This is a genomic window from Bacteroidales bacterium (genome assembly GCA_014860575.1).
In the GTDB taxonomy this organism is placed as follows: domain Bacteria; phylum Bacteroidota; class Bacteroidia; order Bacteroidales; family JAAYJT01; genus JAAYJT01.
On sequence record JACZJK010000032.1, the window covers coordinates 1 to 98,477 of the forward strand.

Annotated in this window: 80 protein-coding genes, 2 tRNA genes and 1 pseudogene; 32 read left to right on the top strand and 51 right to left on the bottom strand. The window is 39.2% G+C overall.

The annotated features are described in order from the left end of the window. The 10 genes from IH597_08525 to IH597_08570 form a co-directional block, all read right to left on the bottom strand. Window positions 1–2,370 (bottom strand): hypothetical protein (locus tag IH597_08525; GenBank protein MBE0662499.1); only part of this gene is annotated, 2,370 nt, incomplete at its 3' end. 67 nt (window positions 2,371–2,437) lie between these two features. After that, complete coding sequence (locus IH597_08530) at window positions 2,438–7,006, bottom strand: T9SS type A sorting domain-containing protein (GenBank protein ID MBE0662500.1); 4,569 nt, start codon at window positions 7,004–7,006, stop codon at window positions 2,438–2,440. A gap of 115 nt (window positions 7,007–7,121) precedes the next feature. After that, on the bottom strand, window positions 7,122–8,585 hold the full coding sequence (locus tag IH597_08535) for an oligosaccharide flippase family protein (GenBank protein MBE0662501.1): 1,464 nt from the start codon (window positions 8,583–8,585) through the stop codon (window positions 7,122–7,124). A 94-nt stretch (window positions 8,586–8,679) separates the two neighbouring features. Next, a complete protein-coding gene (locus tag IH597_08540) occupies window positions 8,680–12,369 on the bottom strand; it encodes a GHKL domain-containing protein (GenBank protein MBE0662502.1) in 3,690 nt (1,229 codons plus the stop codon). A gap of 148 nt (window positions 12,370–12,517) precedes the next feature. Beyond that, complete coding sequence (locus tag IH597_08545) at window positions 12,518–13,417, bottom strand: class I SAM-dependent methyltransferase (GenBank protein ID MBE0662503.1); 900 nt, start codon at window positions 13,415–13,417, stop codon at window positions 12,518–12,520. Between the two features lie 28 nt (window positions 13,418–13,445). Continuing rightward, entirely contained in the window at window positions 13,446–15,317 is a 1,872-nt protein-coding gene (mnmG, locus tag IH597_08550) for a tRNA uridine-5-carboxymethylaminomethyl(34) synthesis enzyme MnmG (GenBank protein ID MBE0662504.1), read from the bottom strand. Window positions 15,318–15,414: 97 nt separating this feature from the next. Next, window positions 15,415–15,831, bottom strand: coding sequence for an rRNA maturation RNase YbeY (gene ybeY / locus IH597_08555; protein ID MBE0662505.1), 417 nt, complete (start codon window positions 15,829–15,831; stop codon window positions 15,415–15,417). A 3-nt stretch (window positions 15,832–15,834) separates the two neighbouring features. After that, entirely contained in the window at window positions 15,835–19,194 is a 3,360-nt protein-coding gene (locus IH597_08560; GenBank protein MBE0662506.1) for a hypothetical protein, read from the bottom strand. Window positions 19,195–19,410: 216 nt separating this feature from the next. Beyond that, a complete protein-coding gene (locus IH597_08565; protein MBE0662507.1) occupies window positions 19,411–19,896 on the bottom strand; it encodes a hypothetical protein in 486 nt (161 codons plus the stop codon). A gap of 10 nt (window positions 19,897–19,906) precedes the next feature. Beyond that, the gene (locus IH597_08570) at window positions 19,907–22,024 is read right to left on the bottom strand and encodes an adenylate/guanylate cyclase domain-containing protein (protein MBE0662508.1); all 2,118 of its coding nucleotides are present in this window, start codon (window positions 22,022–22,024) and stop codon (window positions 19,907–19,909) included. Window positions 22,025–22,189: 165 nt separating this feature from the next. Here IH597_08570 and IH597_08575 point away from each other — a divergent pair, with 165 nt between their 5' ends. Together IH597_08575 and rnr are read left to right on the top strand one after the other, a co-directional pair. After that, the gene (locus IH597_08575; GenBank protein MBE0662509.1) at window positions 22,190–23,737 is read left to right on the top strand and encodes a glutamate--tRNA ligase; all 1,548 of its coding nucleotides are present in this window, start codon (window positions 22,190–22,192) and stop codon (window positions 23,735–23,737) included. Between the two features lie 2 nt (window positions 23,738–23,739). Further along, window positions 23,740–25,899 (top strand): ribonuclease R, encoded by a 2,160-nt coding sequence (gene rnr / locus IH597_08580; protein MBE0662510.1) that lies wholly within the window; start codon window positions 23,740–23,742, stop codon window positions 25,897–25,899. A gap of 88 nt (window positions 25,900–25,987) precedes the next feature. Here the strand turns inward: rnr and IH597_08585 are convergent, their stop codons facing one another. Both IH597_08585 and IH597_08590 read right to left on the bottom strand, forming a co-directional pair. Further along, window positions 25,988–26,671, bottom strand: coding sequence for a DUF554 domain-containing protein (locus tag IH597_08585; GenBank protein ID MBE0662511.1), 684 nt, complete (start codon window positions 26,669–26,671; stop codon window positions 25,988–25,990). A 16-nt stretch (window positions 26,672–26,687) separates the two neighbouring features. Then, window positions 26,688–28,211 (bottom strand): toxin-antitoxin system YwqK family antitoxin, encoded by a 1,524-nt coding sequence (locus IH597_08590; protein ID MBE0662512.1) that lies wholly within the window; start codon window positions 28,209–28,211, stop codon window positions 26,688–26,690. Window positions 28,212–28,789: 578 nt separating this feature from the next. Here IH597_08590 and rpiB point away from each other — a divergent pair. Both rpiB and IH597_08600 read left to right on the top strand, forming a co-directional pair. Beyond that, entirely contained in the window at window positions 28,790–29,230 is a 441-nt protein-coding gene (rpiB, locus tag IH597_08595) for a ribose 5-phosphate isomerase B (protein ID MBE0662513.1), read from the top strand. A gap of 1 nt (window position 29,231) precedes the next feature. Further along, window positions 29,232–30,617, top strand: coding sequence for a lactate utilization protein (locus IH597_08600; protein MBE0662514.1), 1,386 nt, complete (start codon window positions 29,232–29,234; stop codon window positions 30,615–30,617). Between the two features lie 4 nt (window positions 30,618–30,621). Here the strand turns inward: IH597_08600 and IH597_08605 are convergent, their stop codons facing one another. Continuing rightward, complete coding sequence (locus tag IH597_08605) at window positions 30,622–31,128, bottom strand: hypothetical protein (GenBank protein MBE0662515.1); 507 nt, start codon at window positions 31,126–31,128, stop codon at window positions 30,622–30,624. A gap of 83 nt (window positions 31,129–31,211) precedes the next feature. On the opposite strand from IH597_08605, the gene dnaG reads away from it, so the two are divergent. The 12 genes from dnaG (at window position 31,212) to IH597_08665 (ending at window position 39,042) form a co-directional block, all read left to right on the top strand. Then, window positions 31,212–33,167, top strand: coding sequence for a DNA primase (gene dnaG, locus IH597_08610; GenBank protein ID MBE0662516.1), 1,956 nt, complete (start codon window positions 31,212–31,214; stop codon window positions 33,165–33,167). A gap of 74 nt (window positions 33,168–33,241) precedes the next feature. Further along, window positions 33,242–33,451, top strand: a complete 210-nt coding sequence (locus IH597_08615; GenBank protein ID MBE0662517.1) for a DUF2892 domain-containing protein — start codon at window positions 33,242–33,244, stop codon at window positions 33,449–33,451. Window positions 33,452–33,595: 144 nt separating this feature from the next. Beyond that, a complete protein-coding gene (locus IH597_08620) occupies window positions 33,596–33,895 on the top strand; it encodes a helix-turn-helix transcriptional regulator (protein ID MBE0662518.1) in 300 nt (99 codons plus the stop codon). Between the two features lie 156 nt (window positions 33,896–34,051). Next, window positions 34,052–34,519, top strand: a complete 468-nt coding sequence (locus IH597_08625; GenBank protein ID MBE0662519.1) for a DUF1573 domain-containing protein — start codon at window positions 34,052–34,054, stop codon at window positions 34,517–34,519. A gap of 149 nt (window positions 34,520–34,668) precedes the next feature. Then, a complete protein-coding gene (locus IH597_08630; GenBank protein MBE0662520.1) occupies window positions 34,669–35,136 on the top strand; it encodes a DUF1573 domain-containing protein in 468 nt (155 codons plus the stop codon). Between the two features lie 167 nt (window positions 35,137–35,303). Continuing rightward, on the top strand, window positions 35,304–35,768 hold the full coding sequence (locus IH597_08635) for a hypothetical protein (protein ID MBE0662521.1): 465 nt from the start codon (window positions 35,304–35,306) through the stop codon (window positions 35,766–35,768). A gap of 2 nt (window positions 35,769–35,770) precedes the next feature. Further along, a complete protein-coding gene (locus IH597_08640) occupies window positions 35,771–36,493 on the top strand; it encodes a sulfite exporter TauE/SafE family protein (protein ID MBE0662522.1) in 723 nt (240 codons plus the stop codon). 5 nt (window positions 36,494–36,498) lie between these two features. Beyond that, complete coding sequence (locus IH597_08645; GenBank protein ID MBE0662523.1) at window positions 36,499–37,776, top strand: permease; 1,278 nt, start codon at window positions 36,499–36,501, stop codon at window positions 37,774–37,776. A gap of 6 nt (window positions 37,777–37,782) precedes the next feature. Next, on the top strand, window positions 37,783–38,037 hold the full coding sequence (locus tag IH597_08650; GenBank protein ID MBE0662524.1) for a thioredoxin family protein: 255 nt from the start codon (window positions 37,783–37,785) through the stop codon (window positions 38,035–38,037). 18 nt (window positions 38,038–38,055) lie between these two features. Further along, window positions 38,056–38,472, top strand: coding sequence for a hypothetical protein (locus IH597_08655; protein ID MBE0662525.1), 417 nt, complete (start codon window positions 38,056–38,058; stop codon window positions 38,470–38,472). A 7-nt stretch (window positions 38,473–38,479) separates the two neighbouring features. Then, the gene (locus IH597_08660; GenBank protein MBE0662526.1) at window positions 38,480–38,797 is read left to right on the top strand and encodes a winged helix-turn-helix transcriptional regulator; all 318 of its coding nucleotides are present in this window, start codon (window positions 38,480–38,482) and stop codon (window positions 38,795–38,797) included. An 11-nt stretch (window positions 38,798–38,808) separates the two neighbouring features. Next, the gene (locus IH597_08665; protein ID MBE0662527.1) at window positions 38,809–39,042 is read left to right on the top strand and encodes a TM0996/MTH895 family glutaredoxin-like protein; all 234 of its coding nucleotides are present in this window, start codon (window positions 38,809–38,811) and stop codon (window positions 39,040–39,042) included. A 140-nt stretch (window positions 39,043–39,182) separates the two neighbouring features. On the opposite strand, the gene IH597_08670 is transcribed toward IH597_08665, so the two are convergent. The 3 genes from IH597_08670 to folB all read right to left on the bottom strand — a co-directional run bounded on the left by IH597_08670 (window position 39,183) and on the right by folB (window position 39,850). Next, window positions 39,183–39,253, bottom strand: a tRNA-Cys gene (locus IH597_08670). Window positions 39,254–39,291: 38 nt separating this feature from the next. Then, a complete protein-coding gene (locus tag IH597_08675; protein ID MBE0662528.1) occupies window positions 39,292–39,489 on the bottom strand; it encodes a cysteine-rich CWC family protein in 198 nt (65 codons plus the stop codon). Continuing rightward, window positions 39,470–39,850 carry a dihydroneopterin aldolase gene (gene folB, locus IH597_08680; protein ID MBE0662529.1) on the bottom strand — a complete coding sequence of 127 codons (381 nt, stop codon included), beginning with the start codon at window positions 39,848–39,850 and terminating at the stop codon, window positions 39,470–39,472. Before folB ends, IH597_08675 begins: the two co-directional genes overlap by 20 nt. A gap of 225 nt (window positions 39,851–40,075) precedes the next feature. Between folB and IH597_08685 the strand changes: the two genes are divergently transcribed. Together IH597_08685 and IH597_08690 are read left to right on the top strand one after the other, a co-directional pair. After that, window positions 40,076–41,779, top strand: coding sequence for a glutamine--tRNA ligase/YqeY domain fusion protein (locus IH597_08685; GenBank protein ID MBE0662530.1), 1,704 nt, complete (start codon window positions 40,076–40,078; stop codon window positions 41,777–41,779). 49 nt (window positions 41,780–41,828) lie between these two features. Further along, window positions 41,829–41,901: transfer RNA gene (locus tag IH597_08690), tRNA-Gln, on the top strand. A gap of 640 nt (window positions 41,902–42,541) precedes the next feature. On the opposite strand, the gene IH597_08695 is transcribed toward IH597_08690, so the two are convergent. The 20 genes and pseudogenes from IH597_08695 to IH597_08790 all read right to left on the bottom strand — a co-directional run bounded on the left by IH597_08695 (window position 42,542) and on the right by IH597_08790 (window position 56,361). Next, window positions 42,542–42,955, bottom strand: a complete 414-nt coding sequence (locus tag IH597_08695; protein MBE0662531.1) for a hypothetical protein — start codon at window positions 42,953–42,955, stop codon at window positions 42,542–42,544. A 10-nt stretch (window positions 42,956–42,965) separates the two neighbouring features. Continuing rightward, window positions 42,966–43,154, bottom strand: a complete 189-nt coding sequence (locus IH597_08700) for a hypothetical protein (protein MBE0662532.1) — start codon at window positions 43,152–43,154, stop codon at window positions 42,966–42,968. Further along, window positions 43,151–43,411 carry a hypothetical protein gene (locus IH597_08705; GenBank protein MBE0662533.1) on the bottom strand — a complete coding sequence of 87 codons (261 nt, stop codon included), beginning with the start codon at window positions 43,409–43,411 and terminating at the stop codon, window positions 43,151–43,153. Before IH597_08705 ends, IH597_08700 begins: the two co-directional genes overlap by 4 nt. Then, window positions 43,408–43,608: a hypothetical protein gene (locus tag IH597_08710; protein ID MBE0662534.1), complete on the bottom strand. Its 201-nt coding sequence runs from the start codon at window positions 43,606–43,608 to the stop codon at window positions 43,408–43,410. The genes IH597_08705 and IH597_08710 overlap by 4 nt, the downstream gene beginning before the upstream one ends. 12 nt (window positions 43,609–43,620) lie before the next feature. Further along, window positions 43,621–43,842, bottom strand: a complete 222-nt coding sequence (locus IH597_08715; GenBank protein MBE0662535.1) for a hypothetical protein — start codon at window positions 43,840–43,842, stop codon at window positions 43,621–43,623. Between the two features lie 76 nt (window positions 43,843–43,918). Continuing rightward, complete coding sequence (locus IH597_08720) at window positions 43,919–44,218, bottom strand: hypothetical protein (protein ID MBE0662536.1); 300 nt, start codon at window positions 44,216–44,218, stop codon at window positions 43,919–43,921. Between the two features lie 11 nt (window positions 44,219–44,229). Further along, window positions 44,230–44,535 (bottom strand): DUF4120 family protein, encoded by a 306-nt coding sequence (locus IH597_08725; protein ID MBE0662537.1) that lies wholly within the window; start codon window positions 44,533–44,535, stop codon window positions 44,230–44,232. After that, window positions 44,532–44,741 carry a type I addiction module toxin, SymE family gene (locus tag IH597_08730; protein MBE0662538.1) on the bottom strand — a complete coding sequence of 70 codons (210 nt, stop codon included), beginning with the start codon at window positions 44,739–44,741 and terminating at the stop codon, window positions 44,532–44,534. The genes IH597_08725 and IH597_08730 overlap by 4 nt, the downstream gene beginning before the upstream one ends. A gap of 39 nt (window positions 44,742–44,780) precedes the next feature. Then, window positions 44,781–45,506, bottom strand: coding sequence for an MBL fold metallo-hydrolase (locus IH597_08735; GenBank protein MBE0662539.1), 726 nt, complete (start codon window positions 45,504–45,506; stop codon window positions 44,781–44,783). A 2-nt stretch (window positions 45,507–45,508) separates the two neighbouring features. Further along, a complete protein-coding gene (locus IH597_08740; GenBank protein MBE0662540.1) occupies window positions 45,509–46,321 on the bottom strand; it encodes a recombinase RecT in 813 nt (270 codons plus the stop codon). Window positions 46,322–46,335: 14 nt separating this feature from the next. Next, window positions 46,336–48,252: a hypothetical protein gene (locus tag IH597_08745; protein ID MBE0662541.1), complete on the bottom strand. Its 1,917-nt coding sequence runs from the start codon at window positions 48,250–48,252 to the stop codon at window positions 46,336–46,338. 13 nt (window positions 48,253–48,265) lie between these two features. After that, on the bottom strand, window positions 48,266–49,147 hold the full coding sequence (locus tag IH597_08750) for a DUF1738 domain-containing protein (GenBank protein MBE0662542.1): 882 nt from the start codon (window positions 49,145–49,147) through the stop codon (window positions 48,266–48,268). 204 nt (window positions 49,148–49,351) lie between these two features. Further along, window positions 49,352–49,678 (bottom strand): hypothetical protein, encoded by a 327-nt coding sequence (locus tag IH597_08755; GenBank protein ID MBE0662543.1) that lies wholly within the window; start codon window positions 49,676–49,678, stop codon window positions 49,352–49,354. Between the two features lie 372 nt (window positions 49,679–50,050). Then, window positions 50,051–50,785, bottom strand: coding sequence for a fibrobacter succinogenes major paralogous domain-containing protein (locus IH597_08760; protein MBE0662544.1), 735 nt, complete (start codon window positions 50,783–50,785; stop codon window positions 50,051–50,053). Window positions 50,786–51,448: 663 nt separating this feature from the next. After that, window positions 51,449–51,634 (bottom strand): hypothetical protein, encoded by a 186-nt coding sequence (locus IH597_08765; GenBank protein ID MBE0662545.1) that lies wholly within the window; start codon window positions 51,632–51,634, stop codon window positions 51,449–51,451. A gap of 276 nt (window positions 51,635–51,910) precedes the next feature. After that, a complete protein-coding gene (locus IH597_08770; protein MBE0662546.1) occupies window positions 51,911–53,263 on the bottom strand; it encodes an ankyrin repeat domain-containing protein in 1,353 nt (450 codons plus the stop codon). Window positions 53,264–53,383: 120 nt separating this feature from the next. Next, window positions 53,384–54,124, bottom strand: coding sequence for a hypothetical protein (locus tag IH597_08775; protein MBE0662547.1), 741 nt, complete (start codon window positions 54,122–54,124; stop codon window positions 53,384–53,386). Window positions 54,125–54,632: 508 nt separating this feature from the next. After that, window positions 54,633–55,007 carry a hypothetical protein gene (locus IH597_08780; GenBank protein MBE0662548.1) on the bottom strand — a complete coding sequence of 125 codons (375 nt, stop codon included), beginning with the start codon at window positions 55,005–55,007 and terminating at the stop codon, window positions 54,633–54,635. 170 nt (window positions 55,008–55,177) lie between these two features. Further along, a complete protein-coding gene (locus tag IH597_08785; GenBank protein ID MBE0662549.1) occupies window positions 55,178–55,417 on the bottom strand; it encodes a hypothetical protein in 240 nt (79 codons plus the stop codon). Between the two features lie 217 nt (window positions 55,418–55,634). Beyond that, a pseudogene (locus tag IH597_08790) lies at window positions 55,635–56,361 on the bottom strand (IS5 family transposase). Window positions 56,362–56,630: 269 nt separating this feature from the next. Between IH597_08790 and IH597_08795 the strand changes: the two are divergent. The 11 genes from IH597_08795 (at window position 56,631) to IH597_08845 (ending at window position 71,066) form a co-directional block, all read left to right on the top strand. Further along, a complete protein-coding gene (locus tag IH597_08795) occupies window positions 56,631–58,550 on the top strand; it encodes a sugar phosphate isomerase/epimerase (protein MBE0662550.1) in 1,920 nt (639 codons plus the stop codon). 3 nt (window positions 58,551–58,553) lie between these two features. Next, on the top strand, window positions 58,554–59,567 hold the full coding sequence (locus IH597_08800) for a bifunctional 3-deoxy-7-phosphoheptulonate synthase/chorismate mutase (protein MBE0662551.1): 1,014 nt from the start codon (window positions 58,554–58,556) through the stop codon (window positions 59,565–59,567). 6 nt (window positions 59,568–59,573) lie between these two features. Continuing rightward, window positions 59,574–60,974, top strand: coding sequence for a cysteine--tRNA ligase (gene cysS / locus IH597_08805; protein ID MBE0662552.1), 1,401 nt, complete (start codon window positions 59,574–59,576; stop codon window positions 60,972–60,974). A gap of 17 nt (window positions 60,975–60,991) precedes the next feature. Next, window positions 60,992–62,287, top strand: coding sequence for a hypothetical protein (locus IH597_08810; GenBank protein ID MBE0662553.1), 1,296 nt, complete (start codon window positions 60,992–60,994; stop codon window positions 62,285–62,287). Beyond that, window positions 62,280–63,380 (top strand): hypothetical protein, encoded by a 1,101-nt coding sequence (locus IH597_08815; protein ID MBE0662554.1) that lies wholly within the window; start codon window positions 62,280–62,282, stop codon window positions 63,378–63,380. The genes IH597_08810 and IH597_08815 overlap by 8 nt, the downstream gene beginning before the upstream one ends. A 45-nt stretch (window positions 63,381–63,425) precedes the next feature. Then, on the top strand, window positions 63,426–64,580 hold the full coding sequence (locus IH597_08820) for a glycosyltransferase family 9 protein (GenBank protein MBE0662555.1): 1,155 nt from the start codon (window positions 63,426–63,428) through the stop codon (window positions 64,578–64,580). 180 nt (window positions 64,581–64,760) lie between these two features. Further along, window positions 64,761–65,741 carry a pyridoxal phosphate-dependent aminotransferase gene (locus IH597_08825; GenBank protein MBE0662556.1) on the top strand — a complete coding sequence of 327 codons (981 nt, stop codon included), beginning with the start codon at window positions 64,761–64,763 and terminating at the stop codon, window positions 65,739–65,741. Beyond that, the gene (locus IH597_08830) at window positions 65,734–67,746 is read left to right on the top strand and encodes a B12-binding domain-containing radical SAM protein (protein MBE0662557.1); all 2,013 of its coding nucleotides are present in this window, start codon (window positions 65,734–65,736) and stop codon (window positions 67,744–67,746) included. The genes IH597_08825 and IH597_08830 overlap by 8 nt, the downstream gene beginning before the upstream one ends. Next, window positions 67,743–68,987, top strand: coding sequence for a glycosyltransferase family 2 protein (locus IH597_08835; GenBank protein ID MBE0662558.1), 1,245 nt, complete (start codon window positions 67,743–67,745; stop codon window positions 68,985–68,987). The genes IH597_08830 and IH597_08835 overlap by 4 nt, the downstream gene beginning before the upstream one ends. A gap of 21 nt (window positions 68,988–69,008) precedes the next feature. Continuing rightward, entirely contained in the window at window positions 69,009–70,112 is a 1,104-nt protein-coding gene (alr, locus tag IH597_08840) for an alanine racemase (protein ID MBE0662559.1), read from the top strand. 6 nt (window positions 70,113–70,118) lie between these two features. Beyond that, entirely contained in the window at window positions 70,119–71,066 is a 948-nt protein-coding gene (locus tag IH597_08845) for an alcohol dehydrogenase catalytic domain-containing protein (protein ID MBE0662560.1), read from the top strand. 731 nt (window positions 71,067–71,797) lie between these two features. Here IH597_08845 and IH597_08850 read toward each other — a convergent pair. The 3 genes from IH597_08850 to IH597_08860 are packed head-to-tail and all read right to left on the bottom strand — an operon-like array spanning window position 71,798 to window position 73,583. Continuing rightward, window positions 71,798–72,574, bottom strand: a complete 777-nt coding sequence (locus IH597_08850) for an ImmA/IrrE family metallo-endopeptidase (GenBank protein MBE0662561.1) — start codon at window positions 72,572–72,574, stop codon at window positions 71,798–71,800. Next, window positions 72,575–72,991: a hypothetical protein gene (locus tag IH597_08855; protein ID MBE0662562.1), complete on the bottom strand. Its 417-nt coding sequence runs from the start codon at window positions 72,989–72,991 to the stop codon at window positions 72,575–72,577. Continuing rightward, window positions 72,981–73,583: a hypothetical protein gene (locus tag IH597_08860; protein ID MBE0662563.1), complete on the bottom strand. Its 603-nt coding sequence runs from the start codon at window positions 73,581–73,583 to the stop codon at window positions 72,981–72,983. The genes IH597_08855 and IH597_08860 overlap by 11 nt, the downstream gene beginning before the upstream one ends. A gap of 183 nt (window positions 73,584–73,766) precedes the next feature. On the opposite strand from IH597_08860, the gene IH597_08865 reads away from it, so the two are divergent. The 3 genes from IH597_08865 to IH597_08875 all read left to right on the top strand — a co-directional run bounded on the left by IH597_08865 (window position 73,767) and on the right by IH597_08875 (window position 76,416). Next, the gene (locus IH597_08865) at window positions 73,767–74,729 is read left to right on the top strand and encodes a nucleotidyltransferase (protein MBE0662564.1); all 963 of its coding nucleotides are present in this window, start codon (window positions 73,767–73,769) and stop codon (window positions 74,727–74,729) included. 104 nt (window positions 74,730–74,833) lie between these two features. After that, window positions 74,834–75,373: an SEC-C domain-containing protein gene (locus IH597_08870; GenBank protein ID MBE0662565.1), complete on the top strand. Its 540-nt coding sequence runs from the start codon at window positions 74,834–74,836 to the stop codon at window positions 75,371–75,373. A gap of 215 nt (window positions 75,374–75,588) precedes the next feature. Then, entirely contained in the window at window positions 75,589–76,416 is an 828-nt protein-coding gene (locus IH597_08875) for a hypothetical protein (protein MBE0662566.1), read from the top strand. A gap of 437 nt (window positions 76,417–76,853) precedes the next feature. Here IH597_08875 and IH597_08880 read toward each other — a convergent pair whose 3' ends face one another. The 12 genes from IH597_08880 to IH597_08935 all read right to left on the bottom strand — a co-directional run bounded on the left by IH597_08880 (window position 76,854) and on the right by IH597_08935 (window position 98,288). Next, window positions 76,854–79,874, bottom strand: coding sequence for a DEAD/DEAH box helicase family protein (locus tag IH597_08880; protein MBE0662567.1), 3,021 nt, complete (start codon window positions 79,872–79,874; stop codon window positions 76,854–76,856). Beyond that, the gene (locus tag IH597_08885) at window positions 79,861–80,499 is read right to left on the bottom strand and encodes a hypothetical protein (GenBank protein MBE0662568.1); all 639 of its coding nucleotides are present in this window, start codon (window positions 80,497–80,499) and stop codon (window positions 79,861–79,863) included. The genes IH597_08880 and IH597_08885 overlap by 14 nt, the downstream gene beginning before the upstream one ends. Window positions 80,500–80,502: 3 nt before the next feature. Then, window positions 80,503–82,401, bottom strand: coding sequence for a site-specific DNA-methyltransferase (locus tag IH597_08890; GenBank protein MBE0662569.1), 1,899 nt, complete (start codon window positions 82,399–82,401; stop codon window positions 80,503–80,505). Window positions 82,402–82,421: 20 nt separating this feature from the next. Then, the gene (locus tag IH597_08895) at window positions 82,422–83,267 is read right to left on the bottom strand and encodes a PD-(D/E)XK nuclease family protein (protein MBE0662570.1); all 846 of its coding nucleotides are present in this window, start codon (window positions 83,265–83,267) and stop codon (window positions 82,422–82,424) included. Beyond that, the gene (locus IH597_08900; protein ID MBE0662571.1) at window positions 83,264–85,882 is read right to left on the bottom strand and encodes an ATP-dependent helicase; all 2,619 of its coding nucleotides are present in this window, start codon (window positions 85,880–85,882) and stop codon (window positions 83,264–83,266) included. Before IH597_08900 ends, IH597_08895 begins: the two co-directional genes overlap by 4 nt. Window positions 85,883–85,935: 53 nt before the next feature. Next, window positions 85,936–86,793, bottom strand: a complete 858-nt coding sequence (locus tag IH597_08905; protein ID MBE0662572.1) for a hypothetical protein — start codon at window positions 86,791–86,793, stop codon at window positions 85,936–85,938. 1 nt (window position 86,794) lies between these two features. Beyond that, the gene (locus IH597_08910) at window positions 86,795–91,261 is read right to left on the bottom strand and encodes an ATP-dependent DNA helicase RecQ (GenBank protein ID MBE0662573.1); all 4,467 of its coding nucleotides are present in this window, start codon (window positions 91,259–91,261) and stop codon (window positions 86,795–86,797) included. Between the two features lie 290 nt (window positions 91,262–91,551). Next, on the bottom strand, window positions 91,552–93,744 hold the full coding sequence (locus IH597_08915; GenBank protein MBE0662574.1) for an ATP-dependent helicase: 2,193 nt from the start codon (window positions 93,742–93,744) through the stop codon (window positions 91,552–91,554). 235 nt (window positions 93,745–93,979) lie between these two features. Then, the gene (locus IH597_08920) at window positions 93,980–95,218 is read right to left on the bottom strand and encodes a DUF3987 domain-containing protein (protein ID MBE0662575.1); all 1,239 of its coding nucleotides are present in this window, start codon (window positions 95,216–95,218) and stop codon (window positions 93,980–93,982) included. After that, the gene (locus tag IH597_08925) at window positions 95,215–95,514 is read right to left on the bottom strand and encodes a helix-turn-helix domain-containing protein (protein MBE0662576.1); all 300 of its coding nucleotides are present in this window, start codon (window positions 95,512–95,514) and stop codon (window positions 95,215–95,217) included. Before IH597_08925 ends, IH597_08920 begins: the two co-directional genes overlap by 4 nt. Before the next feature lie 605 nt (window positions 95,515–96,119). After that, window positions 96,120–97,433 (bottom strand): site-specific integrase, encoded by a 1,314-nt coding sequence (locus tag IH597_08930; protein MBE0662577.1) that lies wholly within the window; start codon window positions 97,431–97,433, stop codon window positions 96,120–96,122. 507 nt (window positions 97,434–97,940) lie between these two features. Beyond that, window positions 97,941–98,288, bottom strand: coding sequence for a hypothetical protein (locus tag IH597_08935; GenBank protein MBE0662578.1), 348 nt, complete (start codon window positions 98,286–98,288; stop codon window positions 97,941–97,943). Window positions 98,289–98,477 lie beyond the last annotated feature (189 nt).

Sequence of the window (98,477 nt, forward strand, 5' to 3'; positions counted from 1 at the left end):
GCCCACGGTAAACAATGGAGCATAGGCCACAACGCTGAAATTGCCCGTCCAGGTGTCGTCGCCGCTTTGCATTTCAATAGCAAAGGCGATCGTGGTGTTGTTGGGAACGTCGTCGGATACATCGAAGGTGAAGGCGTCTTCCATCATGAGCAACTGATCTGGCAAAATAGTGCCATAGTTTTCTGTACCATCAGTGATTGTAACATATGGCGAAGCGCTTGTGAGAGTTGCGATAACATTGGTTGCCGGTTCAACACCCAGGTTCTTTAATTCCACACCTAACAAAATGGTTTCATCAAAATCAATTTGTCCGTTGCCATTTCCACTTTCACCGTCATTAATGGTTCTGGAAGTGTAAATTACATAGGGTCCTGCAGCAGGAATAATTTCAACACTATTAATATAAGTAACCTTGTTAAATCCAAAAACAGCAATTGTAAGTTCTCCTGGTTCACTTAAGGGCGGGAAAGTAATAGTTGTGGTGCCATTTTCAATATAACCGGTTCCTAAAATTTCGCCATTAATGGTTAAAGAAACTATTGCGCCTTCTGCATCAGCATCCACTACAAATTCATCGAAACCAAGGAAGGCTGCGGGCATGTGATTAACAACAATAGGCGTAGGGTTGTCGGTTCTGACTGTGAGGGAAGGATCGCCAAATAGTATCCATGTGTCGTGAGTTGATCTACCAGATGTACCGTGCAAGTCAATCATGATCATACTTCCATTGGTTGAAACACCTCCCATGGTACGCTTTATGTGATCGCGTTGTTCCACAAGAATGGTTACCATCTCATCCTGTCCAGTCTGAGGTGGCTGCCATGGCTGAGATATCCACGACATTTTAGTTGCGATGGCGCCTGTTGGCTCACCAGTGGTATTGTGAGTGGCTCGCATCCATGTTTCGGCAAAACAGGTTCCACTTGTAAACCTACCATTATCACATGCAACTGACCAAATGAATGGTAGTTTACCCACATTTGTTAGCTGGTTCACATGCGAGCTGCTATAACCACCAACGCTCCATCCGGTCATGTGTCCGTGGTTGCAGAAGTTAATGATGGTGGCTCCATCATTGATTCTTTGCGAAATCTGGGTTGCAGTGGTGTTAGTAACTCCGGGTACATTGCCGTCATATTCGCGATATACCGTACCATACGTGAAGTTTAACAGGCTGTCCCTTATAAAATCCATATGCTGATAATCGTTTTCGCCATAGTGCCCCTGACCCGTTCCTTCATTGCGGGCAATCCCAACGCCATAATCAAGCCAGGTTGCTGTTTCATCAATATCACGCTCATATTCAATTGTTCTCTGAACCTGGGTTTCAACATCGGCTACTGATTCGGCTGAAAAACGACCAACGAATAACTCATTATAAGAGTCGCTGCCAACAAGATATCCATAAAAATAATCAGAAAAACCACCCGACATAGATTGGCTGGGCACATGCTGATGGTCGCCAACCAGAAGCAGATGAGTAAGACCCACTGTGTTATAATAGTTTAAAACAAATGCCTTAATAGCGGTAGTGGTGGTTCCAATAGTTGCAACATCAACTATTTCTGTTGGCCGGCCAATGGTCTTTTTCCACTCAACCAAAGGTTGCATGGCTTCCATGAAAGGTCCATGGCATATAATTAAGAGGTTTCCTTCTTCTTCCAGAACAGGGTAGCGGTTATGGGAATAGTTAATGAAATGCCTGTCATAAACGGCCTTGAACTCTTGTGAAAGCGTTTCGGGCAATACTGAGCGCTGAAGCTGATTTTCCCCGCCATTGCCATCGTTATATAGTTCAACCACTAAATTGTGGTAAACCCGGAGCGTTTTTTGAACCGGGTTGTAACTAAACGGGTATATTGTAACTACCTGACCACGATAATCGCGCAGGATATATGGTTCTTGCAATTCGGAGCGGATATCAGGAAAAAACGCATCCTGATTGTACATATCTCCATAAATATAAGGAATTAAAGCAGGGTCTTCGCTCCTGGTATAATGTCCTTTTGATGGAGCCACCGGAATGTTTTCAAAATCCGTGTAACTGGCGCTTAGAACCCTAACCTGCATCAATGCCCGGTCAGGAATAATTGATGATACGCCAAACATGGGTAATTCCGGAGCTGATTTTTCATTCAGGAAAACCATGTCAGGAACGCTGATCTGGTATTCTTTACCGCGGGGAGTTTCCACCGGGTTCATGAAAAAACCATCCACATTAAACTGGATAATGATGCTTTGATCGGATGATTCTATCAAAGTGCTTTTTATAGCAACTGGATTATCAGAACCAATGCCTGTCCAGGTTTGGCCGGCTAAATTCAGCGCCAACACAATCAGGAATGAAATGAGGGTTAGTTTTCTATTCATCGTTTTCGGATTTTTACAAAGGCGGCGGTTCGGGCCGCCACCAATGTAAGGTTTGTAATTATTAATTTTATTGAATTATTATTTTTCTGATCAATACATCTTTCTCGGTATTCAATCGCAGGTAGTAAATGCCCTTTGCATAATTGGAAACATTTATTTGATAGTTGGATGTTCCTGCAAGATTGCCAACCACATTACCAAAAACTACTTGCCCATGATGGTTTAACAAAGTGAAAGAAACGTTGCTTGCTTTGCCCTGTAAACCTATATTTAGCGATGAGGCTGCCGGGTTCGGATAAACCAAAACACTAAGATCGCTGCTAAAATCAGCGATAAAAGTGCATGCATCAAATGTGACTGAGATTGAAGCATCGGCCATGCATCCATTAATATCAAACACGGTGACTGAATAGGTTTGAACACCGATACCAACGCCGGTAGAATCTACCAGAATTGTTGGTGTGGTTTGGCCCCCGGGCATCCATAAATAACTAAAACCATTGGGGATGGTAGCATCAAGCATGATAGAATGGTTCACACAAATGATTGTATCATTACCCAGATTAACAACAGGAGCTTCATTTACAATCATTGTATAATCAGCTGTTGCTACGTTTGTTCCGTCATTAACCGTAACACTATAAGCTGTGGTAACAGCTGGATTTGCAATAGGATTGGGTACTGTAGAACTATTCAAGGTTGTTGCAGGAGTCCAGGTGTAGGTATAATTTCCGCTTCCACCAACTGCATTTGCATAAAGCTGCGCTGAATTTCCCTCGCATAGTGTTACCGGGTTGGATGATGGAACTGCTGCCAATGGGCCATCGCACAGGAATGATGCTGCCCAGCCGGCCTTATTTACCGATCCGTCGGAGATGAATTTAAATGTGATCGCTCCAGTACTGTGTGTAGAAGTGATAACACCAGGGGTGGCAGTTCCACTGAATGGGCTGCCCGCAACTGGTGGTGCGCTTTCAGTTGGCCCGTCATAAATATGAAGGAAATCATAATTGGCCTCGGTGTCAAAGTTCAGGAAAGTAAATTTGAGATGATATCCTTCAACACAAGGTGTAAAAGTCATTACATGGTTTTCATTGCTAGCATAAGTGTTGGTAGGCCCGCCGGTATCGTAAAACATTCCATGACCTACCATGTGCGAAGCGGTAGTCATCAGGTAAACCGGATCGCCCGTAGTAAACGACCAAACAGGGCAGCCAACGGCTGGACCAACAGCATTACGAGGAACTATTTTCCAATAATATGTTGTGTTGGGAACCAACTCTGGCGAAAAACTATTGGTATTAATAGTGTTTAGAAAAGGTGGATTCATTGAAGGCCCAAAGTAAACATCAAACATGGTAGCATCAGCGGAATTCCATGTGAGATTAGTGGTAACCATAATGTTTGTGGCACCATCAGCAGGTGAGGGATTGGAGGCGCATGATGGAGGATCAGAAGGTATATAACACTGAACTTCTGCTTCCCAACCTGAGCGACTCACTGAGCCATCGGAAGTGAACCTGAAAGTTAATGCACCTTGAGCATTCATAGCTGTAATTGTGCCGGGATTTACCGTTCCGTGAAACGGGCTTCCCGGAAATTCAGGTGATGTAGCATCCGGGCCATTATAAACAAAGAGTTTATCATAACCTGATTCGGTATCAAACGAAAGAAAATTAGCCCTCATCATTGCATTGGGATTGGCAGGGAGGAAAGTCATGGTGATATTCTCATCATTGCCATAGTTCCCATTGAGGCCGCCTGAATCATAAAACAATCCAACACAGGTTGTAACTGTAGTATTGGCCATGTTGTACTCTGGAATAAGGCCAATAACAACCATGATGCTGGCAGAGTTTACATAAAATCCATCAGGTCCGCCTTCGGCAGCGAGGTCAAGGTTCACAGGATACCCAATTGGAGATGATTCATCTGCTGTTACGTTGAACTGAATTTCAGCGGATTCACCGGCAGCAAGGCTTGCAACATTAACGCTGCCGGTATTAACTACAAGCAGCGCATCACCTGAAATGGCTGAAATATCTATATCAGAAATGTCACTGCTTCCGGTATTTGTTATATTAAGTATAATGAGAGCGGTTTCACCCGGATCAAGAATACCATCATTGTTTCCGGTTCCTGAATCGTCAACGATAAAGTCAGTGCCTATGCTTAGAACAGGGGCTTGAACAGTAATGCGCAGGTTAGAAGTCCATGTATCGGAACCATCTGTAATTTCAAGTACAAAAGCAGCTTTATGCTGGTTTGGAACAAAATCGGCAATTGAAAAACTGAATGCGTCATCCAGGGTTACAGTTTCGCCGTTAACGATAACGCCAAAGTTTTGTGAGGCTGTACTGGTTAGGGTCACATAGCTATCTGTTCCTGTGAGCGTTGCGGTAACTGCAGCGGATGGATCAGCGCCAACATTTTTCAGTGTTACGTCAATACTTATATCTTCGCTATAATCTGCCTGACCGTTATTGTTGCCGGCAGGATCATTAATTGTATAAACATCAAGGACTACGTAAGGGCCTTCGAGGGCTGCAGCAGGCACCTGAATGGTGTAAGGGATGTATTGTGGTTTAGTTACAACAATGTCAACCATACCGGCTGAAAGAACCGGTTCAAGAGCAACCTCAACAATTCCTGTGGAATCAACCAGTGCGGCACCATGCAATACACCATCTTTTGAAATGGCTACATAAGAACCTGGTTCAGCTTCTACTTCGTAAACATCCAATCCAATGGGCAGAATTGGCATATGGGTAACATTGTTCGTGCTTCCTTGTGTGTGGTAAATAACCATTGAGGGATCGCCCAACACATTATATGCCTGCCAGTAATACAGCGGGCTTGAATGGCTTGGATATCCTTGAATATCAACTTCCGTAACAGCAAGGTTTCCAACAAACATCAACCCTCCGGCTGACACATAATCACTAACGAAAGGCGCATCATAAGCACCCCAGGTTGTTTCGTCATAAGTGGGCACATATCCGTTATTGTTACCTTGAATTGGAAACGCTCCAACAGACCAGTAAAAATCTTCAAACCAATAAGAGCTTGGTGAAGATCCAATATACACTACAGCTCCTTTGTTGGCAGCCCTCATCCAGGTTTCGCCAATACATTCGGGATATCCAAAATCGGCGGCGAGGCAGCAATTGCCAATTGCCAGTGGATATTTATCCTGGTTCACAAAATTGTTAACCATGGATTGGGTAAGGGAGGGATCTCCCCAGGAGGTTTCACCGCAATGTGCTGTATAATTAATAAAACCAACGGCAATTTTTTCAGGACTGTAACAGCCTGTATATGGGCTGGTTAAATAAGTAAACACATCGGTATAGCCATGGGCTGTATTCCAGTAATTATTTGTTGCATAATGGACAGTTGGTTGACCAACCCTGGGGTTCCATGTTCCGTCAGCACCGGCAATCAGTGTTGTTTTATCGAGGTAGGTTGGGTCAGAGAATTGATATTGTTCGTAGTATAGGGATTTCGCAATCTGCGGAATTAATTGTGCTGAATTGGTTGCCGAGAAACGGCCGTAATACATTTCAGGAAAGTAATCTCCGTCAACGCTGGCATAATACAGGTCTGTCATTTTCCCTGATGATGATCCCATAGTAGCGGGAATTTGTGGCGTGTCGCCTACAAAAAGCACAAAACTCGGAGCCGGATTTGTTGGTGTGCCTGCGTTGTATTGGTCATGAACCCAGGTTTTGATCGCATTGTATGTTGTTCCGATTTCATCCGTGTATGCAACTATCATTTCAAAACCCTTTTTGGTCTTCCATTCAATAAATGGCGCCAAATCATTTTCAAACATTGGATCGGCAACCACCAAATACTTTACGGGGTATTTGGTCAAATCGGGATGTAACGGGTAGCCATGGTTGGGATTGTTCAGAAGGCTATTGCGAACAGGTTCAAAATAAGGGGAATAATTTGAGGCTTTGATATACTCATTCAGTTCGGCATCAACATTTGAATACGTAATTTCAATTTCAATGTCGTTATAAACACGTATAATGCCTTTAAGCGGGTTGTAGCTCACGGGTGCAACAGTGAGGTGTGCAAGCCTGTAACCTCTTAAAACGCCGAGAATTTCAACACTGGCTATTTCGTGTTCAATAAAAAAGTCTTTGTTATAAACAGTTTCATTATATTCAAAAGGTACTTCATCAATGTTCTGATCCTTTCGAACAGATGGTTGAACCGGCATTACTTTATAGGTAATCCCATAGTCACTTAACTTGAATTCTTTTACATCATAGCTGAGAACCTTTACCGACACTTCGGCACCAAAGGGAATTTCGATAAGCTTTTTGGAAGCTGGTAACTTTGGTGATCCTAATTCTCCAATCCAATATGTGCCCTGGATCGCCAATTCGTTAAAAAGGCCTTTGCTGGTTTCAATTCCAAAAGTGCCAATTCCACTGTAAGAAAAAGAAACGTTCAAATTTTGCATATCATCCTTTTGAATCTTTACGTCGGTTTCTGACCGGCCCAGATCAATAGCAATGTGCTGTGAATAAGTTAGTTGAGTGACGAAGAGCAAAACAAGTAGTCCAAGTGTCTTCCCGAAAACACCCCGACCTGTTAGGGCCGAATTGTAAAAATTTTCCATGATGAAGTTTTTGAAATTAATTATAATTGAATTTTAAAAATATTGCCTCCATTGATAACCAACCCACAAAAGTAGTTTATTATGTATAAAGATTGTTCATAAATTCTTAAAAAAATCATTTCCTGGATGAAATCTTTTCAACCATCAGAACAAATATCACATAGCCAATCAATAGTAGATTGCTGAAAATTCTTGCAATTATGTTGTTCTCTGGCTGGAAAATGGTACTCAGATAATAAAGCAGGACCGCAAATGCGATGAATAAAGTGATTTTCAGAACATTGTATGGAACCGGATAATGGCGCCGGCCAATGAAATAGGATAATATCATCATACTGCCATAACATGCAAGTGTTGCCCAGGCTGCGCCCATATATCCAATTTTAGGAATCAATAAAAAGTTAAGTCCAAGAGTAACCATCATTCCAAAAACGGCAATCAGCGATCCATATAAAGTTTTCCCTGTGATCTTAAACCACACCGAAAGATTATAGAAGATTCCAAGAAATAAATTTGCCATCAATAATATAGGAATTACTGGAGCGCCGACACGGTATTCCTCACCTACAAACAAAATAAAGATGTCAATGTTAAGCATTATGGCGGCAAAAATAAAAGCACAAATGGCTACAAAATAGTTCATCACACGGGCATACAAAAGCTTTGCATCCTGATTTTTCATTTGTTCAAAGAAAAATGGTTCGGCTGCATACTTATAAGTTTGTATAAAAAGCGTCATAAGTATTGAGACTTTATAGCAAGCACCATAAATTCCTACTTGCACCATAGGATCGGAATCCACTGGCAATAAATACTTGAGCAGTATCCGGTCAAAGGTCTCATTCACAATTCCCGCAAGTCCAAGTATAAGTAATGGCCAGGAGTACGAAATCATTTGCTTCCACATTCCTGGATCAAGTTTAAATCTGATCCCTTTTATGGTTTTCAGCAGAAGCAGCATTGTCAAACTGCTTGCAACCAGGTTGGAAATGAAGATATAACCTATACCAATTTGCGGATCGTAAACAAGATCAAGTAATGCTGAGGCGCCATAGGTTCGCAGAATATACGGGCATAAAAGAAGAAAAAACAGGTTTAACCCAATATTCGTGATAATATTAACACTTCTTATGAGTGCAAATTTGCCTGCCTTGCCCTGCTGCCTTAGCCGCGCAAATGGAATTGAGGCTATGGAGTCGAATCCAAGTATTAGTGCAAACCAAACAATATATTCCCGATTTTCAGCATAACCCATTGATGATGCAATGGAACCAGATGAAACCAGGGCAAGAAGCAGGAATATACCAGTGCTGATTGTGAGTGAGAGCAGCGCAGTGCTAAAAATGGTTTTGCCATCTTCTCCTGATTTTGAGAACCGGAAAAATGCTGTCTCCATCCCATAACCAAGTAAAACGTATAAAAGTGCTACATACGCATATAGCTCTGTGACAACTCCATATTCGGCAGGTTCAAAAACCCTAGTGTAAAGTGGAACCAATAAATAGTTTAATACCCTTCCGGCAATTGTGGGTAATCCGTAAATGGCGGTCTGACCGGCTAGTCGTTTAAGGGTATTCAATCCAGGTTAGTTGAAGAGTGAATGGCCAAAGGTATAGAAATTTGATATTCCGGCTTAAATAAGAAATATCCTGTAAGTACGATAAGATTTCATGCTATTCAATACTTTCATCCAGGATTGGGAAACGCAACTCGAAAGTTGTTCCTGTTTTTTCTGATGACTTAAAACTTATGCTGCCACCAATACCTGATATGATGTTTTGAACAATGGCCAATCCAAGTCCCATTCCGCTACTCTTGGTTGTGAAATAAGGAGAAAAGATTTTTCCCTCAAGTTCGGGGCTGATTCCTCCACCATTATCAGTGATTGCAACCAACCAAAAACTATTTTCTGTATTGATTTCAATTTGTATTAAACCATCCTTTGCAATTCCGATTGCCTGCACTGAATTCTGAACCAGATTATTAAAAATTCTCAATATTTGCTTTTTATCAGCAAGGACGTTACAAGCATGATCATCAGAAGAAAAATTGGTTTGAATAGTGATATTTTCCAGATCATTATACAGCACAGCTACATTACTTATAATTTCTTTAAGGTTAACTCTTTCGTGCGCGGCAACCGGCATTGTGGCAAAATCTGAAAAGGCAGACGCAATCTCAGATAGTGAGTCAATTTGTTGAGTAAGTGTTTGGGTGAACTTTTGTAACCTCCCATCCCAATCGGAAGCTTTCTCATTCCACGCTTTTTGCAGATGTTGCACACTAAGCTTCATAGGTGTAAGAGGGTTCTTAATTTCATGCGCAACCTGACGGGCCATTTCGCGCCAGGCACTCTCACGTTCCGATCGAGCAAGCAACTCAGCCGATCTTACCAATTCCCCGGTCATTCTGTTGTATTCTTCAATTAATTCACTGATCTCATCCTTTCCTTTCCATTCAATTTTCTGTGTTGATTCGCTTAGCTTCACCTTTCTGATATTGGCTTTAAGGATCATAAGTGGCCGAAGCAGGTAATCAGAAAGTAAAAGTGCAAGGAATAATCCTATTGCCATGAGTATTACATAAATGTTCGTGAAGGTTACAAGAAATGATGATATTTCCTGGCGCAACTCACTTTGACGTGCAAAGTATGGTAAATTAACAAAACCGATCAGGTTGTTTTGATCATTTCGTAATGGAAGATAGGCCGATAGATAGTCATAGCTTCCTATTGATTCGTTTTGGATAAAAGAAGCTTTGTTTTGAATGGCAAGTTGTTTGTATGCTTCCGGATTCATCCTGTCCGAAACCAATCCCTCTTCAAATATTTGCGATCTGCTTGAAGCAAGCAACCAACCCTGCGGGTCGTACAGATTAATATCAGTAAAAAACACCAACGAAAATTTGGTTAAAAGATCGCCAAGGTACCCTCGGATTTCATTATCCAACCTGTCAACATTTACTAATTTATGCTCGAGTTCTATCAGCACGGAATGGCTCTTTTCGCTGAGGATACTTATGTTTTTATTATGATTGAGTCTTGAGATGAAAAATAATGTTGAAACGCCAATAATTAGAAATGAGATTAAAACAATTCCAAACATTGAATATTGTATCCTGTTTCTGAAACTGATTTCCGAAAACGATAACCTGTATGGGAACCCAACTATGAGCCTGAAAGAAAAGACAAATAATCCGAAGAAAATAAACAGATACGAAAATGGTGCTACCAAATCCAAAAAACCTGGTTTGGGAAGACTTACTACCAACTGCCTGTCAGGGCTCGTATTATAAAGCAGGTGGTTAAATTTATTCCGGTCGAAATAGGTAAAAGAGCCTTGTCCTGTGGGCCATCCTGCATCCTTAAAAGTGTATGTGTATTTCCCTGCACTACTGGCAAGTTCGCCATTAATAAAATTTGCATAGGAATAATTATAAAGATCTCTTGATTTTTCTGAAGCCCCATCAAGAAGCAACTCTGGATAACCTAAGCCTTTTGTCACCGTTTTTGAGTCAATCTCAATATAAACTGTTACAGGGTTCTCAAACCCATGATGTAATACTGAAAACTCAAACCGGGCAAGGTAATTGGCTCCCGGAAAGATATAGAACAGGCTTTTGGATTCAGTTGAATCTCCGAGTGATTGGATATATCCTTCAAAGTATGATCTGCATTCTATTATGTAATCGCCAGGCCTGATGTGAAGTAACTTGCCGGGATAACAAATGGTCGCAAGAATCTGATAATTAGCCCAATATCGTCCGAAATGAGTTGTGATAATATGATCAGTGGCTTTTGCTTCAAGCTCGGGGTAATTATAGGTTTCCGAAAGTAAATCAATTAGAACAGTGTCGTTGTAAATTTCATTTTCGACTATTGAAAACTGATACTCAGCCACCTTGTCCCTGTCAGAAGCAAGCTCCAGCGCAATAAGCTTTCGTTCCTGCTTTTCTTTTCGGGTATTTAGCTTTTGCAGTGAATAAGTTGTGATTAACGCAAATGCAACCAAATAAAAAATGACCCAGGCAAACGAAACCAATTTGGATTTAAGCTTCCCAATAAATACAAATGTTAAAATGTAGAAAAATAGAAATAAGATGGTTGCCGGATCAAAGTGATTGCGTAAAATGCTAACAATAGAGGCAATCATTGTGGTTCCGACAATGAGCAGCACATAATGTTTCTTCTCAGGAAAAATTTCAAATGCAGCCATGCATAACCTGGCGCTTATAAGAAAAAAAGCAAAAAGCAAAGCTGCTATTACTAAAAAACCGAGAAATCCATGTACGCTTATACCAAAAACATTTCCAAGGTTGAACGATATAACTGAATCAAATACAATACGATTGAATAAAAGCTGGTAAATATGAAAGAAGATAAAAACATGGAAAATCAGCGTAAATGCTGTGACCAGTTTTTTGTATTGCGGTATCTGCGGTCGTAAATTAAATCGAAATGAACTAAAGAAATACCATGCAATAATAAGAAGCATTGCTGCATTAACGATCAAATCGCCGAGTGATGGAACGATGCCGGATATCGCAAGATAAGATGGCCCAAAAAGCTTTGTTGAATATAAAACCTCCGGGATTGTAAAATAAAAAGTAATCACCCTTAGAATTACGACGAAGGCAACAAACAAGGCGAAAAACCATTTCTTTTCTTTATGATAAGCGCTTACCGTTAAATAAATCTGATAAAGCGTAACAACAACAAATAAGAGTGCTGCGAGATATAGCGCCAGAAGGAGTAATGCAAATGAATCTTTTATATCATTTTCCTCAGGTAATACTAATGAGAACAGATACTTACCCGCTTTATCAAATATGTCAAGCTGATTTCTTTCAAAACCAATTCTGGTTCCATCAGGAAGATCGAAGCATTTGTTAAACTCGTTCTTAATATACTCATTTTCATATTTATAGCTCCTCTTTATAGTTAAAAGACCAACATACAAACAAGTATCGTTGCTCAAAGTTTTTACTAAGTAATAACCATTTTCCAGTTGGATGAAACCCTGACTAAATAGAACAGAATCGTAGATGTAATCAACTGGGGTGGTGTTATTGGACCAATAAATCAAATTGTTATCAAGGTAAGCGAGAAAATAAACATCCATCTCACATAGCTCTTTATCCAGGGCCGTGTTAAAAAGTTCTTCAACCGGAACTTTGGCTAAGCGTTTTAGATGCTCTTCAAGCAGATCGGATTTTTCAGAAAGTTCATTTTGAACCCTGGTAACATATCTTTCTTTGTGATTGGTATATTGAAAATAGTATCCAATAAGAATGGCTATAATAATCAGTACTGCACCGATTGCAAAACCATTGAACAGCTCTTTTTTAAAAATCAGTTTTCTCATCTGTAACTGTTCTAATTTGTTGGATATAATCAATTAAAAAACGACCCTATAACGCGCTTTCTGGCGCACGATCTCCGCAGCAATTATGCCAGTATTTCATTTTAGCCCTTGCTTCGCTTATAAAGCCTTAAAATAGTCTAAAAATGGATTATGCCTTTTTTAGCAAGTAGACTAAACTCGAATATCCAAAACTGTCCTTTTTTGCCAAGCTGTTTGAGCGTATTCCATTCGCAAACGCCTTAACATAATTCATTTTTCCATGCTTGTATTTTTCGCTCAAAAGACAAATATAAAACGAATCAAATTTCATTGGATGGATTTCAACAATTCTGAATCCTGATTTTTCAGCCAGCAGTTTTACCGATTCTTTTGTAAAATGATACAAATGTCTTGGCACGTCATAAGCAGCCCAAAATTTGCCATATTTTTTTGCATCCCACGACTCATAATTAGGAAGAGCAAGAACAAGCATGCCGTTCTTATTGTTGAGAAGTTGGTAATTTAATTCTAGCTGAGATAATGGATCAGCGATATGCTCCAACACATGCCACATTGTTATAACATCCATTGATCCTTTTTCAAGAATTGATAAATCAACTTCATGTTGCAATATAATCCCATGACGCTCAAAAGCAATTTCCCGGCCTTTGGCGTTAGGTTCAACTCCTGTAATGTTCCATTTTTGTTTGCGGCAATAATTTAAAAACTCAGCAGTTCCTGCTCCAATATCTAATATTTGGCCAATCTCCTGATGCTCTTTTATCATTTGCATTTTTCGGCCTAAAGCAATCTTTCTGGCCTGAAGGTAAAGCAAGTTTTTCAGAGAGCGTTGAGCTGTGTTGTGCGAAGTATATTCATTGGAATTATAATATTTTATAATAGATTCGGGATCAGGCTGAGGTAAGGTATAAAGCAATCCACAAGTTAAGCATTTGCATAACTCAAATACTTCCTGGCTAAGAAAATAGTCATTCAATCTGAGAAATTTATGGAATTCAGTTCCATTACAAATAAAACAACGCTGAGTTGGCAGTTCTTCTATGGCCATGTGATGGTTTTCACGTGAAACATTGCAATTATCTTCCCAGGAAAATAAGTAATACCATTATATCCGACGGAGACACGCCACTTATTCTTGAAGCCTGGCCTATTGAAGTTGGCTTTATTTTACTCAGTTTTGCACGAGCCTCAAAAGAGAGAGAGTTAAGCTGTTGATAATTGAAATCTTCGGGTAATGGCATGTCCTCGTGTCGGGACAATTTTTGCGCGAGCTCTTGCTCTTTTAGCAGGTAGCCACCATATTTAATTAAAATTTCAGAAGCAGCAACCTCCTCATTCAAATCGTCGCCCATTGAGGAAATAAAGGATTTAAGCCTGGGAATATGGTTGATCATATCAAAAAGTGATATCTGCGGCCTTAGCAAAATGTTGGCTAATTTAACCTTTTGCGAAACCGGTTGTGTATCGCATTTCAGAAGCAACTCATTGATACTTTCCGGATCAATACTTTCATTTTTAAGCTCTGTTAAAATCTTAGTGATCCGCGCTTCTTTCTGTTGCACTCTTTCTATGCGATCGCTATCAGCCAGGCCCAACTCATGACTTAAATGAGTTAATCGTATATCTGCATTATCCTGACGAAGCAATAAACGATATTCAGCCCTTGAAGTAAACATCCGGTACGGCTCGTCAACTCCTTTGGTAATAAGATCGTCAATTAAAACTCCAATGTATGCATCAGAGCGTTTCAAAATGAACTCCTTTTTATTTGAACACTTTAAGTGCGCGTTCATTCCAGCCATCAATCCTTGAGCTGCCGCCTCCTCATAACCGGTTGTTCCGTTTATCTGTCCTGCAAAATATAGGTTCTCAATTAATTTTGTTTCAAGAGTGTACTTTAGTTGTACGGGTGGGAAATAATCATATTCGATAGCGTAGCCAGGCCTGAATATTTTTACATTTTCCAAACCGGGAATCTTCTTCAATGCTTTAAACTGGACATCTTCCGGTAAAGAGGATGAAAATCCGTTCAAATAATACTCAACAGTGTCCCAGCCTTCAGGTTCAACAAATAGCTGGTGTCTATCCCGGTGTGCAAATCGGTCTATTTTATCCTCGATTGATGGGCAATAGCGTGGCCCTACACCTTCAATACGCCCTGTAAACATTGGCGAAAATTCGAATCCCGTTCTTAAAATATCATGTACCTCGCTATTCGTATAGGTAATAAAACAGCTTAATTGTTTAGTTAAAGCAGTATTGGTTTTAAAAGAGAAGTGACCAGGAGATTCGTCTCCCTTTTGTTCTTCCATTTTGGAGAAATCTATTGAGCGTCCATCAATTCTAACGGGTGTTCCGGTTTTCATTCTATTCGATTCGAAACCCAAAGCCCTCAGGTCTTCCGTAATTCCTTTCGACGCCTTCTCCCCTATTCTGCCACCACCAAAGCTTTTGGTTCCAATATGTATTATTCCGTTAAGAAATGTTCCATTTGTTAGAATTACTGATTTAGAATAGATCTCTAATCCCATAGATGTTTTCACACCGGCAACCTTGCCATCTTTCACAATCAAACCTGTTACCATGTCCTGCCAGAAATCCAGATTGGGGATTCTTTCCAGCATCAATCTCCACTCCTCTGAAAATCTCATCCTGTCATTTTGTGCTCGAGGACTCCACATTGCCGGGCCTTTGGATTTATTGAGCATCCGGAATTGGATCATGGTTTTATCGGTAACAATTCCTGAATATCCACCCAGCGCATCAATTTCTCTTACTATTTGTCCTTTTGCAACCCCGCCCATTGCCGGGTTGCACGACATCTGAGCAATAGAAGCCATGTTCATGGTGATCAACAAAACCCTGGAACCCATATTTGCTGCTGCAGCTGCGGCCTCACTGCCTGCATGACCTGCACCAACAACAATCACATCATATTCTTCAAACATTATAACTGTTTCACGTGAAACGTAAACTTAATTTTTAACCCTCCTGCAAAAATAGTGTATTCTTTGTATCCTGAGGGAAAGCCTTGTTGAAAGGCTGTCAAGGATAAAGCGACAGGTAAAGTTCTTCCTTTTCCCGTATCAGCGAGATTTCTTCATCCGTGCGATCATTGAATCCAACAAGATGTAAAATGCCATGAACCATGACTCGTCTAAGCTCTATCTCATCAGAGATATCAAACTTCCTGGCGTTATCTGATACTCTGTCGGTACTAATATATAGATCGCCTGATATAATTCCCTGTCTATCAGAATAATCAAAGGTAATAATGTCCGTAAAATAATCGTGGTTCAGGTGTTTTTTGTTCATCTCCAACAATTCTTCATCTGAACAGAAAATAATATCAATTTGTCCAATACTTCTACCTTCGCTCTCAGCAACTCTTTTAAGCCATGCTTTGATCAAGGCCTTATTTTTAACTGTAAAATTGTGGGAATTTGAGTGAAATAATATCATATCTTATTGAACCTGAATGAAATAATCGTTTACCTTGGTTCTATAGAATGTATTCATTTGAGGAGGAACAGTTCTTAGCATTTCTCTTTCATTCATTTTTTTTCTATAGAATTCCATAACAGAATCCGAATTGCTAACCGGATAATTTTGTGCTTCCCGCGATTCTCTCTTTTCTTCCCTTTCTCTTTCCATTTCAGCACGTTCAGATTCTAAAAGTCTTGTCATTATCCTCTCTTGCCTCATCAGGGTTTCATTTGTTATTCTCTTATTTACCAGGTCTTTTTCTGATTCTTCCATTTCTTCAATTGCCCTAACAGCATTGCCATCGTTACCTCCGGTTTCTTTGCGAACCTCTTCAAGGTATTGTTGCATTTGTCTTCGCAGTGCTTCTTGTTGTGCGGCCATCCTTGCAAACTGCTCACTCATTGATTGACCTCCAGGCTGTGGCATACCTTGTTCTCCCGGCTTTCCTTTTCCTTTCTGCATTTGCTCCATTTGCTGGTTAAGCTGTTGTTGCAAATCCTTCATTGTACTCATTGAGGGTTTACCCTGCCCCTGCCCCTGCCCGGGCATTGGACAACTTTCGCCATCAGAGGGTTTGCTCGCCATTTGCTGCATCATTTGCTCCATAGATTCGCCGAGCATTAACGCAAGATTGTTAATAGATGTCATGATAAACTGCTGCCGGGTGGAAGTAGTTCTAGTGTCTCTTGCCTCAAGTGATTTCAATGCTTCTTCAACATTATTGTTAATCTGCGCTATCTCTCGCAAGACAAAAGGCTGTATTGCTGCCTGACGCTTTGCAATTGCCTGAAGAGAATCCTCAATTTGTTTAAGGCTTGTAATGAGCTTGTTTTGTTCTGAAAGCAATTCATTATACCTGGGATCCACAGTGTTAATTTCTACAGTTTTGTCAATCAGGTTTTCCTGATCAAATGAAACATCAATCAGGTCTTCCAGCAGTTTTCTTATTAACCTTATATCTTCACCCAGTTGGTCATTTTGGCCTTCCATCATCATATTCATCAAATTCTCACTCAATTGATCCATTTTTTGTGAGGCATCTTTTTGATGAGGTGAGGCCTTTGATTTCTGATTCTTCTGCAAATTTTCACGGCTTTCCTGCATCGAGCCTTCAATATCCTTTTCAAGCTCTTCGGTTTCAATCATCTCATATTGCGAATCGAGTTCCTCGTTCTGCTCTTTAATATCCTCTAATTCCTCTTTAATCTCCTGAAATTCATTTTCAATTTCCGCTTGTTGTTTATCCAGGTCCTCAGAATTCGCATCAGGATTTTTGGATTGTTCCGCGAGTTCGTCTTGTTTCTGAGCAAGCTCTTTTAGTTTCGCAACCGTTTCAGTTATTTTCTTTTCAATTTCGAGTTGCTTAAACAGTTCAAGGTTTCTGTCGAGGTTTTGAAGAAGCTCTTCATTGCTCATCTGCATCTTGTTCAGCATATCCTGCATTTTACTTCTATCTAACTCTTCCAGCAACTTCTGAAGTTCCTCGAACATTTTCTTCATTTCGTCAGTCATCAATTCATCAAACAGCTTTTGAAGTTCCTGCTGCTTACGGATTATTTCCTCACTAAATGGTTTTACTTCATCTTGCATCCTGTTCAGCTCGGCATGATTATCCTTGACCCGTTCAGCCTTTTCCTGCAAACTGGCTTGTTTTTCAAGCATTTCATTAAGCTTGCTGGTGTCTTCCCAGCTGATGCTTTCTTTCTGAAGAATGGATTTTTGCAGTTGGTCAATTTCGCGCGAAAGTTCAAATAACTCTCTTTGTAACTGGCTAATTTCTGAAGAAACTTCAGCTTGTTTTTCAGCAATCTGTTCTTCGCGTTCAGCCATTCCGGGAATTTCAAGAGCTCCGATCCCCGTCCGGCTTGATTTGCTGCCCATCACCCGGTCGTTATCCCATATTTCGAACCAATATTCAATACGATCACCTGGCTCAATTTCAATTCCGGAGAAATCAAATGTGTAGAAAAAAGATTGCGAATTAATGTTCTTGTCAATATTCACCAGCGTGGTTTCGCTTTCAATAATTCTGTCAGGTGATTTGATGTTTTGTCTTCTATAATGAAACTCAAGTTTATCGAACCCATAATCGTCCTTTATTTGCCCGGTGAAATAGGCACTGCTGAAATTACTTGAATCAATAAAAGTCTCAACATTGATTTCGGGATAAATATCAGGTATTATTGTTATTTGATGCAATAATGAATCCCTGGCAATAGCATGTTTATTGATTGGAACTACGACATAATCCATTGATTCCATCGCCCTCATTTTCCCACGGAATTCATTATCAGAAACCCTTTGCATGATAGGGCTATCGGATAGTGATGTGGTGATGTTAACTGAATCCGTTGATTCTGTGTAAAACGACCAGGTAACAAAAGTGCCGCGTGGAACAGAAAAATCCCCTGTATTCCTGACATTTTCATCGGGTCGCCTGGTATAATCCGGAAACTCGAGTGTAACATCATAAGTGATGATAAGTGGCTTGGGCAATACTATAATATTGTATGTTTCGCTGTAAAAACCTTCTCCCTGCAACCGGAAGCTTATATCTTCATTAAGGTTCCGAAACCTGTATATGAATTCATTTTTCGCAAGCCGCGCAGTTCTGGCTGAGGTGTTTTTATACTCAATAAAGACTTCAGCAGGCAATTCATTTCCTTCCAGTTTGATATGTAGATCCAGGTCGTCGCCTTTCAGAACCGTCAGAATATTATCCGAAATGATAAAGCGGAAAGGTGCCGGGCGTTCATATTGTAAATGGTAGTTTGAAATTCGTTTTGCCGGGTCCTTAATTAGTGTTGGCGCTGCTATAAACAGGATCAGCACAACAAGTAAGGGAACGAGTGCATAGGGGGTTTTTCTTATATTCTCTTTTTTATCAATCGCATCTGTAAATGGCAATAACTTTATTCGCTCAGTCTTTTGTGCTATCGCCGCCTCCACTACTTCAAGGTTTGCCTTTTCCGGTTCCATCATCGTGCCCAACTGAAGTGTATTGATCAATTTATCATTGATTTCAGGAAAGTGCCGGCTGATGATAGCCGCTGCCTGTTCGTAGGAAATAATTTTCCCTACCCTGAATAATTTCAGCAATGGAGCGATGATGTAAATTGACAATATTGCAATGGCAATCGTTATATAGCCAAAGAAAATTAGCGCCCGAACGGTTTGTCCAAAGTAAGTAAAGTACTCCAACAGGTTCAGAACCAAAAAAAATACTACCAATAAAGCAACTGAATAGATGATGCCTCTTATAATCTGGTTTTTGTAATATAACCGGATAAAGGCATCAATCTTAACAATCAGGGCTTCTAATGACTTATTATTATGCATTAAAGTTTCTATCCTTTCATTTGAGTAAACGCTTAAAACACCAGCTTAGTTTACTGAGATGCGATGGAACAACCATATATAACGTTTTGCAGCTATACCCAGTAGACGTTTTGCGGGCTTCGTCACTGTCCAAAGGTACATTAATTCTGCGTGGTGCGCTATTTCAAGCTGCTATTTCATAGGCTATTGGGCAAAGGAGTTGTGTGTGGCAGGATTTTAGTTAATTAACTTGTAATCAAATGTTTTAATTATCATGACTCTTCTTTTTCTTGGCTCTAGCATTTTTGTTTTTGACGCGAACAACTTGCCACATTCAATAAGCATTCCACCCTTATTCTTAAGCCAATCCTTGTCTTTAATAATTCTAAACTTGGAGATAAATTGCAAGTTGTTAATCTCTCCTATTTCTTTGCTTTTATTAAGAGTGTCAATTTTTAAGACTTGATATTCCAATGAAATATATTTCTTTCCTTTCAGGAACTGACCTGAGGCTTCTATTTTCAAATTAAGATATTGAAAGGATGTATATTCAAATGAATTATCTTCAAACAAGGTTAATTCTTCAATGTATAAAGGGCCTGGTCCACAAAATCCTGCATCATTAAAATATAAGTAGATGCTTTTTTGTCCTTCTACAGAAAAGGATAATGTTACAAGAATTAATATCAAGTAGTGTTTCATTCTTTTTTTAGCCAATAACATTTAGCAGATTTTAATTTTCCCTCATATCAACACCCGACCAGTCTTTCGGTAAGCCCTTTAAAAGTGTTTCCTGGCAACGCTCAGTATATAGCCGGGCAACCATGTCGGCTGGATTTTTTTTCAGAATATCCTGAAAAAGTTCAGTGGCTTGTTCAAATTTCTGATTCCGGTAAAGATCAACCGCTTTTCCGAATTCATTCCGGGTTTCCCACTTAAGTTTTTTAATGTTCTCATCATCGCCATTGAGAACCTCAAAAATATAAACGGAATCGCGTTTCCCTTTTACCCTTGCAATATCAAGGAAGCGATATTGAAAATGCAAAGGGTTTTTAAGTTTAATCAGGGCATCTTCGCTGATAATAATAGAAGCTCCGTAAATTTTTGTCAGTCCTTCAAGCCTCGATGCAAGGTTGACGGCATCACTGATAACCGTGCCCTCCATTCTCCCTTCGCTCCCAACTATGCCAAGCATCAGGTTCCCGGCATGAATACCAATTCCTATACTGATTTCTTTCTTACCCATCCCCCGCCTCTCGTCGTTGAAGCTAACAAGCTTCATCCGCATTTCAACGGCAGCGTTAATAGCATCATCAACGCTTTCGCCGAACAGCGCCATAATTGAATCGCCAATGTATTTATCAATAAACCCATTGTTTTTCCTGATCACCGGCTCCATTAAACCCAGATAATGATTGATGAAATCAAAATTTTCTTTAGGAGTCATCTCTTCTGATAAATCAGTAAATGACCTGATATCGGAAAATAAAATGGTCATTTCTTTCTGAACCTGATCGCCTAGCTTAATATCAGTGAAGTTATCCTTACCCAGGAATTGCAGGAATTGACGAGGAACAAACCGAACATACGCTTCATTCATTCCCGAAATCCTGTCAATGTATTCCATCAAACGTGAAGTCATGTTGTTATAACCTTCGCTTAATTCGCCAATTTCATCATTGGTTCGCACAACGGTATAATTATTTACATGCCCCTCTCCTGTCCAGCGCATGTTGTAAAGCAGTTCCTTCACCGGGCTGAGAATTCCTGCTGTTGTCCAGCGCACAAAAAACATAATGTAAATCAGTGCAACGATAATGCCCATTGATATGCCGCTAAACATCAGTAAATTGTCGAATGCATTGATATACCACATGCGCTCCATAGTTTCCTGACCAGTCTCGACCATCGAATGGTATGGACCCAGTAAAATTTGTTGATGTTCTGCGGTTATTGTACCCAGATCCCGGATTGGTGTAAGAGCCAAAATTATATAGAGCATCACAATGACCAATGGAAGCAATGTTGTCATTCCGCTTGATATCCATAAGCGGTTGCTGATCCGGCCTTTGCGCAGGTATTTTAGCCTCGAATACAATTCTTTTTCGGCGAAAACATGTTCAAGGTATATTATGTGAACCCTGTGTTTCTGCCAGAAAAACACAAATAAAACAATCAGCAGGTAGGCGATGAGTGAAACGTAAAAGAACTGCAGGAAAAGGTCGCGGCTGATAGCATCTTCAAAACCCTTCCCGGTTTTCAGGACATAAAACATATATCCATGAAGGATAAAATAGCCAACTAGCAAAATCCCGGCATTGATATATGGGGTGAATAGCAAGATCCTTTTGCAGTATTTACTAAGTTTTTCGGGGATTGGTTTGCGCCTTCGCTTTTTATTGAAATATCTTTTTAGCGGGGCATTCGCAATTAATCCTGCCACAAGTGTAAACAGTATAACAAATCTGAAAATTATGACAGCAGTCGTCGAAAAAGGCGAATCAGTGCTATCGGTAGTCACTTCTACCCTGCTTCCCGGACTTACCACTTTGATTAATGAATCCCGCTCTCTCTCCATTTGTATTATTGCGTCATCCCGCATTTGCAATGGAAGGGAACCTAATTCAATGAGATTTCTTTCCAGCTCTGCCAAACGGGCCACATTTCCCTGGTTCAGTGTGTCCGATTCCTTTGATATTCTTTTCATTACATTATCGCGGGCTTCAAATAGCTTAGGAGCCATTTTTAATGACATCACCATCAACACAGGCAAAATCAACATGAAATATATCAGGATAGAAAAGAGGTAAATCCTTAAAACATGGTACCTAGGAATTCCTTTGTTTCGCATGGCTATTTAGTTGAAAACAATCGTCAAAGTTATAAAACAATGAGCATAATGAATCAGTTTATAACGAATACTCTGCTTGTCAAATTATTATGAACCGCTATGCAATCAACATTTATAGCCTTGCTGCTTCGTTCTTCCTATCTTTGCATAACAATTCAAATAACCATGAAATTACCCGAAACCCGCGTCAGGTTCGCACCAAGTCCAACAGGACCTTTACATATCGGAGGTGTAAGAACCGCCCTTTACAACTATCTGCTTGCCAGAAAAAATAATGGTAAAATGATTCTGCGTATTGAAGATACTGACCAGGGGCGTTTTGTTCCCGGAGCCGAAGAATATATCATTGAGTCGTTGTCCTGGTGTGGTATTGAATTCGATGAGGGTGTGCATGTAGGAGGCCCGTATGCTCCTTACCGTCAGAGCGAACGCAAGGAATTTTATGTGAAATATATAAATCAATTGCTTGAAACCGGGCATGCATACTATGCTTTTGATACACCCGAAGAACTGGATGCCAGAAGAAAAGAAGCGGAAACACTGAAATATCCACCATTTCAATATGATGTGGTAACGCGCAATAAACTCAGGAATTCATTGGTATTGAATGAGGAAGAAGTAAAGCAACTGATTGCCAATCAGACTCCTTATGTTGTCAGGATCAGGATTCCCGAAAATGAAACCATTGTTTTGCAGGATACCATAAGAGGTACCGTGGAGGTTGAAAGCAACTTACTGGACGATAAGGTTTTGTTTAAATCTGATGGGATGCCTACCTACCATCTGGCCAATGTTGTTGATGATTATCTGATGAAAATCACCCACGTAATCCGTGGTGAAGAATGGTTGCCATCCGCCCCGCTGCATGTGCTCCTTTACCGTGCTTTTGGATGGGAATCCGTTATGCCGGAATTTGCACATTTGCCTTTGTTGCTTAAACCCGATGGTAAAGGAAAACTAAGTAAAAGAGACGGCGACAGGCTTGGGTTTCCGGTTTTCCCCTTACAATGGAATGACCCGGCAAGTGGAGAAATTTCATCAGGCTACAGGGAATCAGGTTACTTGCCGGATGCTTTCATTAATATGCTTGCCATGCTTGGCTGGAATCCCGGAACTACTCAGGAAATTTTCACAATGCAGGAACTGATAGATGCTTTTTCGTTGGATCGTGTAAGCAAATCAGGCGCTAAGTTCGACGCGGACAAAGCCAAATGGTTTAACCACCAGTATCTTCAGAACCAACCAGCAACTGATCTTGCCAAACTGCTTCTCCCGTATCTCACTCAAAAAGGAATTGAAGTTGACGAAAGCAGGATCGCACAGATTATTTCGCTTATAAAAGAGCGCGCAAATCTCATTCCTGAACTTTGGGATCAAATGGCGTTTTTCTTTTTCCGACCCGAAACATACGATGAACAACTTATCAAAAAACGTTGGAAACCAGAAACTTCCGGATCACTGATGGAAATCACATCTTTACTCGAAAGCACAAATAAAAAAAAGGCAGAGGAATTATCCTCGCAAATTAAAGGTTACATTGAAGATAATCAACTTAATATGGGAGTTATTATGCTTCCTTTGCGTATTGCGTTGGTTGGTTCGGCAATGGGACCGGATTTGTTTGAGATCATGGAAATACTTGGAAAGGATGAAACCATACTTCGCATAAAATCAGCCATAAAAAAAACAGATTCTACAATTAGTACCAAATAGTCATGAATAAGAAAAAAACTACTCGCAAAATTAATCCTGTTTCAAAAAACACTTTTATAAACAGTGTGCAGGCAGTGTTTACCGATCATCCTTATCGCGCCCTCAATTTCAGGCAAGTTTCATCGCATCTTGGGCTAAGCGATAAAGCAAGTAAAGAACTCGTTAAGCAGATTCTGGATAGTTTGAGCAAAAAGGAAATCATTGTTGAGCTGAACCGCGGAAAATACCAGCTCAACCAGGAAAAGATGATGGAGTTAATACCTCAAAACTTTGTGACTGGATCAGTAGATATGAAGCAGACCGGAAAAGCTTATATTATTACTCCCGATCTTGATGAGGACGTTTTTATCGCCTATAACAACACCGGGCGCGCGCTTCATGGTGATAAAGTTAAAGTCCATCTGTTCCCAAAACGCAAGGGTCGTAAAATAGAAGGCCAGATTGTAGAAATCGTTTCCCGTGCAAGGATTAATTTCGTGGGAACCATGAATATAAGTGGAAAAATGGGATTTCTCACTCCCGATGATGTCACTATTCCGGTTGATATTATGATATTGCCCGAAAATCTGAAAGGAGCTAAAAACGGTGAAAAGGTTGTTGTAAAAATGACCGAATGGCCAGAGCATGCCAAAAACCCAATGGGCGAAGTAACCGAAGTGCTTGGCAAGCCAGGCGATAATGAAGTTGAAATGAAATCCATCCTGGTAAATCACAACTTCCCGCTTTCTTTCCCGAAGGCTGCTGAAAATGAAGCAGGAAAAATAAAAGAAACCATCAGTAAAGAAGAAATAAGCAGTCGCAGGGATTTCCGCGAAGTGTTTACGGTTACAATTGATCCTGAAGACGCCAAAGACTTTGATGATGCCCTGTCATTGCAAAAGGTGAAAGATGATGTCTGGGAAGTTGGCGTGCACATTGCTGATGTTTCTCATTATGTGAAACCAGGTTCCGCGATTGATGCCGAAGGTTATGACCGGGGCACCTCTATTTATCTGGTAGATCGTGTGATCCCAATGCTTCCCGAAAAGCTTTCAAATATGGTTTGTTCACTGCGGCCAAATGAAGAAAAGCTCTGTTTTTCAGCAGTTTTTTTAATGAATGAAAAAGCTGTGGTGCTGGAGGAATGGTTCGGAAAAACAATTATCAATTCTAACCGCCGCTACAACTATGAAGAAGTACAGGCAATGATTGAAGGCGGTGAAGGCGATTACAAGGACGAGCTTTTGTTTCTGAACGGACTGGCACAAAAGCTTCGCAATGAACGCTTCAAAGGAGGGGCAATTAATTTTCACTCTGTAGAGGTTAAGTTCAAACTCGATGAGAATGGGAAACCGTTAAGTACTTATATCAAGGAAAACAAAGAAGCCAACTGGCTGATTGAAGAATTCATGCTGCTGGCAAACCGCAAGGTCGCCGAATTGATTGGAAAGAAAAAAGGCGCTGCAAAACCCAAAACTTTTGTGTACCGCGTGCATGATGAACCCAATCCTGAAAAATTAAACCGTTTCACCGAATTTATCGGAAAGCTGGGTTACAGCATGAAGACCGGCTCAAGAAAAAGTATGGCACAATCTTTTAACCGTTTGTTTGAACAAATATCCGGTAAAGGCGAAGAAAACATGATTGAAGCCATCGCTATCCGAACCATGGCCAAAGCCGAATATTCAACTCAAAATATCGGGCATTACGGTTTGGATTTCAGGCATTATACACATTTCACTTCACCAATACGGCGCTATCCCGATCTGATGGTCCACCGCTTGTTAGAACGCTATTTGTCAGGCAAGCCTTCTGTTATCGAGGAAGAATACGAACCAAAATGCCAGCACTCATCTGAAATGGAAAAGAGAGCCGAGCAGGCAGAGCGTGATTCGGTAAAATACAAGCAGGCTGAGTTTATGATGGACAAGATCGGGCAGGAGTTTTATGGACTGGTTTCCGGGGTGAGCAAATGGGGAATTTTCGTAGAAATTGAAGGCAATAAATGTGAAGGAATGGTATCACTCAAATACATGAACGACGATTTCTATTACCTTGATGAAGACAATTACCGCGTGGTTGGCCAACGCTACGGACAGGAATACAAGCTTGGCGACCGGGTAAAAATACGAGTACGAAAAGTGGATCTGCAGAAAAAGCAGATGGACTTTGTACTGGTGTGATATGGAACGCTGATGACGCTGATTAAACTGATGATCGCTGATTAATAAATCCGTGCAAATCTGCTAAATCCACGTCATCCGCGTTCCTTTAAATCAAGTTTACCAGATAATACATCACCACCGCCATCAGCAATGCCGGCAACAGGTTTAATATCTGGATTCGTTTGATTTCAAGAATATTGATACCCATGCCTAGTAAGATGATTCCACCGGCGGCTGTGATCTCCATGATTAAAGGTTCGGAAAGTACATTTTGTAATGAGCCGGCAAATAATGTTATTCCACCCTGGTAAATCAGCAATGGAATCACAGAAAACATCACACCAATTCCCATAGCCGCCGAAAGCGCGATGGATGAGAATCCATCCATCACCGATTTGGCAAGCAGCAATTCCGGGTTTTGGTTCATACCTTCTTCAAGGGCGCCAAGCACGGTAAGGCTTCCCATGCAGAAAAGAAGAAAGGCGGTTATCAGCCCTTCAGTGAACCTTATATTATTGATTTTTAGTTTATTTTTCAGCCACTCCCCTACCTTATTCAGGCGTTCATCAAGGTTGAGCAATTGGCCGATGATGGCTCCAGAAACTACTGACAAAATTAATATCACCCAGTTCTGCGACCGGAATGCCATAGCCACTCCAAAGAAAATGGTTACCAACCCAATGCCCTGAAATACAATGCTAGTAATCTTTTCAGGCAATCGTGTTTTAAGCAGCAAACCTAGCAGACTTCCTGCAATAACCGCAGCAACATTAACAAAGGTTCCCAGCATTTAATTTATGAATTGATCATTCATCGAATTCTGGTTTAATTTTTACCCCATCATACTTTACTTCCCTGTTATTACTGTAAGTGATAACAAGCAAGGGTGTGCCGTCTTCATTGTAGCGGATCCAATCACCTTCCTTACGGCCCATGATGTATTCTTCTTCGTCTTTCTTATTTCCGTCTTCCCAGTAGTAAATATGCTTTCCATTTGGATTGTCATCAATAAACTGTCCTTCAAAACTTAACTGGCCGTTACTGTAATAATGTTTCCAAACTCCATTTCTTCGACCCGAACTGTATGAACCTTCAATTTTGTGGTTCTCAAAATTATAAATCCATTTGCCTTCTTCGAGGCCCTCAAAATATTCGCCTTCTGAAATAATTTTTCCAAAAGGGTCAAACTCTGTTACAAGGCCATCCTGTAATCCGTTGATAAATAATTCTTCCCTCCAAAGATTTCCATTATCATAATACCAAACCCACTCTCCAACAGGCTTACCTTCATCATCATAAGTCCCCTTTTGCTCAAGTGTACCATTCTCATGATAATAAATCCATTCTCCGGTTTTCTTATTATTCTTGTAAGTGCCTTGTGCTCTTAAGCTACCGTCAATGTAATAATCTTCCCAATCACCTTCTTTGTTTCCTTCTTCATCAATGATCCCTTTGCCGATCACGTTACCAGCGGCATATACGATAGCTTCTGAAATTGATCCGTCTTCGGCATATTCCCTGCTTACGCCTTCAGGTAAATTATTACGATAAGTTGTTACCCGGCTTATAACACCAGTTTCATAATATTCCGTTACGACTTCAAGGCGGAAAATTTCAGGAGCATCAATAATTTCCTCATCATTAACAAACTTTTTAAGATCAAGCAGATTTCCATTGCGATCGTAAGTTTTAAAGAAACCGTCTCTTTTTCCGTTTCGGAATGTTCCTTCCATTTGCAATGCTCCATCATCGTAAAAATATTTCCACCTCCCCTGTTTTAATCCGTTATGATCATGACGGTTAATACTTTCCCGGTTTATTATAAAGCCCCGACGGTATTCAATTAAAGTAATGATGTTGCCTTCATGGTCGTATTCAAACCCATTCCCTTGCTCAAGTCCGTTTTCAAACGGGATGGTTCGCATTAATGCACCATCAGTAAAAAAGTGTTCAGTAAGTCCCGTTTTTACATCTTTAACGAAACGCTCCACAATGATTTCATCCACGCGGTAAGTTTTTCTGATTCCGTCTTTAACACCAGCTTTATAGCTGATTTCTAAACTAATATCGCCAGTTTCATCATAAAAAGTCCAAACACTATCTAATTCGAAATCAACTCTGTTGCCTTCCGATTTGATGATGCCGTTTTCATGGTAAGTTTTCCAATACCCATCGGGCTTTCCATTTCTCATTGTACCTTCGCTGGAAATATTTCCGTTGGTATGATAAAAAATATTGTAACCATCGGGGTTGAATGCTTCCTGGGAAAATGTAGTCATCCAACTCATCTGAGAAATAACGACTACCAATATTTTAATCAGGCTTTTCATATTCTCATTTGATACTGCAAGATTACTGCAAGATGATGGCTTGCACAAATCCTGTTTTAAGCGTGCTTATTATAAATGAATTTGAATAAAAAATATTATAAGTATTAAAGGGTGTTAATTGTGTTCGCATTATTTGCGCATAAAATTAGGATTTTGAGTTATCAATTTTCTATTAACACCCTGCTAACAATTATGAATGATCAATTTATTGTAAATCAGTAATCCGAAATTGAATTAACAATTTGAAGTAAAAGAAGAATGTTAATAAAATTCATTGCTAAATTAGACCATTTTTGTTCATCAGGAGTGGAATAACTATTAACAAGTACTACTGTTTTAACCTTATGAACCCAAAAGGGAAAAATCTGTGTTCATAAATTCTATTTATTAAAAAGCGGTAACAACTTATTAACAAATAAAGCCTGTTGAATGTTAATATTTCTTAACTGATTGATTTCTATCATTTTTAGAAATTAGTCTCTTGGCTTCAAATCAAAATAATTCCCTAGCTGGCAATACGCTAAAGTCGGAACCATTCATTTTTAGCTACTTTTGTTTTAAAATAAATTAACATTGCCATGCAAACAAAAGAGTTGGCATTAGGATGTGATCATGCCGGATTCAAATTAAAAGAAGCGCTTATTAATTATTTGAAGGAGAAGAAAATTGAATTTGAAGATTACGGAACCTTTTCTGAAGAGAGTGTTGATTATCCTGATTTTGCACATTCAGTTGCAGATGCGGTTAATAGTGGCGTTTCAGAAAGAGGAATTTTAATTTGTGGAAGTGGAAATGGTGTAAACATGACAGCCAATAAATATCCAAATGTAAGAGCTGCTTTATGTTGGAATACTGAAATAGCAAGGCTTGCACGCATGCATAATAACGCTAATATTATCTCATTTCCAGGACGGTTCATTGATAAAGAAGAAGCCTTAAAGGCTCTTGATGCTTTTCTTAATACTGACTTTGATGGAGGCAGGCATGCAATAAGAGTTCAAAAAATACCATGTAAATAGCATGAGCACCAAGCCAATCACATATACTGACTTTGTTAGGTCTACTGAAAAAGTTGCATTCGATCGGGAGCATCGTAAAAAGATAAACTACAATATCTCAAAATACGATGCTGCTGTTAAAAATGGAAAAAGGCAGTTTAGTAACCTTGACCTGGCAAAAAAGAAAGCTGCCGTTATAAAATACAAGGTTATCAATGAACTTGACCGTTACCTTGTTGAGTTCGAAAAGAATTTTGAAGAAAGAGGTGGAAAAGTAATTTGGGCACTCGATGCAGAAACTGCTGTAAAAGAAGTGCTGAATATTGCCAAGAAGCACAAAACCAAAATGGTGGTCAAATCGAAAAGCATGGTCACCGAAGAAATTGAGTTGAACAAACATCTCGCGAAGAATAAGATAGAAGTTGTTGAAACCGATTTAGGTGAATTCATTGTTCAGCAATTAGGGCAGGCGCCATATCATATTGTGACCCCAGCCATGCATCTGTCAAAGGAAGATGTAGCCAAACTTTTTCATGAAAAGTTTGAAATGCCTGAAAACAGCAGTCCTGAGCAAATAACTCATTTTGTAAGAAAGCTTTTGAGGGAGAAATTTAGCCAGGCTGAGATTGGAATTACCGGCGCTAATTTCCTGATTGCTGATACCGGCTCCATTGCAGTTAATGAAAATGAAGGCAATGGCATGATGACAATGTCAGGACCCAAAATTCATATAGCAATTACAGGAATTGAAAAAGTAATCCCATCAATAACTGATCTTGACTTATTTTGGCCATTGCTCTCAACCCATGGAACTGGTCAGCGGCTAAGCGCTTATTGCTCTGTTATCAATGGGCCACGACAGCAAAATGAAGCAGATGGCCCGGAGGCTATGTATGTAATTTTAATTGATAACGGGCGAACCAATTTATTGGCTCAACCCAACCAGCGTCGTGCCTTGACCTGCATTCGTTGTGGTGCTTGCCTTAACGCCTGTCCTGTTTACAAAAATATTGGCGGGCATGCTTATGGAACCACTTACAGTGGTCCGATAGGCGCCGTTATTGCACCCTACATGCTTGATTTTGAAAAATTCAAACATTTAAGTTTTGCTTCATCACTATGTGGTAATTGTACAGAAGTGTGCCCCGTGAATATCAACCTGCATGAGCTGTTGCTGCACAACCGGAATGATTCAGTTAAACGCAACACCAGTACATTCTATGATAAAATCAGCATGTTGGTGATGAAAAGATTTATGATGAAAAGAAGCAGAATAGATGGTGCAAGCGCAGGTTTTAAAAACAAAATTCTAAGAAGATTCTTCAAAAAGGCCTGGGGTAGCAGAAGGCAAATGCCTGTAGTACAACCCAAATCGTTCCGTCAACTTTGGGAAGAGCGCCAGCAGTAAGGAACTAATGCAATCCTTCAAATGAAGGGTGCGAAAGTATTCCGGCTAAAACATCTCTTACAGTTTCATCGCCATATGTTTGTAGTTTTTCTGAAAGTACTTTTTTTCGCTCCGGGCGATCTTTGATTTCTTTTATGATTGAGATCAACTCACGATATTGGGAAATTCTTAAAGCATCTTCAAGAGCCAATTGAATTGCGGACATATCCACCTGATCGCTCTCCTTTTTATCGGGTAAGCCAAAAGTCTCAAGTTCAACAATAATCGTTTCCAATATTTCACGACCGAGTTTTTTAACAATATCAGAAGAGGATGCACCGGAAGTATCCCTCAAGGTCCAACTGCTGTAATCATAATTAATATTTCGTATCTGGTTGATTTTTTCTGAATCCCGGCCAAAGATCCGATCCAAAACCAGTACTGTGGTGCTTTTCCAGATATTGAGATCAAATTCTTTTTCGGCCAATTTCTCAATTTGTTTTCTCAGGAGTTCAATTTCTTTTTCAGCCATGTTGCTTTTATAATTAGTAGTGAATAACAAAGGTAGCAATGTATTGTGTAATTTAGCCATCAACGAAATAAATCACTAAATCATTGATTTCAAAAGAAATAATTCAAACAATTATTGAAACCGCCAGGGTAGAGGAGGTGATTTCTGATTTTGTGAACCTTAAAAAAAGAGGCGCAAACTACATTGGGCTCTGCCCTTTCCATAATGAGAAAACTCCGTCTTTTTCGGTTTCGGCAACAAAAGGGATTTATAAATGCTTTGGGTGTGGAAAGGCTGGCAATGCTGTTAATTTCATTATGGAACACGAGCATTATACTTATCCTGAAGCCCTTCGGTTCCTGGCAAAGAAATATAATATTGAGGTTGAAGAGGAAGCCCAAACGCCTGAATATATTCAGGAACAAAATGAAAAAGAGAGCCTCTACAATATCAATCAGTTTGCGCAAAAGTTTTTTACTGATTGCCTGAACAATCACCAGGAAGGAAAAGCTGTTGGATTAACTTATCTGAAAGAGCGCGATTTTACAGACGATAGCATTGAGCGTTTTCAACTTGGCTATTGTCCGGATACATGGAAAGAGTTTACCGAACACGCATTAAAAAATGGTTATGAGCTGAAATTCCTGTTTAAAAGTGGATTAACTGTTGAGCGCGAAGGAGGTGATCATTTCGATCGCTTCCGTGGTCGGGTAATTTTTCCGATCCAAAATCTTACTGGCAGGGTTCTGGGATTTGGCGGTCGCATCCTGAAAAAAGATCCCACCAAACCAAAATATGTCAATTCGCCTGAGTCTGATATTTACAGCAAAAGTAAAGTCCTTTACGGGCTATTTCTGGCGAAGAATGCTATAAATTCTGCTGATAACTGTTTTCTGGTAGAGGGATATACTGATGTTATATCCTTGTTTCAAAATGGGATTCAGAATGTGGTTGCATCATCCGGAACATCGCTTACTACGGAGCAAATCAGATTAATCAAACGCTATACAAATAACATTACCATTCTTTACGATGGTGATGAAGCAGGCCTGAAAGCTTCATTCCGTGGTATTGACCTGATCCTTGAGCAGGGAATGAATGTTAAAGTAGTTTTGTTTCCTGAAGGGGAGGACCCGGATTCTTATGCCAGAAAATACCGTCCCGCGGAAACTAAAACTTACCTGGCCGAAAATGCAAAAGATTTCATCAGGCTAAAAACCGGTTTGTTACTCGAAGATGTTAAGAACGACCCTGTTAAGAAAGCCGGTCTGATAAAAGAAATAGTCGGGTCAATTAGCCTCATTCCGGATGAAACAATGCGGCTTGAATACATAAAAGCATGTGCCGATCTCATGGATGTTGATGAGCCAATCTTGTTAAATGAACATAAGAAAAACCAAAGAAACAAACACAATAATACCAGAATTGCGGAAAGCCAGGATGAATCGGAGTTTATCCAACCAAGCAATATTACTGCCACGCAGGTTGAGTTTAAAACTGACAGTAGTGCCTTTCAGGAAAGTGAGATTATAAGGTTGTTACTTGCCTATGGAAATAAAGAAATTGCATTTGAAAAAGAAAACGAGTTTGGCCGCTTTGATTTATATCATGTAAGTGTGGCGGCATTTATCATCAACGACTTAAATACTGATGAAATAGTTTTTGAGAATCCAGGTTTTCAATTAATATTTAACCAGATGGCAGAAAGTTTGAACCGGGATGGAATACTGCCGGACTTTCAATATTTCACTTCACATCCAGATCCTGCAATTGCCAGCCTCTCAATTGAACTTATCAGCAACCGGCACGAACTCAGCGATAATTGGAGAATAAATAAAATCTATGTAAATGGTGAAGAGCAGTACTTAAAACAAACCGTTACAACATCGGTGTTGGCATTAAAGGCAAAAAAAATCAATCAAATTCTCCGAACCATTCAATCAAAAATGAGAAACAGCGCCAGTATAGAAGAGCAATTGGAACTACAAAAAGAAAATCAACGTTTTAAAGAAATACTGATCAGGATTAATAAAGAGCTTGGCCGGGTAATTGGATCGTAAATACTTTGTTCGGTTTTATCAAATAATTACCTTTAGCCCCTGTTATAAAATTACGAACCTTAAGCATAATGAAAATGAAAAAGAATGTTGGCACCTTTGACGCTATTGTACGGTTCATCATAGCCGTTGGAATTGGTGTGTTGATTTACCGCGAAATCCTTACCGGAACTCTTGCCATTTTACTGGGAATTGTAGCTGCTGCATTGCTAATTACCGGATTGGTAGGCTGGTGTGGAATTTATAGACTATTGGGCATCAGGACCTGTCCTAAAACAAGTAAATGATTTAATCACGAAATTCAACTTAATTTTTAGGGCATATGATTTGGTGGCAAAAATTTGCCGCCCAAAACTTGCCTTTGCCTCTTTATGGATTATCTTTGCAAATAGAACTATCCAACTCCCCCACATTATCGAAAACTAATGATTATGAAAACCAAAGATTATTCAAAGAAGCATAATGATATTGCCAGGATCACAAAACTGTTCAGTCACCCTGCGCGCATCCAGCTATTGGATATTCTTATGACCAAGGGTTATTGTAAAAGCGAAGACATGATGGAGGGTTTTCCGGTCTCTTTTACCACTGTGTCACAGCATTTAAAGGAATTCAGGGAGCTTGGGCTGGTTTATAAAAAACATAATGTATCAGGCATTTCGTACCACCTTAACCCGGAGAAATTTAATTTGATGAGAAACCAGCTTAATGATTTTTTTTCTTCTAAATAGGTAAAAACGTTTTTCTGGCATTGTTTTTAGTGGTGATAATCCGGGTAGCTGAAAACCCTTTAAAGAGCAATAAACAATCAAAAAAACTCTTAAAAAATAAATCATTTCAATTAATTATTTGTTCATTTGTAAAAATTAACCCAAAACTAAAAGAAGATGAAAAAGAATCTCATTGCATCGGCTGGTATTATTTTGTTAGTGCTAAGTTTCACCGCCTCTGCTTTTGCCCAGACCGAGTCCACTACTAAAGGGCCAGTTATCGAATTCGATAAAGAAACTCACGATTACGGAACCGTTTATGTTAATGGCGATGGTAATTGTGTATTTACCTTTACAAATAAAGGTAATGAACCATTGGTTCTCTCTAATGTAAGGGCAGGATGTGGTTGCACCGTTCCCGAATGGCCTCGCGAGCCGGTTTTACCTGGAAAAAGTGCACAGATAAAGGTAAAATATACCACGTTAAACAGACCACATACCATTAATAAATCAATTGTAGTCACATCAAACTCAATTGTTGACAATACGATTGTTCTAAGGATCAAAGGAGAGGTGGTTGCAGCACCTAACCAGGCATCACCGGAAAAAGTACAAAGCCAGCTTTCAGCGCCCGGGACTAAATAAAAAGGTTTTAAACAAACTCATAATGAGCCACTTAAAACGAGTTGGCTCATTTTTTATTAAAATATTTCGGGATTCGACGAAATGATAAATAAATTATTAATAATTTTGCCGCATCCTTAAATTTTAAGGATCAATTAAAAAGTATAATTATGAAAAAGGTAGTTTTTTCTTTAACCGGCATGATCTTCTTGATGCTGTCGTTTGGCTTTTCCTTACTGGCACAAGAAGAAGCGAAAGTCTCAGGGCCATTGATTGAGTTCGACAAAGAAACCCACGATTATGGGACAATTTATGTTAATGGCGATGGTAATTGTGTATTTACTTTTACCAACAAGGGAAACGAACCGCTCCTCTTAACTAACGTAAGGGCCGGATGCGGTTGTACCGTACCCCAGTGGCCACGCGAACCAGTGCTGCCAGGCGAAAGCGCTGAAATTAAAGTCAAGTACACAACTGTCAATAGGCCACACACGATCAACAAATCTATTGTAGTTACATCAAATTCTGTTACCAAGAATACTGTTGTCCTGAGAATTAAAGGTGAAGTAGTGCAGGCTCCGGATCAGGCATTGCCGGAAAAGACAAAAAGCTCTTTATCATCTCCAGGGCCTAAATAAGGATTAATGATATTATTACGAGCCACTTGATTACGAGTGGTTCTTTTTTGTTAAAATATTTCGGGATTCGTCGAAATAGGAAATGATTATGGTTTGTACAACATATCTTAATATTCTTTACTACCAAAAAATGATTTGTGAGGTTTAACTAACTAATTCTGATGATTATGAAACAAAAAATGATTGCATTTATGAGCTTTGTATTCGGATTGATCCTTTTTTCAAATTGTTCACGACCAGATACAGCTGCAAAGGAAGAGAACAGCTATGTTTCTGTGGTTGCAGATAATCTTGAGGATTACCCTGTAAGGGTTTTATCTTTTCACACAAGCAATCGCTGCCAAACTTGCCTCACCATTGAAAAAATTGTACGGGAAACGGTTTTGACAGAGTATAAGGAGCAGGTTGAAGACGGAACACTAAAGCTTTATGTCATGAATGTTGAACAGGCCGAAAATCAAAAAATAGCTGAAGAATATGTGGCTTATGGTTCGGCTTTGTTTGTTAGTTCCGGTGTCGGCGAACTCACAGAAATAAGTGATCTGACCAACAACGCCTTTATGTATGCCGGAACAAACGCTGATAAATTCATAGAAATTTTGCGCTCAACGCTTAATCAGCACCTTGAATAGCTATGGAATACCTGCAATCATTACTTGAGGCTTCCTCTTTTCCGATCTTTACAGCCTTTATTTTGGGTTTGATGACTGCTGTAAGCCCTTGTCCGCTGGCAACAAACATCACTGCTACGGCCTTTATCGCCCGTGAGATCAACAACAAAAAATATGTGTTCCTCAGCGGAGTAGTTTATACCCTTGGACGAGCCATTACCTACACGCTTATTGGTGTGATACTGTATTTCGGAGCAAGCACATTTCAAATCGCTCATTTTTTCCAGAAATATGGCGAGCGTCTACTCGGGCCGCTGCTGCTGATTTTTGGGATTTTCATGCTGGATTATATTAAAATAAATATACCCGGATTGCGCGGAGGTATTGTCAATAAGCTTTTGGAGCGTATCAAAATCAATAACCTCTGGAGTGCCTTGCTTATTGGCGTATTGTTTGCACTGGCATTTTGTCCCTATAGCGGTGTATTGTATTTTGGCATGCTAATCCCGATGACTGTCGCCAGCCCCGACGGCCTGATCCTTCCATTTGTTTTTGCCATTGCCACCGGGCTACCTGTAATTTTAGTGGCTTATTTGCTGGCATACAGTGTTTCAGGGATCAGCAGTTTTTATAACAAGATGAAAATCTTTGAAAAATGGTTCAGAAGGGTAGTTGCCATTGTTTTCATTGTGGTCGGACTGTATTATATTTTCGATTTCTATATTAATCCTTTTCTTATCTCGTAATAGCTATGGAAGCTAAGAAAGAACTTAAGATTTTCGCCTGGTTACTGGTATTTTTCCTGGCAGCATATTTTCTACCTATTGGCGAAACCCGTTTTGACAATGCCGTTTACGAAGCGCTTGTGCTTACCAAGTGGTATGCCCGTGAACATGTATTGCTTTGTTTGATACCCGCGTTTTTCATTGCCGGTGTAATTGCAGTTTTTATCAGCCAGGCAGCGGTTATCAAATATTTTGGGGCGAAAGCCAACAAATATTTGGCGTACCTGGTAGCGTCGGTTTCCGGCACCATTCTGGCGGTATGTTCCTGCACAATTCTGCCTTTGTTTTCAAGCATCCATAAAAGAGGAGCTGGATTGGGACCAGCCATTGCCTTTCTTTATTCCGGCCCCGCCATAAACATTTTGGCAATCATTCTTACTGCAAGAATTCTGGGGTGGGAACTTGGTTTGGCAAGAATCGTAGGGGCGGTGGTTTTCAGCCTGGTAATTGGGCTGCTTATGGCGTTTTTCTTCAGGAAAGAAGAAAAAGAGCGTAACGATGCTCAAATGAATGTTCCGGATGTACCGGAAACAAGGCCCATGTGGCAAACTTCTTCTCACTTTTTTATTCTCGTATTTATCCTCGTATTTGCCAACTGGGGAACCCAGGATATTTTCGGCATCAGTAAATGGCATATTACAGCATTTTTTGGCATTGCTTTCATGTTTTCGCTGGTATATATTCTTAAAATGAAGTGGCAACATGTTGTGCTGGCTGCCTTACCGGCGATTGTAAGCAGTTTTATTTTTAGTGCCCCCGAAATACCGTTTATCCTGGCTGTTGCCGGTTTGGTTGTTTTAACCCTTTCAAAAGAAGGAGAACCCCGTGAATGGCTTTATGAAACCTGGGGTTTCACAAAACAGATTTTACCTCTGCTCGCTGCAGGAGTGATGATTGCCGGACTATTACTTGGAACCGAAAACGGCGAAGGGCTTATTCCCAATGCCTGGGTAGCCACATTGGTTGGTGGAAATTCGTTATTCTCTAATTTGTTTGCTTCTGTGTTTGGTGCTTTCATGTATTTTGCAACCCTAACAGAGGTTCCCATTTTGCAAGGATTGATTGCTTCAGGGATGGGCCAGGGTCCTGCGTTAGCCCTTTTACTTGCAGGACCAGCGCTTTCATTGCCCAATATGCTGGTTATCCACAGTGTAATGGGTTTTAAGAAAACCGCTACATTTATTCTGCTCGTGATAATTATGGCCACAATTTCAGGGTTGATTTTTGGATCATTTTATAATTAAGCAATTATGAAAAAAGTTGATATCACTGTTTTAGGACCGGGTTGTCCCAATTGTATCAGGCTTGAGACTATGTGCCGGGAAGCAATTAAAAATATTGATGTTGAAGCCAGTATAAATAAAATAACGGATCATGAAAAGATTGCCGATCATGGAGTTTATCTGACACCGGGCTTGATTATCAATGAAAAGTTAGTGCTCAGCGGAAAAATGCCAACGCTGGCAACATTAGAAAACTGGATTAAAACGGCAGCAAAAGAGTAGATTGAATTTTATCAGACAATGCTAACAGATTTGGAAGATTCAGGAATTAAGATCGGCAAGATTCATCATCTGTCGCCCAGGGAGGCATTTGAAGCGGCTAAAAAAGGTGCCGTATTTGTTGATGTACGCCATGCTTATGAAACGTGTTACAAGGGATTTGGTGTTGAAGAGGTTATATACATTGATCACGAGGAAATAAAAGAAAGATACACCGGACTGCCACAGGATAAATTCCTTGTTATTGCAGATTCGGTTGGGCTTCACAGCAAGGAAGTGATTGAATTCCTGCAGCAAGTAGGATTTACACATCTTGCAAATCTTAATGGCGGTATCTTTGATTGGGAAAGAGACGGATTGCCATTGAAAACAAATAAGAAGGAAAAATTAACCGGATCCTGTGCATGCATGCTAAAACCGCACGGGAAACGAAAATAATGATTGAATGAAAACGAAAAGTGTATACACAACAGATATTGAAAAGTTCGCCAGGTATTCAAAAGCAATGGCTCATCCGGCCCGTGTTTTTATTATCCGTTATTTAGCCGATAATGCTGATTCCTGTTGCTATAGCGGCGATGTGGCTGAAGAGCTGCCCATTGCCCGCAGCACCTTGTCAGAGCACCTGAAAGAATTAAAAAATGCCGGATTGATTCAAGGTGAGATCAATCCTCCGTTTATAAAATACTGCCTGAATAAGCAAAACTGGGAAGAATACTCAACCCTTTTTAATTTACTAGTACCTGTAAAAACAACTATTTAATAATTATTACTATGGAAATTAAAGTATTAGGACCCGGATGCATGAAATGTAAGAACATGGAAAAAGTGGTTCGCGAAACAGTTGAACAAAACAACATTGATGCACAAATAAGCAAAGTAGAAGATATCATGGAAATTATGACTTACGGAGTGATGACCACACCAGCGCTTGTTGTTGATGGAAGAGTAGTGATCAAAGGATATATTCCCTCCAAAGATGAAGTCTTAAGAGTGCTAACCCAATAATACTGTTTGAAATGAAACCTGGTAATACCTTTGATGTTCATTTGATTCAACGTATTACCGGATCAGTTTGATTTGATAAAAACGGGGATTATCTTAAAATAAAAAGAAGAAGCGCGTTAAACACTTCTTCTTTTCATTTGAGGTCTCAAGCGGATTCGAACCGCTGTACGAGGTTTTGCAGACCTCTGCCTAGCCACTCGGCCATGAGACCAATTGTGTGCAAAGATATAAAGAAAAAACAAATTCCAATTAGCAGCTTTCTTTGACTTTAACTGCATACTTGCCCAAACACTCGGAGCATAGGCAATCGCTGAAATGTTGCCGGATCAATTCCATATTTTCCTTTGGGATCACATAGGCCATGCACCAGCATTCAATTGAGTGCGAACACTCAAACGTAACGCCACATGATGGGCAGGTTTTTATCTTAGGTGTTGGGTTCTGCATCTGTCCAATCGTCGGTTGATAATGTTACACAAACCTTGTCAACCTTGCCGCCGAGCGGGGGATTGAGCTTTGAAATTTTCACTTCAGCAGCATTGATGGCCGGAAAGTTGTTCATAACCGATTTCAGAATACGGTGAGCTACATGCTCAAGCAGATGGGCTTTGATTTCCATCTCTTTTTTCACCAGTTGATACACCGTTTGATAATTCACGGTTTGCCTCAGGTCGTCGCTTACTTCGGCATCGCTGGTATCGGCTTCGAAATAAAAGTCAACAATAAAGCGGGTTCCAATTACCTGCTCTTCGGCAAAGCAACCGTGGTAGGCAAAAAATTCCATGCCTTCAACCGATATCATTCCCATAGTTTTCTAATTTTTAAGAACCGCAAATTTACTAAAATGCAGCTTTGACTGATAAAGATACTGTTGTGGTCTGATTGTCTTAAACAACCTTCATCTGTTCGCAGTAATTTGACTTTGTATTGTAAAGTCTTGTGTATCCAGTCATGGTTCCCGAAATCTTTATCTAACCTTTCATGTAATACTATTACTTTTGCAAACTGTTAAAAAACAAAGCAAACCTCTTTTATGAACGAGCCAGTGAATGAAAAAGAAAGCGGCAAATCGCTGCATTTCATCCAAACAATTATCGAAGAAGACCTGCGCCAGGGTAAAAATGAGAAAAGGGTTCACACACGCTTCCCACCCGAACCCAATGGTTACCTGCATATTGGACACGCCAAATCTATCTGCCTGAATTTCGGACTGGCCTTGCAGTATGGCGGAATGTGCAACCTTCGATTTGATGACACCAACCCGGTTAAGGAAGATGTTGAATATGTTGATTCTATCAAAGAAGATGTTCGTTGGCTGGGTTTCGATTGGGAAAATCGTGAGTATTATGCTTCCGATTACTTTGAAGCGCTATACGAATATGCCATCATCATTATTAAGAAAGGAAAAGCCTTTGTTTGTGATATGAGCGCTGCCGATATAAGTGCGAACCGTGGAACTCCAACACGCCCCGGCTCAGAAAGCCCTTACCGCAACCGAAGCGTCGAAGAAAACCTTGATTTGTTCCATCGCATGCGGGCCGGAGAATTTCCGGAAGGATCAAAAGTATTGCGCGCCAAAATTGACATGTCGTCGCCCAATATGCATATGCGCGATCCGATCATGTACCGCATTATGTTTGCCCATCACCACCGCACGGGCAACCAGTGGTGCATTTATCCAACCTATGATTATGCGCACGGCCAAAGTGATTTCATTGAAGGAATCACACACAGCATCTGTACCCTTGAGTTCGAAGTACACAGGCCATTATACGACTGGTTTCTGGATCAGATTGTGGAGCCGGGCTCTTATCGTCCCCGTCAGTACGAATTTGCCCGTTTGAACCTCAGTTACACAGTGATGAGCAAACGTAAATTGCTGGAACTTGTTAAAGCGAAGTTTGTCAATGGCTGGGACGACCCGCGTATGCCGACAATCAGTGGTTTAAGACGCCGTGGATATACTCCTGAAAGCATTCGCTTTTTTGCTGATAGAATTGGGGTCGCAAAACGCGATAACGTGATAGATGTGGCCTTGTTGGAGCACAGCATCCGTGAAGACCTGAATAAGCGCTCCTTACGAAGAATGGCGGTAATTAACCCTATAAAACTTGTAATTGATAATTACCCGGATAGCCAGGTAGAGTATATTGATGCCGGCAATAATCCCGAAGATCCGGATGCAGGAACGCGCAAGCTGCCATTTTCAAAAGAACTTTTTATCGAGCAGGAAGATTTTATGGAAGACGCTCCACCCAAGTTCTTCAGGCTTAAACCCGGTGGAGAGGTAAGGCTTAAATATGCCTATATCATCAAATGCGAAAGTGTTGAGAAAGATGAAAACGGCGCAATTAGTATTATTCATTGCTCTTACGATCCTGAAACCCGTAGCGGATTACCACAAAGCAACCGCAAGGTAAAAGCCACCATTCACTGGCTTTCGGCCACACATGCCCGACCTGCTGAAATAAGATTATTTGACCGTCTTTTTAATGTTGAAATGCCTGATAATACCGAAGAAGGGCAGGATTACAAAGACCATCTGAACCCTGATTCGTTGAAAGTGGTTCAGGGATTTGTGGAAGATTCTTTCAAGGATGTGCAAGCGCTGGACAAGTTCCAGTTTGAACGCCTCGGTTATTTTTGCATTGACCCCGACAGCACTAAAGATAAACCAGTGTTCAACCGTACCGTAACATTAAGGGATGCCTGGACCCGGATGGAAAAAAACCAATAAACAAATTTGGCGAACATAACTGGATTTTATTACTTTTGCACCCCTTTACTGTCCGATGGTGTAACTGGTAACACGTCTGACTCTGAATCAGAAGAGTCTAGGTTCGAGCCCTAGTCGGACAACTTGGAAATGAGCCGTTTGCAATTAAAATAATTGTAAGCGGTTTTTCATTTAACATACTTTTTAGCATACCTTAGCGGAATTAGCCAAATTCAAAGAACTCCAGTTATTCAAACCGTTGCGTTAAAAACCTATGCAAAAATAGCGTAATAATGTTAACTGACCCATTTTATCTTAATCCATTCTTTGAATAATCAATCAAAGTGATTATTATCAGCCTGTTAAACCTAGCCAGCAAGGGTCTGTTAAGCATAATTCCTAATTAATGATATTTGGTTGATGAAGCAATAAAGATATGGTGTGCGCGAAACACTTGAAGGTCTAAAAAAAGTTTACCAACTGACATTTATTTCATTGATAAACATACCCTTGGCTAAAAAGTTAAATTCACTGGTCACAATCCGAATTCGCCGACTACTCTGAATGATCATGCCTGAAAAAATGTATTCATTAAACTGTCATTACGAATTCGCTAACCAAAGGGGGTAAAACCGGAAATAACTTTTTGACCTCAACCTATTAAGAGGTCAGAAAAAGTTATTCTGGTTTTAGCACCGTTTTAAACCAACTCCCACCAGTTACAGATTCAAATGAAATGGTACCAGTGGGTGTTGGTTTGTGTTCTGCTACAAGCAGAATTAATTAGTCTTCGCCTGGCATCATGATAAATATAGCAGGCTGCGGATCATCAATATCATTGGCTGAGCAAACTGCTTTCAGTGTCACAATTCTTGATAGCCGGTCATTCTCAAAAGTTTCATTGATTAACCAGTCCTCTTTATCTGGTAGGCGACATGATAATTTGAACCTGATAATATTTACATTCGGATTTGTCCCGGCATATACGCGGAACATCCAAAGGATATCCCAAAGTCTGCCATCTTCATCCTGCTCTCCATCCATTTCAGGCGGGACTTTCACATATTTTTCAAAGACTGCTTTGCTCAGATAAACTGGTGTTCTGATTCCTGCTTCATCCAGGTATTGCTGATCAATCTTTACAAGTGTACCGTCAGCAACAGCTTCTTTTGTTGTATAGCTGAATATTACTTTCATTTGTCCTGCTTTAATAGTTTTCCAATCCATTCCTGTTATACCCGAAGGCTTCCAGGGTATCTTCAACTGTTAATTCTGGTGGTTGAATTCCCATCAGATAGTGTCTGCCATTTTCAAGGCGTTGGTTCAGTTCACGTACTATGGCTCTGAGCCTCCTGATTTCTTTCATCCGTTCTGTTGAAATTTCGCAATCATTCATTGTAGGTGATTTTGAGTTTCAATTTTATCAGCAAGTTCAGTACCGGCAGTGATAGCGATAATGCAGATTTCACTTACACTTTTGCTCGGATATGCATAGGTCATCAGGCTTTGAAAAGCAAGACCAATAAAGTATTCACGCCTTGTCAGCTCTTTCGCCATAGGTGTTGTGTATATCTTATCACCAGTGTTAAGTACTGATACTTTCTCGCTCAGATTAAATATTTCGGCAGCAAGGTCATATATTGCCTGGCTCATAACAAATTCTCCTTTGAAGGTTCATTTTGCTGTTGACCCGGCATTTCAACTATAGTAGACTGCTCATTGCAATTAAAGCACCATTCGAGGCTTGTACCTGAATCAGCATCATAGATGTGATCATTGTTAACGTTAACCCATTTGCAGCGGGCAACTTCTTCTGAGCCGCAATTACTGCATACCTGTTTATAGTTCATAGCTGTATGTATTTATCCACAATAAGGATTACCCCTGCCGTGATAAACTTCTTCATCGGCAGCATTGGAGAGGAAAACCTTGTAAGCAACTTCACCACATGAGAGACAGTAAATAAACTTTCCTCTTGGCCAGTAATAACAGTTTATCCCTTTTGGAATATTACAGTTACAGGTTTTACAGGTTGCAGGGTATCGGGTTTTAATAATACGGGGATCATCAATATAACTTGTCATAAACATTGGAATTAATGATGCGTATCCAAAAAACTGATTGGATCGCATCAGGTTCATAAATAATCCAAAGAAGTAATTACAGATAATTAAGATACCTGAACCAGGAATGGAATCCATCTGGCCCGGTACCATCTAATTTTAGAGCATGACCTGTAGGGGATTCACAGATTTGAGAATTCGACCACAGTTCAAGGACATTGGCTGTAGGCTCTTCAACTTCAGTCAGAAATTTGAAGATTATCGGACCAACTAAAAATTCATGACCATTCTTTTTGAGGACAAGTTTTGAACTATCAGTAGGGATCAGATCAATGACCTCTCCCTGATGGAAAGCATGGCCATTGCAGGAAAAGTCAGAGGATAGTGTAAAGTTCATACCCATTATTTTTAAGTGTGAATAGCCCATCCCTGGGTTTTACCAACACATACAGAGAATGTAGGAGCTCCACCACTTCCATAACCATCATGTTTGCCATGATAGATGATACCACCATTGCCGCAAAACTTATCTTCTTTCTTCCTGACAAATTCAAAGGATTTAGGTGCGAAGTCATTGTATACGATAGTTACAGTACCCAGCTCATCATCAACTTTGTTGAGCCTGTCAATACAGTTTTTCAAACTGCCGTCATTGTTCTTACGGGCAAACTCCAATGTCTCCTGAAGCATGCCACCAGTCAGATCATTGATCATTCTGAACCTCCTTCCCTGGCTGGTTGAATAATTAGTTTTCCATCAGAAACTTTGATTTCCGCATATTGGTAGGGCTTAAATCCAGCCCTTTCAAGCCACTTGCCTTTTAGCAGTAATAGTGGAACTTCCCAGCCACTGGAATACCTGCGGTTAACTGGGTTAGTACTTTCACGGTACTCAGATTGTATTTTGAGTGTACGGATCATAATCTTTTTGTTTTAGGAGTTTTAAAAAGTGCGATTCTATTAGAATGGATTGATAGCCAGATCAACTGTCAACCCTTTTTTTGCAGCATAAACCTGTTTGCCGGTGAGTGCGATGATTTCATCAATAAACCTTAGCTCATTACTGTTCCTGTCAGATAAATGGATCAGGACAATGTTTCGCACAGCACTCAGGTCATTGGCTAACAGGACTGCTTTGGTGGTTTTAAGCTCCAGGTGTGATGTAAGGAGCCTGTCACGCATTGCGGGATGCTCAACACCATTGAAGATATTCGATTCAAGTATATCATCCGAATAGTTGGCTTCAATAATGATGTGGTTCAGCCCGGAGAATTTAAACTGACACAGGTAGGTATCCGTCAGAAATAAGATTCTGCCGCAGTCGGGATGGTCAATAAGATAACCATAGCAAGTTACATCGTGCATTACCTCAAATGGAATAATGCGAAACATTCCCATTTTGTAACCTTTTGCTGCTATAGCAGAATGATTGCGGTGATGCTTAACAGTAAATACATCTTCTGGTGCGAGCACATCAATGCCGGCAGCATTGTAATCAGCAATATAACCAGCATGGTCTTGATGCCCATGACTTACAATACAGCCTGCAATGATTCCGATCCTGAAATCCAGTGCCTGCTTTACATCTTTGAGCCTTATTCCCGCTTCAATGACAAGGGCCTCTCCTTCGTTAAAAAGGAGATACCCATTGCCACTGCTGGATGAACCCAACACATGGAGCTTCATAATTAAAACCCAGGATCAGTTTTGTCAGAATTTCCACCATTTTCAGAAACATCCTCGAATTCTACATCAGCAACAAATTCTTTGCTACCGGTGGTTTCCTTCACATCCTTATCCCTAATCACAGTATCGGAACTGATGTCGCCTTCTATTGCACCCATCATTTCTACCGATAAGTAGCCATAATGTGACAACAGGTTGCGGATCACTGTTTTCTTTGCCATTGCATCAAAGTCAGTTTGCCAGGCTGAAGCATTATGCTCATAGGATTTGGAGTACTTCTTTGCATGGGCAATAATGCCATCTCTGGTCATGTAAAGTGTTTTCGCAAATCCATTCAACAGCTCGATATGGGCGAAGTAACCTTCCACTTTGTCGGATGATTTTGTTCCGGAGAAATCAATTTCACCGGTGAGTTTGTTGACTTGCCTCAACTCACCCTCATACACCATATCTGAATTGATGATACGATATTTAGCAGTACGCATGGCCAGTTGAATATATCCCTTATAACCTATCTGGAATGTAGCAATGACGCCACCTTTGGACTTATAAGGCACAATCCAGGCAAATCCAAGTGCTTTGTTGATGGGCAGCTTCAGGACGGCTGCTTTCAATGCTTCCATCACCAACTGTTTTGGCTCACAGTCCTGGAGGGATTTGTCACTATTAAACAAGTCAATTACGGATGCAACGAAAGTTCCTGAGTTTTCCTGTAAAGCATTGCGGAACTGTTCTTCAACAGAAGGTGCTTTCAGGATATTTTTCAGGGCATCAATCTTTTTCAGCCCTGTATTAGAATTGGTTTTTTCTTCCATGATAAAATTGGATTTTAAGTTTCAATAACAAGTTCAGGGTCTTTGCTCACTGACAAGTTGATCAGTTGCGATTGGGTCGGGATAATCTGATTGATTCCTTCCCGGTTATCAATAAAGATTGGGGCGTTTACACCGTAATATTTGGAAAGTTTATTGATAATGTCCAGCCCGATAATGGCTTTGGCGGCTGAATTCAGATCAGCATAAGGTACTCGATGATAAGTTGCCTTGCATGTAGGAATTTCCTGGCCATTGATCTGCTTTTCAAACAATCGCCACTTGACCAGTTCAAACATGGCACTGACCTTTTCTTCAATTGCATCAGCTATTGCCTTCTCAAAATTCTGGATTACAAATTCAGTCTTTTCGAGGTTGGCCAATTCCTGGGCGAGTTTTTGCTGCTGTTGCTTCAGGTCATGAATGCGGGAATTTCCCTTGTTAATCTGATCCTTCCAGGCAAGTACATCTTTTAAGTTTCCTATTACGGATTGAAGATGGTATTTGTGCTTTTTCAGTTCAGCTACATCAGGTTGATTCATGGGCTGGCGATACTGCTCTTCCATCGCATCAATCTGGTTGGCAGCTTCAATGTAACCAGGAATATCTTTTGCAATAAGAGCCGGTTCTTCCACCTGCTGTAATTCATTGCCAAGCCCACCCAAAATACTCTGAAGCTGTGATACCTGCTCTTTAATGCTTTCAGACTGTTCAACCAATTGTTGATGTTCAGATTTAAGGACTTTCCCTCGTTCAGAAATTTCACCTACTTTTCTTGCCTTTGCATTGTTGAATGCTTCCATCAACTCAGTCCGGTGATTTTCAACATCATCAAAAGGTCTTTTACAAGCAGGACAAACTGTTTCATTGTAACTGAACTGCCGGGATTGTTCCAGGTGCCATTCTTCACGGAGCTTTTCCCTGGCTTTAACATTATCAGCTATGGCCTTATTCAACTCCTTCAAGCGGTTCTCACGATGAAGAATATCCTTGCGCACATTCTCCATGTCGGATTTTACCCTTGCATTTTGAGCCAGAATATACCGGTAGCCTTTCAAATGTTCTTCCCGGTAGGCAGCAACAATATCAGCTAGTTTTTCCTTTGCCTCATGAATTTTCCTCTGAAGCTCGGTTCTTTCCTGAAATTGCTGCTGGTAAGCTTTGGATTTATCAGTAATTGCTTCCTCAACAGATTGAAATTCTGATTGAGCTTGCTGTAACTGCTTGTTAAGCTCAGTCCAGTCCTGTTCCTTTGGCAAGGATCTGTTGACTTCATCAATACGGGTAGGTATCAAATCCAGTTCTGATTTAATCCTGCGCTTTTGATTGGCAACTTGTTTTCTGTACTCTACCAGGTTTTTACCAGTCAGTTCCCTGAGCAAAGATTCAAACTCTGGTATGCCCCTCGCTACAGATTCATCAGTAACATCATTACCTGCCATTTCAAACAGTATCTTGCGCTGAGCTTCCCAATGCAAGCTGTTGAAATAATAGGGGCTGGTAATCATTTTAAAGACATCCTCACTGCAAATCGCATCAATCTTTTCCTGGTATTCCCTTACAGTTACAGGCACTTCATTGTAAAACAAAGTGGTCTCGTGGCCCGAAAATTCAGCCTCAATTGAGCCACGTTTCTTAATCCATTTCTCAGCGAACACTCTTTTGAGGATAATCCGCTTATTGTCAACTATTAGTAAGCCTTCCACTTCAACATTTTTAGGAGAGCCATTTCCATTATTGGAAATATATTTGACCTCAAAATCACGCCTGTCAGTAGAGTCTTTACCAAATAGCAACCACAGGAATGCATCCATGATGGTGGTCTTGCCAGTAGCGTTGTCTCCCCTGATATTTGTAACCTGAGAGAAGTTGACCTCCAGGGATTTTATGCCTTTGAAATGGTTTATGCGGAGACGTAATAATTCTATGTTCATGATATTGATTATTTTAAGTTTCAACACAGATATTTTCCGGTGCAAGTGCAGGTACAATGAATTCACATGCTTTTTGAGCACGGCTGGCAGCCCAGGTAATCCAGGTAGGATTGTCTTTCAATACACGTAACCATCCTTTGATGTAAGCAGCAGTATTTTCAGCATCGTAGTTGATTCCTGCTACGGTTTGCAGGTATGCAGCACCCAATTCAGCCACCAGTTCTTCCTTTGAATAATTCTCGTTATTACGGAATTGGTCTGATTCAAAACGGTTCAGGCGCTTCTTATGTCCTGTTGAATGAATCAGCTCATGAAAGAATGCAGCATAGTAGGCATCGCTGTTGAAGAAGTATTTCTTGTCAGGCATTTCCAATACATCCAATGAAGGTATATATGATGGTGTGTCGTGCATTCCAAGGCGTATTTGAGGCGGATCAGGCATATTGCCGATAATCTCTTCAGCCTGAATATTGCGTTCGTTAGAAAGGCTCTCTGAGGCCCTGGAAAGGGTGTTGATTTTTGCCTTGCCGATGTCATCAAAGGAGCACTGTTCAACATTGAATACCAGGTAGTAGCGAAGTAAAAAGTGAACATTTTGTTTGGCCTCGCCAGTAACCTTATCCGTTGTTGAATCAATCAATCGTTTCCAGAAAACTACAAGCCTGGATTTTTCACCTTTATTGACGCAACCACCATTTTGTCTCACCTGGTTAAAGGTTCCCCATACTGGTGATGTAAACTGATCAGTTGAAAGCAACAGGTAGTTGATTCCCTGGTAATGATGGCCATTCAAACTAACCGGCTGCGGAACTTCCCATAATCTTTTCCACGAACTAACTTTTTCAAGATTGTCAATAACCTGTTGGGTTACCTGTTCAAATAAATTGCGTTTCATGGTATCACCGGATTAATTATATGATATAATTTCTTTCGGTTACGGAGATAATATTGCCTTTGTGCATGATATAAATAAGAAAGGGACAGTACTTAAACTGCCCCTCTCACAAGCTGCTTTTAAAACTCCCAAAAACAGCAAAAGGGTTGCCAGGTCTATAACTGGCTCACAATGGCATATAAAAGCCCCGTAGGGCCTGGAGTGCTAGCCTACGCTAACATTCCAGAACCTTGGGTAATCCACACCACCGTGGTTGTGGTATCCTTTGAACTTGCCATAAACATTACCACCGAGTTGTTTTGCCTGAAGCATTGCTGGCAATGGATAAGCGGCCATTTCTCCAATAAGGATTTCCATTGTTTCCTCCTTATGGATTACTGTTACGAAAGCCCATTGGTTACGATACCTGAAGCTTCGCATTTTAAAAGTGTACTCCTGGTCAAGATTAAAACCAGGTGCAGTCATTTCTTCTACCACGTCTGCGGGAGTCCTGACTGTCTTGGGCGTGCCATTGACTGTTGTTGTCGGCATAACATTTTGATTTTGGGTGGCGTTAGCCACTGGTGAGTTTTAAAAAGCTGGCCGGGTAACAACCCAGCCCAAGCTGGAGGTGGGGTTGTTTTGGAGTCAGTCCAAACTCACCAATATCCAACCTTCAAAAAATTTTTTAAAAAATTAAAATTTTGAGGTGGTTTGTATAGCCGGAAATGATAAGGCAATTTATTTCCCTTATAGCAGGAAATTTTGGATTGTTTGATTCTGGCTGAGAGAATCAAGGTTGGAATGAATAATGGCTATACAAGCAAAATATTCCCGTTAATACTACGGAATTTTGATTAGCGAGGTTGGATTAAAAGGATTATAGCACAATGAGTCTGATTGTCCTGTTCAATCTATGTGTAATTAGTCTTTGATGCAACGAACAGAAAAACCATATGCCTTACTAGCGGTGGCGCGTCTGAGTATATCGCCACCGCTGTAACTTAGGGAGCGGAGCCAGAGGTAGTTTGTATAGTACTCATTAGAACTCCACCAGACACCGATGTAGCCAATGTTTACGAAGCTACCATCGTTGTCGCGAGCGCCACCCGGAAGCGCCGAAAAGCCACTACTATTATCAGCAGCAGTATTGGGGCTATTCCACAAAGTAGTTGCTTTTAATTTGCCACCGGCAACATTTTCATCGCCTAAATAAATCGTGAGTTGTGTCCATTCGCTATCAGAAGGTAAATGCCAGCCCGGAGGGCAGGCTTTTCTTGCAGTTTCCCAATCGTATAGTCTGCCATAAATATTGCAGTTTGATTTGGAATCGTCATAGCACCAGCTTCCGCTTCCGGTCTCATAATTTAAGTTTTCAGCCATCCAGGTTTGGTTGCCTATTCTTGCGGATTTGTATGTTTTACCGTCACGGGAATCTTTGAATGAGCCTGTTTGCAGTGCATCCAAATGAGCCAATCTGTCCAGCTTTGCATAACATTCGTGGAGCCGTTCTCGGTATCCTGGTATTGCATTTAGGTATGGTTTTATTTTTTCATCCAGTCGAAAATCTGCGGCTTCCATCTCGAAGAGATCGAATATCGCCTCGGTAAGTTGCAATCGCTCGCGAGCGAGACTGATCCCTTCTTGGCGAGCTTTCACAGACAGGTTACTTGTCATTATGACCGTGCGCACTCCGGCCTCCGCCTCACTGATAGCCAACTCAAGCATAGGGGCGATAACAAGACAACTCTCAATGGTAGGAGACTCGACCTGGGCTGATGCACCAACCTTTGGCACTGCATGCTTAGTCGTTTGCTGCTCCGAAGATTGTTCAACAGCTGCGGCTGGCGCTTGAGTCACGTTGTCACTCTTGCCCAGAGAACCATTCGAGTCGCCGCTAAAGGAGCATGAGGAGGCGACTATCAGAAGCGCGAGGATAATTGCGAGCTTTGCTTTCATGATCCGGACTCTTTCCATACCGATAACGGATGGCAAAATCAAAAGTTGGGGCATTTTGTAACTCCAATTTTTAAATTTAATCCAATGTATACTTAATGCTATTTCGTTCATATTGGTAACCGTACATTTTTTTAATCAATTTCCATTGGTAGAAGGAAAAATATAGCGATAATTCTCTGTGTTTTCATAAAGATATAGATTAATAAAATTTGAATACTTTGTTAATATTTTATTTATCTTATTGTATTGCTCCTAGGTTTTTTCTGTTTCGCCCCGTTTTTTAGAGTGGGTTCTGGACTCCACTATGTTAAAAGAATTTGTTACGTTGGGTGGTCAGCCCTACCTTGACAGATTTTTCATTGTTCATCTACCGCCTACATGATTATCATCAGACACAATCAAAACCATTAATAGTTCTTTAATAGAAATATCATTCACCTGAATCAGGCATTCAATAAAATCAGTATTGAAATATAGGGATTTTTGCTGGATGAAATCTCCGTAATACGGATGTTTGCTGATGCGATATAGTTTTAAAACTGGCAGCATCGGTTGTTTGGGGTTGATGAGGATACAAATATAAGCACAAAATATTCGAAATTAACACGTTGCTATGGATTTTATTAAGAATGTTGAATTAAGTTACGATTCGGTCTAATACTACTGTGATTTGAGGGCTATTTGAAGCAATGTATGTAATTTCTGACTATGTAAATATTAATGCGGTAGGGTGAAGTAATGTTGCGATAGGTGGTTTTTAGGGGAGAGAGAAAAATTATATTTATGATGGTAGGGGAAAAGTGCTAGATTTCAAATAACATAGCATTAATCTTTTTGGTGTTTTCTTACAAAATCGCGAAACGGACCAATAATCCGGCTTATCTCTTCCGCCTCTAAACCCAATTGCGGATGCTTTTCTTGAGTGTTTGCTCCATTTTTTGCCAGTAGTTCACATATATTTGTATGCCCACCAAATATTGCGGATATATAAGGAGAATTACCATCGTTATCCTTTGAGTTTAAATCAGCGCCTTCATTTATTAGTAATTGTACGATTTCATAGTGGCCTTTGCCACAAGCCGATGATAATGCTGTACTCCCATTTACGTCTTTTAAATCAACTCTTGCACCTTTCTCTAAAAGCAACCTTACAATTTTTATGTGACCATTGTGCGCTGCAAGTATTAGTGGCGTATAACCGTCTTTGTCCTTTTTATTGATCTCTATACCTCTATTAAGAGCATTGCCGACTTGGTTGTATTCACCATCTCTGGCAGCAAGTGATAGCTTGTCTATTAATGATTGGTTAAAAGCATATCCCAAAGTAACACCGAATGGGATAGTTATTGCAGAAAGCATAATCATCATGATTGCATTAAGCAAATCATAATCGGCATAAAGAAAACTAAGAGATATCATATGGAACAGCATAAAGTAAACGGCCCCAATTATCATAACTCTATTATATATTTGGTTAGAGAAATTTTTGAGTAAATCGAAGTCACTATAAAGCATAATACCAAAATATAGACTTAAGACGATGTTAATAATAAGCACAATGGTCCAAAATAAGCCGCCAAACGAAAGAATACTTAATAATTGTGACGACAATGCGTGGCCAAATACTACAATATATCCGAGCCCTGGGTGTTCAAGGTGTATAAATTGCTGAGCAAAATAAGTTAAAGTAACGGCCAGCAAAATACATGCACCGTTGTTTTTTTTATTTAATATCTTGCACAAATACCGTTGCAATATCACAAATAGAAATGCCACTATTATTGATCCAAATATTATTTCCGTGAAATTGAAAAACACAAGACGCGGTTCGAAAAACGATTCAAATGGAGGAATTCCTTTTGATATACCAGTTATTGCAATAAACTGCGAAAGTGAAAGCGCCGTAACTACAATTATCAGAAAGATGACCGCAATCTTTAAGACTCTGTCATTGCGTGCCAATACAACTCCGCCCATAAAGCCAGCTCCAAATAAAACAGCCAAAAGGGGAAATGGTAGTATTGGAAATAGCATCCAAATGTGAAGGAGCGTCAGCACTATAGTAGAAATAACACCGCCTGTATACTTTTTATATAGCCTACGTATGCCTGCTCCCAGAAGATAAAATAGACAGATTATCAACAAAGGAAGGGGAATAAGATTTGCGATGTCATTCACGTTATTATTCGTTGATTTTATTGTTTTACAAAATGCTTTTAAATTGGCAAAGGACTTATGGTGCGCGGGACCTTACGCTCGTTGAATGCTATTGTTAAGCGGGTCCAAGACTTATCCCCGCTATTGACTTGTCCCGTCCATATACACGAGCTCGTTCTCGCAAAATGGGCACCCTGCACTCATGCCAAGATCAATTGAGCACCCACCGCACATCCCCATTTGGCAATGGTTGCAGAAGAGGAACGCGCCGCGCCCACTACCGATTTTTACAACACCTGGTGGTGCGGGCGCATTCCACAATCTAAGACGCTCTTCCAGGGTTATCCCACATTTTCCACACACATCTTGCTGACCTTTGGTGCTCTCCTTTGTTGATGGTTGACGAGGATGCCGAAGCTCTTCTAGCTCGGCACGCAACTGGGGTGAAAGCTCATAATTAACTGCGCGGGGTGCGTACCCCCATCCACTTTTCTTGCACCTGTCATGTTCAATACGGTACCACTCGTCGGTTATAAAGCGGCCATGCGCATCAATCTGCCCATCTTCCGAAAGAACCAAGCAATCAAGCATTGGTTGTTCGATAATTCTACGGTGTTCGGGGGCGAGTCCAGCGATATTAGATCCACTAAACAGCTGGCGGATGTATGCGATAGACGCCTTCTGGCCACAAACAGCGACGCAATAGTCATAGTAGCTATTTACGACCTCGGACTTAGGGCGTAACACATCACCACTCGCGATTGTGCAAAAGGCAAGCCGCGTTGGGTCCGCGTGTTCCATAAACAGGGCCATAGCATTATACCCTTGGTCAACGATGTCAAGATCGAAGACGATGCCAACAGCCGGAAAAGGAAATCTCATCTTTACCTCCTTGAATCTTTAATGCAGCCTAATGTGATGCTCACCAGCTGGCGGGCTTGAGAGCACCTTTCACTAATAATTTGTCAATACATAAATCATAGAGTGTCGTCATCTAAATTAATGACACTAAAAATCCACTGCATGCAATCAGAATTGCACACAAATATAGGCATAAAAGAGGCGAAATTAACCCTGTTGATGAAATATTCATTCAACATACTTCAATATGCAACGATCTTGATTCATCAAGCAATTAGGGATTAAGGCAGGAAAGCTAATTTTTGGCTATATTATTATAAGATGGAGATTATGGTTTAGTGCTGCTATTGTGGTTTTAGGGGTGTGATGGATTTGGTGTCCGGTAACATCAATAGCTCGCTAAAATACAGTAATTAATCTCTGAAATAACACTCAATGTATAAAAGTGCGGATTAATTTATTATTCGTATGCTTTTTGCCAGTATTCGTCAATTTTTTGGTATGACTTAACAATGAAAATGACCTGCTTTTAGCCAGTTTTGTGCACCCTTTTATGATGATTTCTACTATAAATATCTACCAGATTTTCAAAAAACCTTCCGAACCATTCAATGCAATCCTGGGTATCAGGATAGGAAAAATAATGGAAGCCACCTCTTTGAGGAAAATATTGAATGAATATGTGTGTCGGTACACTATCCATATCAACCAGTTTAGATGATACTGACATTCCTATCTTTACCAGGTAATGTTGCGGATATTCGGAACTTATCTGGTATTTCATCATCATTCTCTCAATGAAATCCTGGTGTCCGCTACTAATCCTGTAACCTGGCAATTCATCTTCCAGTGGTTGTCGTGTAACTGCGTAAACTTTGATTTTGGGTAAGCTGTCAACGTTCATGCAACGAATTTAATGCGAAAATTTTAAATCTGGCAATTCTGAGTGTATATTTGTAATGCGCTGCCGTATGATGGGTATGGCAGTATTAAACATGGTCAACCACTTAATACTCCTGCCATGTTGTATAAGTTGGCCAGGTTTTTATTTGGTGACATTGAAAATACAAAAGTTCAAATATTGAGCTTAATCTGATTAAGGTAGGTTTCAAGGAGATTTAAACTTCGAAATGGCCTTAACTTCACAATTTTGTTACTGTTTTGATTATACCAGGCTTCCACATAGAAATCAGATAACATGTACAGGTTGATGGCCAGATCATCTTCAAAACGGTTCATTACATAGATGCCTTGTTCCCATAGTAGCTGGGATTTCGCATCATTTGATAAGGCTATGTACTGGTAAAGATTCATATTATTACCATGCAGCTAATAGTGCCAATGAACAGAGTAGAGCAAGAATAAGCAGTCCAATCAATATCTCCGACCAGGAATAAAGTCCTTTGTGGTTTGGAGTAAAAAGGCACAGAAAATCTGAAAGATACAGACGAAGAATTCGCTGCGAGTAATTTAAGTGTGAGGCTAAACTTTTATTGGAATTAAACATATATTTGCTGTTGATCATAGCCAATTAGATCATTGTTTCGGTTGTTTCAGTGTGAAATTCATAGTCCTTGCTCAATCTACAGTAGCTTTCAAACCAAGAAAAGGTTCGTTCGACTACCCATCTTTTGGGTAAGACTTTAAATTCCTTTTCTTTGTCGCTCCTCATAACTATCTCTATTATCCTGCCGTATAATATTTTCACATTGTCAACAAGTTCGCCTCTGTATCCTCCATCGGCAAAAATTTTGGAGAGCCGATCAAAACGACCTCTTAATCGGCTAATGACCTCTTGCGCAGCTTTACTGTCATGAAAGTTAGCTGCATGTACAAACTACCACTAATAGCAAACCAAGTGTGTCTGTAACAATATGTTGTTTTCTCCCTTTTATGTTGTTACCACCATCAATGCCTCTACATTAACCTACTGATCTTGAGATTTTTACTGAACGACTATTGATGCATGCAGCACTGGGACTTTCCTGATGATCTGATTTTGTGCGGACAAGATTCCTCAGAGCCTCATGTATTTCCTCAATCAAACCATTGTTTTTCCATTGCCTGTAATAGTAATAGACAGTATTCCAGGGAGGAAAGTGCAAAGGCAACATCCTCCATTGCCAGCCTGTTTTTAGTAAATAGAAAATCGCATCAAAAATTTCTTTAAGCGCGTGTCTGCGTTTTCGGGTGACATTTAAAAAAATTGTTATAATTTTCCATTGATTTTCAGTCAGGTTGGTTGAGTAATTTTTCATGTCTGTATGAATTAGTGTGGTTAATAATCATAAAGATACAATTATATATTCAGTCAACCTGCTGATTATCAATTTGTTATTAACATTTCATTGTTCATAAAGTAACCCAAAATTGAAAACCAAAACAGTTTCTAAAAGATCCTTAAGATAGTCAGTGAGGGAAGCAGATTTTCTGATCACGCATGAATGTGGTATTAAGTCAACTAAATTTTATTAATTTTGAACTTGGTTAGCATCGATTACTATAACTTATTTAAAAAAGTGATTATATGAGTATTGTATTAAGTGTAAGTTCATTTCATAAACAATTTGTAACCAAAAAAATTGATCTGGCTAAGTTTTTTATTATTTCCAACAAACTTGGTTTCAGATCTGTTGAGATATGTGACAGAAGTATTGAAAAAACCGACCGAATTTATTTGGAATCAATCAGAAACTTATTGAAAAAAAACTCTCTTTCCCTGTGTGCTCTAGATATACGAAATGATTTTACATATGGGGAAAAGGAAAAACTTCTACAACAAATTAATCATGTAAAAAAATGGATTGAAATTGCATCATTCTTTCAGACTCCTATCGTCAGAATCTGGGGTGGGCAAGCAAGCACTACGGATACTGCTTTACAAAGAGTCTGTGATGCCATATCCTCACTAATACCCCATGCACAAAAGCATCATATTAAATTGGCCCTTGAGAATCACGGAGGAATTTGTGCAAATTTTGAAAACGTATTAAAAATTATTCACAGAATCAGTTCTGAAACACTGGGGATATGTTGTGATTTTCAGTACTTCTCAGAGGAAGATCTTTATATTGGAATCGAAAGATTCGCACCACATATTATCCATGTTCATGCAAAGAGTTTTAGTTTTGATGATCATGGTGAAGAAACAAGAATCAGTTATAGGACCATAGGTGAAATATTGCATAAGCACGAGTATTCAGGAAATTATTCGATTGAATTCGAGGGAAAGGGGAATGCAAGAGAAGGTATTATTAATACTAATCGTCTAATTGAAAACTACTTTCTTAATACTCCTTTGCGAAAAACTGAGGCAATGGCTTTTTTGCCAAGAATGAGGAAGCTCAACATTGAACTAAATAAATGCAATAATCAATATCTGAAGGTAATAAAAACAAAGAACATATGGACGGATGCCAGAAAACACATTTTGGAATTTGCTGAAAATCTTGCTTCAAAGCCTGAAGTTGAAGGGGTAGTTGTATTGGGTGGACTGGCTGACACAACCTTCAGAAGGCATATTGATGACTGTTCTGATCTGGATATAGCTGTGTTTATTAATGTACCGGAGGCTCTTGGATATAGCAACTCAAAAGAGTTCGTCAGGGATAAGCAGGAATTTCTTCCTGAATGGTTACCAGAGTTTCAGTTTTATATACCGGTTAATAAGATGATGATGGAGGTGAATTGCCATCAGTTGATCTATCAGATAGAAATATCGCCTGATTTGCAATGGGATGAAAGTAAAATAGAAGCGTATAAATTTACAGGAGAAGTTCTATTTGATAGACATGGGCTTATTAAAGACCTTATATTCAACAAGACTGCTTTTATTGCAGAAAAATCTAATAGAAAACTGATTATTTTAGCTGGCCAACTTCCTTGGTATAGTTGGATAAATCCAGAAAAGCAATTAAAAAGGGGATATCCTGAAGCATGTCATTACCTGCTTAATAAGGCATTGGATCTGATTTTGGAAATGGTTTACAACATTAATGATCGTGAAAAACCCCATCATAAATGGCTAATTCAAACTTCTGAAACCTTGAATTGGCTACCTCAAAATTTTTTGGAAATAATAAATGAAGCCATCATTATCCGAAATTATACGAAAAAAGAAATATTCAGAAGAATAAAGATTGTTAAAGCACTGGGTCAGGCTGTAATTAATTATGGAATTGATAACAATATGATCCCGAAAGATAGTTTTAAATTTACATCTTTATATCTGGATCATGAGAGGCAACTTTTACCGATAACTTATGCTGACCACTTAGTAAATAAAATAATGGAGGATAATGTGATGTCTGAAGAAGAAGAGCAGGCTTTTCGCGGATTAATCAATTTCTCCTTACTAGCGAATGGTGATTTAAAGGCTGTTAATATTCGAAAAAATGCCGGATACTTTGGTGTAAATAATAAAATTCTGAAAACCTTTATAAGATAAATTATGGTTATTGAGCTTTTTTTAAATACTGATGGAAATACAGTGAATGAATTTTGCAATTCATTGCAAAACCCTAACCGGATTGTTAAGGAACTAATTATTGATAAAAGGAAATTTCTAATAATTTCCGGTGATAAAGAGAACATAGATGTGGAAAAAATTAAAAGTTTACCTTTTATTTCTTTTGTCAGCGATAAGGAAATATCTGCTTACTTTTGCTCTAGGTCCTTTAAAGAAGAACCATCAATTGTAAATGTTAACGGTGTAAATATAGGGCACGGATCATTCAGGGTTATTGCTGGTCCTTGTGCGGTAGAAAACAAGGAGGATTTGTTTGAAACGGCAAAAGTTCTCAAAGAACTAGGTGCTGATATTTTTAGAGCGGGAGCCTATAAGCCTAGAACGACTCCTTATAATTTCCAAGGTATGGGAGAAGAAGGCCTAAAACTGCTTGCTGAAGTCCGAAAGAGATATGATATTCCCGTTGTTTCGGAAATTTTGGATCCATTTGACATTCCAATGGCAGAGAAATATCTGGACATGATTCAAGTCGGCACGCGAAATATGACCAATCAGGCCCTGTTAAAGCATCTTGGAAAATGCTCCAAACCAATCTTGTTGAAAAGAGGGTATGCGTCTACTATTGAAGATTTGATTAAAGCTGCAGAATTCATTGCAGTTAACGGTAATCCGAATGTTATTCTTTGTGAGCGCGGAATCCAGACTTTTGAAAAACAAACTAGAAACACCCTTGATATCAGCGCAATCCCGATCCTTCATTCATTATCTCACTTACCTGTCGTAGTAGATCCTTCGCATGCTGCCGGGCGAAAAGATATAATCCCAACACTGGTCAAATGTGCTATCGTGGCTGGAGCTGATGCCATAATGGTGGAAGCTTACAATAAACCAGATACGATGATCAGACCAGGAGACAAAAACCAAACGTTGACGATTGATGAATTCAAGAAGTTAATGGAAACTATAAAAAAAATCTTACCTTTTAAAAACAAGTAAAAGACAATGAATATTAAATTCTACAACACATTAACAAAGACAAAAGAAGATTTTCAATCAATTGAGCCTGATTGGGTAAGGCTGTATACATGCGGACCTACAGTCTATAATTATGCGCACATAGGGAACCTTCGAACATACATTAATGAGGATTTGTTGCGAAGAACATTGGAGTATTTTGGTTATAAAGTGAAGCATGTTATGAATATTACAGATGTTGGGCATCTGGAATCTGATGCTGACACGGGTGAAGATAAAATGATGCTAGGAGCACAACGAGAGCACAAGACAGTATGGGAGGTAGCAAGATTTTATGAAGATGTTTTTTTTAAGGACTGTGCCGAACTCAACATTTCACCTCCCAATATAAAATGTAGAGCAACTGACCATATAAGTGATATTATCAACTTTATTCACAAATTAGATGAAAAGGGATATGTTTATGAGGTTGACGGGAATGTGTATTTTGATATTTCGAAATTTCCCAGATATGGACAGCTGATCAATTTTGATAAAATTAAACATCAGCGTATCGCACGGGTCGAAACAGATTCAAGGAAAAAGAATAATGAGGATTTTGTATTATGGTTCTCTATTTCCAAATTCCAGAATCAGATAATGCAATGGGATTCTCCCTGGGGAAAAGGATTCCCGGGATGGCATATTGAATGCTCTGTAATGGCAATTAAATATCTTGGAGAGCAACTTGATATTCATTGCGGAGGAATTGATCACATTCCGATACACCACACCAATGAAATTGCTCAGTCTGAAGGTTATCTTGGACATAAGTGGTGCAATACATGGATGCATGGTGAGTTTCTGGTCACAGATAAAGAAAAGATGTCAAAATCCAAAGATAATTTTCTTGATCTGCGGGAACTGAAAAATAAACAGTACACCCCTCTGGAGTACCGATATTATTGTTTAAATACACATTATCGCAGGCAGTTAAATTTTGGATTCGATAATATGGATAGTACGTCAGCAGCTTTCAGAAGTTTACAAAACACAATACAAGACTGGAATGACAATCCTTCCGATACTGACGTGGAATCCTCCCTGTATAATGCCTATTTGAAAGATTTCAAATCAGTCATAGCTGACGATTTAAATATTCCGCTTGCTGTCCAGTTACTCTGGAAATTAGTCGGGGATAAAAAAATATCAAAGAACGAAAAACTGCGTCTTACTCTACAATTTGATAAGGTTTTCGGACTTGGGCTAGAGTCTATTGTTAATGTAGGCTTGCCGGATGAATTGCTGTCTCTAATAAAAGAAAGAGAATTATTGCGGAAAGCAAATCGCTGGGAAGAAGCTGATCAGGTCAGGGCTAAAATAGCAGATTTGGGATACGGAATAAAAGATACATCAGGAGATACAAAGTGGTTTAAGATTATCCGATAACCAGCCAGCTTACAAAAATGCCACCTGAAGAAGACTATTATTATGACACGGAATCTAACTTATGGTTAAATAATAACCGGAATTTTTCCTCTTTTCTTCTCAATAATTATTTTAAAATTGATTATGAGTCTATCGATGATTTTGAGATAATCTATAGATTTCAGAATGAGGTGCATAATTTGCTTTATCGGTTCATTAACGGTCGGTTTCCAGAAAATTATTGGACAGGGAAAGTCAGTATTAATTTGTCAGCGCTAAAAAAAATTGTACTTACCCTGCAGAAAAGAATTTCAGGCAATCCGCTTCTCTTCAAAGGCCAAATTGCTACTGTTCCTGAAATGTATTTTTACCCAGTAAAAATTGTGGCGGGTATTCTTTCCGAAGCATATATATTACTTGAAAGTTTAATTCCTATTAATCAAACAAGCATCATAGTCAACGATGTTAAGTCATTGGAAAATTGGAGGTTGAACAGTATCCCGGAGGATCATAATTACCTCAAACCTGTCTTCAGACTATCTGAATTTATTAAGAATTTTCGGCATTTGATTAATTCCTTTTTCATTCATGGGAGCGTTGCCACTCATGAGTATATTAAGAATTATAGCGATCTGGATACCCTGGTCATTATAAAATCAGAAACTGTAAAGAATTTCGAAGCAATTTTAGAACTTCGAGAATATATTATTAAAACCAATATTTGTCTATTTCAAATTGATTCCTTGATGCATCACGGCATAATGTGCTTCTCCGAGATTGACACTAGATTCTACCCTGAAACTTATTTTCCACTCTTAATATTTGATTACAGTATTTGCATCTACTCAAACTCAGACAGTATGATATTTTATCCCCGTGACGTAAGGAAAGATACCTATGCTATGCTGGCACAATTTTATGAATACTTCAGCAATCAACATTTTAAATATAATTATAATACAAATGCTTTCTATTCAAAAAATTACCTCCAGAATCTTTTAATATTGCCTTGTTTATATTATCAAGCAATGAACCAGAGGTACATATATAAAAAGGACAGTTTTGAGGAAGTGTCAAAAACATTTTCTTCTGAAGCTTGGCTTCCTATCAGCGAAGCATCCTGGATAAGGCTACTATACAAGAACAAACCACTGCTTTCCTTTTTCTTTAATTTAATGTTGAATAAAGTTGTCAGTTATAAATTGTTGCTTTCCTTAGAGAAAAAGTTGAAAAAGGATCTTACTTGTTTTCAGAATTTCCAGGGGAATAATTTTAAAAAGTCCGGATTTGAGCTAGTTCAGAAGATGATTCTTAACCTTGTTGAGCATGTGTGAAAAAAAGTTTATAAGCGGCTCAGGTCAGTCAGTACGCGACTCGATACTGAAATTATCAGTGAATGACTATAAGGAAGTACTTGACTTCTATATTGAGAAAATATCGAAAAAAACTTCTATTAGATCCATTTATCAGGCGGGCAGGTGCAATACATCGGGATTCTCCGATATTGATCTGATTATTGTTACAGGCGAAGACTTTTCGATATCACATCATCGCAGAATAATGGATGCATCTGATGCACGGGTAAAATACTTGTTTGTACACAATCCGGTGTTCTGCACCGAATTATTATTCAAAAAACTTCAATATTGGTATACCGTTTCCGAAATTAAGCATCTTTATGGTGAATCACTTGAAATTGATTATTTATCGGAAACAAATCCGAATCATATTTTAAAGATTAATAACTGGTTTATAACCAAAATACCTCGTTGTTTCTGGAGGTCAAAGCTTGCTGACGTTGGGGATGTCAGAACGATGCTTAATCACATGTATTCATTCAGGCATACTGTTAACCTGATTAAACCTTTTCTGGGGATGTCCTATGACAAATGGGATGATATGATTGATGTTGTTAGTAAAATGAGAAATGACTGGTTTGAATTAGGTCCAACAAAATATTCATGCTTGATACAGTGTTTGTCAGAAGTGATAGCCTTATCCTATGAAATGATGGAAAAATGGGCTGAATTTATTCAATCGTATTTTAATATTCAGTATATGAAAGAGAAATATGGAGAGATAATATATGGCGGATATAACACAAATATAGTATTTTCATCCGATTGGGCTATCCCTGAGGCCGTCCGATATACCCCAGAAGAATACCGAAAGTTCAGTTCCTTGGTGATAAATCTTCCATCCGTTATGGCTTTCCCCCTTATGAATTATTCAAAGAAGGAACCGAGCCTTATCGGTAAATACATCAAAAAAAAATTGTTTGTAAATCGAATTGAATTCATTGCAAGTCATGACAATGACATGTTTTTTAACCACTTGGAAATACTTGACGATTATCTTAACTACCAGGGTCAGATAGGAAATCCGTACGCAGAAATAATATATACACTTGGAGCAAAAGCAACCTGATCAAGATGTTCTTTTACCGTTTAATATAAATGTTAATCACCAACGATGCAGACAATATTTTTCAAAAATATTTTATTTTCAATCTATGAAGTTGGACTGTTTTTATTGAAAATAAAGGCGCTCTATAATAGTGTCTTAAACAGGAATTCCTTTATCAATCCTTTACGGGTACGAAAGATACTGGTTGTTAAATTTTATGGTATTGGTAATATGGTTCTATTTACTCCTGTCCTGAAAAGACTGAGAAAGAAAATGCCAGGTGTAAAAATAGTATTATATACAAATTCGAAAGCATTAGAGGTAATCAAGGGGACCAATTATTACGATGATGCAATATTGCTCGAGAACACCCAGAAGCTTAAAAAATTTCGGGCTGAGTATTACAGGTTTATAAATAAAATAAGACAGGAAAACTTCGATATGATCTTTTTTTCATTCCCCCTGGAAGCAAACTGGCTAATACCTATTTTGGGAATTACAGGATCAAAATATCTGATCGGATATAATACTTCAGACCACAAAGCCTACTTTACCCATTATCTTGAGTGGGATAAGCAGAAGCATGAGGTGGTTTTGAATTTTGAACTGCTAGGGCTTTTAATATCTGGACCCTTGACGGAATCATTAGATTTAAGGCTAAATAAAAAGGAAAAAAACGATGCTGAAAAGTATATGAAAACGCTGAACAGTTCCTTTGAAAAAATTGTTGTGATTCACCCAGGTGGAAGTTCAGCTATGCCTGAAAGACGCTGGCCAGCAAGCAATTATATTGAATTGATCAGGAAGATTTTAGATGCATATAAGTGTCTTGTTATTTGTATTGGCAGTGACGATGAAAGCGAGTTGCTTAAAATGCTGAAAAATCCATTTGAAGAAAATGTACGGATACTTGAAAATTCATTCTCCCTTCGTGAAATTGCAGCAATTATAGGAAAATGCAATCTTTTTATAGGAAATGACTCAGGTCCTATGCATCTTGCTGCAGCAGTCAAAACACCGGTGATTGCATTGTTTGGTATAACCAATTCACAAAAAAGTAAACCATGGGGTAATCACAAAAAAGTGATTGTTATCAACAAAGGGTTGGCTTGCAGTCCATGTTATACATTCAATGATAAAGTGGTATGCAAAGAGTACTCGTGTATAAAATCAATAACAATACTTGAAGTTTATAGAGCTGTTATGTTAATACTGAAATAACGAAAATTTTTATTTGAAAGAAAATCAATGGACAAGTTAGAGAAATGGTTTAAGAAATGCGATCAGCACAAAGATCTGATAAGATTAGATAGGGGGCAGCTGGAACTCAGCCCTCCTTTTATTCTGAGAAAACAGGGTGCTTGCTACATGAAGAACTTGCCATTTCAGTATAGTTCCAGAATGAAAATACTCGTTGATGCAATTCTGCTACATTTGAGTAAGACGCGCTCTGTTGATCCAGCGGATGAAGAGAAGGAAGTAGTCATTACGACCGGAGCCATTGGCGCCATTGCATCATCTGTACTTTGTTTGTGTTCACCGGGTGAAAAAGTTTTGGTACCTGATCCTTGCTGGCCGGCCATACCAAGTATAGTCAATATGTGTAACGCACAAGCTGAGGGCTATCCTTACCGGACTAAAGACGATTTAGACACATTAGATCATTACATATCGCATGTAGCTGATGCTTCGGCAAAAATGCTCATACTGATCAATCCGCACAATCCTACAGGCCTGACATTAAATCCCGAACAATTTGTTAAAATATTCAAGGCAATAGTAGATAAAAACATTTTTTTATTGTGTGATGAAGTGTATGACAATTATCTTCCGGTAAATTATATCACCGGAAACCTAAAGTACATACATTTTTCTTACAAAAAAGTGTTGTTGATCGGTTCGACATCGAAGAGATATTGCACGCCCGGACTGCGAATAGGATATATTTATGGCAATAAGGAAATAACGCAATCTATCAGTAAATCCAATTTATTGCTTTCAGGCGGAGCAAGTCCAATTTGTCAGGCAACAGCAGCCTATGCATATAATACTGATGAAAGCATAGCCCCCAGGTATCGGGAAATTGTTGAAAAAAGAAGGCATTATACCATAAACGCATTGAATAAAAGCGGTTTTCTTGTAAACGAGGATTGTGGAAGTATCTATGTGTTTTGCCAAATTCCCGGTTTTACATCCAACAGGATAGTGAAGTTTTGCAATCATGCATTAATCAGCGGAGTATCAGTTACACCGGGAAATTTGTTTGGTAAAAGCTCAGGTGATTGTATTCGCATATCCTTATCTGTACCCTTGAATCAGCTTCAGCGTGCCATCTCAATACTAATTGATGTTAAAGAGAAAATGATAAGAAATAATGAATAATCCTAAAGTAGACCTACTACTGATAAATCCCTGTAGTGTATTTTTAAATTATAAGAAACACGAACAACTTGGTTTGGGATATATTAAATCTTACTTGGAACAAAATGGACACAGCGTTCTGATTTATGATATGAACTTTTCCGACCCAAATCCTGAAGCAGTTTATCAATGCATAAAAGACTTTGATATTAATATTGTTGGAATAACCATCATGGTCGGGAAAGTTAAGAACAGCGTTTTACTCTTAAATAAGTTACGACAACTTGGATATAAAGGAATTTTGATTGCTGGCGGCTTTGTCCCCACATTCGAGAGTGAGATGTTATTTCAGCAAGTTCCAACTTTGAATACAGTTGTGATCGGGGAGGGTGAACTGACAATCAATGAATTGGTTAAATGTATTAAGGCTGACATGAACTGGAGAGAAATTAATGGCCTCGGATTTGAAAATAACAAGAAACTTACCTTTAATAAGCCAAGGGATTTGATCGCCAATCTGGATTTACTGCCATTTCCTTCCAGAAGTCCTTATATCCAGAGCATAGGTGTTGCATCCCTGTTATCGTCCAGAGGCTGCTATGGGAACTGCTCATTTTGTGCTATTCAGAAATTCTACAGAATCCATTCATACAGTGGCATTAGGCTGCGGAGCATAATTAATGTTGTCGATGAAATCGAGTCTATTATTTCCACTTATGGAATAACTACATTCCTGTTTATTGATGATAACTTCCTGGGGTGTGAAAAATTTATACAGGGTAGAATAAATGCCTTTTGCAGGGAGATAAGAACACGCAACCTCAGAATTAATTTTGAAGTGTCTGCCCGATCCAATGATTTAAAATATCAATTGGTGAAAGAATTAAAAAAAGAAGGCTTAAGCCGGGTTTACATAGGTCTGGAATCAGGCTCAGTAAACCAGTTGAAAAGATATAACAAGGGCAATACGATTAAGGATAATGGTAAAGCTGTTAAAATGTTGTTAAGGGTGGGTTTAAAAATCGATTTCGGATTTATTCCTTTTGATCCTTATATGAAAATTGATGATATTATAAATAATTTGAAGTTTCTGACGAAAAACAATTTGATCACCTCAAGAAATCTTAATACAATAACATTTTCCTGCTTTGTTTACAAGGGAACCCAAATCTATAATAAAACAATTGAAGATAGCTTGCTTTTATATAATGAAGAATTAATTCACGGGTTTCGTTTTAATGAAACCGATCAGGAAGCCAAGCTGAATTATGTAATGCGGTATTTTCAGGGGAAAGAAATAATCCAGTTGTTAGATCAGTTTGCAAATACAAATAAATTCGAAAGCACTTTTGAAATCGTAGAAATATTTAAAATAGACTCCTTCTGCAAATGGCTTTTTAGTTTATGGGCTACTTATATCATCAACTACCTGAAGGGAAAAAAATCAGATGAAGTCAGATTTTACAAGTCGGAGGCACTTCTTTACAACTTCTTAAAGGTGAATTTTGTAATAAGGCAATTACCTGAGGCGCATGTTACTGATTCACTTGAATTGAATAGGTTGCAAAAAAAGATCGGATATTACATCAAAAATGTTTTAGCTTCCAAGAATATTGACTCTATTCCAAAATATTTGTTAAATCCATATTTCGCTGATTTAACATATCAAAAGATGAGGAAAAGGGAGTATAAATTTTCTCAATATACTCCCAACAAAAAAGGAACAAGTTCAGGTGAAATTACAATCGAGTTAACACAAGGTAAATCCTTTTCATCAATCGAATTGGATGTTTTCATTTCGCCAGACGCGCATAACGAATTTGAAAAATATGCACCGGTTACCCATATCAATCTCTTTTCAGGGGCAGTTCAAAAACAGCAGACCTTGTTTTCAGAGAGGCTGATCAAGGGTTGGAATTATATTCGATTCCATAATCTTAAAAACAATACACACTTAACGATTAAGATAGCAATCAACTCGATCAAAGAAAATCATATTAAAATAAGGAATATTTATATTATATGATGTCTACTATACTGGGTATCAGTTGTTGTATTTTCTTCATGTATGCATTGGTGGTGTATGCAATACAGGTAATTATAGCAGTTTTATCATTTAGACAGTTAAGAAGATCTACTACTGAGGTTGAACCAGTGCTTCAACCCGTCAAATATTCTGTCATTATACCGATGCATAACGAATCAAAGAGTATAATAAGAACAGTGCGGTCCCTGCTATATCAATCGTGGAAACCTGCAGAAATAATCATCGTCGATGATGGCTCAACTGATGAGAGTGTCAATCTGATAAAGAGTGAAATAAATAAAGAAAGAGATAATGTGATAAAAATTATTCAGGTGTCTCGTTCCGGCAAAGGAGATGCCCTAGATATAGGCATTCATGCTTCGGAATTTGCATATATTTGCCTGGCAGATGCAGATATAGTGGCTTCCCCCGATGCAATTGAAAATATGTTTGAGCACATGCATGCAAATGATTGCATTGCAGTTAGCAGCGTTGTCTTTGTCCACAAGTCAGTCAGCTATCGAAACATGTTAAACGAGTATTTGATTACATCGCAGGAAATCGAATATTTGCGAGCATTATTATGGCGCCCGGGCTGGGCTTTCTTAAATGCATTAGGTATAATTGAAGGAAGGTTAGGCCTTTTTGAAAGGGAATATCTTTTAAAAATAGGCCCATGCAGCAATATCCCAGCAGCAATTGATTATTATATTACTCTATGCCTGCATAAAATTAAAGGAAAGAGGCAGCTGGGAATTGCACCAAAATCTATTGTCTATACGGATGTCCCGGTTTCCGTACGAGGACTTTTCAGACAAAGAATCCGATGGAGTGTGGGATTGGGTCTTCATTATTGGAGTAACAGAAACATGTTGTTTAATAAGAAATATGGTAAAATTGGATATTTCGAACTGCCGGTAAGATATATTACATCCTATTTGCCCCTTTTCGAGCTTCTGTTATTAACGACGTTTGTATTGTCGCTTTTTTTTAACAATTTTCTTTTAAATCTATTAAAAGATCTTTTCATTTTTCATTTTTCATTTCTAATGGCTCAGATTTATTCCGTAATTTGTATGGGAACGAAATTCACCCGAGGCTCCTTACGTCGTGGTCTAATTCATTACCTCATTTTTTCACCGCTATATATTACATGGGAACCACTGAAAGGTATGCTGGCAATCATAAAGCTTATAGGGAAGAAATGGCTGATTCAGGATAAATGGCAACCAGATCGTTAATATTGGAAATACCTTGTTGATATGAGCAGATTGGATAACAGGACACTGATAATAATAGATGGCAACACATTATTTAATAATGCAAAAAAGATCATGGATTATGTAAGCCCTGCCACTGTCATAGCTGTGATAAAGGGAAATGCGTACGGACATGGATTACACTTTACCAGACGTGTTTTCCGGGATGCGGGGATAAAAATCCTTGCAACTTACGATATCGTGGAAGCAAGTGAACTCCGAACAAGCGGTGATCAGGGACGCTTATTGTCATTAACTCCACCAGTTAATAAGCATGAAGCGCTCTGTTTACTGGAGCATGACATTGAAGTCACAATCAATGATTATAAATGTCTGGAATTAATTTATGAAGCCTCGGGAGTGACAGGAAAAAAGACTAAAATTCATATTGAAATTGATACTGGAATGGGCAGAAATGGCATACTTCCAAATGATTTTCCCAGCTATTTCTCTTCGCTCAACATGGAATATGTTATTTTTTCAGGAATATTCACACATATAAAAAATGCGAAATCAAAGATCTCAACTGTTACCCAAAATGATCAGTTTCTGGCGGTGCTACCATCCTTACAAAGTGAAATTTTAATAAACGTTTCCAATAGTTCCAGCTTGAAATACGGGAACTATCTTTTTTACAATTCGGTCAGGGTGGGACTTGCCTTATATGGCTTATCCTTACAGCAGATAGGTCAGTTAAATTTGCAACCCGCCCTGACATGGTATGCCCAGATCACACAGATTTATGAACGAAAAAAGAATTTTACTGTTGGTTACGGTGACGGGCATGTATTGAAAAGGGACTCGATTTTAGGAATAATTCCCGTTGGATTTGTACACGGTTATCCAAGAAATTCAAAAGGCCCTGTTCTGGTCAATGGGACAAGGTGTCCTATCATGGGTATTATTAACATGCAGTGTATGGTCGTGGATTTGACTGATGTTCTCTCCTGCAAAACCGGTGATCAGGCTATAATTTTTGGTATTGATGAGTCTGGTAATGTTTTAGGAATCGATGAAGTATGCAACGATTTAACGATACCTAATCTTTTCACCTGCTGTTTGTCAGAGTCAATTCCCAGGACGATTAAATACGTAAGAAATAAGTAAATAGTGATGAGCATCAAATCCAGAGCAATTGTTTTCAACAGGCCAAATGAGTATTCCATTTCAACCATAGATGTACCATCACCCTCATCCGGCCAAATACGGATAAAGACGTTAGCATGCGGTTTGTGTCAGCGTGAGATCAATGTTTTTCAGGGCAGGATTGAAAGACAATTTCCCGTGGTCATGGGGCATGAACCCTTTGGAATTGTTGAAAGTATAGGGGAGAATGTTGAAGGATTTGAAATAGGCGATTTTGTTTCAGGTGTCGGGAACAATTCCTTGTCTGAATTTAGTTTACTTGAGAGCAGATTCAGTGGTAAAATTGTCACACAGGTAACCCGGCCAGAGTTCTTTATTGTTGAACCAATAATGTGCGTAGTCAATGCTATAAAAATCGCTAATGTTAATAAGAATATTTCGGTTCTGGTCAATGGGGCAGGTTTCATGGGAAACTTATTAATTCAGACTTTAGCGAAGGTGTCAGGTTGTCTGAACATATGTGCTGCTGATGTCAGGGAGGAATCATTGGTTCGAGCTATGAATTCCGGGGCTCAGAAAGCTGTGTTTATAAATGGGGAAAATGAATTTTATAATTTCAAAAAATCATTCGACATTGTTTTCGAGGTAAGCGGAAAATATGGTACGATCTCAATGTGCACTTCCCTGTTAAGAAATGGAGGAACGCTCTGTTTGTTTGGACATCATTTCAGGATCGAAGAAGGGATAGTTAATGAATGGCACCTACGGGGAATCTATGTACTAAATACGGTACCATGGGCGGCTCCTGACCTGACGGCCGTCGTGAAGGATGCGATCTATTATTTAAACAATCGTTATTTCAATCTTGAGCCTTTGATTTCTCACACAGTCAATTATCTGAATTTCGAATACTTAATATCTGCAGCAACTCAATCTGATAATATGAATTATACCAAAGGAGTTGTTTTATTCTAATAATTAACTAGTGATTGTTTCCATCAACTATCGGTGAAAGTTAAGCAATTCCTTTTGCGTTTTAACAATGTAACATTACGGTTACTCCTTTTGCTAAGTTCGGTTTCGCGTTTTCGGGGATTAAGGTTATTGATATTCATTTTATCAAAGCAAACACAACAAACATGAAATCGCCTCCAATTCCCTGATGTTAAAGAACATATAGGTGCCTGTAAGGTTCATTATGCACATCAGATATGTTTCGTATCCGTTTCATTGCTGGGTTGACCAACTTTGCAAACATTGACAGCATATATTAAAACCCAGAAATTCTAAGGGATATCCCTTGTACTCCTTAGGTTACTCATAACCAATTTGATTAGATGGTGTGCTTACAAAAACCACAAATTTTCCTTCCCAAAATCCGGTAACTTATCATGCTGGAAGTATGGATAGATGGCTGCAACCATTTTGGGGTATTTGATAGTGACCGGAAGGCTTTGCTGGGCGGTACTTTACCTGTGTATTTTTATCTTAGGTGAGTTGTCAATGTGCATGATACGAATTTACTAAGAAAGTTTTTAGTGGCTTAATAAGAGAAGTTGTCTAATAACTTAAAAATATCAGCCCTAAGAGAAAAGATCATTGGATTGATTATAAGGTTGTGGATGGGATGCTGGAAAATAGAACTGTGCAAGGAGAATGTAAAATTTATTATAGAGGAGTACAAACAAAATAAACTAATCGCGTAATTACTCTTCCCACACAATACTCAGGACTGTATTATATGCGGGAGTCACTATGCAATATTCGTAAAACTTGAAATCATTATCATTCTCCCAGTTTTTCAATTCAAACCAAGTTGACTTCCAAATTTTCTGTTTGCTTTGCTCCTTTGGGTAAATTGTTTGTTCATTAAAGAACTCGGCGGCCACTGAATCGTCTGGTGGTGGTAATTTGGTGCGATCGTTTATGAAATGAGGATATTCCTCAGGCCGTTTCCAATATTTTACCTTATTAGCATGAGAATAAAATAAGCAAATAGAATGATTCCCAAGCTCGAAATACTTGTAAGCAGTAGATGTAATACTTGTTTGAAACCTATAGGCCAATGACCTCAGCAAATCAGGACTAAACTTTTTACCCACACATTCCTTTTTGAAGAGATGCTCGGGCATTAGTAGCTCAGAGGCAAATTCGTTAGCCTCCGTTTCCTGGTGACCATTTTTGAAGTATTCTAATGTCTCATCAGTGTCATGGTGAATTGGGACTAGGTTTCGGTGCATTTCGAAATGTCCAAGCTCATGGGCGATGACAAAACGTCTCTTACCATTATAAGCAATGTTGGAATTCACCGTTATAATTGCCTTTGTTTTACCAAAGACGATTCGACCCTCAGAATGATTCATTGGCTTTTCAATCAGGGTGGCACCTCTGCCATTTGCGATAAGGTCTATTGGGAATTCGGTGGGATTATCAATACCACATTCTGACATCAATCTTTGTGCTGCATACTTTCCTTTTGACATTTAACTGATCTCTTTTTCTAATTCCTCTAATAGTTTCACCAGATCAACATCTGCCAATACATCGCGAATTTCGTTATCAGACCACTCTTCAAGTTTCCGATATTGAACGGAAGGTGTCTTGGTTTCAAGCAGTGCAATTAATGTGTCTGTTGTCTCTTTAGCGTTTACCTGAATAGCTTCTTTCACACGTTTAAAAGCAATTTCCAACAATGATTGATCTTGCCTTTGCTTAGAGAGAGCCTTGACCAAGAACCTAATCTTCTTCATGAATTGCTCTGAAAATTTCAATTCCTCTTCTACATTTATTCCCTCATCTGCCAAATACTGCTTTGCATATTCCGTATCACTCTGCAACAGCCTCCGCTCAATGTTATCTAAACGATCGAGTATGCTATTGTTGTCTTTGTTAGTATCCATATGCTGCCAATTTTTTCTGTATAATTTTTCTTTTTCGGTTTAATCTTCTCCACACATTGTGAAAGTGGCTTTCTGTTATACCAAGTTCATTTCTGATATCATCTGGTTTGTCAATTCCATCAGCCAGGCACTCAAATATCATCATTTCATCATCATCTGCACCGGCCCGTTGCAATTCATCAAAAAGCTGCTTTCTTAGCTCGCCTGTAGCTATCTTCTCAACTTGCGAGGGCACAGACTCAATGTTTTTGTCCAGTATAAGTTCATTTTCACCAACAGTGGACTCCTTGTGCTTCTTTTTGAGTGTGTTGTTTATATGACTGTCAATAGTACCAATAACGAACTCTTCAAAATCCGGATACCTTTCTGTGTTCCATTTTCGCTCCTTTTCAATGAAAATCTTATAAATTACTTCGCTTATGACGTTTCTGGAGAAGTCCGTCAAGTCATCATTGGGCCATTTTAAGTTGTATCTATTTCTAAGAACCCAGAAACAGCGTGCCATGAGCCTGAGCCAAAATTGATCCCAATTCAGGTTTTGGAGCTGATACACAAGTAGCTTGTCAGAGGCGATCGTCTTTGTTTGTTCCATGTTGCTTTGATATAGAATGCTGGAAACCAAAAAAAAATTACCATGTGTTGGTAAATTTCTGAGATTGGTCAGCATTGTATTACAAAGCTAAGAAAAAAAAACAACGTGTCAAAAATAATGACATAAGGACGAAAAATACTTAGCGTAATAAATGGTGATAGTAGTAACTTAAAATACAAAAGAATGAGTTTAGGAAGAAACAAACATTTAGGCCGAGTTCTGGAAAGCCATAAAATGAAACATTTAGATGATATGATGGAAAAGTACAAAAAGAAGCGCGAGGAGATAAAGGATGCGCTGGAAGAAAAATTTTTCAATCAAAAGGTTACCAGGGCTATTAATTCCGGGTCGTATGCCAAGCATACTGCTATCAACACGAAGTTCGACATAGATATTTGCCAGCCTTTTAAATACAGGAGCTTCAATACGCTTAAAGAAATGGCTGATGCTGTTTTCGATTACTTCAACAATGAGTATGAAGACGAAGATCTAGTAAAGTACAAAATGCGTAAACAACGTGTCTCCACAGGGTTGTCTTTCATGATTGATGGGGAAGAGATCCAAATGGACGTAGTTCCAGGAAAAGAATTAGCGGAAGATGATTATATTGATACTAATAGATTAAAGTTGCATGTTCGGGCTAAAGGTGAAAACCCAGCAACTGCCACACAAACGAATATCCAGAAACACGTTGACCTTATTAAGGGTAAGGGAGATGAACGGTGCATCATCCGGCTTCTAAAGGTATGGAAGGTGAATAAGAACAAGGATAGAATAAAGTCCTTCTTTTTGGAACTGATCACTCTGCGATCCTTTGAGAAGACACCTGAAATCCCTGACGAATTGTGGGGTAAACTAAAAATGACTATGGAGTTTATTCGGGATAATGTGAAAACTATCCGACTGGAAGATCCGGCTAACACCAACAATATCATATCGGATGCCATGACCGATACGGAAAAGGAAAACCTGGCCAATGATATGGATATTATGCTGAAAAGGATAGAAGAAGATGAAGAAAACTTGAAAATTTATTTTCCAGTGAACGATAAGTTTGATTCTGAGAAGGATGAAGACAAGAAAAAAATTGCGGCACTCGAAGTTGCAAGGTCAGGCGTAATCTCTAAACCTTGGTGTCAATTATAGTGAATCGGCTTATTCAAGATATCGACCATGCTCTGAAATTTTACCCTGAACTGGAACGAAAAGTGACTAATGGTCGAATACAAGTTGCAGGGAACATTGTATTGATGCATCCTGAGATAGGGGAATACGATAAGTATTCTGTATCAATCGACTTTCCAAACGGATATCCTAAACAGTTTCCTAGGGCTACTGAGAAAAGTAAGAAAATTCCTAGGATAACCGATCGACATGTAAACAAGGACAATACTTTATGTCTTGCCGTTGAACCGGAGGAGAAGCTGATATGCAGGAACGGAATTACACTTAAATACTTTTTGGATAAAGTCCTTGTTCCACATTTGAGCAGAGAGACCTACCGAAGTTTAAGCGGAAAATATGAGGATGGCGAGTATAGTCATGGGATAGTAGGTTTGTGGGAATTTTTCGGAGACAAGTTGAAAACCACTGATAAGAAATTGATTGTGAATGAGTTTAAAATAATGCTTCAAAGTAAACGATGGCCAGAAAGGAATACACCATGTTTATGCGGAAGTAAGGTGAAATTCAAGAAGTGTCATCTGAAGAAATGGAAAGAACTGGCTGTTTTAGGAGATGATTATATGAGAAACATATTGGCAATGTTGAAAAGCAATTTAACATCATGAATCTAGAAGTTCAAAATCCAATTTGAGTTTTTTGTATAGGAGTGCTTAAGATGTTTATATCGATCTGCTTATACAGAACTTTGAATAGGATGTGGATGGCATGCCATATTGGAATAGCGCGTATTAGGAAATGGTCCTCAAAAATAACAATAATCATAGCTTGATATGATTTGTTGGGGGAGCCTGTCAACAGTACAAAAATATATTAGTAATCATTGAACGATTACGAATGTAACCTGTTTGAGAAAAGTTTGAGCAGAGATTTGGAAGGCGTTTTAAGAGAAAATTTGGTTAACTATGTAGATATGGATAAAATTGATTTAAAGGACCTTTTCTATGACTTTCAGCGATCTATGGAAGTCGAATTAAATATCAATCGGAATCACATTCCGCATGAAGGGGAAAAAGGAGGAGCTTCTGAAGCACGCTGGATCGAATGGCTTAATAGTCATTTGCCAAATCGGTATGAAGTTGGGAGGGCTTTTGTTATTGACTGTGATGGAAATAAAAGCAAACAGTTGGATTTAGTGATTTATGACTGCCAGTATACACCTTTTGTTTTTAACAAGGACGAAAGGAAATTTATTCCCGCAGAAAGCGTCTATGCTGTCTTTGACGTGAAACAATCGCTTAATAAGGAGAACCTGATCGATACCTCAATGAAAATCGAAAGCGTTCGGGCACTTAGAAGGACAACCGCAAAGATATACGATGCCAGAGGTGAAATAACTAAAACTAAACCACCGATTCATATCCTTGGAGGAATACTTTGTACAAGTAGTGATTGGAATCCCGCCTTGGGAGATCCATTCGAGAAGCATATCAAATCTCTTAGAAAAAATGCTTTCATAGACCTTGGGTGTATAATTGATGAAGGAGCATTTTTGGCAAAGATATGTGATGACCAAGTAATGATTTCACGCAGCACGAAAAATGAGGTACTACTATTCTTTTTTTTGAATCTATTCATGGAGCTACAAAAAGTTGGGACCGTCACAGCAATGGATGTTGTTGAATACGCGAAGGCTTTAAAATCAATTTAATAAAAGTTTAAATAATTGATTTAAAGCATTGACTTAAACGCATAATGTCCTAATTAAATGAACGGTGAAGGAGTCATCATAGTAAACCAAGCTCATTTTAGTCTGTAGGAATGGTCGGTATTAACAAATTTGGACTATTCATCTTTACCAACGTGCAATCATAGCCTCACCCATTTTTTCTTCTACCTGTCTGCTTGACTTCAAAGGTATCGAGCAATGTTAAGTGCAAGATTGCCCTCATGCAATTGATCCGGATGATCGCTTCATTTCCTTCCTTTTATAGCTGAAAAACTTAGTAAATTTAATTAATAGGGTAGAGAAAGAAGGAGAAAGTTGTAACTGTTTGTATATCAAAGATGACGCTGGAAAAAAATGACCAACTTTCTGGGCAAAATTGCCCAACTGAATTAATCGCGCCGTAATTATCGTTATGAAGTTTACATTTCATTCCAATCTAATTGATTGTCAACTTTATTGTATTGTCTCTGTGGTTTATACCACTTGGGTTCATCTCCTTTTATTTGCAGATAGTCAACCTCCGTTAACGCAAAATGCTTGGTTGCACAGTCTATCTTCCTCTTTTCATTGGGGTATTGCAACAAGTTGGGATTTACACTGCCTTTCGTTTCGCGCACTAATTCGAGTTTGAGTTTTTTATTATCATCCCACCGTATGATACCCCAGTCAGGATTATAGTTGCCAATAATTTTGGGTATGGAGATTTTGAACTGATTAGGGAACTTGAAATAACAAACGATGTTATTGTCTTCATTCAATTTATATTTTACAAACCTTGCTTCTATCTCAGAATCATACTGTACCTGATCATATAATGACCAATCGGCACCTTCTATCAATTCCTTTTGTGGAAATTTTCTTTCTAGTGGAAATAATTCATCTGCAGAAATGTCCATCAGGTCTTCCGAAAGGCTGTACTCAATTTTTGCAGCAATATGATCTGCAAGCACGGATTTGATATTCTCAATAAATACAGCAGAGAACCCTTCCGGATTTTTAAAGATACGGGTTTTGATCTCTTCCGGCAAGCTTTTGAAAATCTGCAAAATACTTCTTCGGGTAAGATGTGTCGCCTGCGTGGCCCTTTCAACAAAGTTAAATATTGGATAAATCGTTTGGGCTTCGCTGTGATGCTGTGGATCACCTTTTTGTCCCTTTTCACTCGTAAATTCCACGGCTTCATCAATTCTCAATACGCCTCTGTCCGCAAAAGCTATTTCTGAGAACTTTCCATCTTCTTTTATTTCAACTATCCTGAACCCCTTTAGTCGCTCATCTTTTGCAATTTTGGCCAGATCATCTCCTATTTGAAATTTCCTTCTGAATGTATCATTATTCCCATCTGTATCAGACCGTACAATTTCCAGGCTTGCAAATCCATTTCTTACTGATTTGAGTGTAAGCTTAAAGTTTGTCATTACAAATTTCCCTTTTACCACAACAATTCTGGGTTCAGGAAATTTTGCAGGAATCATTTTTGCTACACATTCCTTTATAAGCTCATCTTCATTTATATTTATTGAATACTCCGTTTTTTGACAAAGCTTCTTCCAGAATCTCTTAAAATCTTCACTGTGGAAAACTCTATCATTCCTCCTTGCAAAGCTTTTTTTGGCATTTGAAGGAGCTGGTGGCGCTGCATCGCCGCTTTCGCGATAATTATTTTGAAGTTGTTCGCAATATTCCTCATAGCTTTCATTTGCTATTACTGTAAGAATGTTTACGCCTTCATCGGTTACTCTTTCTCCTTCCTGGTTTACGGCCAGTCTTAGCCCGCGACCAATTTCCTGGCGTTTACGACTGTCGCTAATTGTAGTATTCAATGTGCAAATTTGGAAGACGTTCGGGTTGTCCCAACCTTCCTTTAAAGCAGAGTGCGCAAAAATGAAACACTTCTTCTCATCGAAGCTCAATAGCTTCTCTTTGTCTTTCATTATCAAATTGTATGCTTCTTTCTCCAACTCCTTTTCAGCGTGTGTTTTATTTTCAACCTTTGTGTCCACATATTCATCTGCCTTACCCTTTGTTTTCTTTTTAGCAAAATATCCTTCCCGTACATCTTCCGGCTTCCAACCCATGAAGAAAGGGTAGCTTTTCTTTTCCTTTTCAAATGCGGCATCAAAGAGTCTTTTAATTACTCCATCATCTTCTATGTAGTTAGCAACTTTGTCAATGAAAAAGAGTGAGAGTACTTTCGTCTCCTTATTTATCAGCTGTTTTTGCTTTTTCATGTGAGATTTGATGGTCTCTTCAATTTGAATCCTAAAGATTTCTTCTTTTGACAATGTAATATCTGATCCTTCAGCTACACTGTATTCCTGGCCGTTGGTGAATATTACAACGCCATCCTTTTTATCAATGACATCTATTACTAATCCAGAATATCTGGGATTATTCGTTTTTTCAAAAAGATTGTCCCCTTTCTTTAATTTAATTCGTTCCTGAGATGCGACTCCATTTTTAATAATATTGAGCATCGCTTCAACCGCAGGCCCATATCCGGGAGAGGATTCATCAACGAAATTTATTGATAACTGATCATCTAATAGGCTTTGTTGTTGGATAACCCCCAACACCTCAATCTTTTTTACAAGATTTTGCTGAAATGCATCAACTGGGGTTAGGTTGTAGAAGCGATTCATCAGTTCGCGGTTTTCCTCAGCAGTTCTGCCCTTCTCCTTTGGGGTTGCAGAATATTTTAATGCAAACAAGGGATTAAGGGTGCGAAGTGCCTCCCGGGCTTTATCGCTATTGTAGTTTTGAGCCTCATCCAGAATCAGGATTGGCCTGGCTTCCTGTATGTACTGATATGGGAACTTCTCTCCCTGCAGTTTTTCTGTGGGTTTATAGATTACATTGGTTATTTTGTTGAACGAATCCAGTGTCATCACCATCACTTCAATGGCAGAAGATATAGAGAAGCCTCTCAGTTTGCTAATATGCTGACCTGAATATTCGGTAAGGTGAATGGTTTCGTTATCATAGAGTGTGGCAAAATGCTCCTTCGTTATTTTGAAAGATTTTACTACTCCTTCAAAAATCGCCACACTTGGCACAATGATGATAAATTTTCTCCAGCCATAATTTTTTTTCAGTTCATGTATGGTTCGCAGGTATACATAAGTTTTTCCTGTGCCGGTCTCCATTTCGCAAGTATAATAAGGATAACGCCAGGATTCTGTTCCAGTTATTTGTAGGCCATCATCATAATTCAGGAACATATTTTCAACCAGATTATTCTCCCGCTGAACCTCAATCAGGTTGTCGTATAGCCATGTTTCGTCAAGCTCTTCATATTTATCAAGGTTGGAAACAGTTTCACCAGCCATTTGAAATTCAGTATCTCTTTCAGGATAATCTCTGAAAAGCTTTATCGCGCTTTCGATTGCCCTTACCTGGTGTTGTTGGTCACTCTCAAATTTTAACTTAAGCTTGCTCATTTTTGGATTTTTCGCGGATGAAGTGAAAGTCGTTTTCTGATAAAATATTGGGGCGGTTTAGACCCTGGATGTTCCAAAGGCCTCCCTTTGAAATCTTTGAATCAGGATGATGTAAGCCCAGCCACTCCTTTGAAATATGCAAGCTACTTTCCTGAGCAAGCATTGCAATCAAGCTGGTTTCAATTTGTATTCGTTTGGTGGTGTCGCCAAGGTTCGGGATGACTGCCATTGAGAAATTGGTCAAATAATCATCAATTTGCCCTTCAAGCAATTGCTCTTTTTTCCTGTCCACTAGCTTTTCGCCCTCACTTCCTTTTTTAACCCCGGAGTTGGTCAAATTCCACACAGCGATGTATGGGTCACCTGACTTGTTCAGAAAACACCTACCGACATGCTTTCGCATTATGCTCTGTCTTTGGTGCCCCATGAAATGATCATTCAATCTCTTAAAAAATCTATTGGGGCTTGGATGTGATCCCACTCTCACAATCTTGTCCAGGTCTTCAAATTTTTCCCCTTTTTCAAAAACAAGATAAATCCCATTGGCAACCCTGCTGAGTTTACCGATCTCATCAAATGAATATCGTCTAAGGCTATTTGCCCATAAATGCAGTTCTTTGTACATAACTCAGATAGTTTTGATTAATCCTTTATCACTCATTCGCAGTTTATCTTTGTTCCTTATTGCGCTATCCAGGCAAATAAACGTAGCATGGCTGCCCATATCCAGTTGCTCAATTAGCGTTTCTTCAATCTTCTCATCTAAACAAATCAGCAGCTCCTGCACCAAATCATCAGATTGCACATGGTAAAATTCGTTCTTACCAATTGTGAACTTTTTGAAGGAACTATCCAATGGAAATCCCTCCACTAGCGTGGTTTCTGTAAGAAGTTTATTCTTACCCCAGTTATCACTAAGTGGGCTATTGTTAAATATATCGAGCTGTTGCTCTAAGTTTTCTAAATTGCTCACATTTAAGTCTTTCCATTTTTTAAAAGACGAATGAGTAAGCTTAAAAACTTTGTAGCCGCTACTGGGGTTAAGTCTACGAAGTCTCTCCTTGGTAATTTCTGAAAGAAAAGGTCTTAATTTATTTTTATCGCAAAAGTTATATGCAGCTTTCTGCTCATTATTATTTTTGTCAATTATTTCGGGTAATTGTACTAATATATATTTCCCGCTTTTACCATTAAGTTCATGTGTATTCATTGCGTGGCCAGTAGTTCCTGAGCCTGCAAAAAAATCTAACACCACAAAGTCTTCATTTGAATTTTCGCATTCAACAACTTCAATTAAGTATTTGATTAAATCAACAGGTTTAGGATTCTGAAAAACATTCGTTTCTTTCAATATTTCAGCTAGCTGTTCTGAACCGTTCTCATTATAAAAAGCTGGGTTATCAACAAGGTCATTAATTGCCTTGGGTTTTTCAAATTCCTCTGGCAATAAATATCTTCTTAATCCAAAGTTACTTGTAAAGTATACTGTTTTTTCTAATACATTTTGATTTATTCTCCAAGGACCTTTAATTCTAACTTTATTAATTGTAGAACCATTTTTGATCTCTAAATCATCAACCAGCTCAAAATTGATAGTCCGCACTGAGTATTGACCTTTTTCATAAAAGCCATCACTACACCTGCATTCTGTGTTAGATTTTATAGTTCTCTCAGAAATCGAATTACCTGCATTAAAAACTGGTCTTGTGGTGTCAGAAGCATTTGAGTTAGACAAAGGGAACTTTAATTCTTCTTTGCAAAAGACCATAACATAATCACATAAGTCTGACATAGTTATGCTTAAATTTGCTGATTTTCTTGCTGCTCTCCTCTTCATAATGCCAATGAAATTTTCCTCTCCAAAAATCTCATTCATTATTGCTCTTAGGTTGTGCACCTCGTTGTCGTCGATACTAACAAAAATCACCCCATCTTCACGTAACAGATTCCGAGCCAGCCTGAGCCTTGGGTACATCATGCTGAGCCACTTAGAATGAAAACGACCATCGGAGCGTTTATTGGTGGTAAGGGGCTTCCCTTCCTCATCAACCTGACCAGTGCGTCTTAGATATTCCTGCAGGGGTTCTGTAAAATCATCGTCATACACAAAGTCTTTGCCTGTGTTATAGGGCGGGTCAATGTAGATCATTTTTATTTTATTGGCATAGCTCTTCTGCAAAATCTTTAACACTTCAAGGTTTTCGCCCTCAATAAAGATATTCCGGCTATCATTTTCGCCATCAGTATCGGGTGTTCCATCAGCTTTCAGTCCTTCGCCATAAACTGGTTCAAGGGTTCCTTCTGGGGGAAGAGCTGCAGCTCGGCGGGCTTCTTTTTTGCCTGGCCAGAAAAGCCCAAAATGCTCCATGCTGCTGTCAAATTCATCCTGCACCAAGTCACCCAGGTTCTGGCGCAGGGTTTCAAAATTTATTTTACCATCTTCAAAACATTCAGGGGCTATCTGTCTGAGCTGTTTTATCTTTTCTTCATCAAAAAAGTACTGTGGTCTGAGTTTTTCGTGTGCCATTGAATTTATTTATATAGTTTTTATCGTATTTCATTGGGGTTGATCTGGTCAGGGTTTCTTCCCTGGAGATTGGCATTTACCCATTCTTCCTTATCGGTATCTGAGCCAAAATCATCAAAGTACCTGCGGAAATTGCCTCTTTCCCCTTTCCCTTTTCCTACTGCATACTCCCTGTAGGAAGCGCAGGAGAACCTTGCATCGCAGTTTCTGCATACCCTCGTGGCAAAAAGGGTATTGGTACCTTCCATCTTTTCCTGCAGTTTTTCAACAGATGCGGGCCTGAATTTCTTTTCTTCAATGCAATCAACAGTTTGGGCAAAATCTTCGATCACTTCATCTAGTTTTTTTTGGTCAAAGTCCAGTTCTACAAGCGGATTCCACTTTGCCAGTTCATATTGAATGCGGAAGGTGTCATTTATCAGGTGTGCTTGCTTCAGCCCTTCGGGAAATGCAGTAGAGATCACTGCAGTTTTATCCAGTTGTTGCCCTCTCAGTTTTTGCCAGATATATGCGTATACATTCAGCTGTTTCTCGTAAAGGTCTTTGTTTGATATAATGTATTCCAAATCATGGGTTTTGATATCGTACATCCATGTCTCATTGTCATCGCGCACAATATCAACAATTCCTTCAATGGTGAATTTCCGTCCACCTGGGGTTGATTGATCTGGCAATGTAAGCTTAACTTCCGTATCGGTAACTCTTGTGGCCACATCACGCATTTTTGTGAAATAATACAAAACCTGTGTAAGTGCTGTCTGTTTTGTTTCTTCTGTTATTGAATGGCCTCCTTCGAGTCTTAGTAATTCATAATTTTCCTCGAAGTATTCCTTTATCCTTTCTATAATCTCATATTCCTGCATCATGCTATACCCCCCTTCTTTTTACGTTCGGCAATAAGTAGGTGATGTAAATCTTCAATGGTTTGATGTACCAGGCTCCCGAAAAACATGGTTTGTGAGCGTGAAGGGACAAACCCATATTTCTTAAAAATCATATACTTCCTGGGACATTGCTGGTAATTCAAATAATCGGCAGTATAGGAGTAACTTTTACCAATGTCTTCTTCTTCTATGTTAACCTTAGGAAGTATAGTATAATCCAATGCACCTAGAGCAGGGTAGGTGTTTGTTTCAAACATATTTTTAAATGCCCTGGTTCGATGCTGACCTTTCCATTGGGGAAGGATTGTCATTTGCTGGGCTCGTGAGAGTGCAACGTAGAACACTCTCATATTATCAAAATTGGAAATACAATCCAGTGGCTCACCCTCCTTTTTTAACAAATCTCTGATTATTACTTCTTTTTTATCAGCAGGCCGGTCTATTTTATTCAGATTGCCCACCACAACATAAGGGAATTCAAGTCCTTTACTTTGATGGATGGTAAGAAAAGGTACCCGCCCTTTTGGGAATGGGTCGTCGGCATCCTCAAATTCAGATTCACCTAAGCGGTAAATCGCATAAAGGTAGGACCCAACAAAGGAATTTACAAAGCGATTATCTTCAATGAAAGACGCAGTAATAACCGGCGTAAACTCCTCCATAAACCGTGCAAGGTATTGGGTGATGAGCCCAAGATTACAGATGGGTCCCTCATCAACTCCTCTCTCAGCGTTCTCATACATTTCCTGAAAGTGCTTAAACCCATTCAACTGATAGAAAAGGTCAAGAACGCTCCAGTCAACAGAAGTAACACGGTTGATTACATATTTTAGCGAAAAGGACTCTTTTGCTTGCAACCGTTTTTTAATGATTTCTGTGAAAGCCCTTTTCTGAAGCACCTGCTTTGCTTTGGATGATAAACTGGTGGCGCTAAGAAGATCCCTGAGCATCTCAAGTTGAAAGGCATTGTCAAGCTTCCACTTTTTTCGCTCAACCACTCTCATCAGGGCCCTGTAATCGGACTGTATCGTTTCCACCTCCGTTCTCCTGTCGATGATATATGCTCCCAGTAATGAATCTTCTAAAATGATTTCTTCGGCAGCGTCCATTGCTCTTATCTGCCAGTTGCGGAATTCATTGAGCCCTTTACTGCCGTAACCCTGATGGCTTGATCTACCAAGAATGTGAAAAATCAGACCAAAAACATCCAATGCTTCAGGAACATCAAGGAATCGCCCAGCCCTGGGGGCATAGACTTGAATTTCTCTTCTGTTAAGGGCATTTTCAAACTCTTCTACTGTAGTATTCTTGACACCATTGAATGCCAATGAAGGAAATAAGAAAGCAACCTGGCTGTAATCTTCTATTTTTCCTTGCTGCTTAAGATTGAACACAAATTCAGCAACTTCATCACAAACCTGGGTTTTTTCATTTTTTTCTGTGGTAAATACCGATGGCAAACTATCGGTGCTAAACGCTGAAATTTTTTTGTCTGCAACCCGATAATAACCCTTGCCATTTGATTTTCCCCAATTTGTCTGATTAATAAATTGGGTGTAAAATTCAACAATTCTTTTTTTGCTGCGATAGTTGGTATCAAGGTCTATTCTTGCAGGGCGCACTCCCAGATACTTCTGACATCTATCCTCAAAGTCTACAAGATTTTCCACTGTAGCTCCGCGGAAACGATACAATGCCTGATCGTCGTCACCAACCACACAAATATTCTTTGATTTACTGGCAAGAGAAAAATAGATTTGCTCCTGTATAGCGTTTGTATCCTGGTATTCATCAACAATAATTTGCTCGAAAACATCTTTCGACCCTTCAAATGCACTTATCTTTTGAAAGGCACGCTGTTGTAAAAGAGAGAAATCTACAGTATGATGGGGATTTCTCTGATGGCTTTCATTATAAAAAGCATACATCTTCAAAATTCGCTGTAAAACTTCATCGTCTGTAACCACTTTTTCCGGATCAAGATTTTCTTCTGAGAAGCGGTTAAAAACAGCAATAAGGTTTGTTGCTGCAGCATGTCTCGAATAAATATCTGTGCCAATAAAATATTGGTTTATTTCCCTTTGGGCAACTTCTTCATCTTTTTCTATGTCATCAGTCTTAAAGTACCCCCCTGCTTCTAACATCTCCCTCCAATATCTTCTACGATATATTTTAAAATACTGTGAAAGAGCATCCAACAATACAGGGGCCCTGCTTCTTTCTCCATCATTTGCAAACCTTCTTTCTCTGTCAATCAGAATCTCCTGGCAAATTGAGTGAACAGTACCAATTGCCATCCCTGAAATATCATAAGGTTGTCCGGTTTCGTTTGTTACCATACCAAGTAAACCCCTTAAGCCTTCCTTAAGCTGGTGCGCGGCTTTCTCTGTAAATGTTGCAAGAAAAATCTTCTTTGGATCGACCTTATGGAAAACAATGAGATTAAGCGTTCTCCATAAAATTACGCGTGTTTTTCCAGATCCAGGCCCGGCAGTAAGAAACAATGGTCCATCTACGTTTAAGATTGCTTGTTGTTGCTTTTTATTAGGCTTGAACCCTTTAATTTGCCAGAAGTGTTCTATGTTTTTTGACAGCATGTTCAGTTACTAAGTGATAGCAAATATAGTAGGTTTAGGTTGTTTTTGCTTTTCTATAATATAATGAAAAGTATTGCACCCGCTGTCAACATAATTATGGCCCATGTAATGTAGGAATTCACTTGCACCTTTTTCTTCATTAATTCATTGTTTTGCTGAAGTTGGATTTGCAGGCTGTTGATAATTTGAGTCTGTTTTTCAAAGCCTTCTTTGACTTTATCGCCCAAATTACGCTCAAGGGTTTCAAGCCGAGCTTGCACATTTTGAATAGAAGCGCTGATACCCGTAATACTGGCATCCAACTTAATCATGCGGTCGGGGATACTCAGTGATTGAATGCTTTGTATGAGCTCATCTGAGGTTTGTTGAATATGGTTTCGGGTGCTTTTTATCGTCCTGTCAAGGTCTCTGGAAAGCTTATTGGTCAACGTTTCAACCTTTTCAGGTATCTGTTCTTTTTTTATGGTTTCAGCCACCGTTTTGTTGGAAGCAACAGATGCATCAATGGCATTCTGCAATCTGCTGAAACGACCACTAAAATCAGCTCTTGTGATGACTTCTGAGGCTTTTTGCAATTCCTGTAAAGTAGATTCCCTGGTATCGTCCAGGATTTTTATTGTGGCTTTTACGGTATCTTCTATCTTGTCCAATCGCTCAGGGAAATTGACAGTACTTATCTTTTTAGTAACCTTATCTACTTCCTGTGTAAGCCTGATAAATGCCTCGTAAGTTTCTTTTAGTTCTTCCACCTTTTTTGCAAGCCCTTGTTCTGTTCCATTAATTGTATCTATGGCCTGTTTTACAGAGTTTCTTGCCCCATTTAGATATTCAGAGGTTTGCTTAAACTGTTTGAGTTCTTTTTGCAAGGACGCGAGCTCGTCATTTATTTGCTTTACTATTGGGTTTGCCATATTATTGAAGTATTTGGTTCAAATTCTTTATTGTGCTGGTTGCTGTCTTTAATGCCAAAAGATACTTTTTGATCATGACGGAATCGAAATCGAACTCCATTTTATTTTTGTCAAGATAGGACTGAAGCTGAGGATTCCTTTCCTTCACTTCCTTAACAAAACGGTCATAGACTTTTTTGATGTCTTTCTCTTCCATTTCAGGATGTTTTTCCTGATAAATAGAAAATGCCTCAAACAGATGAGCTTCAGCCTCTTCAAGATATCTACGTGTGCGAAATTCGAGCATATACAGGGCAAAAGCATGAAGCATCTCAATGCAGAACATGGGTTCAAGGATACTTGTTGTCATCCTTGTGCAAGCCCCGCGCAAGTGTTTAATATTATCAATCTGGCTGCCCCCACTACGGTCTTCATCCATAACATTCATAAAAAACCAAACAAAGTCCAGTTTGTCTATTTTACCTTTTTCTGTGAGGTCAGTAAGAGAAGCTACCACCACCTTCCCCCTAATGTCAGTATACGTATATCCATCCCTTGCGTATTTTGAGTTGAAATACAAATCAATAAACTCTTTCAACCAAACAGGCCCATTTTCTTTTTGGTTGAGGGCTTCACGACAAGCCTTTTTCATGTCCTGAATGGCTTGCTGTCTTTTTGTGCGGATATTGTCATATACAAAGTGAACAAGAAAATTCAGGTACTGCCGCAGGGTTGTGGGCTCCTGGATTTCGTCCAGTTTATTTAAACGTGCATTTGTGCTTGTTTCTGAATAATATTTTAGCAGGTATGCTTTAAGGTGTTTGAAGTAATCTGTTTTATTCTTCTTTGTTCCATAGAGTGTAAAGGTTCCGGAAGAGAAGTTTACTGTATAATCATCAATAATCCCTAATGTGGAAAGCCTGTAAATGGCTTTTTCCGTATCCATTTTGTCGCGGTACCCGTTGTACTTTTCCATGAACCTACGTTTAGCAGTGCCAGATGGAAGTTTCTTTATTTTATCTCTAGCCAGACAGTGTTTAGTAAAATCAATCTCTTTTCCCTTTGTGAATTTCTTGTAATGTTCACATACCTGTTCTATAAATGCATCGGCATCGTTGCTGTTTGACTTCATAGTGCGAACAGTCTCTTCTTTAAAAAACTTATGCACAGTTTCCTTCAGCCATTTGGTAATAAATTCTACCCGTTCTTTAGTGTTGTTGTAAAAACCTACTGTAAGTTTAAATTTCTCACCGAGGCGATTGCTTTGAAGAATTCTTTCGATACCAATTTTTGTGTCGCTTCGTTGCAACCACAAATGAACTAGTTCAGTCAAGTTCAAGGAATCAATATACGATTTGATTAAAGGCCAAATTTGCTCAGACAGCTCAGGATTGACACTATTGACTTGAATGTGACCCTTTTTAAGATAATTTGTATACCCACTTAAAGTGTTCAGGTCCAAATAACCCAATGGCTGATCATACCCAAGTTCAATATAAAGGTTTTTTGCATGACCACCTTCCCAATAGTTACACTTGACTTCTATATCAAACTCATTGTTTATTAAATTCTCCAGTTCAAAAGTTCGATCGGGAAGGTATATTTCATTAAGTAGCTCGTCCAATACAGTCAATTCTTTCAACTCACCTTTAAAAGAATTGAGATGGAAATACATATTGGTTTCAAGATCATGCTCAATGTTTTGTTTTTCTTTTTTTAGATAAACCTGCTGATCATTAAATAGAATGTAAGAGAGGGCCAGCTTCCTATCTCTTCCTGCCCGGCCAGCTTCCTGTACAAAACTTTCAATGGAACCAGGGTAGTTGGTATGAATGGTAAACCTGATATTCTCCTTGTCAATACCCATGCCAAATGCTTTGGTGGCTACCATCAGATTCAGATCATTGTTGATGAATTTATCCTGGTTATTAAAAGATCCTTCCTGAATGATAGAAGAAACCGAAGAGTCATCGCCACTGCCGATAAAAAAACCTGCTTTGATGTTTTCAAGTTTTTCCAGCACATCAAAATAGCCTTCTCTGGGAGTTACAGGGTTGCCGTTTTTATCTACTTTAAACTTATCAGTAACTCCAAAAATCCCTTTTGTATGCGGACAGAAAATCAGCGCTGCCTGCTGATCAAGGTAAAACAGGTTAGGGTTGTATTCATCTAACTGCATCTCCTGAAAAGAATGCTGTTCTTTTTTTTCATTCTTTTCCCAGTCATCTTTGCTGAAGATTTTGGATTCATCTGTGAGGAAGTCAATTATTGTATATGGTATTTCATTGACCAACTGCAAGGCTCTTTGCTGTTTGCGCTTACCCAGTTCATTTTTTAAACCCCAGATGTTTTCAAATTCTTTTTCTGGGAAGTCAACTTCTTCAATCAGGTATTGTAGTTCATGCCGTTTGGTAAATTCAGCCCTTACAATTGAATCTTCGGGCAATCGGTTGCGTTCATCATTACCGGACAGCTCCCTTTGCACGTCGGCCAGCACATCATAGGAAGCAGTAGCAGTAAGCCCAAATAATGGCAGGCTTTCCAGATTTTTGGTTTTGCAGTATTTTATTGCATTTTCACCTAGTCTAAGATATGCTGTACGGAAATCATGGCCCCACTCAGATACACAATGAGCCTCGTCAATAACACAATAGCTGAAGAAAATATTGGACTTATACAAATCCTCCAATATGGTTCTGAAATCCTCCATTTGGAGCCTTTCCGGCGATACGAAGACAAATTGTGCTTTTCCTTCAGCCAGTCGCCGCATTGCACTTCGTTTCGCTTCCCCTTGTAGGGTAGAGTTGATGTAAATGCAGTTATCAATTAGATTGCGATTTAAGCCATCTACCTGGTCTTTCATAAGAGAACGTATGGGATCAATGACCAGGCAGATACCTGGTTGCAATAACGCTGATAACTGGTAGGTCAGAGATTTTCCACCGCCGGTAGGCAACAGTCCGATAACACTTTTGCACTGCAATGAGCTGTTTAAAATGGGAAGCTGCCCATCTCTGAAATCCTTTTTTCTGAAGATAGATTGCAACAAATACTGCAAGCTGCCCTCAATAATCTTATCCGTAACAACCCACTGATCAGTGTTTTCAATTTTTCTGAAAAATCGCCGGTATTTAATTAAGTCTTGGGTTTGAACCTTTCGCTGGGTCTCAATATAGTGTACAGACCTGATAGAAATTACTTCAGTGGCATTACATGCTATAATTGGAGGACTCTGATCTCTTTCGAGTACTGCAAGATCAATCAACAGATCATATCTCTCGTTTTTATCAAATTCTTCAACCAACCGGCACTTTACAATTTGAAACTTGCTTTTTGCAAACTCGGTTGTGTTGAAAACATGCAAGTCTATTTCAGGTAGCTCAATAGGCTTTTCGGTAAGTGAGTTTAAAACTTCTACAAGCTTCAGCAAATCATCAAGTGCAATCCTGGCAAAGGGTACATCTCGTTCTAATACTGCAAGTTTAAAAGCTTTGGAGTTGGAAGTCAAAAATCCACGAGCCAGCGATTCAATGATTGCCAACTGAATTCGCGCGATGGCAAATGGGATTAAGCAGATTTCAAGTATTTCCTGTTTTAATCCATTGTCCAATAGAGTTCTACAATAGTTCTCATAACAGACCTTGATGTAAAGGTTTGAGATTGCAGGAAGCAAAAGATTAATAATCTTTTGCTCCAGATGAGTATTGGTAAAGTCTGCTGTGCTAATTCGTAAGGTATTATGCCAACCTGAATAAGCTACCGCCTTATTTCTTTCTGTGTCAAGGTATCTTTGGCTGTCGTTGTTGTGTTGTGTGCCGTCTATTTCAACAACAATCCCCCTGGGCTTGTTATCTTGATGATAAGGAAATTCAATGGAAAAATCGGTTCTTTGGTCCTGGAAATTATTCCTTACCCTTTCTGTTAAGCCCTCCTTATTTATCGCGTCTACTGTAATCGAAGTAATACTCCTTTGTTTAGCCATTAATTGCAGAATAAAATCCGCATTGTTCTGCAATTTTGAACCCAGGGCTGAAGGAAGTTTCTTATAAAGGAATCCTTCTTCAAACGGACTGTCCAGCTTCTCCCATGATTGGTGATAGGTTTTAGCAAGAGTGTTTCGGTTTAGCCTTGGATCAATGATATGCAGGCTTCTCAACACTTGGTCTGCAATTTCTTTATTGTTATCCTTGAAACCTGCATTAATGCTTACCAGATTGTCATGGTCAATTGTTAGCAATGAGCTGCGCTTTACCATTTCCTGTAAAGCATAAAGATTGAGCCGGGTAGGTTGACCCCTTTGAATAAGATTTACCAGTACAGCAAGGCCTGGAGAATATTGTGGTGGTGTTTGTTCAAAGTGGGTCTTGGAATTAATCTGAAAATGAGACAACCAGTTTGCCAGCTTCCCAAAAGCTCTGCTTTCACTTGATTTGGGTTCAAACAAGGGAAACAAGTTGTCAAAAATGTAACCGGCAATTCGTTGCTTCATTTTGGAGTTGGAAGTATTGGACAGGTAGCTTAGTTTTATAATGGCGTATGAAAAGCAAATATAAACACATTTGCAATGTAAGGCTAAATTTTACTTACTGAAATAAGCACTTGTTGCTAAACATTGGAAGGGAGACTTAATCAGCGTTACTTTAGAAGATAACATACTATTATATAAATAATTATAAAAAACCCGGTCAGTCTTTTACTCTAACCGAGCTTTACTTGTAATGCTATTTCATTACTGCGAAACGATCACCTGATATTATTCATACCTACCAAGCATGGTTTTTAATTCAAAACCTCATAATGACTTTCTTCAACATCGTAAAGAAATCTCGTCGGCAAAGTAAAAACTGCTCCATAAACAGGAACATAAGCTGGCATTGTAATATACAGATTCTCCATAGCCCTGCTACAAGCCACATAAAATAACCGGCGCTCTTCTTCAAGCTTTTCGATTGTTTCCAATGCTTTTATCGATGGGATCAGTCCGTCAAGTGCGAATGGCAGGAAAACTGTATGCCATTCAAGACCCTTAGCAGAATGAATGGTACTGATAACCATAGGTTTTTCATCAGGTTCTGTCATGGGTGTATTTTCATCCTGGTACCGGTTTGATGGTGGGTCAAGTGCAAAGTCGGTCAAAAATTTTCTCATGTCGTCGTATTTCCCGGCAATGATGGCAAAAATATCAAGGTCCTTGTTTCGCGAGGCATAGTCATCTTCTATCTGCTTCAGAATCGGTTTGTAATAGTTAATCATAATTTCAACTGTCCGTGATACGGTGAAATTGCCTTCTATAACCTGATTCAGTGTGGCCTGAAGCCTTTCAAGTTCGGGATAATACATGCGCTTTGAAAACCTGGAAAGCTCTATAACGCCCTTATTTTGATGAATCTGATCAACAATTTCTCTTGCTTTGAATTCGCCAATACCTTCGATGAGTTTTAAAATCCTGTGCCATGACAAAGCGTCAAGGGAATTTTCAGTAATTTTTATCATCGCCATAAGGTCCTTGACATGCCGACGCTCGCTAAACTTAATTCCGCCGACTACAATATAAGGGATGCCTCTTTTTTGAAGTTCCGCTTGTACATAGTTTGAGTGCCAGCTTGCCCTTGTCAGAACGGCAAAGTCTTCATAGTCGAGTTCGTTTTCCCGCAATTCAAGCATGGTGTCAACAATAAATTCTGCTTCATCCTGTCCGTCAGCAAATCTTCTGACTATTGGTTTTTTACCAGTATCACGCTCTGCGAAGAGTTTTTTCTTGAAGCCCAAGCGAGCGTTGCTGATGACATCGTTGCAGAAGTTCAAAATGCCCTGATCGCTTCTGTAGTTTTGCTCCATCATAACTATCCCACAACTGGGGAAGCTTTGCGGGAACCTTAAAATGTTCTCAAAATTTGCTCCCCGGAAACCATAAATGCTTTGTGAATCATCGCCCACCACTGTTACTTTGCCGTTTTCCCCAGCAAGTAACTCAACAATCTCCCGTTGAGCATTATTTGTATCCTGGTATTCATCAACCAAAACATACTTGATTGACTGCTGAATCCGACTCCGGAATTCTTCGTTGTCCCGAAGCTTATCTCTGAGAACCAACATTAAATCGTCGTAATCAAGCAGGTTCGACATTGCTTTGTATTTTTGCTGGGCCTGGTCAAGGATTTCGATTTCTTCAACATAATCAAGGTTTTCATCAAAAAATTCGGTTATTACGTCTTTAACTGAACGCTCCAGATTTCTGGCTCTCGAAATTATCTTCTGTATTTTCCCCTTCCTTGGAAATGCCGGACCATCCTTCATTCCCGTTATGCCTAACTCTTTTTTTACCAGATCAATAATATCGGCAGTGTCTTCAGTATCAATAATTGTGAAATTGTTCGGGATTCCAATAAGATAAGCCCATCTGCGTAGCGCATAGTTGGCGAAGCGGTGAAAAGTACCGCCCAACACATTGCCGACAGCAGTTTCTGTCAGGAGGCTTTCAACTCTGCCAAGCATTTCGTCTGCCGCTTTCCGTGTAAAAGTCAGCAATAAGATTTCACTGGGAGGCACCCCGTTCTCGATCAAATAAGCCACCTTGTAGGTTATCACCCGTGTTTTACCACTGCCCGCGCCTGCAATAACAAGCATTGGTCTGTCAGTGGTTGTAACAGCTGTAAGCTGCTGGTGATTAAGCTCTTTTTGATATTTGATCTTGAATTCCGGTTTTTCAGTAAACGGAGCATGTTCGATGATCTTTTCTCCGATGCCTTCAGCTATTGCCTTTAATTCTATAATTTTATCGAGGCATTCATCAGATAATTCCGGTTCAATAAATCTTCCCTTGTTTTTTAATTCCTCGTTTAATTCGGTTGCGCCAATTTCAGTACCGTTTTCCTTTGGTAGGGCAAGCGCAAACCTTGCGATCATTTCATCAATGGAAGAGTGGCAAACTGTTGAATCCGTTTGCCCTGGATAATTGAGTTCATTTCTCATTTTTACTGTATTCGTTTAACATTGCTATTGCATTTTGGTGATACACTGGTGAACACCTTAACTGACTAATATTGAATGCGTAAATGCCGGTGTAACATGTACCTTTTGTTTTATAATAAATAATAACATACTTAATAATTATTGAATTAAAGAATACGTTGTGTTACATGTTACATTCAGTCCAAACCCAGGTCAGGCAAGGCTTTTGCATGTAACACAACTGTATCACTTTGGTTTATTTGAGCGCCCGATATACTGTTGGTCTTTCTACACCAAGAAGTCTTGCTACCTCGGTTTTAGGCAACCCAGCTTCATTTACGAGATAGCGGATTACCTGAGCCCGGTTGATTGGGGGTAACTTTCCTTCACCAAAAATCCTGTCATAGACTTTTAGGGCTGTTGCCCGGAAATATTCGGTGATATCAACTGCGGCCTTCATCTCCTCAAATGTAATCTCGTCTGATGTTTCGGAATTGAAAAACATGTTCATTCCTCGGATTACGATTGCTATGCGTATGCAGATGATGTCGAATTTTCCGTAAACACCCTTTAGGTATCCGATCTCTGTTGCATTTGAAGTTTCTGCATTGTGGTTAAACCATTCGGCATAGTAAAGTTCTGCCTCTTCTCCCAGCTTCAGGGTTATGGTTTCAGGGATTTTTGCCAAAGATTCAAGGAATAATCCAAACTGCTGGAATAGTTCCGGCGGAACAACATCCTTGCTATAATTTGGTTTTACAGGATTATCAGGAAAGGCAAATACAAACCTTGCCAGAAAACCACTCTCTGCCCGTGCATCTTTAGCCAGGGTAGGAAGTAAGTCCGGTTGTATTCCACCTGCAACCAGAATAAATGGTTTCGGAATATTTGTAATTCTGGCCGAGCCTTTGCGATTATAGGGCATAGACACCTGATTAAAAGAAGAAAGCATGTTCGATTGCTCACCGCTTTTGTTGTATCGTCCAAAATCATCAATCCATCCCTTCAGTTCGTCCCGGTAATAAATAATTCCACGGGAATTAACCGAATGCACCTCAGCCATAGCTTCCGGAGTGGCATCTTTTAAAATGTATTGAAAACAACGGGGTCTTTCCGTTCCGTTGCTTGTGTCCGTCCCGTTCTGAGTCCTCTCCCAGTCTTCAATCGCCTTGTTGTAGGTCGAGATTGATGCATTGTCCTTCTGCTCAAAATATTGCAGACATAACTTCAGCGGCTCAGTTTTGCCGATTGAAACATCGCCGACGTTACACAGCCAAAGTATTGGCGCATCAGTATACTTGGTTTTAATCACAATCTTATCGCCAATGCCAAGCGCTGTAGCGATAATAACACCACTTGCCCAATAATCACGTGGGGTTTGGTAAGTTGATGTACATGTTGTTATGAATTCCTGGATAAACTCAGGGAAGCCCTCAATGGGCAACAACGGGGTTGTAGTAACAATTAATTGATTTTCAATTTTTTTTTGGGTCATTTTACCTCCTGTAATAAGTTCAACATCGGATGTTTCTTAGTTTCCATCCAGGTATTAAGATCAGATTTCTTGAATCGAAGTTCCCTTCCAAATTTGTAGGCGGGAATTTCACGCCTCGAACGCTTTTGATAAATCGTGTTTTTACTAAGTCCTGTTAATTTTGCTAGTTCATCGATAGACAAATATTCCGGCTCGTTTGTGCTGGTTGAGCCTGCCAGTTGTTGCTCTATTTTCTCAATGCTGATTGTCAGCTTAGAGAGCAACTCTAAAATTTCAAATGATTTCTTTTTTTTCATAATAAAAGAAATTTAATAAAATACATGCAATCATGGCGTTAGGATGATTGTAGCAAATATTAGGCTGTTTATTTGACAACCCCTCGCATCGGCTTATTGATGTAACGCCTGAGCTGTGCGAGATTTTTGTTGAAGGTTAGTAATAAAAAAAGGTAATTGAATTTGTGGGGATGTGTACTGGTGAAAAATTTGTACGTTGGTGAGATTGAAGAAGGCATTGGCATTGAATAGCGGGTAATAAAATGAATTGAAATAAAAATTGGTTGTAAAAATTTGTATTTGAGTAAAATGGAAATTATATCAGTTGTTAAATTCTGGTTAGCAGTTTTTTGTAAAAAATATTTCAAAGAACGAACAATGCTGCTCAGTGGCTAAATCTGGTCTATGCAGTTATGGTGGAGATGCTGGAATAAGTTTAAAGTCCATAATTTCGAAAGCGCTGTTAATCAGTTTTTTATAAATACGTTTGTAAGATATTGATGTTAATTAGTCTTATTATTTATCTGTAAATCAGTCCTTTAAATCATAATCATTAATTTCTCAATACAATTATAAATATACGTCTCAGAAAATAAAGGATAAAAAAATAGAAAAAACATAAATGCTCAATTAATTATATTCAACTCCGAATTATCTTGTTTAATAGGAACTGGATCGTCTGATTGACCCCTCAATGCCTCTGCCCACTTCCTTTTATGCTTAATACTGAAGGATTTAAGATAATTATCGGTTGTTTTTATGTCAGAATGTCCGAGGGATTCGCTGATAAACTCAACCGGCGCTCCGCTTTCCTTCAAGATGGAAGCATAGGAATGGCGGGCATGATAGGTGGTAATTTTTTCGAGGCCAAAATCCACGCACATTCTACTGAGATACTTGTTTGTGGTTTTTACCAGGTTTTGAACAGCAGTTCGTTTTTGTAACGGTGAAAATCCTTTCTTGAAAAAAGGAAAGATGTAGTTTTCGGGGTCACCCTTGAATTTTGCCCACTTTTCAATGATTGCTTCAGTTTTCTTTACAAGCAGCACCTCTATTTTTTTCTGATTGCCTTTTGTGCTTAACTGAGTTTTGGCCCTGACAAACTCAATCGTGGTTTCACCATCACTGATCTTCACGTCTTTTTCCCGGATACTACATATATCCTTAAAATTCATGCCGTTTGAAAAGTAGGAGAAAATCCAAAGGTCGCGTGCCTGGTCCATTGGTGAACCTGAAACAGTCTCGAAATCTATTATTTTCTTAATGTCATCCAGGGCCAGAGCCTTTTTGATATTGGAACCGGCTGGTGGAGTGAATTTACCCCTGCCAAAGGGATAATTGGTTGTCACACCATCTGAAATTGCAAGGTTAAATATTGTACGAAGGCATCGACAATAGATCCCGACAGTTGTCGCGGAGCGAGGTTTTTTATCTTCAGCTTCTGGTATGGCGACAAACCAGTTTTCATACTGTGTAAGATAATCGGGTGTGACCTTGTTAAAGTCCATGCCCGGATCATACCCTTTGAAGCTATTGTAAGCACTTTGATAACTTTGTGCTGTTGATACCCGTCCATTATCTGTCAATTCCTTTATGAATTTCCCGAAATATCCAAAGAGATTTTTTACTTCACCCTGCCCATAAAATCTATCTCTGAATTCCTCGAATGAGAACGGTTGTATCTTTTGGGCTTCTTTCTGAGCTTCTTCCAACACTTTTGGAATCAATAGTTTGATATCATGAAGACTTCCTCTGGGGCTTTGAGTCTGGATTCTCAGCCACTCTTCCTTTGAAGCTTCAAAAAGAATATTATTAGTTTTGGACATGGGGAGATTAAAATAGCGTTGCTTTTTCCCAGAGGTGATCCGCAGCTTGATTGGGAATTTTCCATTGCTCTTTGGAGTCCGGTTCTCCAGTACGATGTTCATTTTATAGTTCATATTCTTGCTTTTTTAATTTTTGATCTAAACAAACTAAGAATTTCTGTCATCAATAAGTCAATTTTTTTTTGGGGCGCAAAGGTACACAAGTTGAATTTTAACCTTAAAAAACGATATTAGCGGCTATTCTTATGACCCTTAATAAACATACTTTTTAGCATACCACTGAAATAAATGACGATAAATGATAGTCAAGATGCTACAAGTTCCAGCAGCTTTATATGCTTGTATAACAGAGTGATGTCAAATGTCCACAAGTGTTCATATATGTTGACAATCTTCATACACAGACTCTGAATCAGAAGAGTCTAGGTTCGAGCCCTAGTCGGACAACGGATATAACTATATAAGCCTGTATATCAAGTGATTGCAGGCTTTTTTCTTGAGTAGGTACAACATAGGTACAGCTTTTCAAATAGTTTATTAAGGGTGATATAGACCTGTTATTCTGTGAGTTACAGAATTTTTTTGGTGTCAGTTTCAGGATGGAATTGCAGGTAGAATTCGTCATGATACTTCGGGTATTAACGTATTGCGCAGAATATCAGGGAGAAACAAGGATTCAATAATTTTGAGATCAGTTTTTGAAAGTGGTTTGCCTCTGTCGGCTTTTGCGGTGATCAGGTCCAGATGATCCTCTGCCTTCTGATCTTCCGGCACCCAGGTATCCATTTTCGATTCCCAGGCTTTAGCCTCTGCGTTTCTTTGTGCGGTGTCCTGGCGCCTTAATTCCCTGTTCAGGGTTGAAGCCTGAATCATGTTTTCGTAGTACATGGATCGCAACTGGCGGGCTGTTGGCGCCGGTGTTAGTGGCTCGTGGCCGGCGGTCTCAAAATTTATGGATAATTGATGCATGGTTGTAAAATTTCAGCAGGGGTAAAGCTGGCCGGCTGCTACTCAGCGATGAAAATCAGAAAGGTGTAAGCGTGTGATTGTAAGCCTGGGAGAATAATTCAAGCAGCCGGTTGTAGTTTTCGGCTAACTCTTTTATGTGCGGATGATCTGAAAAGGAGGGATCATCTTCATGATAGGGTGAAATAACCC

Bases quoted from the DNA above. Each gene is read 5' to 3' on its own strand.
- IH597_08530 (MBE0662500.1), bottom strand. From the start codon at position 7,006: ATGGAAAATTTTTACAATTCGGCCCTAACAGGTCGGGGTGTTTTCGGG.
- IH597_08540 (MBE0662502.1), bottom strand. From the start codon at position 12,369: ATGAGAAAACTGATTTTTAAAAAAGAGCTGTTCAATGGTTTTGCAATC.
- IH597_08545 (MBE0662503.1), bottom strand. From the start codon at position 13,417: ATGGCCATAGAAGAACTGCCAACTCAGCGTTGTTTTATTTGTAATGGA.
- mnmG (MBE0662504.1), bottom strand. From the start codon at position 15,317: ATGTTTGAAGAATATGATGTGATTGTTGTTGGTGCAGGTCATGCAGGC.
- ybeY (MBE0662505.1), bottom strand. From the start codon at position 15,831: ATGATATTATTTCACTCAAATTCCCACAATTTTACAGTTAAAAATAAG.
- IH597_08560 (MBE0662506.1), bottom strand. From the start codon at position 19,194: ATGCATAATAATAAGTCATTAGAAGCCCTGATTGTTAAGATTGATGCC.
- IH597_08565 (MBE0662507.1), bottom strand. From the start codon at position 19,896: ATGTTATTGGCTAAAAAAAGAATGAAACACTACTTGATATTAATTCTT.
- IH597_08570 (MBE0662508.1), bottom strand. From the start codon at position 22,024: ATGCGAAACAAAGGAATTCCTAGGTACCATGTTTTAAGGATTTACCTC.
- IH597_08575 (MBE0662509.1), top strand. From the start codon at position 22,190: ATGAAATTACCCGAAACCCGCGTCAGGTTCGCACCAAGTCCAACAGGA.
- rnr (MBE0662510.1), top strand. From the start codon at position 23,740: ATGAATAAGAAAAAAACTACTCGCAAAATTAATCCTGTTTCAAAAAAC.
- IH597_08585 (MBE0662511.1), bottom strand. From the start codon at position 26,671: ATGCTGGGAACCTTTGTTAATGTTGCTGCGGTTATTGCAGGAAGTCTG.
- IH597_08590 (MBE0662512.1), bottom strand. From the start codon at position 28,211: ATGAAAAGCCTGATTAAAATATTGGTAGTCGTTATTTCTCAGATGAGT.
- rpiB (MBE0662513.1), top strand. From the start codon at position 28,790: ATGCAAACAAAAGAGTTGGCATTAGGATGTGATCATGCCGGATTCAAA.
- IH597_08600 (MBE0662514.1), top strand. From the start codon at position 29,232: ATGAGCACCAAGCCAATCACATATACTGACTTTGTTAGGTCTACTGAA.
- IH597_08605 (MBE0662515.1), bottom strand. From the start codon at position 31,128: ATGGCTGAAAAAGAAATTGAACTCCTGAGAAAACAAATTGAGAAATTG.
- IH597_08615 (MBE0662517.1), top strand. From the start codon at position 33,242: ATGAAAAAGAATGTTGGCACCTTTGACGCTATTGTACGGTTCATCATA.
- IH597_08620 (MBE0662518.1), top strand. From the start codon at position 33,596: ATGAAAACCAAAGATTATTCAAAGAAGCATAATGATATTGCCAGGATC.
- IH597_08625 (MBE0662519.1), top strand. From the start codon at position 34,052: ATGAAAAAGAATCTCATTGCATCGGCTGGTATTATTTTGTTAGTGCTA.
- IH597_08630 (MBE0662520.1), top strand. From the start codon at position 34,669: ATGAAAAAGGTAGTTTTTTCTTTAACCGGCATGATCTTCTTGATGCTG.
- IH597_08635 (MBE0662521.1), top strand. From the start codon at position 35,304: ATGAAACAAAAAATGATTGCATTTATGAGCTTTGTATTCGGATTGATC.
- IH597_08640 (MBE0662522.1), top strand. From the start codon at position 35,771: ATGGAATACCTGCAATCATTACTTGAGGCTTCCTCTTTTCCGATCTTT.
- IH597_08645 (MBE0662523.1), top strand. From the start codon at position 36,499: ATGGAAGCTAAGAAAGAACTTAAGATTTTCGCCTGGTTACTGGTATTT.
- IH597_08650 (MBE0662524.1), top strand. From the start codon at position 37,783: ATGAAAAAAGTTGATATCACTGTTTTAGGACCGGGTTGTCCCAATTGT.
- IH597_08655 (MBE0662525.1), top strand. From the start codon at position 38,056: ATGCTAACAGATTTGGAAGATTCAGGAATTAAGATCGGCAAGATTCAT.
- IH597_08660 (MBE0662526.1), top strand. From the start codon at position 38,480: ATGAAAACGAAAAGTGTATACACAACAGATATTGAAAAGTTCGCCAGG.
- IH597_08665 (MBE0662527.1), top strand. From the start codon at position 38,809: ATGGAAATTAAAGTATTAGGACCCGGATGCATGAAATGTAAGAACATG.
- IH597_08675 (MBE0662528.1), bottom strand. From the start codon at position 39,489: ATGCAGAACCCAACACCTAAGATAAAAACCTGCCCATCATGTGGCGTT.
- folB (MBE0662529.1), bottom strand. From the start codon at position 39,850: ATGGGAATGATATCGGTTGAAGGCATGGAATTTTTTGCCTACCACGGT.
- IH597_08685 (MBE0662530.1), top strand. From the start codon at position 40,076: ATGAACGAGCCAGTGAATGAAAAAGAAAGCGGCAAATCGCTGCATTTC.
- IH597_08695 (MBE0662531.1), bottom strand. From the start codon at position 42,955: ATGAAAGTAATATTCAGCTATACAACAAAAGAAGCTGTTGCTGACGGT.
- IH597_08700 (MBE0662532.1), bottom strand. From the start codon at position 43,154: ATGAATGATTGCGAAATTTCAACAGAACGGATGAAAGAAATCAGGAGG.
- IH597_08705 (MBE0662533.1), bottom strand. From the start codon at position 43,411: ATGAGCCAGGCAATATATGACCTTGCTGCCGAAATATTTAATCTGAGC.
- IH597_08710 (MBE0662534.1), bottom strand. From the start codon at position 43,608: ATGAACTATAAACAGGTATGCAGTAATTGCGGCTCAGAAGAAGTTGCC.
- IH597_08715 (MBE0662535.1), bottom strand. From the start codon at position 43,842: ATGACAAGTTATATTGATGATCCCCGTATTATTAAAACCCGATACCCT.
- IH597_08720 (MBE0662536.1), bottom strand. From the start codon at position 44,218: ATGAACTTTACACTATCCTCTGACTTTTCCTGCAATGGCCATGCTTTC.
- IH597_08725 (MBE0662537.1), bottom strand. From the start codon at position 44,535: ATGATCAATGATCTGACTGGTGGCATGCTTCAGGAGACATTGGAGTTT.
- IH597_08730 (MBE0662538.1), bottom strand. From the start codon at position 44,741: ATGATCCGTACACTCAAAATACAATCTGAGTACCGTGAAAGTACTAAC.
- IH597_08735 (MBE0662539.1), bottom strand. From the start codon at position 45,506: ATGAAGCTCCATGTGTTGGGTTCATCCAGCAGTGGCAATGGGTATCTC.
- IH597_08740 (MBE0662540.1), bottom strand. From the start codon at position 46,321: ATGGAAGAAAAAACCAATTCTAATACAGGGCTGAAAAAGATTGATGCC.
- IH597_08745 (MBE0662541.1), bottom strand. From the start codon at position 48,252: ATGAACATAGAATTATTACGTCTCCGCATAAACCATTTCAAAGGCATA.
- IH597_08750 (MBE0662542.1), bottom strand. From the start codon at position 49,147: ATGAAACGCAATTTATTTGAACAGGTAACCCAACAGGTTATTGACAAT.
- IH597_08755 (MBE0662543.1), bottom strand. From the start codon at position 49,678: ATGCCGACAACAACAGTCAATGGCACGCCCAAGACAGTCAGGACTCCC.
- IH597_08765 (MBE0662545.1), bottom strand. From the start codon at position 51,634: ATGCTGCCAGTTTTAAAACTATATCGCATCAGCAAACATCCGTATTAC.
- IH597_08775 (MBE0662547.1), bottom strand. From the start codon at position 54,124: ATGAGATTTCCTTTTCCGGCTGTTGGCATCGTCTTCGATCTTGACATC.
- IH597_08780 (MBE0662548.1), bottom strand. From the start codon at position 55,007: ATGAACGTTGACAGCTTACCCAAAATCAAAGTTTACGCAGTTACACGA.
- IH597_08785 (MBE0662549.1), bottom strand. From the start codon at position 55,417: ATGAATCTTTACCAGTACATAGCCTTATCAAATGATGCGAAATCCCAG.
- IH597_08795 (MBE0662550.1), top strand. From the start codon at position 56,631: ATGAGTATTGTATTAAGTGTAAGTTCATTTCATAAACAATTTGTAACC.
- IH597_08800 (MBE0662551.1), top strand. From the start codon at position 58,554: ATGGTTATTGAGCTTTTTTTAAATACTGATGGAAATACAGTGAATGAA.
- cysS (MBE0662552.1), top strand. From the start codon at position 59,574: ATGAATATTAAATTCTACAACACATTAACAAAGACAAAAGAAGATTTT.
- IH597_08810 (MBE0662553.1), top strand. From the start codon at position 60,992: ATGCCACCTGAAGAAGACTATTATTATGACACGGAATCTAACTTATGG.
- IH597_08815 (MBE0662554.1), top strand. From the start codon at position 62,280: ATGTGTGAAAAAAAGTTTATAAGCGGCTCAGGTCAGTCAGTACGCGAC.
- IH597_08820 (MBE0662555.1), top strand. From the start codon at position 63,426: ATGCAGACAATATTTTTCAAAAATATTTTATTTTCAATCTATGAAGTT.
- IH597_08825 (MBE0662556.1), top strand. From the start codon at position 64,761: ATGAAAATACTCGTTGATGCAATTCTGCTACATTTGAGTAAGACGCGC.
- IH597_08830 (MBE0662557.1), top strand. From the start codon at position 65,734: ATGAATAATCCTAAAGTAGACCTACTACTGATAAATCCCTGTAGTGTA.
- IH597_08835 (MBE0662558.1), top strand. From the start codon at position 67,743: ATGATGTCTACTATACTGGGTATCAGTTGTTGTATTTTCTTCATGTAT.
- alr (MBE0662559.1), top strand. From the start codon at position 69,009: ATGAGCAGATTGGATAACAGGACACTGATAATAATAGATGGCAACACA.
- IH597_08845 (MBE0662560.1), top strand. From the start codon at position 70,119: ATGAGCATCAAATCCAGAGCAATTGTTTTCAACAGGCCAAATGAGTAT.
- IH597_08850 (MBE0662561.1), bottom strand. From the start codon at position 72,574: ATGTCAAAAGGAAAGTATGCAGCACAAAGATTGATGTCAGAATGTGGT.
- IH597_08855 (MBE0662562.1), bottom strand. From the start codon at position 72,991: ATGGATACTAACAAAGACAACAATAGCATACTCGATCGTTTAGATAAC.
- IH597_08860 (MBE0662563.1), bottom strand. From the start codon at position 73,583: ATGGAACAAACAAAGACGATCGCCTCTGACAAGCTACTTGTGTATCAG.
- IH597_08865 (MBE0662564.1), top strand. From the start codon at position 73,767: ATGAGTTTAGGAAGAAACAAACATTTAGGCCGAGTTCTGGAAAGCCAT.
- IH597_08870 (MBE0662565.1), top strand. From the start codon at position 74,834: ATGCATCCTGAGATAGGGGAATACGATAAGTATTCTGTATCAATCGAC.
- IH597_08880 (MBE0662567.1), bottom strand. From the start codon at position 79,874: ATGAGCAAGCTTAAGTTAAAATTTGAGAGTGACCAACAACACCAGGTA.
- IH597_08885 (MBE0662568.1), bottom strand. From the start codon at position 80,499: ATGTACAAAGAACTGCATTTATGGGCAAATAGCCTTAGACGATATTCA.
- IH597_08890 (MBE0662569.1), bottom strand. From the start codon at position 82,401: ATGGCACACGAAAAACTCAGACCACAGTACTTTTTTGATGAAGAAAAG.
- IH597_08895 (MBE0662570.1), bottom strand. From the start codon at position 83,267: ATGATGCAGGAATATGAGATTATAGAAAGGATAAAGGAATACTTCGAG.
- IH597_08900 (MBE0662571.1), bottom strand. From the start codon at position 85,882: ATGCTGTCAAAAAACATAGAACACTTCTGGCAAATTAAAGGGTTCAAG.
- IH597_08905 (MBE0662572.1), bottom strand. From the start codon at position 86,793: ATGGCAAACCCAATAGTAAAGCAAATAAATGACGAGCTCGCGTCCTTG.
- IH597_08910 (MBE0662573.1), bottom strand. From the start codon at position 91,261: ATGAAGCAACGAATTGCCGGTTACATTTTTGACAACTTGTTTCCCTTG.
- IH597_08915 (MBE0662574.1), bottom strand. From the start codon at position 93,744: ATGAGAAATGAACTCAATTATCCAGGGCAAACGGATTCAACAGTTTGC.
- IH597_08920 (MBE0662575.1), bottom strand. From the start codon at position 95,218: ATGACCCAAAAAAAAATTGAAAATCAATTAATTGTTACTACAACCCCG.
- IH597_08925 (MBE0662576.1), bottom strand. From the start codon at position 95,514: ATGAAAAAAAAGAAATCATTTGAAATTTTAGAGTTGCTCTCTAAGCTG.
- IH597_08930 (MBE0662577.1), bottom strand. From the start codon at position 97,433: ATGAACTATAAAATGAACATCGTACTGGAGAACCGGACTCCAAAGAGC.
- IH597_08935 (MBE0662578.1), bottom strand. From the start codon at position 98,288: ATGCATCAATTATCCATAAATTTTGAGACCGCCGGCCACGAGCCACTA.